This window comes from Mesorhizobium sp. WSM3868 (assembly GCF_002294785.1).
GTDB lineage: Bacteria > Pseudomonadota > Alphaproteobacteria > Rhizobiales > Rhizobiaceae > Mesorhizobium.
In genome coordinates this window covers 226,677-341,370 of record NZ_NSGB01000004.1, presented here as the reverse complement: position 1 = coordinate 341,370, position 114,694 = coordinate 226,677, and the positions used below count along the sequence as shown (strand labels likewise).

The 114,694-nt window shown below is 64.4% G+C and carries 104 protein-coding genes, 1 tRNA gene, 1 other RNA gene and 2 pseudogenes (2 of these 108 only partly in view); 48 read left to right on the top strand and 60 right to left on the bottom strand.

The genetic code is table 11. The annotated features are described in order from the left end of the window. From CK221_RS09875 to CK221_RS09840, 7 genes are all read left to right on the top strand, one after another. Positions 1–94, top strand: partial view of a DeoR/GlpR family DNA-binding transcription regulator gene (locus CK221_RS09875; protein ID WP_095777616.1) — the final stretch only. 671 nt of this gene lie to the left of the window's left edge; only the last 94 of its 765 coding nucleotides appear in the window; its start codon lies off the left edge, out of view; its stop codon occupies positions 92–94. Positions 95–146: 52 nt separating this feature from the next. Further along, on the top strand, positions 147–1,058 hold the full coding sequence (locus CK221_RS09870) for a LysR substrate-binding domain-containing protein (RefSeq protein WP_067003593.1): 912 nt from the start codon (positions 147–149) through the stop codon (positions 1,056–1,058). Positions 1,059–1,339: 281 nt separating this feature from the next. Beyond that, the gene (locus CK221_RS09865; RefSeq protein ID WP_095777615.1) at positions 1,340–2,494 is read left to right on the top strand and encodes an ABC transporter substrate-binding protein; all 1,155 of its coding nucleotides are present in this window, start codon (positions 1,340–1,342) and stop codon (positions 2,492–2,494) included. A gap of 190 nt (positions 2,495–2,684) precedes the next feature. Further along, the gene (locus tag CK221_RS09860; protein ID WP_067003595.1) at positions 2,685–3,683 is read left to right on the top strand and encodes an ABC transporter ATP-binding protein; all 999 of its coding nucleotides are present in this window, start codon (positions 2,685–2,687) and stop codon (positions 3,681–3,683) included. A gap of 283 nt (positions 3,684–3,966) precedes the next feature. After that, positions 3,967–4,872 (top strand): ABC transporter permease, encoded by a 906-nt coding sequence (locus CK221_RS09850; RefSeq protein ID WP_210199659.1) that lies wholly within the window; start codon positions 3,967–3,969, stop codon positions 4,870–4,872. Then, complete coding sequence (locus CK221_RS09845; RefSeq protein WP_067003601.1) at positions 4,862–5,677, top strand: ABC transporter permease; 816 nt, start codon at positions 4,862–4,864, stop codon at positions 5,675–5,677. The genes CK221_RS09850 and CK221_RS09845 overlap by 11 nt, the downstream gene beginning before the upstream one ends. Positions 5,678–5,795: 118 nt before the next feature. Further along, positions 5,796–7,223 (top strand): gamma-aminobutyraldehyde dehydrogenase, encoded by a 1,428-nt coding sequence (locus tag CK221_RS09840; RefSeq protein WP_095777576.1) that lies wholly within the window; start codon positions 5,796–5,798, stop codon positions 7,221–7,223. Between the two features lie 46 nt (positions 7,224–7,269). Here CK221_RS09840 and CK221_RS09835 read toward each other — a convergent pair whose 3' ends face one another. The 9 genes from CK221_RS09835 to CK221_RS09795 all read right to left on the bottom strand — a co-directional run bounded on the left by CK221_RS09835 (position 7,270) and on the right by CK221_RS09795 (position 17,066). Further along, positions 7,270–7,584 carry a hypothetical protein gene (locus CK221_RS09835; RefSeq protein WP_095777575.1) on the bottom strand — a complete coding sequence of 105 codons (315 nt, stop codon included), beginning with the start codon at positions 7,582–7,584 and terminating at the stop codon, positions 7,270–7,272. A gap of 42 nt (positions 7,585–7,626) precedes the next feature. Then, complete coding sequence (locus CK221_RS09830; protein WP_095777614.1) at positions 7,627–7,983, bottom strand: nuclear transport factor 2 family protein; 357 nt, start codon at positions 7,981–7,983, stop codon at positions 7,627–7,629. 219 nt (positions 7,984–8,202) lie between these two features. Beyond that, positions 8,203–9,756, bottom strand: a complete 1,554-nt coding sequence (locus tag CK221_RS09825) for an alpha/beta fold hydrolase (protein WP_095777574.1) — start codon at positions 9,754–9,756, stop codon at positions 8,203–8,205. 123 nt (positions 9,757–9,879) lie between these two features. Further along, positions 9,880–10,194 carry a formate dehydrogenase subunit delta gene (locus CK221_RS09820; protein ID WP_095777573.1) on the bottom strand — a complete coding sequence of 105 codons (315 nt, stop codon included), beginning with the start codon at positions 10,192–10,194 and terminating at the stop codon, positions 9,880–9,882. Continuing rightward, complete coding sequence (fdhD, locus tag CK221_RS09815) at positions 10,184–11,014, bottom strand: formate dehydrogenase accessory sulfurtransferase FdhD (protein ID WP_095777572.1); 831 nt, start codon at positions 11,012–11,014, stop codon at positions 10,184–10,186. The genes CK221_RS09820 and fdhD overlap by 11 nt, the downstream gene beginning before the upstream one ends. Positions 11,015–11,016: 2 nt before the next feature. Further along, positions 11,017–13,929, bottom strand: a complete 2,913-nt coding sequence (fdhF, locus tag CK221_RS09810; RefSeq protein WP_095777571.1) for a formate dehydrogenase subunit alpha — start codon at positions 13,927–13,929, stop codon at positions 11,017–11,019. Positions 13,930–13,939: 10 nt separating this feature from the next. After that, complete coding sequence (locus tag CK221_RS09805; protein WP_095777570.1) at positions 13,940–15,496, bottom strand: NADH-quinone oxidoreductase subunit NuoF; 1,557 nt, start codon at positions 15,494–15,496, stop codon at positions 13,940–13,942. Continuing rightward, positions 15,493–15,972, bottom strand: coding sequence for a formate dehydrogenase subunit gamma (locus CK221_RS09800; protein WP_095777569.1), 480 nt, complete (start codon positions 15,970–15,972; stop codon positions 15,493–15,495). The genes CK221_RS09805 and CK221_RS09800 overlap by 4 nt, the downstream gene beginning before the upstream one ends. 194 nt (positions 15,973–16,166) lie before the next feature. Continuing rightward, the gene (locus CK221_RS09795; RefSeq protein ID WP_095777568.1) at positions 16,167–17,066 is read right to left on the bottom strand and encodes a LysR family transcriptional regulator; all 900 of its coding nucleotides are present in this window, start codon (positions 17,064–17,066) and stop codon (positions 16,167–16,169) included. Between the two features lie 157 nt (positions 17,067–17,223). Between CK221_RS09795 and CK221_RS09790 the strand changes: the two genes are divergently transcribed. Both CK221_RS09790 and CK221_RS09785 read left to right on the top strand, forming a co-directional pair. Further along, positions 17,224–17,865, top strand: a complete 642-nt coding sequence (locus CK221_RS09790; RefSeq protein WP_067003620.1) for a DUF47 domain-containing protein — start codon at positions 17,224–17,226, stop codon at positions 17,863–17,865. Between the two features lie 3 nt (positions 17,866–17,868). Further along, the gene (locus CK221_RS09785; protein ID WP_095777567.1) at positions 17,869–18,873 is read left to right on the top strand and encodes an inorganic phosphate transporter; all 1,005 of its coding nucleotides are present in this window, start codon (positions 17,869–17,871) and stop codon (positions 18,871–18,873) included. A 9-nt stretch (positions 18,874–18,882) separates the two neighbouring features. On the opposite strand, the gene CK221_RS09780 is transcribed toward CK221_RS09785, so the two are convergent. Further along, positions 18,883–19,260 carry a VOC family protein gene (locus tag CK221_RS09780; RefSeq protein ID WP_067003624.1) on the bottom strand — a complete coding sequence of 126 codons (378 nt, stop codon included), beginning with the start codon at positions 19,258–19,260 and terminating at the stop codon, positions 18,883–18,885. 208 nt (positions 19,261–19,468) lie between these two features. Here CK221_RS09780 and CK221_RS09775 point away from each other — a divergent pair, with 208 nt between their 5' ends. After that, complete coding sequence (locus tag CK221_RS09775) at positions 19,469–20,647, top strand: Mrp/NBP35 family ATP-binding protein (protein ID WP_095777566.1); 1,179 nt, start codon at positions 19,469–19,471, stop codon at positions 20,645–20,647. A gap of 15 nt (positions 20,648–20,662) precedes the next feature. Here the strand turns inward: CK221_RS09775 and CK221_RS30740 are convergent. Further along, positions 20,663–20,796 (bottom strand): annotated as a pseudogene (locus CK221_RS30740) (SRPBCC domain-containing protein); the annotation flags it as partial. A gap of 150 nt (positions 20,797–20,946) precedes the next feature. Here CK221_RS30740 and CK221_RS09765 point away from each other — a divergent pair. Together CK221_RS09765 and CK221_RS09760 are read left to right on the top strand one after the other, a co-directional pair. Beyond that, positions 20,947–22,752 (top strand): IlvD/Edd family dehydratase, encoded by a 1,806-nt coding sequence (locus tag CK221_RS09765; protein ID WP_095777565.1) that lies wholly within the window; start codon positions 20,947–20,949, stop codon positions 22,750–22,752. Positions 22,753–22,883: 131 nt separating this feature from the next. Beyond that, complete coding sequence (locus CK221_RS09760; RefSeq protein WP_095777564.1) at positions 22,884–23,282, top strand: hypothetical protein; 399 nt, start codon at positions 22,884–22,886, stop codon at positions 23,280–23,282. An 8-nt stretch (positions 23,283–23,290) separates the two neighbouring features. On the opposite strand, the gene CK221_RS09755 is transcribed toward CK221_RS09760, so the two are convergent. After that, entirely contained in the window at positions 23,291–24,880 is a 1,590-nt protein-coding gene (locus tag CK221_RS09755; RefSeq protein ID WP_095777563.1) for a trimethylamine methyltransferase family protein, read from the bottom strand. Positions 24,881–25,101: 221 nt separating this feature from the next. Continuing rightward, complete coding sequence (locus CK221_RS09750) at positions 25,102–26,595, bottom strand: PLP-dependent aminotransferase family protein (RefSeq protein WP_040974759.1); 1,494 nt, start codon at positions 26,593–26,595, stop codon at positions 25,102–25,104. Positions 26,596–26,898: 303 nt separating this feature from the next. Between CK221_RS09750 and pgi the strand changes: the two genes are divergently transcribed. Together pgi and CK221_RS09740 are read left to right on the top strand one after the other, a co-directional pair. Then, positions 26,899–28,542 (top strand): glucose-6-phosphate isomerase, encoded by a 1,644-nt coding sequence (gene pgi, locus CK221_RS09745; protein WP_095777562.1) that lies wholly within the window; start codon positions 26,899–26,901, stop codon positions 28,540–28,542. Positions 28,543–28,547: 5 nt separating this feature from the next. Next, a complete protein-coding gene (locus CK221_RS09740; RefSeq protein WP_067003634.1) occupies positions 28,548–29,273 on the top strand; it encodes an HAD family hydrolase in 726 nt (241 codons plus the stop codon). Here CK221_RS09740 and CK221_RS09735 read toward each other — a convergent pair whose 3' ends face one another. Together CK221_RS09735 and CK221_RS09730 are read right to left on the bottom strand one after the other, a co-directional pair. Beyond that, positions 29,274–29,909, bottom strand: coding sequence for a 50S ribosomal protein L11 methyltransferase (locus CK221_RS09735; RefSeq protein ID WP_095777613.1), 636 nt, complete (start codon positions 29,907–29,909; stop codon positions 29,274–29,276). 71 nt (positions 29,910–29,980) lie between these two features. Further along, positions 29,981–31,690 (bottom strand): long-chain fatty acid--CoA ligase, encoded by a 1,710-nt coding sequence (locus tag CK221_RS09730; RefSeq protein WP_280952176.1) that lies wholly within the window; start codon positions 31,688–31,690, stop codon positions 29,981–29,983. Between CK221_RS09730 and CK221_RS30735 the strand changes: the two genes are divergently transcribed. The 6 genes from CK221_RS30735 (at position 31,674) to CK221_RS09705 (ending at position 37,688) form a co-directional block, all read left to right on the top strand. Continuing rightward, positions 31,674–32,063: a hypothetical protein gene (locus tag CK221_RS30735; RefSeq protein ID WP_245430598.1), complete on the top strand. Its 390-nt coding sequence runs from the start codon at positions 31,674–31,676 to the stop codon at positions 32,061–32,063. The two genes, CK221_RS09730 and CK221_RS30735, sit on opposite strands and share 17 nt — an antisense overlap. A 368-nt stretch (positions 32,064–32,431) precedes the next feature. After that, on the top strand, positions 32,432–34,030 hold the full coding sequence (locus CK221_RS09725) for an ABC transporter substrate-binding protein (RefSeq protein WP_067003638.1): 1,599 nt from the start codon (positions 32,432–32,434) through the stop codon (positions 34,028–34,030). Positions 34,031–34,080: 50 nt separating this feature from the next. After that, entirely contained in the window at positions 34,081–35,088 is a 1,008-nt protein-coding gene (locus CK221_RS09720; protein ID WP_095777561.1) for an ABC transporter permease subunit, read from the top strand. Between the two features lie 26 nt (positions 35,089–35,114). Then, positions 35,115–35,999: an ABC transporter permease subunit gene (locus CK221_RS09715; RefSeq protein WP_067003755.1), complete on the top strand. Its 885-nt coding sequence runs from the start codon at positions 35,115–35,117 to the stop codon at positions 35,997–35,999. Beyond that, the gene (locus CK221_RS09710) at positions 35,999–36,850 is read left to right on the top strand and encodes an ABC transporter ATP-binding protein (protein ID WP_095777559.1); all 852 of its coding nucleotides are present in this window, start codon (positions 35,999–36,001) and stop codon (positions 36,848–36,850) included. Before CK221_RS09715 ends, CK221_RS09710 begins: the two co-directional genes overlap by 1 nt. Before the next feature lie 13 nt (positions 36,851–36,863). After that, positions 36,864–37,688, top strand: coding sequence for a dipeptide ABC transporter ATP-binding protein (locus CK221_RS09705; protein ID WP_067003757.1), 825 nt, complete (start codon positions 36,864–36,866; stop codon positions 37,686–37,688). Positions 37,689–37,711: 23 nt separating this feature from the next. Here the strand turns inward: CK221_RS09705 and CK221_RS09700 are convergent, their stop codons facing one another. The 18 genes from CK221_RS09700 to CK221_RS09610 form a co-directional block, all read right to left on the bottom strand. After that, entirely contained in the window at positions 37,712–38,992 is a 1,281-nt protein-coding gene (locus CK221_RS09700) for a cysteine desulfurase-like protein (RefSeq protein ID WP_095777558.1), read from the bottom strand. A 38-nt stretch (positions 38,993–39,030) separates the two neighbouring features. Next, positions 39,031–39,705, bottom strand: a complete 675-nt coding sequence (locus CK221_RS09695; RefSeq protein WP_067324409.1) for an amino acid ABC transporter permease — start codon at positions 39,703–39,705, stop codon at positions 39,031–39,033. A 108-nt stretch (positions 39,706–39,813) separates the two neighbouring features. Then, positions 39,814–40,599 (bottom strand): ABC transporter substrate-binding protein, encoded by a 786-nt coding sequence (locus CK221_RS09690; protein ID WP_067003647.1) that lies wholly within the window; start codon positions 40,597–40,599, stop codon positions 39,814–39,816. An 83-nt stretch (positions 40,600–40,682) separates the two neighbouring features. Continuing rightward, the gene (locus CK221_RS09685) at positions 40,683–41,822 is read right to left on the bottom strand and encodes an aminotransferase class V-fold PLP-dependent enzyme (protein WP_095777557.1); all 1,140 of its coding nucleotides are present in this window, start codon (positions 41,820–41,822) and stop codon (positions 40,683–40,685) included. A 159-nt stretch (positions 41,823–41,981) separates the two neighbouring features. Further along, positions 41,982–42,710, bottom strand: coding sequence for a GntR family transcriptional regulator (locus CK221_RS09680; protein WP_095777556.1), 729 nt, complete (start codon positions 42,708–42,710; stop codon positions 41,982–41,984). 228 nt (positions 42,711–42,938) lie between these two features. Then, positions 42,939–43,334: a RidA family protein gene (locus CK221_RS09675; protein ID WP_095777555.1), complete on the bottom strand. Its 396-nt coding sequence runs from the start codon at positions 43,332–43,334 to the stop codon at positions 42,939–42,941. Positions 43,335–43,377: 43 nt separating this feature from the next. After that, complete coding sequence (locus CK221_RS09670) at positions 43,378–44,526, bottom strand: acyl-CoA dehydrogenase family protein (RefSeq protein ID WP_095777554.1); 1,149 nt, start codon at positions 44,524–44,526, stop codon at positions 43,378–43,380. Positions 44,527–44,754: 228 nt separating this feature from the next. After that, positions 44,755–45,567: an enoyl-CoA hydratase family protein gene (locus CK221_RS09660; protein WP_095777553.1), complete on the bottom strand. Its 813-nt coding sequence runs from the start codon at positions 45,565–45,567 to the stop codon at positions 44,755–44,757. Next, a complete protein-coding gene (locus CK221_RS09655) occupies positions 45,564–46,028 on the bottom strand; it encodes a MarR family transcriptional regulator (protein WP_067003657.1) in 465 nt (154 codons plus the stop codon). The genes CK221_RS09660 and CK221_RS09655 overlap by 4 nt, the downstream gene beginning before the upstream one ends. Next, on the bottom strand, positions 46,022–46,780 hold the full coding sequence (locus tag CK221_RS09650) for an SDR family NAD(P)-dependent oxidoreductase (protein ID WP_095777552.1): 759 nt from the start codon (positions 46,778–46,780) through the stop codon (positions 46,022–46,024). The genes CK221_RS09655 and CK221_RS09650 overlap by 7 nt, the downstream gene beginning before the upstream one ends. A gap of 169 nt (positions 46,781–46,949) precedes the next feature. Next, a complete protein-coding gene (locus tag CK221_RS09645; protein WP_095777551.1) occupies positions 46,950–49,244 on the bottom strand; it encodes a bifunctional salicylyl-CoA 5-hydroxylase/oxidoreductase in 2,295 nt (764 codons plus the stop codon). Positions 49,245–49,432: 188 nt separating this feature from the next. Next, positions 49,433–50,032 carry a VOC family protein gene (locus CK221_RS09640; RefSeq protein ID WP_095777550.1) on the bottom strand — a complete coding sequence of 200 codons (600 nt, stop codon included), beginning with the start codon at positions 50,030–50,032 and terminating at the stop codon, positions 49,433–49,435. Between the two features lie 82 nt (positions 50,033–50,114). Further along, positions 50,115–50,945 (bottom strand): ATP-binding cassette domain-containing protein, encoded by an 831-nt coding sequence (locus tag CK221_RS09635; RefSeq protein WP_095777549.1) that lies wholly within the window; start codon positions 50,943–50,945, stop codon positions 50,115–50,117. Continuing rightward, a complete protein-coding gene (locus tag CK221_RS09630) occupies positions 50,938–51,816 on the bottom strand; it encodes an ABC transporter ATP-binding protein (protein ID WP_179295100.1) in 879 nt (292 codons plus the stop codon). Before CK221_RS09630 ends, CK221_RS09635 begins: the two co-directional genes overlap by 8 nt. 8 nt (positions 51,817–51,824) lie before the next feature. After that, positions 51,825–52,673: an ABC transporter permease gene (locus CK221_RS09625; RefSeq protein ID WP_095777547.1), complete on the bottom strand. Its 849-nt coding sequence runs from the start codon at positions 52,671–52,673 to the stop codon at positions 51,825–51,827. Then, on the bottom strand, positions 52,666–53,673 hold the full coding sequence (locus CK221_RS09620; protein ID WP_067003667.1) for an ABC transporter permease: 1,008 nt from the start codon (positions 53,671–53,673) through the stop codon (positions 52,666–52,668). The genes CK221_RS09625 and CK221_RS09620 overlap by 8 nt, the downstream gene beginning before the upstream one ends. 101 nt (positions 53,674–53,774) lie before the next feature. Beyond that, positions 53,775–55,301 carry an ABC transporter substrate-binding protein gene (locus CK221_RS09615; protein WP_095777546.1) on the bottom strand — a complete coding sequence of 509 codons (1,527 nt, stop codon included), beginning with the start codon at positions 55,299–55,301 and terminating at the stop codon, positions 53,775–53,777. 108 nt (positions 55,302–55,409) lie between these two features. Then, positions 55,410–56,984, bottom strand: a complete 1,575-nt coding sequence (locus CK221_RS09610) for an NAD(P)/FAD-dependent oxidoreductase (RefSeq protein ID WP_095777545.1) — start codon at positions 56,982–56,984, stop codon at positions 55,410–55,412. Between the two features lie 118 nt (positions 56,985–57,102). On the opposite strand from CK221_RS09610, the gene CK221_RS09605 reads away from it, so the two are divergent. From CK221_RS09605 to CK221_RS09575, 6 genes are all read left to right on the top strand, one after another. Further along, positions 57,103–57,894, top strand: coding sequence for a cyclase family protein (locus CK221_RS09605; RefSeq protein WP_095777544.1), 792 nt, complete (start codon positions 57,103–57,105; stop codon positions 57,892–57,894). A 306-nt stretch (positions 57,895–58,200) separates the two neighbouring features. Next, positions 58,201–59,772 carry an NAD(P)/FAD-dependent oxidoreductase gene (locus CK221_RS09595; RefSeq protein WP_095777542.1) on the top strand — a complete coding sequence of 524 codons (1,572 nt, stop codon included), beginning with the start codon at positions 58,201–58,203 and terminating at the stop codon, positions 59,770–59,772. Next, complete coding sequence (locus CK221_RS09590) at positions 59,772–60,254, top strand: MarR family transcriptional regulator (protein ID WP_067324441.1); 483 nt, start codon at positions 59,772–59,774, stop codon at positions 60,252–60,254. The genes CK221_RS09595 and CK221_RS09590 overlap by 1 nt, the downstream gene beginning before the upstream one ends. Before the next feature lie 49 nt (positions 60,255–60,303). Continuing rightward, positions 60,304–62,457 (top strand): indolepyruvate ferredoxin oxidoreductase subunit alpha, encoded by a 2,154-nt coding sequence (locus CK221_RS09585; protein WP_095777541.1) that lies wholly within the window; start codon positions 60,304–60,306, stop codon positions 62,455–62,457. After that, positions 62,450–64,033: an indolepyruvate oxidoreductase subunit beta family protein gene (locus CK221_RS09580; protein ID WP_095777540.1), complete on the top strand. Its 1,584-nt coding sequence runs from the start codon at positions 62,450–62,452 to the stop codon at positions 64,031–64,033. The genes CK221_RS09585 and CK221_RS09580 overlap by 8 nt, the downstream gene beginning before the upstream one ends. Before the next feature lie 86 nt (positions 64,034–64,119). Continuing rightward, positions 64,120–64,383 (top strand): hypothetical protein, encoded by a 264-nt coding sequence (locus tag CK221_RS09575; protein ID WP_067003684.1) that lies wholly within the window; start codon positions 64,120–64,122, stop codon positions 64,381–64,383. A 342-nt stretch (positions 64,384–64,725) separates the two neighbouring features. On the opposite strand, the gene CK221_RS09570 is transcribed toward CK221_RS09575, so the two are convergent. The 10 genes from CK221_RS09570 to CK221_RS09525 form a co-directional block, all read right to left on the bottom strand. Then, positions 64,726–65,964 carry a DUF1501 domain-containing protein gene (locus CK221_RS09570; protein WP_095777539.1) on the bottom strand — a complete coding sequence of 413 codons (1,239 nt, stop codon included), beginning with the start codon at positions 65,962–65,964 and terminating at the stop codon, positions 64,726–64,728. 16 nt (positions 65,965–65,980) lie between these two features. Next, the gene (locus tag CK221_RS09565; protein ID WP_095777538.1) at positions 65,981–67,432 is read right to left on the bottom strand and encodes a DUF1800 family protein; all 1,452 of its coding nucleotides are present in this window, start codon (positions 67,430–67,432) and stop codon (positions 65,981–65,983) included. Positions 67,433–67,533: 101 nt separating this feature from the next. Next, on the bottom strand, positions 67,534–67,818 hold the full coding sequence (locus tag CK221_RS09560; protein ID WP_095777537.1) for a hypothetical protein: 285 nt from the start codon (positions 67,816–67,818) through the stop codon (positions 67,534–67,536). A gap of 110 nt (positions 67,819–67,928) precedes the next feature. Then, complete coding sequence (locus CK221_RS09555; RefSeq protein ID WP_067003693.1) at positions 67,929–68,375, bottom strand: periplasmic heavy metal sensor; 447 nt, start codon at positions 68,373–68,375, stop codon at positions 67,929–67,931. Beyond that, entirely contained in the window at positions 68,372–68,821 is a 450-nt protein-coding gene (locus CK221_RS09550) for a hypothetical protein (RefSeq protein WP_095777536.1), read from the bottom strand. The genes CK221_RS09555 and CK221_RS09550 overlap by 4 nt, the downstream gene beginning before the upstream one ends. 59 nt (positions 68,822–68,880) lie before the next feature. Further along, entirely contained in the window at positions 68,881–69,414 is a 534-nt protein-coding gene (locus tag CK221_RS09545) for an RNA polymerase sigma factor (protein WP_067324453.1), read from the bottom strand. A 45-nt stretch (positions 69,415–69,459) separates the two neighbouring features. Next, complete coding sequence (locus tag CK221_RS09540; RefSeq protein ID WP_095777535.1) at positions 69,460–69,885, bottom strand: acid-shock protein; 426 nt, start codon at positions 69,883–69,885, stop codon at positions 69,460–69,462. Positions 69,886–70,040: 155 nt separating this feature from the next. After that, entirely contained in the window at positions 70,041–70,229 is a 189-nt protein-coding gene (locus CK221_RS09535; RefSeq protein ID WP_067003764.1) for a DUF2158 domain-containing protein, read from the bottom strand. Between the two features lie 128 nt (positions 70,230–70,357). After that, positions 70,358–72,190 carry an adenylate/guanylate cyclase domain-containing protein gene (locus tag CK221_RS09530; RefSeq protein WP_245430597.1) on the bottom strand — a complete coding sequence of 611 codons (1,833 nt, stop codon included), beginning with the start codon at positions 72,188–72,190 and terminating at the stop codon, positions 70,358–70,360. 389 nt (positions 72,191–72,579) lie between these two features. Continuing rightward, positions 72,580–72,655: transfer RNA gene (locus CK221_RS09525), tRNA-Thr, on the bottom strand. Positions 72,656–72,764: 109 nt separating this feature from the next. On the opposite strand from CK221_RS09525, the gene CK221_RS30200 reads away from it, so the two are divergent. Further along, positions 72,765–72,941: a hypothetical protein gene (locus CK221_RS30200; RefSeq protein ID WP_179295099.1), complete on the top strand. Its 177-nt coding sequence runs from the start codon at positions 72,765–72,767 to the stop codon at positions 72,939–72,941. 61 nt (positions 72,942–73,002) lie between these two features. Then, on the top strand, positions 73,003–74,205 hold the full coding sequence (locus tag CK221_RS09520; RefSeq protein ID WP_095777610.1) for a hypothetical protein: 1,203 nt from the start codon (positions 73,003–73,005) through the stop codon (positions 74,203–74,205). A gap of 104 nt (positions 74,206–74,309) precedes the next feature. Here the strand turns inward: CK221_RS09520 and CK221_RS09515 are convergent, their stop codons facing one another. Together CK221_RS09515 and CK221_RS09505 are read right to left on the bottom strand one after the other, a co-directional pair. Continuing rightward, entirely contained in the window at positions 74,310–75,911 is a 1,602-nt protein-coding gene (locus CK221_RS09515) for a cisplatin damage response ATP-dependent DNA ligase (RefSeq protein WP_095777534.1), read from the bottom strand. Positions 75,912–76,149: 238 nt separating this feature from the next. Beyond that, positions 76,150–77,160, bottom strand: coding sequence for a ligase-associated DNA damage response exonuclease (locus CK221_RS09505; RefSeq protein ID WP_095777609.1), 1,011 nt, complete (start codon positions 77,158–77,160; stop codon positions 76,150–76,152). Between the two features lie 108 nt (positions 77,161–77,268). On the opposite strand from CK221_RS09505, the pseudogene CK221_RS09500 reads away from it, so the two are divergent. Together CK221_RS09500 and CK221_RS09495 are read left to right on the top strand one after the other, a co-directional pair. After that, a pseudogene (locus CK221_RS09500) lies at positions 77,269–78,185 on the top strand (methyltransferase domain-containing protein). A 75-nt stretch (positions 78,186–78,260) separates the two neighbouring features. After that, complete coding sequence (locus CK221_RS09495; RefSeq protein WP_066996215.1) at positions 78,261–78,644, top strand: hypothetical protein; 384 nt, start codon at positions 78,261–78,263, stop codon at positions 78,642–78,644. On the opposite strand, the gene CK221_RS09490 is transcribed toward CK221_RS09495, so the two are convergent. The 8 genes from CK221_RS09490 to CK221_RS09455 form a co-directional block, all read right to left on the bottom strand. After that, positions 78,638–79,579 (bottom strand): glyoxylate/hydroxypyruvate reductase A, encoded by a 942-nt coding sequence (locus tag CK221_RS09490; RefSeq protein ID WP_095777532.1) that lies wholly within the window; start codon positions 79,577–79,579, stop codon positions 78,638–78,640. The two genes, CK221_RS09495 and CK221_RS09490, sit on opposite strands and share 7 nt — an antisense overlap. Before the next feature lie 29 nt (positions 79,580–79,608). Further along, positions 79,609–81,237 (bottom strand): ABC transporter ATP-binding protein, encoded by a 1,629-nt coding sequence (locus CK221_RS09485; protein ID WP_095777531.1) that lies wholly within the window; start codon positions 81,235–81,237, stop codon positions 79,609–79,611. Continuing rightward, positions 81,234–82,373, bottom strand: coding sequence for an ABC transporter permease (locus CK221_RS09480; protein ID WP_066996224.1), 1,140 nt, complete (start codon positions 82,371–82,373; stop codon positions 81,234–81,236). Before CK221_RS09480 ends, CK221_RS09485 begins: the two co-directional genes overlap by 4 nt. Further along, on the bottom strand, positions 82,373–83,467 hold the full coding sequence (locus CK221_RS09475) for a microcin C ABC transporter permease YejB (protein WP_066996227.1): 1,095 nt from the start codon (positions 83,465–83,467) through the stop codon (positions 82,373–82,375). The genes CK221_RS09480 and CK221_RS09475 overlap by 1 nt, the downstream gene beginning before the upstream one ends. Continuing rightward, complete coding sequence (locus CK221_RS09470) at positions 83,467–83,760, bottom strand: hypothetical protein (protein ID WP_245430596.1); 294 nt, start codon at positions 83,758–83,760, stop codon at positions 83,467–83,469. Before CK221_RS09470 ends, CK221_RS09475 begins: the two co-directional genes overlap by 1 nt. After that, a complete protein-coding gene (locus tag CK221_RS09465) occupies positions 83,747–85,624 on the bottom strand; it encodes an extracellular solute-binding protein (protein WP_095777530.1) in 1,878 nt (625 codons plus the stop codon). The genes CK221_RS09470 and CK221_RS09465 overlap by 14 nt, the downstream gene beginning before the upstream one ends. Further along, positions 85,624–87,501, bottom strand: coding sequence for an extracellular solute-binding protein (locus tag CK221_RS09460; RefSeq protein ID WP_095777529.1), 1,878 nt, complete (start codon positions 87,499–87,501; stop codon positions 85,624–85,626). The genes CK221_RS09465 and CK221_RS09460 overlap by 1 nt, the downstream gene beginning before the upstream one ends. A 156-nt stretch (positions 87,502–87,657) precedes the next feature. Then, complete coding sequence (locus CK221_RS09455; protein WP_095777528.1) at positions 87,658–88,359, bottom strand: cytochrome c family protein; 702 nt, start codon at positions 88,357–88,359, stop codon at positions 87,658–87,660. 192 nt (positions 88,360–88,551) lie between these two features. On the opposite strand from CK221_RS09455, the gene CK221_RS09450 reads away from it, so the two are divergent. Together CK221_RS09450 and CK221_RS09445 are read left to right on the top strand one after the other, a co-directional pair. Next, the gene (locus CK221_RS09450; RefSeq protein WP_095777527.1) at positions 88,552–89,280 is read left to right on the top strand and encodes a 3-deoxy-manno-octulosonate cytidylyltransferase; all 729 of its coding nucleotides are present in this window, start codon (positions 88,552–88,554) and stop codon (positions 89,278–89,280) included. 26 nt (positions 89,281–89,306) lie between these two features. Further along, entirely contained in the window at positions 89,307–90,170 is an 864-nt protein-coding gene (locus CK221_RS09445) for a prephenate dehydratase (RefSeq protein WP_066996244.1), read from the top strand. A gap of 269 nt (positions 90,171–90,439) precedes the next feature. Here CK221_RS09445 and CK221_RS09440 read toward each other — a convergent pair whose 3' ends face one another. Genes CK221_RS09440 through CK221_RS09430 form a run of 3 tightly spaced genes read right to left on the bottom strand, consistent with a single transcriptional unit; the run spans position 90,440 to position 92,153 of the window. Then, entirely contained in the window at positions 90,440–90,742 is a 303-nt protein-coding gene (locus CK221_RS09440) for a Dabb family protein (RefSeq protein ID WP_095777526.1), read from the bottom strand. Positions 90,743–90,752: 10 nt separating this feature from the next. Further along, positions 90,753–91,694: an NAD(+) diphosphatase gene (gene nudC, locus CK221_RS09435; RefSeq protein WP_095777525.1), complete on the bottom strand. Its 942-nt coding sequence runs from the start codon at positions 91,692–91,694 to the stop codon at positions 90,753–90,755. Between the two features lie 39 nt (positions 91,695–91,733). Continuing rightward, on the bottom strand, positions 91,734–92,153 hold the full coding sequence (locus CK221_RS09430; protein ID WP_066996253.1) for an HIT family protein: 420 nt from the start codon (positions 92,151–92,153) through the stop codon (positions 91,734–91,736). A 180-nt stretch (positions 92,154–92,333) separates the two neighbouring features. Here CK221_RS09430 and ffs point away from each other — a divergent pair. The 11 genes from ffs (at position 92,334) to CK221_RS09375 (ending at position 103,682) form a co-directional block, all read left to right on the top strand. After that, an RNA gene (gene ffs / locus CK221_RS09425) (signal recognition particle sRNA small type) lies at positions 92,334–92,430 on the top strand. A 106-nt stretch (positions 92,431–92,536) separates the two neighbouring features. Then, on the top strand, positions 92,537–94,348 hold the full coding sequence (locus CK221_RS09420) for a DNA polymerase III subunit gamma/tau (protein WP_095777524.1): 1,812 nt from the start codon (positions 92,537–92,539) through the stop codon (positions 94,346–94,348). Positions 94,349–94,437: 89 nt separating this feature from the next. Continuing rightward, a complete protein-coding gene (locus CK221_RS09415; protein ID WP_066996259.1) occupies positions 94,438–94,761 on the top strand; it encodes a YbaB/EbfC family nucleoid-associated protein in 324 nt (107 codons plus the stop codon). A gap of 216 nt (positions 94,762–94,977) precedes the next feature. Then, complete coding sequence (locus CK221_RS09410; RefSeq protein ID WP_095777608.1) at positions 94,978–95,967, top strand: cell wall hydrolase; 990 nt, start codon at positions 94,978–94,980, stop codon at positions 95,965–95,967. Positions 95,968–96,088: 121 nt separating this feature from the next. Further along, on the top strand, positions 96,089–96,694 hold the full coding sequence (gene recR, locus CK221_RS09405) for a recombination mediator RecR (RefSeq protein ID WP_066996262.1): 606 nt from the start codon (positions 96,089–96,091) through the stop codon (positions 96,692–96,694). A gap of 184 nt (positions 96,695–96,878) precedes the next feature. Continuing rightward, positions 96,879–98,153, top strand: coding sequence for a lytic murein transglycosylase (locus CK221_RS09400; RefSeq protein ID WP_095777607.1), 1,275 nt, complete (start codon positions 96,879–96,881; stop codon positions 98,151–98,153). Between the two features lie 274 nt (positions 98,154–98,427). Then, positions 98,428–100,065 (top strand): ABC transporter substrate-binding protein, encoded by a 1,638-nt coding sequence (locus tag CK221_RS09395; protein WP_095777523.1) that lies wholly within the window; start codon positions 98,428–98,430, stop codon positions 100,063–100,065. 18 nt (positions 100,066–100,083) lie between these two features. Then, positions 100,084–101,151, top strand: a complete 1,068-nt coding sequence (locus tag CK221_RS09390) for an ABC transporter permease (protein WP_095777522.1) — start codon at positions 100,084–100,086, stop codon at positions 101,149–101,151. Beyond that, positions 101,148–102,068: a nickel transporter permease gene (nikC, locus tag CK221_RS09385; RefSeq protein ID WP_095777521.1), complete on the top strand. Its 921-nt coding sequence runs from the start codon at positions 101,148–101,150 to the stop codon at positions 102,066–102,068. The genes CK221_RS09390 and nikC overlap by 4 nt, the downstream gene beginning before the upstream one ends. Before the next feature lie 10 nt (positions 102,069–102,078). Further along, complete coding sequence (locus tag CK221_RS09380; protein ID WP_095777520.1) at positions 102,079–102,939, top strand: ABC transporter ATP-binding protein; 861 nt, start codon at positions 102,079–102,081, stop codon at positions 102,937–102,939. Further along, entirely contained in the window at positions 102,936–103,682 is a 747-nt protein-coding gene (locus tag CK221_RS09375; protein WP_066996480.1) for an ABC transporter ATP-binding protein, read from the top strand. The genes CK221_RS09380 and CK221_RS09375 overlap by 4 nt, the downstream gene beginning before the upstream one ends. Before the next feature lie 39 nt (positions 103,683–103,721). On the opposite strand, the gene CK221_RS09370 is transcribed toward CK221_RS09375, so the two are convergent. Genes CK221_RS09370 through CK221_RS09360 form a run of 3 tightly spaced genes read right to left on the bottom strand, consistent with a single transcriptional unit; the run spans position 103,722 to position 109,023 of the window. Continuing rightward, positions 103,722–106,817, bottom strand: a complete 3,096-nt coding sequence (locus CK221_RS09370; RefSeq protein WP_095777519.1) for an efflux RND transporter permease subunit — start codon at positions 106,815–106,817, stop codon at positions 103,722–103,724. After that, positions 106,817–107,890 (bottom strand): efflux RND transporter periplasmic adaptor subunit, encoded by a 1,074-nt coding sequence (locus tag CK221_RS09365; protein WP_095777518.1) that lies wholly within the window; start codon positions 107,888–107,890, stop codon positions 106,817–106,819. Before CK221_RS09365 ends, CK221_RS09370 begins: the two co-directional genes overlap by 1 nt. After that, the gene (locus tag CK221_RS09360; protein ID WP_095777517.1) at positions 107,887–109,023 is read right to left on the bottom strand and encodes an efflux RND transporter periplasmic adaptor subunit; all 1,137 of its coding nucleotides are present in this window, start codon (positions 109,021–109,023) and stop codon (positions 107,887–107,889) included. The genes CK221_RS09365 and CK221_RS09360 overlap by 4 nt, the downstream gene beginning before the upstream one ends. Before the next feature lie 247 nt (positions 109,024–109,270). Between CK221_RS09360 and CK221_RS09355 the strand changes: the two genes are divergently transcribed. Next, positions 109,271–110,548 carry a 4-aminobutyrate--2-oxoglutarate transaminase gene (locus CK221_RS09355; RefSeq protein WP_095777516.1) on the top strand — a complete coding sequence of 426 codons (1,278 nt, stop codon included), beginning with the start codon at positions 109,271–109,273 and terminating at the stop codon, positions 110,546–110,548. A gap of 38 nt (positions 110,549–110,586) precedes the next feature. Here the strand turns inward: CK221_RS09355 and CK221_RS09350 are convergent, their stop codons facing one another. Further along, entirely contained in the window at positions 110,587–111,837 is a 1,251-nt protein-coding gene (locus tag CK221_RS09350; RefSeq protein ID WP_095777515.1) for an FAD/NAD(P)-binding oxidoreductase, read from the bottom strand. 427 nt (positions 111,838–112,264) lie between these two features. Here CK221_RS09350 and CK221_RS09345 point away from each other — a divergent pair, with 427 nt between their 5' ends. The 4 genes from CK221_RS09345 to CK221_RS09330 form a co-directional block, all read left to right on the top strand. Further along, on the top strand, positions 112,265–113,581 hold the full coding sequence (locus CK221_RS09345; protein ID WP_170950300.1) for an imelysin family protein: 1,317 nt from the start codon (positions 112,265–112,267) through the stop codon (positions 113,579–113,581). A gap of 109 nt (positions 113,582–113,690) precedes the next feature. Next, a complete protein-coding gene (locus tag CK221_RS09340) occupies positions 113,691–114,002 on the top strand; it encodes a (2Fe-2S)-binding protein (RefSeq protein ID WP_066996295.1) in 312 nt (103 codons plus the stop codon). After that, a complete protein-coding gene (gene bfr / locus CK221_RS09335) occupies positions 113,968–114,453 on the top strand; it encodes a bacterioferritin (RefSeq protein WP_095777514.1) in 486 nt (161 codons plus the stop codon). The genes CK221_RS09340 and bfr overlap by 35 nt, the downstream gene beginning before the upstream one ends. Positions 114,454–114,465: 12 nt before the next feature. Continuing rightward, positions 114,466–114,694 carry the 5' portion of a di-heme oxidoredictase family protein gene (locus tag CK221_RS09330; RefSeq protein WP_095777513.1) on the top strand. The gene runs 1,373 nt beyond the window's last position, so the window shows 229 of its 1,602 coding nt (coding positions 1–229); the start codon lies at positions 114,466–114,468; its stop codon lies beyond the right edge, outside the window.

Genomic DNA, 114,694 nt, shown 5'->3' with positions numbered 1-114,694 from the left:
TTTTTCCGAGCTTGCCACCGACCAGCCGCCGCCGCGCGACATCGCCGCCGCGCTCAGCCGGGCCGGCGCGCGTCTCAGCATTGCGACGGCCTAGCGCCGGAGGGCCAATGGCTTTCCTTCCCGGCCGCGCCGGTGTTTAGTCGGGCATGGCCTTCACCATCCGCCAGCTCCAGTTCTTCGTCGCCGTCGCCGAGCAAGGCACGGTCTCGGGCGCCGCGCAGAACCTCTCCATCTCGCAATCCTCGGTCACCGAGGCGATCAAGGAGCTGGAGAGCGATCTCGGCGTCGAGCTGTTCGACCGCCACCCGCGCGGCCTCAACATCACCCATAAGGGGCACCAGTTCCTGCGCCACGCGACGAAAATCCTGGCCGACGTTTCCGATGCGCGCCGCGCTTTCCTCGGCGATCAGTTGACGGCCGGCGGGCGGCTGCAGCTCGGCGTCACCTCGCTTGTAGCCGGCTACGTGCTCTCCGATTTGCTGGCTCGCTACCGCCGCGCCTATCCGAGCGTCGAAGTCTCGGCGATCGAAGACAATGGCGACTATCTCGAGCATCTGCTGGTCGGCGGCAAGCTCGACATCGCCGTCATGGTCACGTCGAATTTGCGCGATCGCACCGCGCTGCAGTCGGAAATCCTCGAAGTCTCGGCCTATCGGCTCTGGCTGCCGCTCAGCCACAAGCTCGCCAGCGCCGACATTATCTCGATCGGCGACATCGCTTCCGAACCGCTGATCATGCTGACCGTCGACGAGATCGAGGAGAACACCGGCAAGCTGCTGTCGGCGCTCGGTGCGAGACCGCATGTCGCCTTCCGCACCCGCTCCGTCGAGGCCGTGCGCAGCCTCGTCGCCACCGGCGCCGGCGTGGCGCTGCTGCCAGATCTCGTCTATCGTCCCTGGTCGCTGGAAGGCGACCGCATCGAATCCCGCGATATCTCCGGCTCGCTTCCGGTCGTCCAGGTCGGCATGGTTTGGCGCCGCGGTTCCAGCCTGCCGCAGGCTGCCCGCGACTTTATCGGACTTGCCCAGTCGCAGCGCATGGTCCGGCAGCGGCTCTGATCAGAGCGATTCCAGCAAAGTGTGAACGGTTGGGCTCGGCCACTTCGTCGCAACCTTCCGTCCGGAATGGCGTCGGAAAGAGTATCGGAAAATCCGATATCGGGTTTCTGATAAATGGATTTGCGAAACCGGAATTTTCACAGCACTTTTCGCTCAGGGAACAAAGCCGCTCGGGAGCGCGGCTGCCGGGGTGATGGGAACTCTGGCGTTCAGGTTTGCGTGTGATCCTTGTTGAAAACCGGATCGGTTTCGGGGTCATGCGCCAAAATGGGAGATCGATGATGAATGCATTCCTGAAGTCATGCACGGCGTTGACGGTTGCGCTGACCTTCTCGGGTCAGGCGATCGCCCAGGTCAAGGAAGTCGGCAAGGGCGAGGGCGAGCTGAATATCGTCGCCTGGCCGGGCTATATCGAGCGGGGCGAGACCGACAAGAACTACGACTGGGTGACCGCCTTCGAGAAGGAGACCGGCTGCAAGGTCAACGTCAAGACCGCCAATACGTCGGACGAGATGGTCTCGCTGATGAACGAGGGCGGCTTCGACCTGGTGACGGCTTCTGGTGATGCTTCCCTGCGCCTCGTCGCCGGCAAGCGCGTGCAGCCGATCAACACCGACCTCATCAAGAGCTGGAAGACGGTCGACGACCGTCTCAAGGACGCGCCCTGGTTCACCGTCGACAAGGTGCATTACGGCGTGCCCTACCAGTGGGGCCCGAACATCCTGATGTACAACACCACCGTGTTCAAGGAAGCGCCCAAGAGCTGGAACGTCGTTTTCGAGGAGATGAAGCTGCCCGACGGCAAGTCGAACAAGGGTCGTGTCCAGGCCTATGACGGCCCGATCCATATTGCCGATGCCGCCAACTACCTGATGTTCCACAAGCCGGAACTGGGCATCAAGGATCCGTACGAGCTCAGCGAAGACCAGTACAAGGCGGCGCTCGATCTGCTGCGCACCCAGCGCACCCTGGTCGGCCGCTACTGGCATGACGCCGCAATCCAGGTCGACGATTTCCAGAACGAAGGCGTCGTCGCCTCCGGCTCGTGGCCGTATCAGGTGAACACGCTGGTCGCCGCCAAGAAGCCGGTCGCCTCGACCGTGCCGGAGGAGGGCGTCACCGGCTGGGCCGACACCACCATGATGGAAGCCGACGCCGCCCATCCGAACTGCGCCTATATGTGGCTCGAGCACTCGCTCTCGCCCAAGGTCCAGGGCGATGTGTCGTCCTGGTTCGGCTCGCTGCCGGTCGTGCCCGCCGCCTGCAAGGGCAATGAACTGCTCGGCGACGAGGGCTGCAAGACCAACGGTTACGACAATTTCGAGAAGATCAAGTTCTGGAAGACGCCGATATCGAAATGCGCCAGCCAGAATGACAAATGCGTGCCCTATTACCGCTGGGTGTCGGACTATATCGGCGTCATCGGCGGGCGGTGAGTTCGCCTGGCCTTTAGAAGTTGGCGCTGCCCCTCACCCTTACCCTCTCCCCGCGAAGAACGGGGAGAGGGGGTCGCCAGCGCTGGAGTTTGTCCCTTCTCCCCGTCTTTCACGCGGAGAAGGTGCCGGCAGGCGGACGAGGGGCAGCACAGACGCCCGAATTTGAGAGCCTGAACCTTCAGGACAGATCATGACCTCCGCCGTTTCCTTCAAACAAGTCTCGCGCCATTTCGGCAGCGTGCGCGCCGTCGATGCGGTCGATCTCGACATCGCGCCGGGCGAGTTCTTCGCCATGCTCGGGCCGTCCGGCTCCGGCAAGACGACCTGCCTCAGGCTGATCGCCGGCTTCGAGCAGCCGACGGCCGGCTCGATCTCCATCTTCGGCGAGCGGGCCGAAGGCGTTCCGCCCTATCGCCGCAACGTCAACACCGTTTTCCAGGACTACGCGCTGTTCCCGCATCTGAACGTGCTCGACAACGTCGCTTACGGGCTGATGGTCAAGGGCGTCGGCAGGGTCGAACGGCTGAAGGCGGCGGAAGAGGCGCTCTCGCTGGTGCGCCTGCCGGGCTATGGGGCCCGGCGCCCCGGCCAGCTCTCCGGCGGCCAACGCCAGCGCGTCGCGCTTGCCCGGGCGCTCGTCAACCAGCCCAAGGTGCTGCTGCTCGACGAGCCGCTCGGCGCGCTCGACCTCAAGCTGCGCGAGAACATGCAGGAGGAACTGAAGTCGCTGCAGAAGGTGCTCGGCATCACCTTCGTCTTCGTCACTCACGACCAGGGCGAAGCCCTTTCCATGGCCGACCGTGTTGCCGTCTTCAACGACGGCAGAATCATGCAAGTCGGCACGCCGGAGGACATTTACCAGCGGCCGAGGACGCGCTTCGTCGCCGATTTCGTCGGCTCGTCCAACGTGCTGCCGCCGGATTTCGTGCAGCGCTATTCCGGCCAGCATCGCTGGGGTAGCCTCAGGCCTGAATCCATCCGCGTGTCGGGCGCGACGAGCGGCGATGGTGTTGCCGCGCGTCTGGTCGGGACCAACTATCTCGGCGCCACCACAAGGCTGGCGCTCGATGCCGATGGGCTGAGGCTGCATGCCATGGTGCCGGCGGGGACCGCGCTCCCTGCCGAAGGCGAGGCGGTGATGCTCACTTTCAACCGCGAGCACCTGCATCTGATGGACGAGTCGGCATGATTGCGGTTTGTGCAAAGCACCGCCCTCTGTCCTGCCGGATATTTCCCGCGCAAGGGAGGAGATTGGCTGTCGCCGCTCGCTTCGCCAATTTTCGACGTTGCAGAACTGGCGGGGCAGACGAGCTGCTGATCTCCCTCCTCGCGGGGGAGATGGCCGGCAGGCCAGAGGGAGGTGTGAAGGATCTCGGCCTTGCCGCCGTTGATCTGATCGTCGGTGCGGCTCGATGACAATCGCCGCTGTTCAATCCAAGCCCGTGCCCGCCATCCTGCCCGGCAACGGCGGCATGCGCGGGGCGCTCTCCGACCTCTTATGGCGCCGGCCGATACTTCTCTTGCTGCTCATGCTGCTGCCGCCGCTTCTGTGGCTGGGCATCGTCTATATAGGCTCGCTTTTCGCGCTGCTTTTGCAGAGCTTTTTCTCGATCGACGAGTTCTCCGGCCTGATCAACCGCGAGTTCACGCTGAAGACCTATGGCGACCTGTTCCAGGCCGCCAATCTCGACATCATCCTGCGCACGGTGACGATGGCGGCGCTCGTGACGCTCGCCTCCGCGGTCATCGCGTTCCCCATCGCCTATTACGCGGCGCGCTATGCGCGCGGCCGCTGGAAGGCGCTGTTCTATCTCGGCGTCATGCTGCCGCTCTGGTCGAGCTATCTGGTCAAGATCTACGCCTGGAAACTGATCCTCGCCAAGGAAGGCATTCTCACCTGGCTGTTAGGCAAGCTCGGCCTGCTGTGGCTGCTCGAGGCCTGGCTGTCGTTGCCGATCGTCGGCGGCAACTCGCTGTCGGTCTCCTTCACCGGCACCTTCATCGTCTTCGTCTATGTCTGGCTGCCGTTCATGATCCTGCCTGTGCAGGCGGCGCTGGAACGCGTCCCCGGCAACCTCGTCGAGGCCTCGTCCGATCTCGGCGCCTCGCCCGGCCAGACCTTCCGCAACGTGCTCTTCCCGCTGGCGCTGCCGGGCATCGTCGCCGGCTCGATCTTCACCTTCTCGCTGACATTGGGCGACTACATCATCCCGCAGATCATCGGCACCTCGCGCCTGTTCATCGGCCAGGCCGTCTATTCGCAGCAAGGCACCGCCGGCAACATTCCTTTAGCCGCCGCCTTCACCGTGGTGCCCATCGTCATCATGGGCTTCTATCTGTGGGGCGCCAAGCGCCTGGGAGCTTTCGATGCGCTCTGATCGCGGCCAATCCGCTCCGCTCGGGCTGAAGATCGCCGCCGCCTGCGGCCTGCTCTTCCTGCACCTGCCGATCCTCTTGATCTTCGTCTATGCATTCACCACTGAAGAGAAGAGTTTTGTGTGGCCGCCGCCGGGTCTGACCACGCAATGGTTCGCCGTCACCTGGAACAGGCCGGATGTCTGGGAGGCGCTGTCGCTGTCGATCCGCGTCGCTGCCATTTCGACAGCGATCGCGCTGGTTCTTGGCACGCTCTGCGCCGCTGCGGTTTCGCGCACGCGCTTCTTCGGCCGCGAGGCGATTTCATTGCTCGTCATCCTGCCGATCGCGCTGCCCGGCATCATCACCGGCATCGCGCTGCGCTCGGCTTTTGCGCTCGCCGACATCCCGTTCTCGTTCTGGACGATCGTGCTCGGCCACGCCACTTTCTGCGTGGTCGTCGTCTACAACAATGCCGTCGCCCGTTTTCGCCGCACCTCAGGCTCGATGATCGAGGCCTCGATGGATCTCGGCGCCGACGGTTTTCAGACGTTTAGGCATGTCGTGCTGCCCAACATTGCAACCGCGCTGCTTGCCGGCGGCATGTTGGCCTTTGCGCTGTCCTTCGACGAGGTCATCGTCACCACCTTCACCGCCGGCCAGCAGCAGACCGTGCCGATCTGGATGCTGGAGGAGCTGATCAGACCGCGGCAGCGTCCGGTCACCAATGTCGTCGCCATGGTCGTCGTGCTGGTGACGCTGCTGCCGATCCTCTTTGCCTATTACCTGACCCGCGACGGCGACCAGATCGCCGGCTCGGGCAAATGAAAACAGCGAATAGGGATTAGCCAATAGCGAATAGGGAAAATCGATCGCGAACCCTGCCCGCCATTCGCAACTCGCTGCACGCAACTCGCTACTCGCTACTGCGAAGGGAGAAACCCCCATGGACACCCAGATGCTGATCGGCTCGAAATTCGACAAGGGCACCGAAATCGAGGAGCCGATCCTCAATCCGAAGACCGGCGCGACCATCCTCAACCTGCCGGAAGCAAGTCCGGCGCAGATCGAGGCGGCTGTCAGTGCCGCCGAACAAGCGTTCGTCAATTGGTCGCGCACCACGCCGGCGCAGCGCTCGGGCTATCTGCTGAAGATCGCCGATCGCATCGAGGCCGAAGCGAATGAGTTCGCCGCGCTCGAGGCGCTGAATTGCGGCAAGCCGATCAACGCCGTGCTCAATGACGAGATCCCGGCGATCGTCGATTGCTACCGCTTCTTCGCCGGCGCGGTGCGCTCGATGCCAGGCCAGGTCGCGGGCGAGTATCTGCCCGGCCACACCTCGATGGTGCGGCGCGATCCGATCGGCATCGTCGCCTCCATCGCGCCCTGGAACTATCCGCTGATGATGATGGCCTGGAAGCTGGCGCCGGCGATCGGCGGCGGCAACACCGTCGTCTTCAAGCCATCGGAGCAGACGCCGCTGACGGCGCTGAAGCTGGCGAGGATCCTGTCGGAGATCCTGCCCGAGGGCGTGGTCAATGTCGTCCTCGGCCGCGGCGACAGCGTCGGCAACACGCTGATCAATCATCCCAAGGTCAACATGATCTCGATCACCGGCGACGTCGCCACCGGGAAGAAAGTGCTGCAGGCGGCCGCCAAGTCGGTCAAGCGCACGCATCTCGAGCTCGGCGGCAAGGCGCCGGTCGTCGTTTTCGACGACGCCGATCTCGGCGCGGTGGTCAACGGTCTGCGCGCCTTCGGCTACTACAATGCCGGCCAGGACTGCACCGCCGCCTGCCGCATCTATGCCGGCAAGAAGATCTACGACAAGCTGGTTGCCGATCTCTCCTCGGCGGCGTCGACCATCAAATACAATCTGCCTGACGACACCGAGAACGAGATCGGGCCGCTGATCTCGCGCCGCCAGCGCGACCGCGTGTCAAGCTTCGTCGAGCGCGCCTCGGAATTGAAGCACATCGAGATCACCACCGGCGGCAAGCCGGGCGAGGGCTCCGGCTTCTATTACCAGCCGACGGTCGTCGCCGGAGCGTTGCAGGAAGACGAGATCGTGCGCCGCGAGGTGTTCGGCCCGGTCGTCTCGGTCACCCGCTTCTCGGAGGTCGACGAGGCGGTGAACTGGGCGAATGACAGTGACTACGGCCTCGCATCGTCGGTGTGGACCAGGGACGTCTCGCGCGCCATGACGACCGCGGCCCGGCTGCAATATGGCTGCACCTGGATCAACACCCACTTCATGCTCACCAACGAGATGCCGCATGGCGGCCTGAAGCAGTCCGGTTACGGCAAGGACATGTCGCTCTACGCGCTGGAGGACTACACCGCCGTCCGCCATGTGATGGTGGCGCACGGGTAAGTCCTCTACCTCTCCCCCTTGTGGGAGAGGTCGGCCACGCAGGCCGCTACTCGACGATGCGGTAGATGTTCCACAGGCTGGTGCCCGACACGACATAGGGCTCCAGCTCCTTGCCCCATTTGGCGTGCGCGTCGATCTTGGCGATCTTGGCGAAGAACTCCTCCAACTGGGCCAGGCTCTCGACCTGGTGGTGGGTCTCGATCGTCGCTTCGCGTGCGCCGACTGAACCGGTCATGAGCTGGAATTTCAGGTCGGCGAGCCCGACCTGCGAGCCGATCTCGCGCTCCCATTTCCGCATCAGCTCGAGCGCGGTCTGCTTGTGACCGAACTTGGCGTCGATCTGCCATCTGGCGCTGAACATCTTGGTTCTCCTCCCTGTTTTGCAGATGAATCCGTTCTTGAGCTACTCGTCCCAGGCCTGCACGACCGTCTGCCGCGCGATGCGGCCGTTCTTCAATTCGAGCATCGCGGCGCAGAACACCTTGGTGCCGTCGGGATAGGCGCAGGCCTGGGTGAAGGCGAGATTGTCGCCCTCGGCGATCGTGGCGTCGACCTTGTGGGTCATCGCTCGGCTGCAGATGTCGTCCCAGAAGGTGCTGATCGCCGCGCGGCCGCGGATTTCGCGCGGCTTGCTCGGCGGGTTGTTGCGGTCGATCACTCGCACCAGCGCATCGTCATTGTAGAAGCTTGCCAGCATCTTGCCGTCACGGGCCTCGATCGCTTTCTTGATCGCCGCGCCGTCCACTGTCTTGGTCAGCATTTTCATCCTCCATGTGCCCATCGTCTTGGGTGGTAGATGTCCGAAGCGCTGCCCGACGATTGCTGCCGGGCAGGGACTTCTCACTGCGAACTGGCCATGGCGGCTGCGAACAGGTCGTCGGTCTGCTTCTTGACGAGTCCACCTGACGCTTGGCCTGCATGGGACGAATTCATAGTCCTAGAGACACCCCTTTCGCTTCGCCCGAAAGCGCCATGGCACTCATGGCCCGTCCGGGCCAGTGTGCCTTGCCGAGAAGGCCGCCGCAGCAGCGCGCGACGGCAGGTCCAGCTTGAGCAATATGTTGGCGACGTGCCGCTTGACCGTATGCTCGCTGAGCCTCAGCTCGGCGGCGATCGCCGCATTGCTCATGCCGTCGGCAATCAGGTTCACCACCTCGCTTTCCCGCGCCGTCAGTGTAGCTGGCTGCAGGGCCCTGGGCCTGGGGCGGCAGGCCGGTTCCAGATGTTGTTCAGACGTGGCCTGGACCACCGGCAGCGGCTCGCTCAGCTCGTCGAGACTGACACGTCCGGCGTCGATGAAACGCAGGCCGGAGCCTATCGCCAGTTCGGCGACCAGCCGCGAGGCGAGGATGTCGCCGGGTCCGGCATGGGTGGCGAGCTGCATGGTCACCCGCGCCGTGAGGCCGACCGGCTGGCCGCGCATTTCGATCTCGCCGACATGCACGCCTTGCCCACTTGCCACGCCAATCTGCTGCGCCGCATCGCGCAGCGCCGCTGCGCAGCGTATGGCGCGCGCCGGCCCGTCGAAACGAGAGATCATCAATTCGCCATGCGTGCCGGCAATCCGCCCACCATGGCGGCCGACCAGCAGCCGCCATGTTTCCTGGAAGCGCTGGCTGCGCTCGCTCCACATGCGGTCGCCCAGCTTGGCGGTGTCGAAGATGCGCGTCACCAGCAGCGCGGCAAGCACCCGCTCGGTGTCGGCCACCGCCGGCTGGCCGGTCAGGCACTCCTCGATCAGGTCGGCCACCCGGTCGACGTCCCCGGTCCAGATCGGATGGTCGCGGCCGGGTATCTCAATAAGCCGGGCGCCGCGAATCTTCCTGGCAAGGAAGCGGCTGGCCTCCGGATCGACGCGCGCGTCATTGCGGCGATGGATCAGCAGCGTCGGCGCGCTGATCGCGGACAGAATGCCGCGCACGTCGATGCCTGCATTCATCCGGGCAAGGGCTGCCGCGGCCGTCGGGCCGGCCGACAGCCGTTCGAACCGTGCCCACCACCGGGCAAAATGCGTGTCATCCACCCGGCCTGGCGCGAAATTGGGCAAGGTCGCGCCGGTGCCCCAGCAAGTCTCGGCCGTCTCGATGAAGGCTTCCAGGCGCTCCGGCGGCATGACCCATTTGTGGAAATGCGCATAACCGCCATAGAGCACGAGTGCCCGCGTTCGCTCCGGATAGGTCGCGGCAAACAGCATCGCCATCGGTGCGCCTTCCGAAGCGCCGAGAATCGCCGCGCGACCGCTGCCGGCGGCGTCCATCACCGCGCGCACGTCATCCATGCGGGTTTCCAGGCTGGGCAGATGACGGTTGTCCACGCGGTCCGAAAGCCCGGTGCCGCGTTTGTCGAACAGAATCAGCCGTGAGAAAGCCGAAAGCCGCTTCAGCAGGCGGCTGTAACCCTCGTCTTCCCATTGTAGGTCGAGATTGGAGATGAAGCCGGGGACGAAGACGAGATCGAACGAGCCTTGGCCGACCACCTGATAGGCGATCCGCACATCCCCGCTACGGGCATATCTGGTCTCGATCGGCCTCACGCAACTACCCCGCCCGGCCAGACGATCTCCTGTCGTCAACCATAGCAGAGGCAGCCGGCTTGCGGCAGCGAAACTTTAGAGAGCGGAAATATAAGACCTTTGCGCCGATGCGGCCCGAAGGCCCTACTTGTGCGGAATGGCGCCTTCAGCCTCCGCAGGCTTGCTGTAACCGAGGCTCTTGTCGGCCTGCTCCGCCGTCAGCGGACGCTTGATCTTGGCGGAGGCGGCGATCACCAACTCGTCGAAATCTTCCGGGTCGCCATCCAGCAGCTCGAAGAACTGCCGCCGCATCCTGGGCTCCCAGAATTTGTTGATGTGCTCGGCAACGCCGGCGATGCCTTCCTCGTGCGGCTTCGAATGGAAGAAGGTGGCGATCTGATTGGCCATGCGCACCAGCTTTTCCTTGGTGCTGGCGATGTGGTCTTCGTCATGCGACATGCTTGGCAACTCCGCAAGCCACCCGGTCGGGGTGGGTGAAAATATCGAAATCGTCGCCGCGCACCAGCGCCACCAGCGTCATCCCGGCGGACTCGGCGGTGCGGATGGCAAGCGCGGTCGGCGCCGAAACCGCCATGATGATCGGGGCACCGATGGCGGCGGTTTTCTGCACCATCTCCACCGACACGCGCGAGGTGACCACGACGGCGCCGCTCGCGCCGTCGATGCCGGCTTTGGCCAGCGCGCCGGCGAGCTTGTCCAACGCATTGTGGCGGCCGACATCCTCGCGCGCCATCACGATACCTTTGCCGGGAACGTAGAAGCCGGCAGCATGCACCGCCCCGGTCTCGATGTGCAGCGGCTGCTGCTTCGACAGCAGCTTGACCGAACGCGTGACGTCTTCGGCGTCGAGCGTAAGCTTCGACGAACCGACCGCGTCGACCGACCGCATCGCTTCCTCGATGGATTCGATGCCGCACAGGCCGCAGCCGACCGGCCCGGCAAGCCGGCGCCGTCGCGCCTGGAAGCGCGTGTTGGCCCGGTCCTTCAGCTTGATCTGGATGTCGATGCCGGCGCCGAGATCCTCGACTTCGATCGCCTCGATCTCTGCCGGGTCGGCAACTATGCCTTCGGTGAGCGAGAAGCCGAGCGCGAAATCCTCGAAATCGGCCGGGCTCGCCATCATCACCGCATGGGTGGTGCCGGCATAGGAGAACGCGACCGGCGTCTCCTCCGGCACCATGCGGTTCGCAGCCGCCGTGCCGCCGGCACGACGCGCCAGCCGCGGGATTTGCGTCGTGGCTTTGCGGCGCGCGGCCAAGACTACTCCGCCGCTTCCAGCGGGGCGATGCGGCGGCTCTGCTTGGCCTGCTCGTTATAGTCCCTCTGCCACTCGGTCGGGCCGTTGGATGGCGCCACCTGCACGGCGGTGACCTTGTATTCCGGACAATTGGTCGCCCAGTCCGAGAAGTCGGTCGTGATCACATTGGCTTGCGTGTCCGGGTGGTGGAAGGTCGTGTAGACGACGCCGGGCGACACGCGGTCGGTGATCAGCGCGCGCAGCGTGGTCTCGCCCGAACGGCTCGCCAGCCGCACCCAGTCGCCCTCGCGGATGCCGCGGTTCTCGGCGTCGTGCGGATGGATCTCCAGCCGATCTTCGGCATGCCAGGCGACGTTTTCGGTACGCCTGGTCTGCGCGCCGACATTGTACTGCGACAGGATACGCCCGGTGGTGAGCAGCAGCGGGTAGCGCGGGCCGGTCCGTTCGTCCGTCGCGACATATTCGGTGCGGATGAACTTGCCCTTGCCGCGCACGAAGCCGTCGACATGCATGATCGGCGTGCCGAGCGGTGCCTTCTCGTTGCAGGGCCACTGCACCGATCCGACACGGTCGAGCAGCTCGAAGGAGACGCCGGCGAAGCTCGGCGTGGTCTTGGCGATCTCGTCCATGATCTCAGACGGGTGCGTGTAGTTCCAGTCGAGCCCAATGGCGCGGGCGAGCTCCTGCGTCGCTTCCCAGTCGGCGTAGCGGGCCTTCGGCTCCAGCACCTTGCGCACCATGTTGATGCGGCGCTCGGCATTGGTGAAGGTGCCGTCCTTCTCCAGGAAGGTCGAGCCCGGCAGGAAGACATGGGCGTAGTTCGCCGTCTCGTTGAGGAAGAGGTCGTGCACGACGACGCACTCCATCGCGGCCAGCCCTGCGGCGACATGCTTGGTGTCGGGGTCGGACTGCAAGATGTCCTCGCCCTGGATGTAGATGCCCTTGAATGAGCCGTCGACGGCGGCATCCAGCATGTTGGGGATGCGCAGGCCGGGCTCCTCGTCCAGCTTCACGCCCCACAGGCTCTCATAGATGTCGCGCACGGCTTCGCCGGAGATATGGCGATAGCCCGGCAGCTCATGCGGGAAGGAACCCATGTCGCAGGAGCCCTGGACATTGTTCTGGCCGCGCAGCGGGTTCACGCCGACGCCCGGACGGCCGATATTGCCGGTGGCCATGGCGAGGTTGGCGATCGCCATCACCGTAGTCGAGCCTTGGCTGTGCTCGGTGACGCCGAGGCCGTAATAGATCGCGCCGTTGCCGCCCTTGGCGTACAGGCGCGCGGCACCCCGGATCGCTTCAGGATCGACGCCGGACAGCTTGCCGACCGTCTCGGGGCTGTTTTCCGGCAGGGCGACGAAGGACGCCCAGTCCTGGAACTCGGCCCAGTCGCAGCGCTCGCGGATAAAGGCTTCGTCGAACAGGCCCTCGGTGACGATGACGTGGGCCAGCGCCGTCAGCACCGCGACGTTGGTGCCGGGCTTCAGCGGCAGGTGGTAGTCCGCCTCGACATGCGCCGACTTCACCATCTCGGTGCGGCGCGGGTCGAGCACGATCAGCTTGGCGCCCTCACGCAGCCGCTTCTTCAGCCGCGAGGCGAACACCGGATGCGCCGTAGCGGGATTGGCACCGATGATGACGGCAACGTCGGTGTATTCGACCGAGTCGAAGTCCTGCGTGCCGGCCGAGGTGCCGTAGGTCTGGCCGAGGCCGTAGCCGGTCGGCGAATGGCAGACGCGCGCGCAGGTGTCGACATTGTTGTTGCGGAAGCCCTGCCGCACCAGCTTCTGGACGAGATAGGTCTCCTCGTTCGTGCAGCGCGAGGAGGTGATCCCGCCGATCGAGCCGCGTCCGTACTGGTACTGGATGCGGCGGAATTCCTTTGCCGTATGGGCGATCGCCTCTTCCCAGCTCACCTCGCGCCACGGATCGGTGATCTTCTCCCGGATCATCGGCGACAGGATCCGATCCTTGTGGGTGGCATAGCCATAGGCAAAACGGCCTTTGACGCAGGAATGGCCGTGGTTCGCCTTGCCGTCCTTGTAGGGCATCATGCGGATGACTTCGTCACCCTTCACTTCCGCCTTGAACGAGCAGCCGACGCCGCAATAGGCGCAGGTCGTGACGGCCGAGCGCTCCGGCATGCCCTTCTCGAGCACGGTCTTCTCGCGCAATGCGTCGGTCGGGCAGGCCTGCACGCAGGCGCCGCAGGACACGCATTCGGAAGCGATGAAATCCTCATGCATGCCGGCGACCATGCGGGACTCGAAGCCGCGGCCCTCGATGGTCAGCGCGAAGGTGCCCTGCACCTCTTCGCAGGCGCGCACGCAGCGTGAGCAGACGATGCACTGCGCCGGATCATAGGTGAAGTAGGGGTTGGACTCATCGCGGGCGATGTAGTCGACCGCCAGCGAGCCATGGCCGGGCGCCACGCCGCCTTCTTCCTTGACGTGGTTGCGGCCTTCGACGCCGTAGCGGTTCTCGGTCAGACCGACCGACTCCGCAACCGCGTCGAACTCGCTGGCGCCGGTTCCGGCCTTCTCGTTCCAGCCCGTCGGGTGGTCGGAGACGTAGAGTTCCATGACGCCGCGGCGGATGGCATCGAGCCGCTCGGACTGCGTGCGCACCACCATGCCCTCGCCGACCGGCGTCGTGCAGGATGCGGGCGTGCCGCCGCGGCCGTCGATCTCGACCAGGCAGACGCGGCACGAGCCGAAAGAGTCCAGCATGTCGGTGGCGCAGAGCTTCGGGATCTCGACCCCGCCTTCCATCGCCGCGCGCATGATCGAGGTGCCTTCCGGCACGGTGATGCTTTGCCCGTCGACGGTCAGCGTCACCTGCTTCGCCGCTTTCGACTCCGGCGTTCCGTAGTCGATCTCTTCGATGAGTGTCGGGAAGTCGGCTTTGATGTTCATCTGCCAGCTCCTATTCGGCAGCCACGCGCGTCGGCGCCGGCTTAAAATCCTCGGGGAAATGCGTGATCGAGCTCATCACCGGGTAGGGCGTGAAGCCGCCCAGGGCGCAGAGCGATCCGAACTTCATCGTGTTGCAGAGGTCGGTGACCAGAGCGAGGTTCTTCTCCGCCTCGATGCCCGCGGCGACCTTGTCCAGAACCTCCATGCCGCGCGTCGAGCCGATGCGGCAGGGCGTGCACTTGCCGCAGCTTTCGATGGCGCAGAACTCCATGGCAAAGCGCGCCTGCTTCAGCATGTCGGCGCTGTCGTCGAACACGGTTATGCCGGCATGGCCGATCAGCCCGTCCTTGGCAGCAAAAGCCTCGTAGTCGAACGGCGTGTCGAAAAGCGCGCGCGGGAAATAGGCGCCGAGTGGGCCGCCGACCTGCACCGCCTTCACCGGCCGCCCCGAGGCCGTGCCGCCGCCGATCTCGTCGACGATTTCGCCCAGCGTCAGGCCGAAGGCCGTCTCGAACAGGCCGCCATGCTTGACGTTGCCGGCGATCTGGATCGGGATCGTGCCGCGCGAACGGCCCATGCCGAAATCCTTGTAGTAGGCGGCGCCCTTGTCCATGATGATCGGCACGGAGGCCAGGCTGATCACGTTGTTGATCACCGTCGGCTTGCCGAACAATCCTTGGATCGCCGGCAGCGGCGGCTTGGCGCGCACCACGCCGCGCTTGCCTTCCAAGCTGTTGAGCAACGAGGTTTCCTCGCCGCAGACATAGGCGCCGGCGCCGACGCGGATTTCCATGTCGAAGGCGTTGGGCGAGCCCAGCACATTGACGCCGAGCACGCCCGCCTTGCGGGCGATCGCGACCGCCTTGTTCATCGTCGCCACCGCATGCGGATATTCCGAGCGGATATAGACGAAGCCCTTGGTCGCGCCGGTGGCGATGCCGGCGATCGCCATGCCTTCGATCAGCACGAAGGGATCGCCCTCCATGATCATGCGGTCGGCGAAGGTGGCGCTGTCGCCCTCGTCGGCGTTGCAGACGATATATTTGCGTTCGGAATTCGTATCGAGAACCGTCTTCCACTTGATGCCGGTCGGGAAGCCGGCGCCGCCGCGGCCGCGCAGGCCGGACTCGGTCACCTGTTTCACGATCTCGGCCGGCGCCATGGCGACCGCGTTCTGCAGGCCTCTCAGACCGCCATGCGACTTATAGCTGTCGAGCGACAGCGGGTCGATGACGCCACAGCGCGCGAAGGTCAGCCGCGTCTGCTTGGCGAGGAAGGGGATCTTGTCTGGCGCGCCCAGCCAGCGCTTGTGATGGCCACCCTTGAGGAAACCGCTGTCGAACAGGCTTTTCACGTCAGACGGCTTGACCGGCCCGTAGGCGACGCGGCCCTCGGCGGTCGCAACCTCGACCATCGGCTCCAGGAAATAGGCGCCGCGCGAGCCGTTGCGCACGATCTTGGCCTCGACGCCGCGCTCCTTGAGCTCCTTCTCGATCGCCCTGGCGACCTTTTCGGCGCCGAGCGCCAGAGCACCGGAATCGGCAGGGATGTAGATGCGCGGGATCATGAACGCACCTCCGCGACGATCTCTTCGATCTTCTCGTCGTCGAGCCGGCCGATCACTTCGCCGTCGAGCATCGCCGACGGCGAGCAGGCGCAAAGCCCGAGGCAATAGACCGGCTCCAGTGTAACCGATCCGTCGCGTGCGGTCTCGTGAAAATCGATGCCGAGCAGTTGCTTGACCTTGGTGGCGACGGCTTCCGAACCCATCGACTGGCAGGCTTCCGCCTGGCAGAGCTTCAGCACATGCCGGCCGGCCGGCTTGGCGCGGAAATCGTGATAGAAGGTGACGACGCCATGCACCTCCGCTCTTGAGAGGTTCAGCCCGTCGGCGATGGCCGGAAGCGCCACCTGCGGCACATGGCCGAATTCTTCCTGGATGCCGTGGAGAATCGGCAGCAGCGGACCTTCGAGGTCCTTCAATTCCTCGATGATCGCCGCTATGCGCGACGCGATCTCGGTACTTGCAGGCTGCATCGGCATGCAGCGCCCTCCCTGGCCGTGGCGCCAACACATATGTCACCCCAAAATATAGAGCGGTTTTGGGGCAACGACATGCACAGGGCGCAATATCGCTAAGTCCTTATGAAATCAGAGGAAACCTCCGAGATCAATAAAGCAGTCTCGTCGCTTGATAGAAATTATCTATCAAAAACGCTGAGCCCGCATTGTCTAGCCTAGCGGTGGGCGCGGAAATCGTCTGCGAGCGCCATTGCCTCGTCCAGCAGCGCCTGCACCAGCGGCGTGTGCGGCTCGCGCGGCGCCGCCACCAGCCCGACCGTGTGGCTGGCATCCGGATCGACGATCGGAATGGCCCGGATCGGTTCGGAAAAGCCGAATGTTTCCGCAAGGTTGAGCGGCATGATCGATGACCACTTGCCGGTCCGGATATGCGAGAACAGCACGATCATCGAGTTGGATTCCAGCGTCGGCCGCACCTGCACGCCGGCTTCCGCCAGATGCTGGTCGATGATGCGGCGGTTCTGCATGTCCGGCGTCAGCAGGCAGAGCGGCAGCTGGCTGATCTCTGCCCACGTCACTTTGTCGCGGTCGGAATAGGGGTTGCCGACTGCCGTGATCAGCTGGTAGCGCTCGTCATAGAGCGGCACGCTGGTTACCCGCCCCAGCGGCTCGTTGTCGAGATAGGTGATGCCGGCATCGACATCGAGATTGCCGAGCAGCGTCAGCACCTCGATCGAGGTCCGTGACAGCACCGAAAAGGTGACGCCGGGATGCTTGTCGCGGAACGGCGTCGTCAGCCGCGCCACCATGGCGAGCGCCGTCGGAACGGCGGCGATGCGGATGCGGCCGGACAGGCCGTGGCGCGCCGCCCGCATCTCCTCGCGCATGGTCCTTGAATCGCCGACGATGCGGCGCGCCCAAACCAGCACCTGCTTGCCTTCCGGCGTCAGGCCCTGGAAACGCGAGCCGCGCAGCACCAGCATGACGCCGAGCTGCTCCTCGAGCTGCTTGATGCCGGCCGACAGCGTCGGCTGGGTGACGCCGCACACCTCGGCGGCGCGGCCGAAATGCTCTTCCCTGGCTAAAGCGATGAAGAATTCCAGCTTGTCGATCATGTCATCCGATCCACGGTCTGCCCAAGGTCGGGGAAATCGCTTTGCTTCGCAAGGCGGATGAACGATAGGATCTCATCCACATTTTTGAGCCGGCTTATCTGTTTTCCCGCGCCGCGCATGGCGCTATGTGGGGTAGGCGGAAGCAGGGAGGGAGCAGATGCTGGGTTGGTTTCGCAGACTGTTGCCGCGCGAGGATCGCTTCTTCGAACTGTTCGAACGGCATTCGCGCACGGTGGTCGGCGGCGCCGAGGCGCTTGAGCAGCTTCTCCAGGGCCGGGACATCGACCGCTGGTGCCAGACGATCGTCGATCTGGAGGACGAAGCGGACGGGATCACCGCGGAGGTGCTGCTTGCCGTCAGGCGCTCCTTCATCACGCCCTTCGACCGCGGCGACATCAAGGATCTGATCCAGTCGATGGATGATGCCATCGATACGATGCACAAGGCCGTCAAGACGGTGAAATTGTTCGAGATGAGGGAATTCGATCCGCTGATGCGGGAAATGGGCAGCGTCATCGTCGAGGCCGCCCGGCTGGTAGCAGAGGCCATCCCACTGCTCGGCAAGGTTGGCGCCAACGCCGCGCGGCTGAACGCCATCGCCGAAGAAGTCATGCGCGTTGAGGGCCGCGCCGACGACCTGCACGAGCAGGGCCTGAAGGACCTGTTCAAGCGGCACGGCCGCAGCGACCCTATGGCCTACCTGATCGGCTCGGAGATTTACGGCCAGCTGGAAAAGGTGGTCGACCGTTTCGAGGACGTCGCTAACGAGATCAGCGGCATCGCCATCGAGAACGTCTAACAGATGGACGCCGCGATCGCCTTTCCCCTGCTGGTCGGCCTCGTCGCCGTGGCGCTGTTCTTCGATTTCCTCAACGGCCTGCACGATGCCGCCAACTCGATCGCGACTATCGTCTCCACCCGCGTGCTGAGGCCGCACTATGCCGTGTTCTGGGCGGCTTTCTTCAATTTCATCGCCTTCCTGTTCTTCGGTCTGCATGTCGCCGAGACGGTGGGAAAGGGCATCGTCGACGCCGAGATCGTGACCCCCGCAGTGATCTTCGCCGCGCTCATCGGAGCCATCGTCTGGAACATCGTCACTTGGATCGCCGGCATTCCGTCGAGCAGCTCGCATGCGCTGATCGGCGGGTTGGTCGGCGCCGGCGTCGCCAAGGCCGGCCCGGGGGCCATCGTCTGGTCCGGGCTCGGCAAGACGGCTGCGGCGATCGTGCTCTCGCCGGTGACCGGATTCGTGCTGGCGCTTGTCCTTATCCTCATCGTCTCATGGCTGTTCGTTCGGCAGACGCCGTTCGCGGTCGATAACAGCTTTCGCGTCCTGCAGTTCTTCTCGGCTTCGCTCTATTCGCTGGGGCACGGCGGCAATGACGCGCAGAAAACCATGGGCATCATCGCCGTGCTGCTCTATTCGCAAGGCATGCTTGGCCAGAGCTTCCACGTGCCGTTCTGGGTGGTCATCACCTGCCAGTCTGCACTGGCGCTGGGCACGCTCTTCGGCGGCTGGCGCATCGTGCACACGATGGGATCGAAGATTACTCGGCTGAACCCGATGCAGGGTTTTTGCGCCGAGACCGGCGGGGCGATAACGTTGTTCGCCGCCACCTGGCTCGGTGTCCCGGTCTCGACCACGCATACAATCACCGGCGCCATCATCGGCGTGGGTGCTGCCCGCCGCGTCTCGGCGGTGCGCTGGGGCATTGCCGGCAACATTGTCGTGGCGTGGGTGATCACCCTGCCGGCGACGGCGGCGATTTCGGCGTTGACCTATTTTGTCACGCGCCTCGCGGTCTGAGGCTGAAATCTACTCGCCCGCAAGACAAAGTATGTTGCCGTCCGGGTCCTTGAACCAGGCGACCTTCATGCCGTAGCCGACATGGACATCGCCCTCAAGCGTCAGCCCGGGCATCTCATAGCGCTCGAAGGTGACGCCCTTCGACTTCAGCGCCTGGACAATGGCGCCGATCTGGTCGCCGACCGTCCAGGTCAACGCCGTCGCCTTGTTGGTACCGGCGAATTCTGAACGATAGACGTTGATGACCGTGTCGCCGCTTTTGTAGACGATCAGTTCTCCCGCCATGTCGTCGACAGGCTTGAGGCCCAGCGTTCCTTCGTAAAATCCCTGCGCTCTCGAAAGGTCTTTCACCGCCACATTGGCGGCTGCGTTGCTGTTTGCGAGCATGACAGTCTCCTTTTCCGGTTGCCGTCGCTCATGGCAACCGAGATAGGGCCCCTGGATCGATTGGCCATGGCAATCGGCGATCGGGACGCGCTAGGCAAATCCGACACCACCGGTCGTTTTGCGGAGCACGCCGGACGAGCCATTGCGCCACGGCTTGGTTCTGCCGGGAAACTGCACTATCTGGAACGCCAAACTCCGAGGAAAGATCATGGCTGTAACCAAGGAAACCGTCATCGAGCGCCTGAGGACGGTCAATGGACCGGACTTCACCGGCAACATCGTCGACCTCGGCCTGGTATCTGAGATTTTCATCGCCGATTCCAAGGTGTTTTTCTCGATTACCGTTCCCGCCGCCCGCGCCCAGGAGATGGAGCCGCTGCGCGCCGCCGCCGAGCGTGTCGTCAAGGCGATCCCCGGCGTCGCCAACGCCGTCGTCGCGCTGACGGCGGAGAAGAAGGGCGGCGGCATGGAGGCGCCGGTTCGGCCGGCTGCGCAGGCAGCGTCGCCACGACCTGCTCCCCAGGCAGCGCCGCAGCGTCCTGGCCCGCAGGCGCCGGCTTCTCACAGTCACGGCAAACGCGGCGTGCCCGGCATCGATGCGATCATCGCGGTGGCGTCCGGCAAGGGCGGCGTCGGCAAATCGACCACCGCCGTCAACCTGGCGCTCGGCCTTGCCGCCAATGGGCTGAGCGTCGGCGTGCTCGATGCCGATATCTACGGGCCGTCGATGCCGAGGCTGCTCAACATTCACGGCCGGCCGCAGACGGTCGACGGCAAGATCCTGAAGCCGATGCAGAATTACGGCCTCAAGGTGATGTCGATGGGCTTCCTTGTCGACGAGGAGACGCCGATGATCTGGCGCGGCCCGATGGTGATGTCGGCGCTCACCCAGATGCTGCGCGAGGTCGAATGGGGACCGCTCGACGTGCTGGTCGTCGATATGCCGCCCGGCACCGGCGATGCCCAGCTCACCATGGCCCAGCAGGTGCCGCTGGCCGGCGCCGTCATCGTCTCGACGCCGCAGGACCTTGCGCTCATCGATGCCCGCAAGGGCCTCAACATGTTCAAGAAGGTCGACGTGCCGCTGCTCGGCATCGTCGAGAACATGAGCTATTTCCTCGCGCCCGACACCGGCAAGCGCTACGACATCTTCGGCCATGGCGGCGCGCGGCGCGAGGCCGAACGGCTCGGCGTCACCTTCCTTGGCGAGGTGCCGCTGGAGATGGGCATCCGCGAAAGCTCGGACGCCGGCGCCCCGGTGGTCGCATCCAAGCCGGACGGCGCCGAGGCGAAGATCTATCGCGATATCGCCGCGAGGGTATGGGACAGGGTCCAAGAGGAACGCGGCGCCGCCGAGGCGGCAGTGCCCAGCATCGTGTTCGAGTAATTCGCCGGGCCGCCGGGTGTCCGATTTCCTTTCCAGGCTCCGGCAGCCGGGAATTGCCTCCTTCAGGATTTCCCCTGTCGTTGAGGGGCTTCCCACACTTTCTCGACAGGTGCGGCGATCCGCTCCTCGCCCTCGATCACCAAAGCCATCAAGATCTCCCGGATTGAGGACATCGACTGGTCCTAGGCCGCGGCCCTTTCTATGTCTATCGCACCAAAGTGCGGGTCTGCGGCGTGTCTGCCTCTTGCCTGCATGGGCGCGTTGTCATATCGATTTGTCATACAAATACGGAGACCACGATGGCAGGCGCCCCCACCAAGAAGAAGAAATTTCGCTCGCAGGAGTGGTTCGACAATCCCGACAACCCGGGCATGACGGCGCTCTATCTCGAACGCTACCTCAATTACGGACTGACGCGCGCCGAGCTGATGTCGGGCAAGCCGCTGATCGGTATCGCGCAGACGGGTTCCGATCTCTCGCCCTGCAACAGGCACCATCTCGAGCTCGCCAAGCGCGTGCGCGAAGGCATCGTCTCGATGGGCGGCATCCCCTTCGAGTTCCCGTGCCATCCGATCCAGGAGACCGGCAAGCGGCCTACGGCGGCGCTCGACCGCAACCTCGCGTATCTCAGCCTCGTCGAGGTGCTCTACGGCTATCCGCTCGACGGCGTCGTGCTGACCATCGGCTGCGACAAGACTACGCCCGCGCTCTTGATGGCGGCGGCGACCGTCAACATTCCGGCGATCGCGCTTTCGGTCGGCCCGATGCTCAATGGCTGGCATAAGGGCAAGCGCACCGGCTCCGGCACCATCGTCTGGGAATCGCGCCAGCGGCTGTCGGCCGGCGAGATCAACTATGACGAGTTCATGGACATCGTCGCCTCCTCGGCGCCGTCGACCGGCTATTGCAACACCATGGGCACCGCCACCACCATGAATTCGCTTGCCGAGGCGCTCGGCATGCAGCTGCCGGGCTCGGCCGCGATCCCCGCGCCCTATCGCGAGCGCGGCCAGATCGCCTACGAGACCGGCAAGCGCATCGTCGATATGGTGCATGAGGACCTGAAACCGTCGGACATCATGACCCGCCAGGCGTTCGAGAATGCCATCGTCGTCAATTCGGCCATCGGCGGCTCGACCAACGCGCCGATCCACCTCAATGCCATCGCCCGCCATCTCGGCGTGCCGCTCGACAATGACGACTGGCAGAACATCGGCCTTAACGTGCCGCTGATCGTCAACCTGCAGCCGACGGGCGAGTATCTCGGCGAGGACTATCACCATGCCGGCGGCGTGCCGGCCGTCGTGGCCGAACTGCTGAAGGGCGGACTATTGCCGCACCCCGACGCGATCACCGCCAACGGCAAGTCGATCGGCGACAATTGCCGCGGCGCGGTCAACGAAAATCACGATGTCATCCGCGGCGTCGATAAGCCGCTCAAGAGCAATGCCGGCTTCATCAACCTCAAGGGCAATCTGTTTGATTCCGCCATCATGAAGACCAGCGGCATCTCGCCCGAATTCCGCGAGCGCTATCTCTCGAACCCGAACGATCCGGAGGCTTTCGAAGGCAACGCCATGGTCTTCGACGGCCCGGAGGATTACCACGCCCGCATCGACGATCCGGCGCAGGGCATCGACGAGCACACGATCCTGTTCATGCGCGGCGCCGGTCCGGTCGGCTATCCGGGCGGCGCCGAGGTGGTCAACATGCAGCCGCCGGCCCATCTCATCAAGAAGGGCCTCCATTCGCTGGCCTGCATCGGCGACGGTCGCCAGTCCGGCACGTCGGGTTCGCCATCGATCCTCAACGCCTCGCCGGAGGCAGCGGTCGGCGGCGGGCTGGCGCTGCTCAAGACCGGCGACCGCGTCCGCATCGACCTGAGGAAGGGCACCGCCAATATCCTTGTCGGCGACGAGGAGATCGCCAGGCGGCGGGCAGCGCTGCAGGGCAATGGCGGCTATGACTATCCCGAGCACCAGACGCCCTGGCAGGAGATCCAGCGCGGCATGGTCGACCAGTTCTCCGCCGGCATGGTGCTGAAGCCGGCGGTGAAGTATCAGGATGTCGCGCACACCAGGGGCGTCCCGCGCGACAACCACTGAATTCAGAGCACGGCGACAATCGAAGGGCGGTCCGCTTTCCGGCGGACCGCCCTTTCTCATGGCCCTTGTTTCGGCCGCGGGGCATCTACAGATTAGCCCGATCTCGGCGGTTCTACGAAGGGAGGCTATATATGGCGAAACGGCGCTCTTCCCTCGGCTTCCTCGGCATGTTCGGCCGTTCGGGCGACTTGCGCCAGCTCGACGACGCCTTGCGCAAGGCCGACTTGCATCCGGCACTGGTGCCTGAGGGCGTCAAGCTCACCATCGTCAACCTGATGAAGGATCATTGGCCCGAGGAGCCGCCGCCTCAGGCTTATCAATCAGTGGCGCAACTCTGCGGCTATTGCGTCGCCGGACCGGAAACCTTCGAGCGGGCCAATGGCAGGGAGCACACTTTGGAAGCCGAGCGCCGCATCGAGGCCGCGCTCGAAGCCGGCGACAGCCTCGATGCGCAGATCGTGCTGTTGACGCTGCATGCGAAGCTGATCAACGCCGAAGTCGTCGAGCGCTATGGGCTGCGTGCGGAGTGATCTGCAGATCAGCCGCCCATCTTGTTGCGCGGCAGCTTGATCATCTCGCCGAAGCGCGCGCGCAGCTTGTCGTCGACGAGCCGCGACACATGGCGCGGAAAGCGCTCGGCCAGCACGCGCTTCTTCTCGGCGATAGCCCGCTGCAAAATGTCGGGCCGGCCCTTCTCGTTCCATTCCTTGGGCGAGAAGCGATCGCCGACTGCCGGATAAAAATATTCGGTCTGCATCAGCTTCAAAGTCTGCTCGTTGCCGAGATAGTGACCGGGGCCCTTGAGGCAGACGTCGGCGATCGTGTCGATCGACAGCGCCTCGTCCGTCACCTCGATGCCGCGCACGCATCGCAGGCAGTGGCCGAGCATGTCGTTGTCGATGATCAGGCTTTCGAGACAGAAGCCGAGCAGCGAGGCATGCATGCCGGCCGATTCATAGACGAGGTTGAGGCCGGCAAGACCGGCCATCACATCGGTGATGCCTTTTTCATAGCCGCATTGGATGTCGGGCAGCTTCGAATCCGTCATGCCTGCGGCCGAGCCACCCGGCAGGTCGTAATATTGCGCCATCTGCGCGCAGGCCGCGGTCAACACGGCCTGCTCGGCCGAACCGCCGGACATGGCGCCGGTCCGGAGATCGGAGACGAACGGCCAGGTGCCGAAGATCGCCGGATGGCCGGGCTTGATGGCGTTGACATAGACGAGGCCCATCAGCACTTCGGCCACCGCCTGCACGACGGCGCCGGCAATCGCGGCGGGAGCTGTGGCGCCGGCTTGGCCGGCCGACAAGAGCAGGATCGGAATGCCGCCCTCGACGCAGGCTTCGAGCACGCCGCAGGCGTCCTCGGCGAATTTCATCGGCGGCACCACGAAGCAGTTCGAGTTCGACACGAAAGGGCGCGCCCGGAAATTCTCCTCGCCGCCGGCGATCGCATAGAGCATTTCCAGCGCCGGCTTGACGTTCTCTCGCACGGTGAACGAGGTGCCGACATGCTTGGATGTCCCCAGTACGCAGGCATAGAGCGTGTTGAAGTCCATCTCGAGCGGATCGGGAATATCGCGCGGCACCATGGTGCGCTGGAAGAAATGGATGTTGTCGAGCCCGTCGACGAGACGGGCGGCGTCATAGATGTCCTGCAGCTGCGATTCGCGATATTCGCGCTTCTCGACATCGACCAGATGCACCGCCGCGCCGGCCGTGCCGTAGTGGACGCGTTTGCCCTGGATCACCATGTCGTGCTTGGGATCCTGGCCGTGGAGCGTGAAGTGGCGCGCCGCCTTCTTGATCGTGTCGAGCACCAGCGCGCGCGGCAGGCGGATGCGGCCGTCGTCGCCGTAGCTCGCCCCGACCCGGGTCAGCGCCTCGATACAGGAGGGGATGGCGTTGGCGAAGCCCACCGTCTCCAGAAGCGTCAGCACCGCTTCATGGATGCGTTCTTTGTCGTTCTGGCTCAATGGCCCGTAGCTGCCGCCTTCGAGGCCGGCTCGCACCGGACGGATATCGTCTGCGAGCGGTGCTGCCCGCATCGCGCGGCGCGCTTCGCGCCCGCCGGACCGCCGCGAACGCTGGTCCGACGTCGTTTCCTGCTTCTCAAGAGCCATTGACATGGAAAGCACTCCACCTTTGCTTTTTCAGGGGCAGGATGCGCGGCGGTTGGTCCACCATCGGCCTGCCTCGTCCCCTTTGTGCCTCGACTATGCCGTCGGCATTGGCACAGCCTATGAGCCAGTCAATCCCGTCGAATATGCCAGGATGCTAAAGCCTCGAGGCGCGCCAAAATAAAAGAGCCGGCAAAAACGCCGGCTCTTGATGTGGCAGTCCGTGGTGATCAGGCGGCAGCGGGCCTGCGGCCAGCGGCTGTGGCGAGCTCCCGAATCCCGGGCTCGATGTGCTGCAGCGAGATCGAGGAGATGCCCAAACGCATGAAACGCGAGGGCTTTTCGCTGCGGTCGAAGAACCGGTCGCCGGGTTCGATGATGACGCTGCGGGAAGCGGCCGCTTCGGCGAGCCCTCGTGAATCGGTACCGCGCGGGCCCTCCAGCCACAACGATGTGCCTCCCGCCGAGTCGGTCGAGCGCCATTCTGGCAGGAAAGCGGAAATCGCATGGACCAGACGCTTGCGCCGCTCGTCGAAGGCGGCGGAGAGCCTGCGCACCAGCGCCTCGTGATGGCCGAGCGACAAAAACAGCGCAACGGCGCGCTGGTTGTTTGCCGGCGGATGCCTGAGCATGAAGCGACGCAACGCGCGAAGCTCGGCAATCAGTCCTGCCGAAGCGACGATGTAGCCGAGCCTCAGACCCGGAGCCAGCGTCTTCGACATCGAGCCGACATAGATGACGCGGCCCGAGCGATCGAGGCTCTTCAGCGCCTGCTGCGGCGCCTCGTCGAGAAGCTGGCTGTCATAGCCGTCCTCGATGATGATCTGGTTGTTGCGGTTGGCTCGCGCCAGCAAATCCTGCCGCCGCTCGGCGGACAACGGCACCATCGTCGGGCAATGGTGGCTTGGGGTGACGAATACAAAGCCGGAATCGCTTGGGATCGCCGAGGTCACGATGCCCGACTGGTCGACAGGGACCGGCTGGATATCGGCGCCGGCGAGCCGGAAGATCGAGCGGGCATCCGGATAGCCGGGGTCTTCCATTGCCACCTTCGAGCCCTTGGTCATCAACAGCGAGGCGAGCATATAGAGCGCGTTCTGCGCGCCCAACGTCACGATGATCTCGTCCGGATTGGCGAAGATGCCGCGGCGCGGCAAAAGCCGGGCCTGGATCTGCTCGATGAGCAGCGGATCGTCCCGGTCGACCATGTCCGATGCCCAGTTGCGGATCTCCAGCACCGCGAGCGCCATGCGGTTGCACTCGCGCCATTCCGCGGTCGGAAACAGCGCCGGATCGAACTGGCCGTAGACGAACGGATAGGAGGACTTGATCCAGTTGTCGTGCTTGGCCGGCGGCGGCATATCGCTGGCGGCGATCTGCCGACGCGCCTTCCAGTCGATCTCATTCTGCTGGTCGGGCGCCTTCTGGTGCGGCTTGGCGGGGGTGGCCAGCACTTCAGGGTTGACGAAGTGGCCGCGCCTCTCGCGCGCCACAAGAAAACCTTGGTCGACCAGCTGCTGGAAGGCAAGCACCACCGTGCCGCGGGCAACGCCCAGTTTTTCCGCCAGAATCCGGCAGGATGGCAGCGGCATCGAAGCGGCGATCTGCCGGTCGAGGATGGCTGCGACGATCGCCTGGCGGATCTGTGCCTGGAGAGTTTGTCCGGATTCGGCCGAAATCCGGAACAGGCCGGACCATATGGCCGTGTCATTGCGCTGTGGCATGGGAGATCATCCTCGGATGGCCAGCTGTTTTCACTTGGCTGGACCAGTCGAGTGTAGGGGTGGCACAAGGGGTTGCGCCAATCAATTTTTCTGATCGCTGGGATTTATGCCAGTGATCCATTGGTCACGAAAGGGGCGCGTCCGCCAGGGAAGCGATGTTGCGGGGCATCATAAAAGCGTGATGCAGTGCGTCACTGCCGCGCTTGAACGAAACGGAAATCCGGCTCAATACAATGTCGCGACGACACGCGCCGGAAACATCGGGCCTGTTAAAATGGTCTAAAAACCCGCCAGGAGCCACCATTGGATCAGTCAGCCTTCGACAAGCAGGTCACCGCCCTGCGTGAGCAGCGCGCGGCAGCCAAGGGCACGATGCGCGAAGCCTTCGCCGCCGATCCCAGGCGCTTCGAGAAATTCTCCGCCACCGATGGCGATCTTCTGCTCGACTGGTCGAAATGCGCGGTCGACGCCGACACGATGGCAATGCTGGAGACGCTCTCCGGCGCCGCCGACCTCGAAGGCCGACGCGCCGCGATGTTCGAAGGCAAGAAGATCAACATCACCGAAAACCGCGCCGTGCTGCACACGGCGCTGCGCAATCTGACCGGCAAGAGTGTCGTGGTCGATGGCCAGGACACCAAGGCCGATGTGATCGCCGTGCTCGACGCGATGGGCGCCTTCGCTGATGCGATTCGCTCCGGCGAGGCGGCCGGCGCCACCGGCAAGAAGATCACCGACATCGTCAATATCGGCATTGGCGGCTCTGATCTTGGCCCGGCGATGGTGACGCTGGCGCTCGCGCCCTACCATGACGGCCCGCGTGCGCATTATGTCTCCAACGTCGACGGCGCCCACATCCACGACACGCTGAAAGGCCTGTCTCCCGAGACGACTTTGTTCATCATCGCCTCCAAGACTTTCACCACTGTCGAGACGATGACCAATGCCGAGACGGCGCGCAGATGGGTGGAAAAGGCGCTGGGCAAGCAAGCGATCGGCAAGCATTTCGCCGCCGTCTCGACCGCGCTCGACCTAGTGGCCAAGTTCGGCATCGCCTCCGACCGCGTCTTCGGTTTCTGGGACTGGGTCGGCGGCCGCTACTCGGTCTGGAGCGCCATTGGCCTGCCGGTGATGATCGCCATCGGCCCGCGCAATTTCCGCGCCTTCCTCGACGGCGCGCATGAGATGGACGAGCATTTCCGCTCGGCCCCCCTGCAAAAGAACCTGCCTGTTTTGCTGGGGCTGATCGGCTGGTGGCACCGCGTCGTCTGCAAATACCCGGCCCGTGCCGTCATTCCATACGATCAGCGCCTGTCGCGCCTGCCGGCCTATCTGCAGCAGCTCGATATGGAATCGAACGGCAAGAGCGTGACACTGGACGGCGGCCCGGTGACCACGCCGACCGGCCCGCTGGTCTGGGGCGAGCCCGGTACCAACGGCCAGCACGCCTTTTTCCAGCTTTTGCACCAGGGGAGCGATTTCATCCCGGTCGAGTTTCTTGCCGCAGCCGTCAGCCACGAGCCCGAGCTGAGGACCCACCACGATCTCTTGCTTGCCAATTGCCTGGCGCAGTCGGAAGCCTTCATGAAGGGCCGCACGCTGGAAGAGGCGCGCGCGCAGATGCTGGCCAAGGGCATGAAGCCCGCCGATGTCGATCGCATCGCGCCGCATCGCGTCTTTTTGGGCAACCGTCCGTCGCTCACCATCCTCTACCGCAAGCTTGATCCGCGCACGCTCGGTCGCCTGATCGCGCTCTATGAGCATCGCGTCTTCGTCGAGGGCACGCTGTTCAACATCAATTCGTTCGACCAGTGGGGTGTCGAACTCGGCAAGGAACTGGCGACAGGCCTGCTGCCTGTCGTGGAAGGCAAGGAGACTGCCGCAAAACGCGACGCCTCGACTGCCGGATTGGTGGCTCATGTCCACCAATTGCGTGGCGCGGAGTAAACGGATTGGCGGATATCAAGGGAATTCTGTTCGACAAGGACGGGACGCTTGTCGACTTCAACGCTACCTGGCTCGGCATTGCCGATTTCATGGCCATGGACGCCGCCGAAGGCGATCGCTGGAAAGCCGACAGGTTGCTCGCCGCCGCCGGCTTCGATTTCGTCAGCAAGCGCTTCAAGCCGGATTCGATCTTTGCCTCGGGCTCGAACATGGACGTCGTCGAGCTCTGGTTCCCGCGCCTGTCGGAGGAGGACCAGATGCTGGCCGTCGCCCGCTTCAACGAGATCACCTCGGTTCAGGGCTCGTCGATGGCTGTCGCTCTGCCCGGTATCGTCGAATCGCTGCGGGCGCTGCACAAGCGATCCTTCCGGCTGGGCGTCGCCACCAACGATTCCACCAGCGGCGCCGAGAAGACGCTCGCCACGCTCGGTGTCGCGCAGCTCTTCGACGCCGCCTTCGGCTATGATGCGGTCGCGAACCCGAAGCCCGCGCCCGACACGGTCATCGCGTTCTGCGATCTGACGGGACTGAAGCCCGGCGAGATCGCCATGGTCGGCGACAATCGCCACGATCTCGAAATGGCGCGCGCCGGCGGCTGCGGCCTGGCGATCGGCGTGCTCTCCGGCACGGGTACGCGTGACTCCCTGTCGCCGATGGCCGACGTCATCCTGGATTCGGTCGCCGACTTGCCGGATTTTCTCGCAGCGCGGATGAGTGTGCCGGCGGGCTGATCAGGGCTCGCTGGGAAGGAACGCAAATATCCCGCTCGGTTTCGGCGCGCTACCGCCGTTTCCGCCGACATCAGGCACCTGATACTCGCCAAGCAGGCGAAGCCGCCGCCTGGGCAGCCAGGCGCGGCCCGGGTCGCCGACCAGCACCTCGATGCCCGCGGCAAGGCAGCGGTCGAGGAAGGGGACGATCCGCCGCGCGACCGCTTGCCCGTAGAAGACGTCGCCGGCGAGCACGAGATCGACCGACGGCGGCGAACCGGCGGTGATGTCCGCGCCGATTATGGTGACGGCTACGCCGTTGGCCTCCGCGTTGAGGCGGAGCGCGACGATGCCGTTGCGGTCGATCTCCACCGCGGTCACTTCCCTGGCCCCGGCTTTCGCCGCGGCGATGCCGACAAGGCCGGAACCGGCGCCGAGGTCGAGCACGCGCCGGCCGGCAACGGTTGACGGCCGATCGAGAACATAGCGCGCCAGCACTGCGCCGCCCGCCCAGGCATAGGCCCAGTAGGGCGGCTGCGGCTCGGCCGCGTGCTCGTGCGAGCCGTCCTCCGGTTCCAGCAGCCGCCTCAGCCCGCTGCCGGGATGGGGCGTATAGAGCCGGATTTCAGGCAGCGACGGCACCGGCTGAAGCCGCATGTTCGCCTTGATGAATTCGGCGGGATCGAGGCCGGCGCGATGTATTGGCGTCAGGCCGGCAACATTTTCGTTCAAATCTGCTCCCGCAAGGCGCGCCGCAGGATCTTGCCGACCGGCGTCTTCGGCAGTTCGGCGCGGAATTCGATGTATCTCGGCCGCTTGTAGCCGGTCAGGTTCTCGCGGCAATAGACAGTCAGCGTTTCGATGGTGAGCGCTGGATCCTTCCTGACCACGAACAGCTTCGGCACCTCGCCGGAGTGCTCGTCCGGCACGCCGATCGCCGCCACTTCGAGCACGCCCGGGTGCTGCGCCACGACTTCTTCCAGCTCGTTCGGATAGACGTTGAAACCGGAGACCAGGATCATGTCCTTCTTGCGGTCGACGATCTTGGTGTAGCCGCGCTCATCCATGAAGCCCATGTCGCCCGACTTGAAGAATCCGTCCTTGGTCATCACTTTGGCGGTCTCGTCCGGTCGGTTCCAGTAGCCGGCCATAACCTGCGGCCCCCGGATGCAGATCTCTCCGACTTCGCCGAGCGGCACGTTGTTGCCGTCGTCGTCGCGGATGGCGATCTCGGTCGAAGGCAGCGGCAGGCCGATCGTGCCGGTAAAGTCGCTGGAGCTGAACTTGTTGGCGGTTGCCACCGGCGAGGTTTCGGAAAGCCCGTAGCCTTCGCTCACCGGACAGCCCGTCAGCGCCTTCCAGCGCTCGGCCACGCCTTTCTGCACCGCCATGCCGCCGCCGAGAGTGAGGATCAGCGGCTTGAAGTCGAGCTTGCGGAAATCCTCATTGTTGAGCAGCGCGTTGAACAGCGTATTGAGGCCGGGAAAGATGTGGACCGGGTATTTCTGCAGTTCTTTCACGAAGCCGGGAATGTCGCGCGGGTTCGGAATGAGCACGTTCTGCGCGCCTTGCTGCATGCCCATCAGCGCGTTCACCGTCAGCGCGAAGATGTGGTAGAGCGGCAGCGCGCAGACGAAGTTGAGATGCGCCGGCTTCGGCTTGACCGTATAGGCGTCCTCCACCCAGAGCGAATTCTGCGCCACGTTGGACAAGACGTTGCGGTGCAGCAGCGTCGCGCCTTTCGACACGCCGGTCGTGCCGCCGGTATATTGCAGGAAGGCGATATCGTCGCCCGACACCGCCGCCGGCTTGAAGGCGCTTGCCGAGCCCGCCTTGAGCGCGGCGTTGAATTTGACGTGGCCGGGCAGCGACCAGGCGGGAACCATCTTCTTCACCCGCCGCACGACGAGATTGACGATCGCGCCTTTCAGCCCGCCCAACATGTCGCCCATCGCCGCGACCACGACATGCTTGACCGGCGTCCTGGCGATCACCGCCTGCAGCGTGTTGGCGAAGTTCTCCAGAATGACGATGGCCTGCGCGCCGGAATCCTTGAGCTGATGCTCCAGCTCGCGCGGCGTGTAGAGCGGGTTGACGTTCACCACCGTGAAGCCGGCGCGAAGCACGGCCATCATCGCTACCGGGTATTGCAAAACGTTCGGCATCATCAGCGCCACGCGCGCGCCCTTCTCCAGTCCGTTCGACTGCAGATAGGCGCCGAAGGCCGCCGAAAGCCGCTCGAGCTCGGCATAGGAGATCGACTTGCCCATGCACACGAACGCCGGCCGGCTGGCGAACTGCTTGCAGGCGCCGACGAGGAAGTCGCCAATGGAATCGTAAGGCAGCGGACCGATCTCCGCCGGCATGTTCTTCGGGTAGTTTTTCAGCCAAGGCTTTTCCGGCAAGCCTGCCGCGAGTTCCGTGATCGCCTTGGGCAGCCGCCTGGCCGATCCCGAGGCTGCCTTTGCCGCAGGCCTGGCGGTCTTTGCGGTTGCAGCCTTGGCGGCGGATGCGGGGTTCGTCTTCTTTGCAGCGGCAGCCGGTTTCGCAGTGGTCTTCGGCTTGGAGCCGGCCTTTGCAGGTGACGGCGTTTTGGCTGGCGAAGCGGTCTTGGAAGATGAAGCCTTGGGCGCGCCCGCATCGACGGGCGCGGCCTTGGCTCTTGCCTTCGCCGGGGGCGTTGTCTTTGCTGCTTTTGCCACCAAATCCCTCCCTGGTGTCCTGGTCTTGCTGCTGCGCCGCATCTCTTTCCGATTTCGGAAGCGTTCCTCCCGCTGCGGCCGATTGCGGATTCCAAGAAATCCGGCCTGACGTCTATGTATTGCCTCTATCGGCGGCCGTGCAAGTCTTGCCCCAGCGGCAGCGGCGGAAAGATTTGCCGCCGAAATCCCATCCCTCGACGCCTCCTTCAGGCGCGACTCGACGAGTATCTGGGATGGCAGGCAGTAGCTCCTCGTTCCATTTCGGCAGAGGCTCAATCAATAAAAAAATGCGGTTGTTAACATTAGCGTGAGCGAAAAATTCTGCTCATTTTTTCTGCTATTTGAGGAAAATGCGGATTCTTTTCCTGCTTACCGTGGGGTACGCAAACGGGGTGTTCCAAAGCCCCAAAAACGGTGCTTATATGCGCGCTTCGCGAGCCTGATAGAGGGGCTTGGAAGAACATCAGGGAGTGCTCAATGAAAAAGACAATGACTTTTGCAGCCGCGTTGCTGGCTGCAAGCGTCCTCGGCGGGATGGCCAATGCAAAGACGCTTGTTTATTGCTCGGAAGCGTCGCCGGCCAATTTCGATCCGGGTACGACGACGGGCGGCAACGACTTCGACGCTTCGTCGCGCACGGTCTATTCGCGCCTGGTCGAGTTCAAGCATGGCGGCACCGAGATCGAGCCCGGCCTCGCCGACAAATGGGAAATCTCCGACGACGGCCTGGTCTATACTTTCCACCTGCACCCTGGCGTGAAGTTCCAGACCACCGACTATTTCAAGCCGACCCGCGACCTCAATGCCGATGACGTCGTCTTCTCGTTCGACCGTCAGTTCAACAAGCAGAATCCGTGGAACGGCGAGAAGTATCTGCCGAACCTGACCTGGGACTACTACACCGGCATGGACATGCCGAAATACGTCGCCAAGTGGGAAAAGGTCGACGACCTCACCGTCAAGCTGACGCTGACCGAGCCGAACGCGCCGATGCTGGCCAATCTCGGCATGGACTTCGCCTCGATCGTGTCGAAGGAATATGCCGACCAGCTCGAGAAGGAAGGCAAGATGGCCGACTTCTCGACCAAGCCGATCGGCACCGGGCCGTTCCAGTTCGTCGACTATCAGCTCGACTCGGTCATCCGCTATGCGGCGAACCCCGACTACTTCAAGGGCAAGGAGAAGATCGACGATCTGGTCTTCGCCATCACGCCTGACGCGACCGCCCGCATCCAGAAGGTGCTGGCCGGCGAATGCGATGTCGCTCCCTATCCGAACCCGGCGGACATCGCCACCATCAAGGCCAACAAGGACGTGACCCTGATGGATCAGGCCGGCCTTAACATCGGCTACATGAGCTACAACACGACGATCCCGCCGCTCGACAAGCCGGAGGTTCGTCACGCGCTCAACCAGGCGATCGACCGGGAAGCGCTGATCAAGTCGCTGTTCCAGGACGCTGGCGCGACGCCGGCGCAGAACCTGATCCCGCCGACCATGTGGTCGTGGAACAAGGATGTGAAGTTCGATTCCTATGATCCGGAAGCGGCCAAGAAGGTGCTGGCCGACGCCGGCCTGAAGGAAATCCAGCTCTGGGCTTCCGACCGCGTTCGTCCTTACAACCCGAACTTCCAGCGCGCGGCTGAGCTGATCCAGGCCGACTGGGCCAAGGTCGGCGTCAAGGCCGAGATCGTCAACTACGAGTGGACCAAGTATCGCGAGGAAGGCAAGAAGAAGGAGCGTCCCGGCGCCTTCCAGATCGGCTGGACCGGCGACAATGGCGATCCGGACAATTTCTTCGCCACCCTCTTCGCGTGCTCGGCCATCGGCGTCTCGAACTATTCCAGCTGGTGCGACAAGGACTTCGAGGACCTGATCCAGAAGGCCAAGAAGACCAGCGACCAGGGCGAGCGCACCAAGCTCTATGAGCAGGCCCAGGAAATCTTCGCCAAGCAGGCGCCGGCCTTCCTGCTGGCTCACAGCCAGGTCTATGCCGTTGTCCGCAACAACGTCAGCGGCTTCAAGATGGACCCGCTCGGCATTCATCGCTTCGACGGCGTTGACAAGGCCGAGTAATATTTGCGAACGGGGCGGCGCGAATTGTCGCCGCCCCATTCCATTTCACGATGCTCAGATATCTCCTCAACAAAATCGCACTTCTGATCCCGACGCTCGTCGGCATCACCATCTGCGCCTTCGCCTTTGTCCGGCTGCTGCCCGGCGATCCGATCCTGGCCATGGCCGGCGAGCACGGCGTCACCCCCGCCCGCTACCAAGAGCTCAAGGAACAGTTCGGCTACAATCTGCCGGTCTGGGAGCAGTATGCGCGCTATGTCGGCGAGGTCGCGACCGGCGATTTCGGCGTCTCGATTTCCTCCAAGCGCCCGGTTCTCCAAGAGTTCAAGACGCTCTTCCCGGCGACGCTGGAATTGTCCTTCTTCGCCATGATCTTCGCCATGGCGATCGGCATCCCGGCCGGCATATTCGCGGCCGTCAAACGCGGCTCATGGTTCGATCAGTCGTTGATGGGCACCGCGCTGGTCGGCTATTCCATGCCGATCTTCTGGTGGGGCCTGCTGCTCATCATCTTCTTTTCCGGCTATCTCGGCTGGACGCCGGTGTCGGGCCGCATGGGCCTGCAGTTCTTCCTGAAGCCGATCACCGGTTTCATGACCATCGACAGCATTCTCTACGGCAAATGGGACGCGCTGCGCTCGGCGCTCAGCCATCTCATCCTGCCGGCGATCGTGCTCGGCACGATTCCGCTGGCGGTGATCGCGCGCCAGACCCGTTCGGCCATGCTCGAGGTGCTCGGTGAAGACTATGTCCGCACCGCCCGCGCCAAGGGCCTTTCCGCCGCCCGCGTCATCGGTGCGCACGCACTTCGCAACGCCCTGATCCCGGTCGTCACCACGATCGGCCTGCAGGTCGGCACGCTGCTTGCCGGCGCCATCCTCACCGAAACCATCTTCGCCTGGCCGGGCATCGGCAAGTGGATGGTCGATTCCATCTTCAAGCGCGACTATGTCGTCGTGCAGTCAGGTCTGCTTTTGATCGCACTCATCGTCATGGCCGTTAACCTCATCGTCGACGTGCTTTATGCCGTCATCAACCCGCGCATCAGGGCGGCGTGATGAGCCAGTCGACCGAAATCGCCCCGATGGCCGCCGGCAGCCCGGACCGGCTGACCGGCTTCAAGACCTTCTGGCACTATTTCTCGGTGAACCGCGGCGCCGTCATCGGCTTGGTCGTCTTCATCCTGCTGGTGCTGGCGGCGCTCTTTGCGCCGTTGCTCGCGCCCTATGCGCCCGACGTGCAGGACAAGACCGCCTTCCTCAGGCCGCCGGCCTGGCAGGCGGGCGGCAGCTCGCAATATATCCTCGGCACCGATCCGGTCGGCCGCGACATCCTCTCGCGCCTGCTCTATGGCGCGCGTTTCTCGCTGCTCATCGGCGCCGTCGTCGTCACGCTGGCCCTCGTCGGCGGCATCACGCTCGGCTTGCTGGCAGGCTATTTCCGCGGCTGGGTCGACGTCGCAATCATGCGCGTCATGGACCTGATCCTGGCCTTCCCGTCGCTGCTTCTGGCGCTGGTGCTGGTCACCATTCTCGGACCCGGGCTGTTCAATGCGATGCTGGCGATCTCGCTTGTCCTGCAGCCGCATTTCGCCCGCCTGGTGCGCGCTGCGGTGATGGCTGAAAAGAGCCGCGAATATGTCGTGGCTGCCAAGGTCGCCGGCGCCGGGCACCTCAGGCTGATGCTCAGGACCATCCTGCCGAACTGCCTGGCGCCGCTGATCGTCCAGGGCACGCTGTCCTTCTCGAACGCCATCCTCGAAGCCGCAGCGCTTGGCTTCCTTGGACTCGGCGCGCAGCCGCCGACGCCTGAATGGGGCACCATGCTGGCCTCGGCGCGCGAATTCATCCTGCGCGCCTGGTGGGTGGTGACTTTCCCCGGCCTTGCCATACTTATCACGGTGCTCGCCATCAACCTGATCGGCGACGGCCTGCGCGACGCGCTCGATCCGAAGCTCAGGAGGTCGTGATGGCATTGCTCGACATCCAGAACCTCATCGTCGAGTTCCAGACCGCCTCCGGGCCATTCCGCGCCGTCGACGGCGTCTCGCTCCGTGTCGACGAGCGCGAGGTGCTCGCCATCGTCGGCGAATCCGGCTCCGGCAAGTCGGTGTCGATGCTGGCGGTTATGGGCCTGTTGCCCTGGACGGCCGCTGTCACGGCCGACCGAATGACGTTTGGCGGCCGCGATCTCCTCAAGATGGGTCCGGCCGAGCGCCGCAAGATCATCGGCAAGGACATTGCCATGATCTTCCAGGAGCCGATCGCCAGTCTCAATCCTTGCTTCACCGTCGGCTTTCAGATCGAGGAAGTGCTGCGCTTCCATCTCGGCATGGATCGCGCACAGCGCCGGGCGCGCGCCATCGAGTTGTTGAAGCAGGTCGGCATTCCGGAGCCGGCCGAGCGGCTCAACTCCTTCCCGCATCAGATGTCGGGCGGCCAATGCCAGCGCGTCATGATCGCGATGGCCATTGCCTGCAATCCGAAGCTGCTGATTGCGGACGAGCCGACCACCGCGCTCGACGTCACCATCCAGAAGCAAATTCTCGACCTGCTTGTGTCGCTGCAGGCCAAATACGGCATGGGCCTGATCATGATCACCCACAATATGGGCGTGGTCGCCGAGACCGCAGACCGCGTCATCGTTCAGTACAAGGGCCGCAAGATGGAAGAGGCCGACGTACTGTCGCTGTTCGAGAACCCGAAGAGCAACTACACGCGCGCGCTGCTGTCTGCGCTGCCGGAGAACGCCGTCGGCGACCGGTTGCCGACCGTCTCCGACATGCTGTTCGAGCCGGCGCCCCCAGAAGCCAGTGCATGACCGGAGCCGGCGCATGACCAAGGTTGTCGAAGGCAAGAACATCAAACGCGACTACCATGTCGGCGGCGGCCTGTTCCGCCCCGCGCGCACGGTGCATGCGGTGAAGGGCGTCTCCTTCAGCGTCGATAAGGGCAAGACGCTCGCCATCGTCGGCGAAAGCGGCTGCGGCAAGTCCACGCTCGCCCGCATCATCACGCTGATCGATCCCGCGACCGCCGGCGATTTGTTCATCGACGGCAACAAGGTCGACATCGCCAAGGACGGGTTGACCAAGGAAATGCGTCGCAAGGTGCAGATCGTCTTCCAGAATCCGTACGGGTCGCTCAACCCGCGTCAAAAGATCGGCGACGTGCTCGGCGAGCCGCTGCTGATCAATACCGACAAGCCGGCCGAGGAACGTCGCGACCTGGCGATGAAGATGCTGAAGAAGGTCGGCCTCGGCCCCGAGCACTACAACCGCTATCCGCATATGTTCTCCGGCGGTCAGCGCCAGCGCATCGCCATTGCCCGCGCACTGATGCTGAACCCGAGCCTGCTGGTGCTGGACGAGCCGGTCTCGGCGCTTGATCTTTCGGTGCAGGCGCAGGTGCTCAACCTGCTCGCCGACCTGCAGGACGAGTTCAAGCTGACCTATGTCTTCATCAGCCACGATCTGTCGGTGGTGCGCTACATCGCCGACGACGTCATGGTGATGTATTTCGGCGAGGCGGTCGAATACGGCTCGCGCGACGAGGTCTTCTCGGACCCCAAGCACAGCTATACCAAGACGCTCTTCGCCGCGACGCCGCGCGCCGACGTGGCAAGCATCAAGGCAAGGCTGGCGAAGAAGGCGGCGTAAGGCTCGAACCAGACGTCCGGGTGTCACGCCAGCTTCGCAATGATCGCCCGCAGCGCTTCACCGAAGCGGTGCACTTCCTCGACCGTGTTGTAGTGCACCAGCGAGGCGCGGATCGCGCCGCTGTCCATCGACAGGTTCAGCCGCTTCATCAGCCGTGGCGCGTACATATGGCCGTCGCGGATGCCGATCTGCAAGGCCGCCATCTCCTCGACGATCCTTTGCGGCGACAGTGTGCCGATGTTGAAGCAGAAGGTCGGCACGCGCTCATGGACACACGCCTCGTCGGCGACGCCGTAAATTGTCGCGCCGCAGGCCTTCAGCACCTTCATCATCTCGCGCGCCAGCGTCAGCTCGTAGTCGCGAATGGCGTTCATGCCGGCGGCGATGTTGTCGCGGCGCGAGCGGTTGTTCTCGGCCAAGAAATTGCGGCCGATCGACTCCAGGTAGCGCACCGCTGCGTCCATGCCGGAGACATTCTCGTAGATGAAGGTGCCGGCCTCGACCTTGTAGGGCGGCTCATCCGGGATGAAGTCCTCGCGGAAGGTCGGCAGCCGCTTCAACGTTTCGAAGCGGCCCCAGAGAAAACCCATATGCGGCGAGAAATTCTTGTAGCCTGAGCAGACGAGATAGTCGCAGTCCCAGGCCTGCACGTCGATCAGCCCGTGCGGCCCGTAGTGCACGCAGTCGAGGAACACTTCCGCGCCTGCCGCATGCGCGATCTTGGCGACCGAAGCGACATCGACAATCGAGCCGATCGAGTGCGCGGTCACCGTGCAGGCGACGAGCCGGGTGCGGTCCGACATCAGCGGCTTGAGGTCGTCGACATGCAGATTGCCGTCCTCGCGCATGCGCCACCATTTGAACCTGGCGCCGGCCTGCTCCAGCGCCAACCACGTGGCGATGTTGGCGTCATGGTCCATGTCGGTGACGACGATCTCGTCGCGTTCCGAAAGCATCTGGCCGATGCCGAGGCTGACCAGGCGGATGAACGAGGTGGCGTTCATGCCGAAGCAGATTTCGGACGGGCTGTAGGCGTTGATCAGGAGCGCCACACTCTCACGCGCTTCGGCGACGGACTGGTCGACGGTGACGCTGCGGCCGTAGCGGCCGCCGCGCTGCACGTTGTGCGCCACCAGATGGCTGGTCACCGCGTCGAGCACGCTTTGCGGGATCTGCGCACCGGCGGCGTTGTCCATGAAGATGAAGTCGCCGGCCTGCCGGAGCGCCGGGAACATGGCGCGGATCTTCTCGACCGGGAACGAAGCGGCGCTCTCCTGCGCTTTCGAAACATGGTGCTGGTTCACGGGAGTCTCCTTCAGCTAATCGAGGTCATTCCAAGGGATCAGTGCGCGGACCGAGCTTTGCCGCGCTCTTCGAGGTAGCCGACCAGCCGCACCAGCGGCCACAGGAAGGCGAGATAGATGATCGCCGCGCCGATCAGCGGCGTCGGATTGGCCATCAGCGCCTGCGCGTCGGTCGCCTGCTTCAAGAGGTCCGGCATCGCCACCACCGAGGCGAGCGCGGTGTCCTTGAACACCGACACGCAGTTGCTGGTGAGCGGCGGAATGACGACACGGATCGCTTGCGGCAGGATCACCTTGCGCATGGCGACCCAAAAGGGCAGGCCGAGCGCCGAGGCCGCCTCGAACTGGCCCTTCGGAATGTTCTCGATGCCGGCGCGGCAGACTTCCGCCGTGAAGGCCGCCAACACCAGTGACAGCGCAAGTGCTGCCGAGACGAAGGACGACAGGCGGATGCCGATGAAGGGCAGGGCGTAGTAGATCAGGATCAGCACCACCAGGATCGGAAGCGCGCGGAACATGTCGATATAGAGCGTCGCCAGCCGCCTGAGCGGCTTCGGCGCGTAGAGCCGCACCAGGCAGATCGCCAGCCCGCCGATCGTGCCGAAGATGATCGCCGCGCAGCCGAGCAGAATGGTGTTGCCAAGACCGCGGATCAGGATCGGAAACGATCGGACCAGGATGCCCCAGTTGAAGAAGGTGTCGATCAGTTCCATCGGCGCTCACCGTGAGACAAGGTTCGCCGTGTTTGGCGAGACCCAAATGGTCGAAGCGAGAGCGCCAACTCTTGCTGCCGCTCTCGTCGGAATTTCTGATTAGCCGGCTTATTGCGGGATCGGGCCAGGCGTCACCGTGCTGGTGCCGGCTTCCGGATCGACGCCGAACCACTTCTTGTGGATCGCGGCCATGGTGCCATCCTTCTTCATTTCGCTGATGGCGTCGTTGACTTTTTCAAGCAGCGGATGGCCCTTCTTGGTCATCATGGCGAAGCGCTCGCCCGTCGGGATGCGCACCAGGATCTTAAGCGCTGGCATCTGCTTGATGGCGAACAGGAAGCCGGCGAGCTCGCCCGCGCCGCCGTCGATGCGGCCGTTCTGCACGTCGAGCAGAAGGTCCTGCTGGGCGTTGTAGCTCTTGGTTTCTGCAACGCCGAGCTTGGCGGCGTTCTCCTTCATGTAGGCTTCGCCCGTCGAGCCGGCGATGACCCCGATGGTCTTGCCCTTCAGATCGTCAAGCGATTTGATGGCGGAATCCGCCTTGCCGACGATGGTACCGTCGCTGTCGTAATAGGCTTGCGTGAAGCCCTGGTTCTGCAGCCGCTCCTTGGTGACCGAGATCGAGGACACGGCAAAGTCGATGCGGCCCGAAGCGGTCGCCGCGAACAGCGCCTGGAAGCCGAGATCCTGGAACTCGACCTCTGCGCCGATGCGCTTGGCGACATCATTGGCGACGTCGATCTCAAACCCCTCGAAGGCACCCGAATCGGTCTTGTATTCCCATGGCGGGTTGGCCGGATAGGCGCCCACCATGATCTTGTCGGCAAAGGCGGGCGCCGCAAAGGCGAGGCCGGCAGCGACGGCCATCCCAATCAGTCCTAGACGTTTCAACATCTTGCTTCCCTCTGGTTCGGTTCCTGATCCGCCCCTTTCCGGCGCCAAACTCCCGGGCGCCGCAGGCGAGGCGGTACCTGAATTCACGACGCACGGCGTCGCCGCGAACCGATATGCTCCGTGAGCTGCGCGATCAGCGCATCGACCGCCGTCTCTGTGGTGACCATGCCGGGAGACAGCCGCAGTGTGGTGCCGCGCGCATCGCAGTAAAACCGCTCGTCGCGAAGCGCAGCTATGATCTTCGCCGGCTCGGTGCCTTGCGGCAGGCCGAGCATCACGCTGCCGCCGCGTTCACTGGCATCGAGCGGCGAGCGGATCTCCCAGCCATTCTCCAGCGCGGCGCCGATGATACGCTCGACGAGCCCGGCATTCTGCGCGCGGATGATGTCGATGCCGGTCTGTTCCACCCACTCCAGCCCGGGCAGCGAGGCGACGCTTGCCAGGATCGCCGGCGTGCCATGATCGAAGCGGCGCGCATCGTCGGCGTAAGTGAAAGCGTCGAGGTCCCAGGAGAACGGGTTCGGCTGACTGAACCAGCCCCGCAACTCCGGCCGGCAGGACGCCAGAAGGTCCGGCGCGACCTGCAAAATGCCGGCGCCGGAGGATCCACACAGCCATTTGAGCGAAGTCGAGACCACGAAATCGACCGGCGTCGCGGCAACCGAAAACGGCGCCACGCCGATGCCCTGTGTGACATCGACGCCGACTATGCTGCCCACGGCGCGGCCATGCGCGGCGAGGCGGCCGACATCGCAGCGGTACGAGGCCGTCGAGGTGACGAAGGTAATGAGCGCGAGCCCGACATCCGCCTGCCAGCGGTCGATGAAATCCTGGTCGCGAACCCAGGTCTCGCCAGGCCGCAATGGGACGGTGTCGAGGGTGAAGCCGAAACGCTCTCCCAAGCCCGCCAGCAGGAAATGCAGGCTAGGAAAACAGTCGGCGGCGACCAGCAGCCGCTTTCCCGCCAGCCGCTCCGTCGGCAAGCCACCGATCAGGCTATAGAGCGCGGCGGTGACATTCTCGGCCGTGGTCAGCGTGCCTTGCGGCGCCTCGATCAGCCGCCTCCAGGCATCGATGAAGCGTTGCCGCGCCGCAAGCGCGGCAGGCCACTGACCGTCGTCTTCCGCCGACCAGATGTTCGAGAAATCCGTCAGCGAGGCGGCCATTCGCTCGGCCTTGCCGGGGAAGGTGCCGATCGAATGATAGAGAAAATAGCCGGACATTCGCTGTCTCGCTCCCTGTGATCATGTGATCACAAATACGGACAGGGATCAATGCGCCGCGGCTGAAGAAATGCGGGTCGGCGCCTCAAAATCCGGCTGTTCTCTTGGTCCAGGAGCTTGGCCCAGGCGGCTTCAAAGCCACTCTGCGGCGGCCGCCTATCAAGGCGCCCTTCCGAAAGCGGCAAAATCGACCGGTCTGGGCTCCGGCACGTCAGGACAGATCGCCCGCAAAGTCGCTTGTGTCGCCGTGATATCGGCCACCACCTCGTCGCGCGCGCGGGTGAAATCCTTGTCCTTGATGGCCGCTATGATTGCGGCGTGCCGGCCCGAAGGCTCCATGGTGCCGGCGCGCATCAGCGGCGCGACATGGTTGGACAACAGCCGCATGTACGGACCGAAGCGCAGCCACAGCGTCTCGATCAGCTGAAACAGCACATCGGAGCCGGAGGCGCGGTATATGGTGAAGTGGAACTGCTGGTTTTTGGCGATCAGCTCGTAGATGCTGCCGTCGCGGCCGATCGCCCGCTGGTCGTCAGTAACCCTTTGCAGCAAGCCGATCTCGGCTGCGGTCAGGCGCGGCGCGCCAAGCTCGGCGGCCAGCCCCTCGACGGCGAGCCGGGCCCGGCAGAGGTCGTCGAGCCGCGCTCGAGTCACCGCGGGCACGCAGGCTGAGCCGTTCTGCGAGATTTCCAGCGCGTTCTCCGCCGCCAGCCGCCGCAACGCCTCGCGCACCGGCATATTTGAGGTGCCGAAAGCCTCCGCCAGCGAGGCGATGGTGAGCACCTGCCCGGGATCGAAGCTGCCGACCATGAGGGCATGGCGAAGCTGCTGGTACACGCCATCCTGGACCGTGATGCGTCCCGATATTGGTTCGAAGCCCAGAGCCACGCTTTTGCTTCCTTGGGAGCCGGCAAAGTTTATGTGCGAATATCCGCCGACGCGGTATGATCATCTGATCACAAATTCTGCCGGCAGCCAAGCGGCCGTTGCCGTACTGTCACGGCAATGCTGACGGACGGAAGGCAGATACGATCCCTCGAGCGTCAGCGCCGAGTTGGCGTAGCCGCCTTCGCCGCTTCAGGCCATTGCGAAATAGAAGCCAGTAGCGCCTCCGGCTCACTCCGGAATAATTGCGATTGCCTGTATCTCCACCTTCGCCCGGTCCTCGACCAGCGCCACCACCTGCATGGCGGCCATCGCCGGAAAATGCCGGCCGATGACGGCGCGGTAGGCTTCGCCGATCCCTTTGAGGTTGGCGAGGTACTCGGCCTTGTCGGTAAAATACCAGGTCATCGAGGTGATGTGCTGCGGCTCCCCGCCGGCTTCGGCGAGAACGGCGACGATATTGGAGAGCGTCTGGCGCACCTGATCGACGAAATCGTCGGTCTCGAACCGGCACTCGGCATTCCAGCCGACCTGGCCGCCGATGAAGACCAGCCGGCCACGCGCGGCAACGCCGTTGGCATAGCCGATCGGTTTGGCCCAGCCTTCCGGCTGCAGGATCGTGTGCATGTCTAGCCTCCCTTAACTGAAATGGGACCCGCAAGGCATGGTCTCACGCCGCTCCCATCACCTGCCTGGCGATCACCACTTTCTGCACGTCGGAGGCGCCCTCATAGATGCGCAGCGCGCGTATCTCGCGATAGAGGCTCTCGACGATGTGGCCCTTGCGCACGCCGTCGCCGCCATGCAGCTGCACCGCCTTGTCGATCACTTCCTGCGCCTTGTCCGTGGAGAACAGCTTGGCCATTGCCGCCTCGCGAGTGACGCGGGCGGCGCCCATATCCTTGGTCCAGGCGGCGCGATAGACGAGCAGGGCGGCGGCGTCGACATCCAGCGCCATGTCGGCGATGTGGCCCTGCACCATCTGCAGTTCGGCCATCGGCGCGCCGAACAGTTTTCGCTCGGACACCCTTTTGATGCTTTCGTCCAACGCTCTTCGAGCAAAGCCGAGCGCCGCGGCACCCACCGTCGAGCGGAAGACGTCGAGCACCGACATGGCGATCCGAAAACCGTCGCCGGGTTTGCCGATCAGGGCGGAAGCCGGAACGCGCACATTGTCGAAGGAGAGCCGCGCGAGTGGATGCGGGGCGATAACTTCCAATCGTTCGGCGATGCCAAGGCTTTTGGTGTCCGCAGGCACGATCAAAGCGGAAATTCCCTTGGCGCCGGGCGCCTCGCCGGTGCGGGCGAAGACGATATAGACGTCGGCAATGCCGCCATTGGAGATCCAGGTCTTCTCGCCCGAAAGCACATAGAAGTCGCCGTCGCGGACAGCCGCCATCTCCATGTTGGCGACATCCGATCCCGACCGCGGCTCCGACAGCGCAAAGGCTGCGATCGCCTGGCCCGCCCGCGTCTTTTCCAGCCAGCGCTGCTGTTCCGGTGTGCCGAACAGCGAGATCGCGCCGGTGCCAAGGCCCTGCATGGCGAAGGCGAAGTCGGCGAGCCCGTCATGGCGGGCGAGTGTCTCGCGGGTGATGCAGAGCGTGCGCACGTCGAGCGGCTCCGGCTTGTCGGGATCGAGCGCCGTCGGCTTCAGCCAGCCGTCGCGGCCGAGCATGGAGACGAGGTTGCGGCAGGCCGCGTCGACATCGTGGTGATCGACGGGCAGTTTCTTGGCGCACCAGGCGTCGAGTTGCTCGGCGAGCTGGCGGTGGCGGTCTTCGAAGAAGGGCCAATGGAGGAAGGAGCGGTCAAGCATTTGTGCCTCCGCACTTCTGCGAGGTTTGCACTTTACGGCGCGCCCCTCTGTCCTGCCGGACATCTCCCCCACAAGGGGGGAGATTGGCAGTTTTGGCGCTCCGCTCATTCTTGCGACCTTGGCGATCGGCGAAGGCAGAGACGACAGCTGATCTCCCCCCTAGTGGGGGAGATGTCCGGCACAGAGGGGGGCGCTGTCCCGCCAACGTCTCCGTTAAAAGAGCCATCCTCAATTCCCCTCGAACACCGGCTTTTGCTTGGCCACGAACGCCTTGTAGGCACGCTCGAAATCGCCGGTCTGCATGCAGATCGCCTGTGCCTGCGCTTCAGCCTCGATCGCCTGGTCGAGACCCATCGACCATTCCTGGTTCAACTGCGTCTTGGTGATGCCGTGCGCGAAGGTCGGGCCGGAGACGATGCGCGCTGCCATCTCGAGCGCGTCGGCCTCGAGCCCCGCCGCATCGACCAGCCGATTGTAGAACCCCCAACGCTCGCCTTCGGCCGCGCTCATCGTGCGGCCGGTGTAAAGCAGTTCGGCGGCGCGGCCCTGGCCGATGATGCGGGGCAAGATCGCGCAGGCGCCCATGTCGCACCCGGCAAGGCCGACGCGGGTGAACAGGAACGCGGTCTTTGCTTCCGGCGTCGCGATGCGGATGTCGGAGGCCATGGCGATGATCGCGCCGGCGCCGACGGCGACGCCATCGACCGCCGCGATGATCGGCTTGCCGCAATTCAGCATCGCCTTGACGAAGTCGCCGGTCATTCGCGTGAAGGAGAGCAGCGCCTTCATGTCCATCTTGACCAAGGGTCCGATGATGTCGTGGACATCGCCGCCCGAGCAGAAATTGCCGCCATTGGGAAGGAACGCCACGGCATCGACATCATCGGCGTAGGCGAGATCGCGAAAAGTGTCGCGCAGCTCCGCATAACTGTCGAAGGTCAGCGGGTTCTTGCGCTCCGGCCGGTCGAGCCGGAGCTTCGCGACCCTGCCTTCCACCTCCCAGAGGAAGTGCTTCGGCTTGAGCTTGGCCATGGCGCTCATTCGCGTCCCTCCCAATTGCTGCGGAACGATTTCAGCATGCCGGTCAGCCGGCGCGCTTCGTCCTCGCTGACAGTGCCGAGGAGCTCGCCGACCCAGTTCTCATGCGCCGCGGCGATTGCCGCGAAAGACTTCGAACCTTCTTCGGTCAGCCGCACCATCGAGGTGCGGCGGTCGCCGTTGCGGCGCGCGCGCGTCACCAGCCCTTCGGAGACCAGCCTGTCGACGATGCCGGTGATATTGCCGTTCGACACCAGCAGGAATCGCGACAGGTCGCTCATCAGCATGCCCTCCGGCGAGCGGTAGAGCGCCGCCATCACGTCGAAGCGCGGCAGCGTGGTGTCGAACTCCTTCTTCAGCCGCTCGCGCAGCTCGGCCTCGATCGTGCGCGAAGCACGCAGCAGGCGGATCCACAGCCGCAACCTGTCCTTGCCCGGCCCGGTAGACGTCGGTCCCGCTACCATGTCTCGCCTCCCGAGACCGAGATCGCCTGTCCGGTGATCGACCGCGCCGCATCGCTGCAGAGCCAGAGCACCGTCGCGGCGACCTCTTCCGGCTGGATGAAACGTGCCTGCGGGTTCGCAGCCGAAAGGCTCGCGCGTGCCTCATCGGCGGAACGGCCGGTCTTCTCGATGATGCGCTGGATGGAGTCCTCCAGCATGTCGGTTTCGACGAAGCCCGGGCAGATGGCGTTGACGGTGATGCCGGACTTGGCGGTCTCGGCTGCGAGCGCCCGCATCAGCCCGACGACGCCATGCTTGGCCGCTACGTAGGGCGCGACATACGCGTAGCCCTTCAGTCCGGCGGTCGAGGCAATGAAAACGATACGGCCTGTGTTTCGCGCCAGCATGCCGCCAAGCGCCGGCTGCACCGCCAGGAAGGCGCCGGTGAGGTTGACGTCGAGCGAGCGCTGCCAGTCGGCGAGCGAGGTCTTGTGCGCCGGCGCACTGACAGCCATCCCGGCATTGGCGACGACGATCTCGAAGGGACCGCGCGCCGCCTCGGCCTTCTCGTACAGCGCCGTCATGTCGGCTTCGTCGGTGACATCGGCGCCGATGCCGAAGATGCGGTCGTTTGCCTTCGCGACTTCATTCAGCGCTGCCTTGCGGCGGCCGCAGATGGTGACGGCGACGCCGGCTTCCACCAGCGACAGTGCGATCGCACGGCCGACGCCGGAGCCGCCGCCGGTGACCAGCGCATGCTTGCCGGCAATCATGCGCCAGTCCTCCAGGCAAGGCGCTGCGCCTCATCCTTACCCTCTCCCCGTGAAGGACGGGGAGAGCGGGCCGCCAGCGTTTGAGCTTGTGCCTTCTCCCCGTCCTTCACGGGGAGAAGGTGCCGGCAGGCGGATGAGGGGCGGCGCCGACGTGAAAACATAAATGCGCTCATACCTTCAGCCCTGCCGCCGCTTCGCGTTCGGCCAGCCGGTAGATCTGGTCGCGTCCGCGCAGATAAGGATCCGGCCATTTGACGCCGCGATCGCCGAGGGTGACCGCCGCATGCAGCGTCCAATAGGGATCGCTGAGATGCGGCCTGGCCAGCGCCACCAGATCGGCGCGTCCGGCCATCAGGATCGAGTTGGCGTGGTCCGGCTCGTAGATGTTGCCGACCGCCATCGTCGCCATGCCGACCTCGTTGCGGATGCGGTCGGAGAACGGCGTCTGGAACATGCGGCCATAGACCGGCTTGGCGGCGATCGTGGTCTGGCCGGCCGAGACGTCGCAGAGATCGACGCCGGTTTGATGCAGAAGCTTGGCGATCTCGACCGCATCGGCCGGCGTGACGCCTTCGATGCCCACCCAGTCATTGGCCGAGATGCGCACCGAGATAGGCTTTTCGGCCGGCCACACGGCGCGCACCGCGTGGAAGATCTCCAGCGGATAGCGCATGCGGTTCTCCAGCGAGCCGCCATAGTCGTCGGTGCGCCTGTTGGTCAGCGGCGTGATGAAGGCGGAGAGCAGATAGCCATGCGCGGCATGGATCTCCAGCATGTCGAAGCCGCAGCGCTCGGCCATCTCCGCCGAGGCGACGAACTGGTCGCGCACAAGGTCCATGTCGGCGCGGTTCATCGCCTTCGGCATCTGATTCTGTGGCGACCACGGCACGGCTGAAGGCGCTATCACCGGCCAGTTGCCGGAGGGCAGCGGCTCGTCCGTTCCTTCCCAGCCGAGGCGGGTCGAGCCCTTCGGGCCTGAATGGCCGATCTGGGCGCAGATCTTGGCTTCGGTCTCGGCGTGGACGAAATCGACCAGCCGCTTCCAGGCGACCTCATGCTCGGGCTTGTAGAAGCCGGTGCAGCCAGGGGTGATGCGTCCCTCCGGGCTGACGCAGGTCATCTCGATATAGACGAGCCCGGCCCCGCCCTTGGCGCGCTCGGCATAGTGGGCGAAATGCCAGTCGGTCGGGCAGCCGTCGACCGCCTTGTACTGGGCCATCGGCGAGACGACGATGCGGTTCGTGAGCGCCATCTCGCGCAGTCTGAATGGCGCGAACATCGGCGCGCGGCGCAGCATGTTGCCGCCGGCGCCGGCCTTGCGCTGGAACCATTCCTCCGCGCCCGCCAGCCATTCGGCATCGCGCAGACGAAGGTTCTCGTGGCTGATGCGCTGCGAGCGGGTGAGCAGCGAATAGTTGAATTGAACTGGATCCAACCCGAGATAACGTTCGACTTCCTCGAACCATTCGAGCGAGTTGCGCGCCGCCGATTGCAGTTTCAGCACCTCGGTGCGGCGAGCATCTTCGTATTTGCGGAAGGCCGCTTCGAGGTCGGACTCGGACTCGACATAGTCGGCGAGCGCGACGGCGCTCTCCAGGGCCAGCTTCGTGCCGGATCCGATCGAGAAATGCGCCGATGCCGCCGCGTCGCCCATCAGCGCCAGATTCTTGTAAGACCAGCGCTCGCAAAGCACGCGCGGGAAGTTGATCCAGGCCGAACCTCTGATGTGATTGGCATTGGTCATCAGCGAATGGCCGCCGAGATGCTTTTCGAAAATGCGCTCGCAGACAGCGATCGATTCCTGTTGCGTCATCGCGCCGAAACCGAAGGCAGCCCAGGTCTGTTCGCTGCATTCGACGATGAAGGTCGCGGTCTCGCTGTCGAACTGGTAGGCATGCGCCCACACCCAGCCATGCTGCGTCCTTTCGAAGATGAAGGTGAACGCGTCGTCGAATTTCTGCGTGGTGCCGAGCCACACGAACTTGCATTTGCGCGTGTCGATGTCGGGCTTGAAAACGTTGGCGAAGGTGGCGCGCGACTTCGAGTTCAATCCGTCGGCCGCAACGACAAGGTCGTGCGTTTCCATGAACGGCCTGGGATCGGAAATCTCGGTCTCGAACATCATCTTGATGCCGAGCTCGCGCGCACGGCGCTGGAGCAGAATTAAAAGCCGCTTGCGGCCGATGCCGCAGAAGCCGTGGCCGGTCGACACCGTGCGCACGCCGTCATGAATGACGGCGATGTCGTCCCAGTAGGCAAAATGCTTCCTGATCCAGACCGCGCTGACAGGGTCGTTCCTGGTCAGGTTCTCCAGCGTTTCGGCCGACAGCACCACACCCCAGCCGAACGTATCGTCGGGGCGGTTGCGCTCGTAGACCGTCACGTCATGCGCGGCGTCGCGCAGCTTCAGCGAGATGGCAAAATAGAGGCCGGCCGGTCCGCCGCCGAGAACCGCAACCTTCATGTCTTGCGATCTCCTCTAGAGCAATTCCCAGGGAAAGTGCGTAGCGGTTTCCCGTCCGGAATTGCGTCAAACGCTCAATGGGCATCAGGGACCGCCGAGGGGCCGGCGGTTGCAACATCAGTATCGCGCCTGCCGGCAATTATTTCAACCTTAAAGTTTCATAATTGAACAATTGCGGCGCGATCAGCTCACTTGGCTGGATCTTTGGGACTCCACAGCACAGTCTCGGCGCCTTTCTCGTAAGCCATCCCGTCGGGATAGCTGATCGCTTCCAGCTGCAGTCCCCAGGGCGCCTGGAAGTAGAGGATGGTTTGACCGGCGGCCGGTCCTTCTTTGACCGGCAGAGGACCCATCCTGGTCTTCACGCCCTTGGCGTCGAGATAGGCCTTCGCGGCGGCGACATCGTCGACATAGAAGGCGATATGGAAGCCGCCGATGTCGCTGTTCTTCGGCGTCAGGTCCTTCTGGTCGGGCGCGGTGTATTTGAACAATTCGATGTTCGATCCATAGCCGCAGCGCACCAGGGTGATTTCCTCGATTACCGCTTTTGGATCGACGCCGAGCAGGTCCTGCATGAAGGTGCCCTTGTCGTCGGCGAACGGCCCGAAGGACATCGCCTTCTTGCAACCGACCACATTGGTGAAGAAGTCGACGGCCTGCTTCATGTCGGGCACGGTGATGCCGGTATGGTCATGGCCGCGCATGCCGGGGATCGAGTCGGCCGAAGCCATTCCCATTGAACCGAACAGGATTGCGCCGACCATTGCGCCGCTTGTGGCGTATTTCATGTCACCCTCCTTTGGCGGGCTGACTTTGCTCCCATGCACATCCGAGGCCCGCTGTTCGGTGTGCGGACAAGGTTTGCCTTTCTCATGCCGGTGCCTTTGCAGGCGGCTGCAGCCAGTCCGCATCGATCTCAGGCAGCGGGATGGCAGCGAGCAGGTCGCGCGTGTAAGTCTCCTTCGGATTGTCGAAGAGCGCGTCGGTTGCGCTGGCTTCGACGATCCTTCCCTCGCGCATGACGATGACTTGCCGGCAGAGCCGCCGGATCACCGACAGATCATGGCTGATGAAGGCGACCGTCAGCCCCATCTCGGCCGCGAGCTTTTCCAGCAGCGTCAGGATCTGTGCCTGCGTCGAGACGTCGAGGCCGGAGACGATCTCGTCGGCCAAAACGAATTTCGGCGACAGCGCCAGCGCCCGTGCGATGCCGACGCGCTGGCGTTGCCCGCCGGACAGCTCGTGGCGGTAGCGGCCGGCAAAACTCTGCGGCAGGCCCACACGCTGCAGGGCTTCCGCCACGCGCTCCTTCAGCCGGTCGCCAAGCCCGTTCTGCCTCAAGGGTGCCGCGATGATGCTGAAGATGGTGTGCCGCGGGTTGAGCGACGACATCGGGTCCTGGAAGATCATCTGTAGGTCGCGACGCAGCGGTCTGAGCTCCGCTTCCGAAAGATGGCCGATGTCTCGCCCTTCGAAGCTGATCGAGCCGGCGCTCGGCTCGATCAGCCGCACCAGCGCGCGGCCGAGCGTCGACTTGCCGGAACCGGATTCGCCGACGATGCCGGTCACCGATCCCTTGGGCAGGTCGAAGTCCAGTCCTTTGAGGATCTCGGCCAGTGGCGCCCGGCCGATCAGCGGCTTGCGCGTCATGTCGGGCAGCGCCACCTTCAGTCCGCGGACGGAAAACAGCGGCTCAGCCATGGCTTGGCCTCCACGCCCTGTCGGCGCCCGCGATCTCGTCCGCGAGCCCAGCCAGCACGGTTTCGTTCACCGGCATCAGCGATGCGTAGGGATCGGTATAGCGCGGCGTCGCCGCGATCAGCGCCCGCGTGTAGGGGTGCTGCGGCGATGCGAAGAGGTCGGCGGTCGCGGCTTCTTCGACCACCTTGCCGGCATAGAGCACCGACACTTTCTGGCTGATCTTGGCGACGACACCGAGATCGTGCGTGACGAACAGAAGCGCCGTGCCGTGGTTGCGCTGCAATTGCGCGATGAGGCGCAGGATCTGCTTCTGCACGGTCACGTCCAGCGCCGTCGTCGGCTCGTCGGCGACGATCAGTCTGGGCTCGGCGGCGAAGGCGGCCGCGATCAGCACGCGCTGGCGCATGCCGCCCGAAAGCTCGTGCGGATAGCATTTCAGAACACGTTCGGGCTCGCGGATCTGCACCTCTTGGAGCAACTGCCGGATACGCTCGTCTGCCTTTTCACCGCTCCAGCCGAGGATGCGCACCAGCCGGTCGGTCGTCTGCGGGCCGATGCGGCGCGACGGGTTGAGCGCGGTGAGCGGGTCCTGTGGGATCAGCGCGGTACGCGCGCCGATCAGCGTCCGCCGCGCCTTCGCATCGAGGCGGCCGAGACTCTCGCCCTCGATCAGCATCTCGCCTTCGACGATGCGCACGCTTTTCGGCAGCACGCCGAGCACCGCCTTGCCGATCATCGTCTTGCCGGCGCCGCTCTCGCCGACCAGCGCGCGGACTTCGCCCGGCTGCACGGTGAGCGATACCGAGCGCAGCACGCGCTGGCCGTTGGGCAGCACTGCGCTCAAGGAGCGGATTTCGAGGCATGGTTCCATATTGGCGCTCATCGCAGCACCGGATCGAAACGCGCCTTCAATCCTTCGCCGAACTGGCTGAAGGACAGCACGGTGAAGATCAATGTGATCAGCGGGAACACCAGCACCCACCAGGCCTGGTGGATCGACAGCCGGCCCTCGGCAATGATGCCGCCCCAGGTCGGATCGTCGGTCGAGATCGACAGATTGACGAAGGAGAGGATCGCCTCGACGATGACGGCGATGCCCATCTCAAGCGACAAGAGCGCCACCACCGACGGCAGCACATTGGGCAGGACTTCGCGCAGCATGATGCCGATGCGGCCATAGCCGGCGATGCGCGCGCTCTCGACATAGTCCATGCGCGCCTGACTCATCGCCTCGGCCCGGATCACGCGGCAGAAGCGCGTCCAGTCGATGACGGCGATGGCGATGATGACGGAGCTCAAGCCTGTGCCCAACACCGCGACTAAAAGGATCGCGAACAGCACCGGCGGGAAGGCCATCCAGACATCGACGATGCGCGAGATGACGCGGTCGGCCCAACCGCCGAAATAGCCGGCAATGAGCCCGAGCGCCGAGCCGATGAGGCAGGCGGACGCCGCCGCGGCGAAGGCGACGATGAAGGCGATGCGGCCGCCGAAGATCAGCCGTGACAGGAGATCCCGGCCCAGGCTGTCGGTGCCCAGCCAATAGCCGGGCTCGGCGCCGTCGAGCCAGAAGGGCGGCAGACGCTCGAGCATCAGGTCCTGCGCCAGCGGATCTTGCGGTGCGATCAGCGGCGCGAAGATGGCCGCAAGCAGCGCCAGCAGAAGCCAGCCGCCGGCCAGCCATAGCCGCGGGCTGAGGCCCCGACGCAAAATGCGCGCCTCATCCATGACGCAGCCTCGGATTAAGCAGCGCATACATCATGTCGACGCCAAGGTTGATCAGCACGAAGAGCAGCGCGAAGACCAGCACGATGCCCTGGATCAGCGGCAGGTCGCGGTTGATGACGGCATCGATCGCCATATTGCCGAGACCCTCATAGGAGAACAGCCGCTCGACGATAACCGTGCCGCCGATCAGGAAGGTGAACTGCACGCCCACCAGCGTCAGCGTCGGCAGCGCCGCGTTCTTCAACGCCTCGCGCAGGATAACCTGCGTTTCGGAAAAGCCTTTGACCCGCGCGAGCACGACATAGTCGAGGTCGAGCACTTCCTTCAGCGACTGTTTCAGGAGTTGCGCGATGATCGCCGCCAGCGGCAACGCCAGCGCGATCGCCGGCATCAGCATGTGCTTGAGCAGATCCCAGGTGAGATCGAAGCGGAGCCTGAGAATGCTCTCGGCGAGATAGAACTGGGTGACGAAGGGCAGGTCGAGTTGCGGTGACACTCGACCGGAAATGTCGAACACCGGGATGAGCACGCCGAACAGCAGGATCAGCACCAGGCCCCACAGGAAATCGGGGATGGAGAGCGTCGCGCCGCCGGCGATGTCGATGCCGGCTTCGACGGCCGTGCCACGCGAACGCGCACCGAGGATCGCAGCGGAGACGCCGATCGCCACCGCCATCAACAGCGCGACGATGGCCAATTCCAACGTCGCCGGCAGCCGGTTGAAGACGAGGCCGAGCACATCCTGGCGCAGCGAGATCGAAGTGCCGAAATCGCCATGCAGCACGCCGGCGAGCCAGATGAAGAACTGCTGCGCAATACTCTTGTCCAGCCCATAGAGCGCGCGCAGACGCGCTATGTCGTCATTGCTGGCGCCGGGTGGCAGCATCATCGCGATCGGGTCGCCGGGCGCCACGCGGATGACGACGAAGACGACGACGGCGACGCCGAACAGTGTGACCAGCATCGTCATCAGACGAACAAGAAATCTCTGCAGCAGCATGCTCGCTGAGCCTAATGCATTCGGCCCCTCACCGGCCGAATGAGGGGGCCTGCGCGTCGTTGGAGAAGGTGCGCTGCGCCAGCGCAGCTTCCCAGATGTCATCAGGCCGGGGTCATCAGCGCCGGCAGCAGCGCGCCCGATACATGCTGCACGACATTGACCTTCTTCGAGTGCACGATCGGCTGAGCATACTGCATCAGCGGCAGCACATAGGCCTGCTCGGCGATGTATTTGTCGACGGCCTTCCAGCCGGCGATGCGCTTGGCCTCGTCCTTCTCGCCCCACAGCGGATTGATCATGTCGATCAGGTCCTGGCTGTCCCACACCGAATGCGGGCTAGGTCCATACATGGCAAAGCCGGTCGAGGTGGTCGGATCGCCGATCGCATTGCCCCAGTTGTAGAAGGCGGCCGGCGCCAGCTTGTCGGCGGCCCGCAGCTCGTAATGCTTGGCGATCTCGTAGACCTCGATATTGGCCTCGATGCCGACCTTGCGCCACATGCCGACGATCGCCTGGATCATCTCATAATCCTTGGGCTTGAAGCCCTTGGTCGTTTGGATGGTGAACTTGACCGGCTTCTTGGGCGAATAGCCTGAAGCGGCGAGCAGTTCCTTGGCCTTTTCCGGATTGTGCTCGACTTTGATCGACGCGTCGAAGGCCGTGTATTCCGGCGTCTCCAGCGTGGCGATCGGCTGGCCGTAGCCGCGCAGCAGCCGCTTGACCAAGAGCTCCTTGTCCACTGCCATCACAGCCGCCTGGCGGACGTTCTTGTCGAGCATCGCCTCGATGTCGTTGAAGAAGATCATGCCGATGTCGGAGACATTCTTGATCGAGCCGGCGAGTCCGTCCTTGGCGATCAGCCGGTCATATTCTTCATAGGGGATTTCGAGCGTCACCTGCGAGGAGCCGGACTCGACCTCGGCGACGCGGCTTGCCGCGTCGGTGACGAACTTGATCGTCACATTCTCGAAGGCTGGCTTGGCACCCCAGTAATTCAGATTGGCCTTCAGCCGCAGGAAGGCGTTGCGCTCGAATTTGTCGACCATATAGGGCCCGGTGCCGATCGGCGCCTTCTCGAAGCCTTCCGCGCCCACCTTCTCGTAATAGGCCTTCGGCATGATGTAGCCGGTCAGGAACGACATCCATTTGAAATAGACCGGATCGAACTGCACGACGTCGCCGGTGATCTTGTTTCCGTCGATCTTGAAGTTGTTGACGTTCTTCCAGACGAACTGGATCGGGTTGCCGGTCTTCTCGTCGCCCGCCCGCTGCAGCGACCAGACAACGTCCTCGGCGGTGAAGGGCGAGCCGTCATGCCATTTCACGCCGTCGCGGACCGTCATCGTCACCTTGCTGCGATCGTCGTTCCAACCCCATTCGGTGAGCAGGCCGGGTGTGAAGGAGAGGTCCGGCTTCTGCGGGATGAACTGGTCGAACACGGACTGGTAGAGGCCTTGGATGGTCGGGTTCACCGCCGAAGGCCCGGTCGTCGGGTCCCAGGATGGCAGGTTGACGTTGTAGGCAATGGTGAGCTCGTCCGCCGCCTTGGCTGCCTTCGGCAGTCCGAGTGTCGCCGCGCCAAGCGCTGCCGCGCCAAATCCAAGCAAATCGCGTCTGTTGATGGTCATGGTCGTTCCCCTTGTTGGTTGTCGGTTTTTGACTCATTGTCCGCGCGGCGTTGTTCATTCGGAAGGTCTGGTGGGCAACCGCGCCTTGTCCATCCTGGAATTCTGCTGCTAGTGTCCTCCCAGTTGTTGCGCCAACATGAAGCCGGATCCGGCACCGGTGCCGGCGCCGGGCCATGTCGCGGCGCCGGTGAGGTAGAGGTTTGACACCGGCGTGTTCCAGCGCGCGAAGCCGCGCGCCGGACGGAAGAGAAAATTCTGCGCCAAATGGTGGCTGCCGCAAATCTGGTCGCCGCCGACGAGGTTCGGATTCTCGCGCTCGAGGTCGAGCGGCGAGAAGATCGCGCGCCCGAGGATCTTCTGGCGCAAACCAGGCGCGTAGCTCTCGATGATGTCGAGCACGCGCTCGGCATAGGCGTCCTTGACCGCGTCCCAGGAACCGGGCGCGATCTTGCCGGCGGCATCGCCAAGGATTTCCGCCGGCAGCATGCGCACCTGGACCCAGAGCACGTGCTTGCCTTCTGGCGCCCGCGAGGGATCGACGGCGGTCGGCTGTCCGACGACGAGCACCGGCTGATCGGGCAGCACGCCGGCAATCGCCTGCTGATAGGTGCGCGACATGGCATCGAGCGACGGCGCCAGATGCACATAGGCGAAGTGGCGAAGCTCGGCGCCGGCGCTCCAGTCCGGCAGATCGTCCAGTGCCAGATGGATCATCATCGTGCCCGGCGCATGGCGGAACTTTTTCATCGCCGCGTCAAAGCCGGCATCGCCGGATCCGTTCGGCAACAGCTTGCCAGTCAGCGCCTTGGGCGCGACGCCGGCAATGACGGCCTTGCTGGCGACATGGAAATCGCCGGAGGCGAGCCGCACGCCGGTCGCGCGGCCGCCGGCGACGGTGATCTCCGCCACCTCCGCGCCGGCCATGATCTTGCCGCCGGCCGCTTTGACCATGCCGACAAGCGCGCGGATGATGGTGTCGGCGCCGCCCTTGCCGAGCACCATGCCAAAACTCTGGTTGGCCATTGATTCCAGATAAGGGAACACGGCGCCGCCGGCGATGTCGGGCGCGAAGTCGAGATGCATGCCCCAGGCGGCGAGCGTGGTTTGCACGTGCGGCGTCTCGAAATTGTCCTCGAGCCACGCGCGGGGGGAAGACAGCAACAAGCGGCCGGTATCGAGCGCGCCGCCAATGCCTTTCTTGCGCCAAAGATACCAGGCCGTGCCGGCGAGCGCGCGCGGGTTCATCGGCGATCCGAGCAGCGGGAACAGATGCTCCGCCTCGCCTGGAAAGGCCTCGACCAGCCGGCGCCATGTAGCGGCATCGGCCGCGGAGAAGGTGGCGAGCCGCGATGTCGTCTTCTCGAGATCGTTGCTGACGCCAAACCATCTTCCATCCGGGAAAGCGCTGGCGAAACAATCGGCGACGGGCGCGAATTCCAGCCCATGGCTTTTCAATTCATTTGCATATTTCCGATGGAAGGGAGAGCCAGCGAACAGGCTCAGGTTCATCGCGCCGAAGTCGTGCCTGAAACCGGGAAGCGTGTATTCCGCGGTCCGGACCGCGCCGCCGATAGTTGCGTTGCGCTCGAAAACCGCGGTTTTCCAGCCTTTGAGCGACAGATGCGCGGCGCAGGCCAGACTGTTGTGGCCCGCACCGACAAAGATGGCGTCGAACTCGCTCACGCCCTGCCCCAAAATGCTTTATGCTTAAAGATAATTGCAGATGCATATGTTTTCGTCTAGTAGGATATTAAGGGCCGCAACGAGCCTCGATGAGCACGAACAAGAGGGAACGAAGACAATGGACACGCAGAAACTCCTCGGCGAGGTCGCCGGCCAGCTGCTTTCGGGCGCCATCAGGGTGGTCGACCTGTCGGCGCCGCTCGGACCCAACACGCCGCTGATCAAGCTGCCGCCGGAACTCGCCGTCGACACGCCGAAGGTCGAGATCCACCCCATTTCAAAGTATGACAAGAATGGTCCGTGGTGGGCCTGGAACTGGCTGAAGCTCGGCGAGCATTCGGGCACGCATTTCGACGCGCCGCAGCACTGGATCACCGGCAAGGACTATCCGGACGGCGCCACCGACACCATCCCGGCGCAGAATTTCGTCGGGCCGGTCAATGTCATCGACTGCTCGGTGGAAGCCGCCGCCGATCACGATTTCCTTCTCACCGTCGACCACATCAAGGCGTGGGAGGCCGAGCACGGCACCATCAATGCCGGCGAATGGGTGGTGATGCGCACCGACTGGTACAAGCGCAACGGTTCGGAAGCCGACTTCCTCAATGCCAACGAGACCGGCCCGCATACACCCGGCCCGACGGCGGAAGCCATCCAGTTCCTGATCAGCAAGGACATCAAGGGCTGGGGCTCGGAGACGATCGGCACCGATGCCGGCAAGGCCGGCGGCATGGAGCCGCCTTTCCCGGCGCACACGCTGATGCACAAAGCCAATCGCTATGGCCTCGCCAGCCTCTGCAACCTCGACCAGCTGCCGCCGAAAGGCGCGATCCTGATCGCCGCCCCGCTCAAGATCGAGCACGGCACCGGCAGCCCGATCCGCGCCCTGGCGCTGGTGCCGGGCCAATAGGCGAGGTGGCGGTCTTCGGGAGAAGATCATGCTCGCGGACAATGGAGTAGTGGAGAGGTGGGATCGGAGCGACGCTGGCGCTCTATGGCGCCCCCCTCTGTCCTGCGGGACATCTCCCCCACAAGGGGGGAGATTGGCGGTTTCGGCGCTCCACACTGTTCTGCGACGTCGGAGATTGGCGAAAGCAAGGGTGACGTCCGATCTCCCCCCTCGTGGGGGAGATGTCCGGCAGGGCAGAGGGGGGCGTGAAGGAACCCTGACCCGCGCAATTGAAACCGATCTCCCGAAAGCAGGGAGCTCCCCTCAATGACCGCTGCCGATCACATCATCGTCGGCAGCGGCATCAACGCCCTGGTCTGCGCGGCGATGCTTGGCGCCAAGGGCGCCAAAGTGCTCGTGCTCGAACGCAACGACCGCATCGGCGGCTGCATGCGCACCGACGAGATCACGGCGCCCGGCTTCGTCCATGACGTGATGGCGACGACCTTCGTCCTCTTCATCACCTCGCCGGCCTATGCCGCGCTCGGCAAGGATCTTGCGCGGCACGGGCTGGAATTCTGTCACACGACCACACCCACCGGCGTGCTTCGGCCCGACGGCAGCCATGCCGTGCTCACCACCGACCGGGCCGCCAACATCGCGGCGCTGAACGCATTTGCCTCCGGCGATGGCGACCGTCATGGCGGCGATGTCGGCGACATCGAACGCAATGCCGGACTGCTGTTCGGCCTGCTCGGTGGCGCGCTCTGGTCCTATCCGACGACGAAGCTCATGGCCGGCGAGGCGTGGCGGCGCGGTCCGCGCGAGCTTGCCGCCGTCCTGGGCGAGGCGCTGGTGCCGGCGCGGGGCTGGCTGGAGACCGCGTACAAGTCCGATACCGTCCGCGCGCTCTGGGCGCCCTGGGTGCTGCATGCCGGGCTTGGGCCGGAAGACGCCTTCTCCGGCCAGATCGCCAAGGTCATCGCCTTCGCGCTGGAGGCGGCCGGCGCACCGATCGTCAAGGGAGGGGCGAAGAACCTGCTCGCCGCCTTCGAAGCGTTGATCAAGGAGCGCGGCGGCGAAATCCGCGTCAACGCCGAAGTCGCCTCGATCGTCCAGACCGGCGGCCGTGCCACCGGGGTCCGCCTCGCCTCCGGCGAGACGCTGAGGGCAGGGAAGAGCGTCATCTGCTCGGTCACGCCGACGCAGCTCTATGGCCGCCTGCTCGGCAACGATGCGCCGGAAACCGCCGCGAAAGCCATGCGTGACTACCGCTACGGCAAGGGCAACTTCCAGCTCCACTACGCGCTGAACAAGCCGCCGGCCTGGCGCGGCGAGGGCCTCGACAAGGTGGCGCTGCTGCATCTGACGCCGGGACTCGATGGTGTGTCGAAAGCCTGCAACGAAGCGGTGCGCGGCCTGTTGCCGGAAGTGCCGACGATCTGCGTCGGCCAGCCCCACGCGCTCGATCCGTCGCGCTGTCCGCAGGGCAAGGCAATCCTGTGGCTGCAGCTTCCGGAAACGCCGCGCCACATCAAGGGCGATGCCGCCGGCAAGCTCGAGACTCCAGCCGATGGCCGCTGGACCGAGGCGCTGCGCGAGGCCTACGCCGACCGCGTCGAGGCGATCCTCGCTCATCACATCGATGGTTTTCGCGACACCATCATCGCGCGCCGCGCCTATTCGCCTGCCGATCTGGAAGCGATGAACATCAATCTGGTCGGCGGCGATCCCTATGGCGGCTCGTCCACCATCGACCAGTCCTTCTTGTGGCGGCCGTTCAAGGCCAGCCGCAATCACGAGACCGGCATTAAGGGCCTGTACCATATCGGCGCCTCGACGCACCCGGGCGCAGGGCTCGGCGGCGGCTCCGGCTTCCTGCTGGCGGGGAGGCTCTGATGGAGCAGAAGCTTCCGGAAAAGCGCCAGCGCATCTCGACCCTCGGCCAGATCGGCCTGCAGCAATTCGCGCCCTATTTGATGAACCGCATCATGGGCCGCTACAACGCCACCCTGCGAGAAGACTTTCGCAAGCAGGGCCTGACCATTCCGCAGGTGCGCACGTTGGCCGTGCTCTCGGTCACCGACGGCATCACCGTCAACGACCTCTCGGTCTATACGGTGATCGAGCAATCGACCTTGAGTCGCACGCTCGACGCGCTGGAAGGCCAGGGCCTCGTGCGGCGCGAGCAGGGCGTCGCCGACAGCCGCTTCCGCCATGTGTTCCTGACCGATGACGGCCGGGCGCTTTTCACCCGCGCCTGGCCGGCCATGCATGATGCCTTCGAAGCGATGTTCGACGGCGTTGACGATGCCGAATATGCCGCGCTGATCGCGATTCTGCAGAAGATGCTGAAGAACATCCGCAAGCACGACATTTGAGTTTGACGTACGCGCCGCCGTCCAACGGCGGTAACGGAAGGAGGCAGAGATGGCCGAACGGTCTTTTGCCAAGGAAGTCGAAAAGCTGAGGCTCGGCGCCGGCCAGGAATTCGCGGGCGAGGGCATCCTCGCCATCACCAAGGCGCTGCTGCAATGCGGCGTCGGCTATGTCGGCGGCTACCAGGGCGCGCCGATCAGCCATCTGATGGATGTGCTCGCCGACGCGCAGGACATTCTGGGCGAGCTCGGCGTGCACTTCGAGGCGAGCGCCTCAGAAGCAACCGCCACCGCTATGCTTGCCGCATCCGTGCACTACCCGATCCGCGGTGCCGCCACCTTCAAGTCGACGGTGGGTACCAATGTCGCCTCGGACGCTTTGGCGAACCTCGCCTCGGGCGGCGTCACCGGCGGCGCGCTGATCATCGTCGGCGAGGACTATGGCGAGGGCTCCTCCATCATGCAGGAGCGCAGCCACGCCTTCGCCATGAAGAGCCAGGTCTGGCTGCTCGATCCGCGCCCGAACCTGCCCTCGATCGTCAAGGCGGTCGAGGATGGCTTCGAGCTGTCGGAGGCCTCCAACACGCCGGTCATGCTGCAGGTGCGCATCCGCTGCTGCCACGTCCACGGCCACTTCATCGCCAAGGACAACAAGCGGCCGCCTATGTCGGTTGCCGATGCGCTGTCGGCTCCGCGCCGCGACACCGGCCGCATCGTGCTGCCGCCGGCCTCCTTCCTGCACGAGAAGGAGAAGGTGACGAAGCGCTGGCCGGCGGCGGTCGATTTCATCAAGAGCCGCAAGATCAACGAGGTCTTTGGGCCGGACAATGGCTCGATCGGCATCGTCATGCAGGGCGGCATGTACAATTCGGTCGTCCGCGCGCTGCAGCGGCTCGGCCTTGCCGACACCTATGGCGACACCGACGTTGCGCTTTATGTGCTGAACGCCGTCTATCCGCTCGTCGATGACGAGTTCCTTTCCTTCTGCGAGGGCAAACAGGCGGTGCTGGTCGTCGAAGAAGGCCAGCCCAACTACATCGAGCAGGCCTTTGCCGCGATGCTGCACAAGGCCGAGCGCGGCACCAAGCTGGTCGGCAGGGAGCATCTGCCGATGGCCGGCGAATATACCGGGCAGGTGATGCTGGACGGCATTGGCTCCTTCCTGCGCGCCTATGCTCCGCATCTGCTGCCCGGCGAGGTTCGTGCGCCGAACAAGCTGGGCGAGGGCGTCGACACCGCCGATCTCATCAATGTCGTTCCCGGCCGCCCGCCGGGCTTCTGCATCGGCTGTCCGGAGCGGCCGATCTTCGCTGCGACCAAGCTGGTCGAGCAGGAGCTTGGCAAGCACCACATCGCTTCCGACATCGGCTGCCACCTGTTCTCGATCATGCCGCCCTTCGAGCTCGGTGCCACCACCATGGGCTACGGCCTCGGGCCGGCCTCGGCTTCCGCCTTCAATTCGCCGGAAGCGAAACGCCGGTCGATCTCCTTCGTCGGCGACGGCGGCTTCTGGCACAACGGTCTTACCTCCTCGATCGGCAACGCCGTCTTCAACAAGAATGACGGTGTCATCGTCATCGTCGACAATTTTTACTCGGCCGCCACCGGCGGCCAGGACATCCTGTCCTCGCGCGCCTCGAACCGCACCAAGTCCACAAAACATCCGATCACCGAAGCGGTGAAAGGCATGGGCGTCAAATGGCTGCGCCACATCGACCGCACCTATGACGTCGGCCAGATGCGCGACACGCTGCGCGAGGCGCTAACCACCGAGGAGAAGGGGCCGAAGGTCATCGTCGCCTCGTCCGAATGCATGCTGAACCGCCAGCGCCGCGAGAGGCCGCTGGTCGACAAGGCGGTCAAGGGCGGCGAGCGGGTCGTCAAGCCGAAATTCGGCGTCGACGAGGACGTCTGCACCGGCGACCACGCCTGCATGCGGCTCTCCGGCTGCCCGTCGCTCTCGGTGAAGTCGCTCGACGATCCGCTGCGCGACGATCCGGTCGCCTCGATCGACCAGAACTGTGTCGGCTGCGGCAATTGCGGCGAGGTGGCGGATGCGGCCGTGCTCTGCCCCTCCTTCTACCGCGCCGATGTCGTGCACAATCCGAGCCGCTGGGACCGTTTCCTGGAAAGCGCGCGCCGCGCCGTGATCGGCCGTTTGCAGCGCCGCCGCGAGAGTCGCCGTTTGATGTTCGCCGATGCTTGAGCAGGCTTCACCGCTGCGCCCGAAGCTGGGCGCCTCTGATGACGAGCGGGTGATAAAACTCGCCGTGCTTGCCGTCGGCGGCCAGGGCGGCGGCGTGCTCGCCGATTGGATCACCGACGTAGCCGAGCGCAGCGGCTACATTGCGCAATCGACGTCGGTGGCGGGCGTCGCCCAGCGCACGGGGGCGACGATCTATTACATCGAGATGGCGCGCGACACCGGCCGGCTGCCGGTCTTTGCGCTCTCGCCCTCGCAGGGCGACGTCGACATCTTGATAGCCGCCGAGCTGATGGAGGCCGGCCGCGCCATCATCCGCGGTTTCGTCACGCCCGAGCGCACGACGCTGATCGCCTCCTCGCACCGCATCGCCGCCGTCTCGGAAAAGATCGAGCCGGGCGACGGCCGCGCCTCGTCGGAAAAGGTGCATGCGACGGCCGAGGCGGCCGCCAAGCGCTTCATCGCCTTCGACATGGAAAAGATCGCCGCCGAGCATGGCACGATGATTTCGGCCAGCCTGCTCGGCGCGCTGGCCGGTTCCGACGCGCTGCCCTTCCCGCGCGAAAACTACGAGCAGGCGATCGGCGCCGGTGGCCGTGGCGTCAAGGCCAGCCTTGCCGCCTTCGGCGCCGCCTATGACCGGGCGCGCGGCATCGCGGTCGCGACAGCCGGGAATAAGGCAAGCGGGAAGCCTGCCGCTCCCGACACCACATCAACGGCCAAGGTCAGTGGTCCCGAAACCCTGCTGAAGGGCTGGCAGGAACTCGCCGCCCGTGTCGCCGCGCTACCGGAACCGCTGCGCGACATGGCTGAACGCGGCCTGAAGAAGGTCGTCGATTACCAGGACATCGCCTATGGCGGCGAATATCTCGGCCGGCTGGACAAGGCCATCGCGCTGGACAATGCGGCGCGTGGCCATGCGCTGTCGGTCGCGGCGGCGAAACATCTGGCCAACGCCATGTGCTATGACGACATGATCCGCGTCGCCGACCTCAAGACGCGTTCGACCCGCGACAGGCGCGTGCGCAAGGAAGTCGGTGTCAGGGAAGGCTTGGTCCTGCAGGTCACCGAATATTTCCATCCGCGCATCGAGGAATTTTGCGGCACGTTGCCGGTAGCAATCGGCAGTTACATCGAGAACCGCCCGAAGCTCGCCGCCTTCCTTGACCGCCGCATCAATCGCGGCCGCCATATCCGCACCGACAGTTTCACCGGCTTCGCCATGCTGTGGTTCATCGGCGGCCTGCGCCGCTGGCGCCGCCGCCTGCTGCGCCACAAGGTCGAAGTCGAGCATCTGGAGCGCTGGTACGGCTTGGCGCTTGCCCGTGCGCGCGAAAACTATGCGCTTGGGCTGGAGATCCTGAATTGCCGCCGCTTGATCAAGGGCTACAGCGACACCCACGCCCGTGCCCAGTCGAAATTCGACCGCGTGCTCTCAGCGCTTGCCATGCTCGAGGGCCGCGAAGACGCCGCCGACTGGATCCGCCGCCTGCGCGAAGCGGCGCTGAAGGACGAAAAGGGCGACATGCTCGATGGCGCGCTGAAGACCGTGGCGACGCTCAACGACGCCGCCCGATAACGAGGATGTTATCAATCCTCCTCCGACGGATTTCGACCCTGTCGTCCGTTTCACGGCGGTAGGGATGAATCACGGAGACGAACTTTATGCTCACCAAATATTTGCTGCCGTTCGCATTGGCCGCCGGCACTTTGATGCTCTCCGCCGGCGCGCAGGCCATGCCGATGGCAAAGCCCAGCGCTGCGCCGCTGCCGGTCGAGACGGTCGGCTGGCGCTGCGGTCCGGGCTGGCACGTGAACCACTGGGGCAGATGCGTGCCGAACGGTCGCCGGTTCATCCGGCCCGTGCGCCACTGGCATCCGGGCTTCCGGTATCACCACCGCTGGCATCCCGGCTATTGGAGCTGGTGATCGGTTTGAGGGGCGCCCGTGCCGGAAACGGCGCGGGCGGCTTGCTAAGTTCCTCGAGCGAGGATTCAGACAGCCCTCAGAGACGGCGTCTGGACAGCGCCCCCTCTGTCTTGCCGGACATCTTCGCCGCAAGGGGGAGATCAGACATCGCGCCGGCCTTCGCCAATCGTCAGTGTCGTACTCTGTTCGACAGCGCAGAGTGGTCGCGGCGCCGAAGCTGCCAATCTCCCCCCAAGTGGGGGAGATGTCCGGCAGGACAGAGGGGGGCGCGAAGGATCTCGACCGATCTCACCTTGTGCCGCCGCGTTCCTGCCTCGCGGTTGATGGACAAAGTCGAAGCTCTCACACAATCAAATCCCGCATCGGCTTCACCCCTCCCGACTCCGGAAACACCTTGTCGCCGAGCACCGCGGCGGAGAGCCCGAACTGCTCGGCAAGCAACCCCTTCAGCACCGCGCGCACATCGCTGGTCGGCGCGAGATCGCGGCCTTGGTAGAGCTGAGCCGGCTTCAGCCCCGGCCAGTCGGCGATGACGCGGCCACCTTTGATCGCGCCGCCGGCGAGCAGCACCACCGTGCCGGTGCCGTGGTCCGTGCCGACGGTGCCGTTGACGCGGGCGGTGCGACCGAATTCGGTGATGGCGACGATCGCCGTGTCCTTCCAGCGCTCGCCGAGCCCTTTCTCGAATTCCTCGAAGGCGCCATCGAGGCCGCCGAGCAGGTTGGCGAGCCGCCCCGTGGCACCGCCCTCGTTGACATGCGTGTCCCAGCCGTCGAAGGCCAGCGCCGCAATGCGCGGCCCGTCGTCGGCGGCCATCAGTTTCGCCGCGCCTTGCGCGGACTGGCGCATGCCGGCGGCGTTGGCGAGGCCGCCACGGGCTTTCATCGTGCTGTCATCGAGCTGGTCGCTCATCGCCATGTGGTCGGCGTCGAGGCCCTTCTGCAGCACCGCTGCCAGCACCGGGTCGCGATGGTTGTAGAGGTCGAGCACACGCTCCGCCAGCGCATCGCTGGGCGTCGGCAGCGCCTGCGGCGCCCAGCCGAGCACGGGTGCTGCGCCACGGATCACCAGCGGGGTCGATGGCCCGACCGCCAGCCCGCCGAGCTTGGCCACTCTTTCACCTGCCGGCAGGCTGGCTATCGCGCGGTTCAGCCAACCGGTTGTGGCGTTGCCAGGGCCCGGCAGGCCGCTCTCCAGCACATCCTGGCCGTCGAAATGCGAGCGCTCGCGGTAGCCGGTCGCGGCCGCGTGCACCGCAGCCGCCTGACCTGCCTTGAACAGCCGCGCGAACACCGGCATCGCGGGATTGATCGCGAAGAAGCTGTCGAGCGGCAGCGCCGCATTGGCGCCGGAGAGCGACAGCGCGATGTCGCCATGCAGGCCGGCATAGTCGGGGTCACCGAGCGGGCCGATCGTCGACAGCCCATCCAGCGCGCCGCGCAATATGATGACGATCAGGCGCGGATCGAGATGGTCGGCGGCGCGGGCGAAGCGTGGCAGATAGGCCCAGGCAAACAGCGCGCCGCCTGTCATCAGCAAGGCGCGCCGAGATGGATTCGGCGTTTCACTAAGAAGACTCATGCCGCTTCTCCATTGTTCACCGGCGTTGAAATTCCGGCGCCATCAGCAGCAGCGCCAGGCCTTGCTGCTTGGATTCGGCGCGCGCGATCGCTTGGCGCGTCTCGGCCGAGGCGGAGGCGCCGATCACGGTGGAAAGCATGTCATCGGGATTGCCGATGTCGCTCGCCTGACGAGCCGCTTGCCAGGCGATGTCGAGGCGCGTCTTGAGGCCTTCGGCGGACGCCCAGCTATCCGTCCGGTCGGAAAAGCCGTTCGGCCCGGGCGGTTGCCAGAGCGGCTCGCCCAGCGCCCTTAGCCAGCGCAGCGTTCGTTGCGGCTCTTTCCCGGTGGTGGAGCCGATCGCCCGCCGGACCGCTACGGCATAGTCGAACGGCGAGCGCAATTTTGTCAGCGGCAGCGACCAGGCTTCAGGCAGATCGATCAGGGCCAGCGCCAGCGCGCGCAGGTCGCCGTCCGTCTTGGTGAAGATCTCGGCAAGGCGGTCGACTACAGCCGCCGGCGGATCGTCGGCAATGAAATGGCGGGCGAGCTTGGTAGCGATGTGGCGCGCGGTCGCCGGCTGGCGGGCGATGTCGTTGAGCGCGGCCTCGGCCTGGCCCATGCCGCCGGCCGGGTAGGTCTTGCCGAGCAGCACCGTCTCGCCAGGCTGATGCGCATTGGCGTCGAACACAAATGTGCCGGGCTCGCCCAGGCGGCCCTTCCGTCCGGCCATCGTCCAGCCGGTGAGCGCTCCCGCGAAACTCGTGACATCCGCCTGGCTATAGCCGCCGTCGACGCCCAGTGTGTGCAATTCCAGGATCTCGCGGGCGAGGTTCTCGTTGAGGCCGCGGCCGCGTCTTTTTCCGGCGCGCGAATCCGGTCCGGTCGATTGTCGGTTGTCGAGGTAGAACAGCATCGCCGGGTGATGCTCGACGGCCAGCAGCATGTCGGCGAAGCGGCCGAGCACGAAGGGGCGGACGGCCTCGCGCTCGAAAGCGCCGGCGCAGGCCCGCACGAGCTGGCCCTTGGCGGTCGAGACGCAGAAATGGTTCGACCAGAAACCGACCAGTCTTTCGACAAAGCCGGGTGCGGCACCGAGCGCCTTGTCGAAACGGGCTTGCGCTTCATCCCGATAGATGTCGGCCTCGACCGGCGGCACGCCTGACTTGCGTTTTGCCTCGGCTGAGCCGTCCGAAGTGTCTGCCGGAGGCTGCATGGCGGGCGCTGGCTTCTCCCGCGCTGCCTTGCGCTCCGCGGCGGCGGCCATGCTGGCCTGGATCGCGGCGGTGCTGTCCAACAAGCCGGCATTTTTTGAATCGTCGGCCGAGACAAGCGCGACATCCAACAGCTCGAGCTCGGCCTTCAGATAACCGCGCGCATCGGCCGCAATCTTGCCGAGATCGTCACCAGGTTTCGCGCCAAGCCCGAAGCGGTTGAGCGCGACCAAGGCTGGATCGGGCGGAACGGCATTTGGAACGGATAGAGCCAACAGAGCCTCCGTCGCGGACCGACGCAGGTCGCGTCGGCGGCAATATCCACGGTCGAAAGGCCTTATGACGCCGGAGTCGGCATGATGAGGCCGGCAGGGGCTTACCAGCGGCGCCAGTAACGATCGCCGTGCCACGGACGCCAGGCCGGGCCGATATAGACACTTGGGCCACCCCAGTAATAATAGCCCGGATAGATCACGCGGCGGTTGAGCACGCAGCGACCCCACCGGTTGGGGTGCCAGCCGGGGCCGCAGCCCCAGGCCACATGCTCGATAATCGCAGGCGCCGCAACCGGCGCGATCGGCATTGCCGAGGCTGCACTTGCCGCGGCAGTCCCGCCGATGGCAAGCGCAGCCGCAACAGAATATTTCGTCAGACCATTCATGGGATACTCCGAAGTTTCTCGAGGTTGAAACCGGCCACGTCGCGTTCGCGTGGCGGCAGGCGTGTCCCTCTTTTCCTTTGAACGGAGATGGTCGGCGCTTTCCGTCGCTCTTATGGCGTATTTTTTGCCGGTATCGGCCGCTGCCTGCCGACATGGCGCAGCAGGGCGTCGGCCAGCAGCTTACGGTCATCTAGCGGGCTCGACGCGGCGAATTCGACGATGCGCTGTTCCAGCCGGCTGCGGATGGTGGCGTCGGCATTGCGCGCCCGCTCCAGGGCCGCGGCCAGAGCGTTGGCGTCGAGCGTCGGCTGCTGCAAGAGGTTGGCCGCCTCACGCCGCGCCTGCTGTCCGTCGAGGATGACCGCGCGCGACTCGCGCCGAACCTCGCGCAGGGCCTGGCGGAATACCTTGCGATCGCTGGCGGGAAGCTGACCGCCGGCCGATTCCAGCGAATAGCCGCCTCCGGAACGGCCGATCAGCCAGCCTGCACCGCCGGCGACGGCACCGATCAGGAAGACGTTCAGCACCAGCGATGCCGCGAAAAGACGAGCGCTCATAGGTCCTCCGTGTCGGCGTCGGGACCGGCATCGCCGAACGACGTTGCGTTGGCATCCATCACATAATGGTCGGACGTAGCATCTGGCGTGACGACGGTGACCAGCGCCAGCCCGACCACGGCGCCGGCAAGGCCGACGCCGGCAAGCCCAAAGCCCAGCCACCAAAACCGGCGGCGGCGCCCCTGGCTGAGCTGCGTGGTGGCCCTTGCGACAATCTCGCCATGCAGCGTCCGGCTTGGGGCTTCGACGTGATGGCGGTCGAGGATGACATCGAGCCTGCCGGCGGTCGCCAAGATGGCGCGACCCTCTTCACTCTCCGCAAACAGCGTGGCGGCAGCCTGCTCGGCCCGAGGCCAGCGATGCAGGGCGCTGCCATAGGCCTCCGCAAGTGCGGCGAAGCGTTGGGCACTCATCGCCCCGTCAGCGGCCTTTCTTTCGTCAGCCATCTGGTTTCCCCTTCCACGGGTTTGACGTGGCCACCCAAGTCCCAACCGCCGCCAGCTGCTCAGTCATCGCCATCTCCGATGAGCATGGCCTGCAACGAGCGCCGGCCCCGCGCGAGCAGGCTTTCCAGCGCATCGACGCTGACCTGCATGGCGCCGGCGGCCTCGATGTTGGACATCTCCTGATAATAGACGAGCACGATCGCCTCGCGCTGGCGCGGCGCGATGCGCAGCAGCGCCTGCTGGACGCGCCGGCCTTCGTCTCCGGCGTCGGGAAGCGGTGCCTCATCCGCCGCCTCCGGCAGTTCGTCCGTCACCCATTCGCGGCGCCGCCGCAGCCGGTCGTAGCAGAGATTGAGCGCCACCCGGTGGACCCAGGTGTCGAAACGCGCATGACCCTGGCGCCAGCCCGAGGCATGACGCCAGATGCGCACGAAGGTCTCCTGGGCGACGTCCTCGGCCTCGGCGGCATCGCCGAGCATGCGGGTGGCGAGCGAAAGCAGGCGCGGCAGCTTGCGCGCCACCATCGCCTGCACGGCGGCTTGATCGCCGGCACCGATGCGCCGTACCAGTTCCTCGTCCGGATCGGCGCCCATCAATCGGGGCGCTCCCAATGATCATCGTGCTGCATAACCTCTCGGTCATTGCTCCTGATTGGGAGCGGTTTTGTGGCCCGGCCGTTCCTCGGCGCTCATCACGCCGTCGCCGTTCTTGTCGAGCCTGGCGAAGCGCTTGGCCAAGAAGGCGTCGAGCTCGGATTTGTCGACGAAGCCGTCCTTGTTGGCGTCCATCCGCGCGAAGGATTTGGCAGGATCGCCCTTGGCCTTGCGCTGAGTCTGGAACGCCGTCCACTCGGCGAGGCTGACCTTGCCGTCGCCGTCGGTGTCCGCCCGCATGAAAGCCTTTTCCCGGCGCGCCTCGAACTTTTCCAGGGTGATGCCGGGCCTAGCGGAGGCGGACATGCTTGGCGCTGGTTGCGCCGCCGCGGTGGCAGGCGTCGCTGTCTGGGCGGCCGCGGCGGCGGCCTGCAGGCCAAGGGCAACGACAAATATCGAACGGCGGATCATGCTCTTGTCTCCGGTTGCGCATGGCCATTGGCGGCCACGCTTCAGCCGTTAAACGCGGCAACGGGGAAAATCCGTCGGTCGTTTCTGACGAGACAATCAGCAAGAGTCCGGCAAGAAGCCGGGCCGGAGCCGATCGGGAACGAGGCTAAGCGAAACTATTTCCGTTCGTCGACCACCATCAGCTGATCCGGCTTGAAGCCGGCATGTTGCGGGGTCCACACGTCGCCGTCACGATTGAACCAGTGGCACAGATACGTGCCTGAGGCAGCGCCATCACTCACCGTCATCTCCGGGCCTCCGGATTTTAGCCTGACGACGTCACCGGTCTTGAAAGTGTTGGGCATTTTGGCCTCCTTGCTAGAGACCGGGAGTTTCCCACCAACAGCGATTCTCGACAATGCCCGAGATGCGCGGCAAAAGCCGCCTGGCCGCACGCGGCGCGCAGGAGAGAGCATCGTTGCAGCCGCGACGATCACTCCGGCACGCCGGCGATGCCCAGCGCCTCGACGTAGCGCTCGGCGAACACCTTGTCCAGCCACGGGTTGATCTGTCTCTGCAGGGTGAGCGTGAAGGTCGGGAACGCCTCCATCAGGCGGCGCGCCGCGGCCTGCGCCTCGTCCAGCCGGTTGAGCTTGACCAGCGCCATGATCACCACGCGGTGCGAGGAGCCGTAGTTCGGCATCTCGTGCAGCGCGCGTTCTCCCCATGCCAGCGCTTCCTCGTAGCGCTCGAGCATCAGATAGCTCATCCCGATGCCGGAGAGCGCGATACCTTTCTCGGGGTCGACCGGACTCAGCCGCATCGCCCTGTGAAAGTGCTCGATCGCCACGAGCGGGCGGCTGCAATGCGCGTTCACCCAGCCGCTGCCGGTATGGCCCTGCGCCGAATTGGGGTTGAGCAGCAGGGACCGTTCGATCGTGCCCAGCGCCATCTCGTATTCCTTCGCGCTGTAGGCGATCACCTGCGCGGCGAAGCGCAGGCTCGTGGGGTCGTCGCGCGCTTCCGCCAGCACCTCGCGCGCCATGCGCGCGGCGACTCGCACATCGTCGGGCTCGTGCCAGCACTGGCTCACGGATAAGCTGCGGATATAGGCGCCGAGTGCCTTCGCCAGGGTGAAGCCCGGGTCGATGCTGAGCGCCTCGTTGGTGAGTCGGCGTACATCGGCAAAGCCTTCGCGCGTCATGCTGTAGAAGCGCGGCAGTGCGCGAAGATAGAGGTCGTAGGCGCTGATGTAGTCGGTCGGCTTCATGCGCGCCTGCTTGATCTCCTCCAGCCGGATGCTCGGCTCGACAGCACCGACGACGCTCTCGGTCACCTTGTCCTGCAGGTCGAAGATGTCGCTCACGTCGCCTTCGAAGCGGCCGGTCCAGACATGGTGACCGCTGATCGCGTCTACCAACTGCCCGCTGATGCGCACGCGAGATCCGGCTCTGCGGATGCTGCCTTCGAGCACGTAGCGGACGCCCAGCTCGCGCCCGACCTGGCGCAGGTCGACCGCCCGGCCCTTGTAGGTGAAGGACGAGTTGCGGGCGATCACGAAGAAGGAGTTCACCCGGCTCAATCCCGTGATGATGTCCTCGACCAGCCCGTCGGCGAAGTATTCCTGGTCAGGGTCGCCGCTCATGTTGGTGAAAGGCAAAACCGCGATCGAGGGCTTCTCGGGCAGGGGAGGCGGTGCAGCCACCGAGGCGCCGGCGTCGGTCTCGACGCGGTAGGCGCGCACGGGCCGCTCGATATTCTTGAGGCGCAGGTTGCCGAGCGGCGTGAAGCCGCAGTCGAGCTTGCCCTGGAGGTGGTCGTAGGCGGTGCCCGAGACGACCACGGTCCCGGGATCGGCGGCGCTTTCGAGGCGGGCGGCGATGTTGACCCCGTCGCCGTAGAGGTCGCCGTCCTCCTCGCAGACCACGTCGCCGAGATTGACGCCGATGCGCAAGCGAATCCGCTCTTCCTCCGGCGTCTCCGCCTCGTGTTCCGCCACAGCCTGCTGGATCGCCACCGCCGATGTCACCGCATTGACGACGCTCGCGAATTCGCAGAGCATGCCGTCGCCGGTGAGCTTGACGATGCGCCCCTGGTTCTCGGAAACCAGCGGTTCGAGGAGGTCCTTGCGGTACGCCTTCAGCCGCTCGAGCGTGCCGCGTTCGTCGCGCTCCGTCAGGCGCGAATAGCCAACCACGTCGCAAGCCAGGATCGCTGCGAGGTGGCGCTGCGTGGTCATGGCACGGCTCAGCCAGGCGCCTGCACGCGCGCCGTCCCCCGTCCATGTCCTGCCGGCTTCCATGCGCCTCACCTGCACGCTATCCATCTTTCCCAATCTCCGCCCGTCGCTGGAACGGAGAGCAACCTGACCTTGCCCTCACGAGATTCCGCTATCCAGCTTGCGAAACGTGGAGCGTTCAGTCGCGCTACAGTCAACCAACGACCCGCCCACGCAGCCTCTGGGGACGCTGACGCCACTTCCAGAAGGCCGGGGATGTTGCCTGGCTTGTGTAACCGGTTGACGCCACCGTGGCGGCGCTTTTGTATCGGCATCACACCGAACACTCACGCTTGGAGGTGCTGAGGTCGGCAAGCGGCGAAATGCTGCCGTACGACGCCGCAGCGTTTCGGCTTAGGGCGATCTTGGGTGGGTTTATGGGCGAACCCAAATCCACCCGACAGGTATTGTATCGGAATTACACGCTTTTAGGGAACTGGTGCCGCTTGCGTGACTCGAACACGCGACCCCATCATTACGAATGATGTGCTCTACCAACTGAGCTAAAGCGGCCCGGAAAGCTGCTGGGCTTCCAAGATGCGCCGGTTGATAGACTCAACCGCCAGCTAATTCAAGATGGCTGGCGGCGAAATCCTGCGCTCATGCGCGGCAATTCCGTCGCTTGCCGCTGCGCAACAGCCTCCAGCGCCGCGCCAGCACGGCTTGCGGGCTCGCCGGCGGCAGGCGTCCCATTCCGTTGCGGGCCGATCCGTCGGCGGCGACAAAAATGTTGATTCTTCAACAAAAAACGCCGAAATGGGCATTGGATGCGTTGGCAAAGCAGCCGCCCGCCCGTTGATTGACTGGTCGCCTGCGGCTAACGACCGATAACTGTGAGCGAACGCGCAGAGGGAGCTCGCTTGGACGCCATCGAGAAAGCGATCCGCAACGCCTTCGAGAAAGGCAATCCCGAGGACCGGGCGTTTCGCGAGAAGGTCTATCGCTCGGCCTTTGCCGCGCTCGATCGCGTGCTGCAGGCCAACCCGAACGTGACGGTGGAAGCCGCCATCAACCGCCGCAAGGCGGTGCAGGCCAAGATCACCGAGATCGAATCCGAATTCCTGCCGGCTGTCCAGGCCGTTCCTGACGTGACGCTTCCGCTGGACAGCGGTCCATTCGTCGGCAACGCCGCGCCGGGGCCGGCGGTCGACACGCCGAGCCAGTCTCCCGCGCCGCCGGTGGATGCCCCGCGGGGCCCCGACCAGGCGGCACCGTCGCCGTCGATCACCGTCGACGGTCCGGTGCAGCCCGACACATCGGATGCGCCGCGCTCGCGCGTGCTGCCCCGCGTGCCCGACATCATGCCGGACGAGGCGCTTCCGAACGCGCCGACGCTTGATGACTCCCCCGGAGCGTCCATCGGCAACGGCGCCGAAGTGGCGCCGGATCGCGATGAACGGCGTATCCGTGGCCGGCGCCTGCCGCTCACCGCCATCTTTGTCGCGGCGACTCTGCTGGCGGCTGCCGGCATCGGCCTCTATTTCGCCAAGCAGACCGGCGTCTTCAAGACGGCGGCTGAACTCAACACCGGTCCGCCAGAGCCGACCCCGACGCTGGAAGACGAAGACTCCTCGCAGCCAGCCGACACCGGTTCGCCGCAAAAGCCCGGCGAGGCGGATCAGTCGAAGAACTGGATCAACGTCTTCTCGCCCAGCGATCCGACCCATGTCAGCACACCGTCCGACGCCGCCGCAGATGTGATGAAGGACGACACCGGGCAGTTCCTGCGCGTCCGCTCGGGCGCATCCGGCTCGGCCATTGCCTTCGATGTCGGCCAGGGCGTGCTGGAAAAGCTCGCCGGCAAGCATGCCATGTTTGACATCATCGCCCGCTCGGAAGAAGGCAAGGAGACGCAGATCTCGGTCGACTGCAATTTCGGCGAGCTCGGCGATTGCGGCCGCAAGCGCTATGCCGTCGGCCATGAGCGCAACGAATACCTGTTCGACGTGCAGTTCCCGAACAAGCACCCGGGTGCGGCCGGCACCATCGCCGTCAACTCCGACTTCGACAAGCAGGGCAAGTCCGTCGACATCTACGAGATCCGCGTATCGATCGCGGAGTGACCTCGGCATCGGCAGCGAGGGGCTATCTCCAGGGATGCGACGGACCTCCCCTCGATGGGAAGGTCGGCGCGAAGCGCCGGGTGGGGTGAAGCGTCGGCAGATTTCTAGCTGTCGAGCAGCGCCTGCAGCGTCTCGATCCGGTCGGCCTCGGCGGCCGGCTTGTCCCAGCGCAGCCGTGAGATGCGCGGGAAGCGCATCGCGACGCCCGATTTATGGCGCGTCGAGCGATTGAGGCCTTCGAAGGCCACTTCCAGCACCAGCCCATTCTTGCGATCGGCGCGCACCGAGCGCACCGGCCCGAACCGCTCGATCGTATGGTCGCGCACATATTTGTCGATTTGCCGCAGCTCCTCGTCGGTGAAGCCGAAATAAGCCTTGCCGACCGGCACCAGCTCTTCCGATCCCTCCGGGCCGGACCAGACCCCGAAGGTGTAGTCGGAATAGAAGCTCGAGCGCTTGCCGTGGCCGCGCTGCGCATACATCAGCACCGCATCGATCGTGTGCGGATCGCGCTTCCACTTGAACCAGGGGCCTTTCGGCCGGCCGGCAAGATAGGGCGAATCCCAGCGCTTCAGCATCACCCCTTCGATGATCGGATGCGGCGGCCCCTGGCGCAGCCGCTCCAGCGTCTCCCAATCCGAAAATTCGACCAGCGGCGAAAGGTCGAAGCGGCTGGGATCGAGCGTCTGGACGAAGGCTCCGAGCCGGGTGCGGCGCTCGGCGAAGGGGAGGCTGCGCAAATCCTTGCCGTTGATTTGCAGCGCGTCGTAGCAGCGCATGAAGGCCGGATATTGCTGCTGGATTTTTGGCGAGACGCTCTTGCGGTTCAGCCGCTGCTGCAGGTCGGAGAAGGTTCCGGTCGCCTCGCGCGGGTCGCCGACCAACAATTCGCCGTCGAGCGCCGCCTCGAAATCCATCGTCGCGGCGAGGTCCGGGAAGGCGCCGGAAACATCGTCGCCGGTGCGCGAATACAGCCGGCGGATGCCGCCCTCGCACACCGCCTGGACGCGGATGCCGTCCCACTTCCACTCCGCCGCATAATCGGCCGGTTCGAGCTTTTCCAAATCGCCGTCGTCGACCGCGTTGGACAGCATCACCGGCCGGAACAATGCGAGCGCGGCGCTTCTCGGTTTTTCCGCCCGGCCTTCCAGCCACGCAAAGAGCGCCGTGTAGGGTGGCGTCAGCCCGTGCCAGAGCTCCTCGATCTCGACGACATCGACTTGGCCGAGATCGGCCAACGCCTGCTTGGCAAGCCGCGCCGACACGCCGATGCGCAACCCGCCGGTAACCAGCTTGATGATGGCGAAGCGCGCAGAGATGCTGGCGCTGTCGAGAAGCCTGGCGAGCACCTGCGGCCCGTCGGAGCGGCTCGCCGCCTGCAGCTTGCCGACCACTTCGGCGAGCGTCGGCGCGTGGTTCGGTATGTGGCCGGCCGGCTGCGGCCAGACCAGCGACACCGTCTCGGCGAGATCGCCGACATAATCGTAGGAATAGCCGAACAGCACGGGGTCCATCCGCTCGACCACCAGCGCGCGCAGCATCGCCGGCTTCACCGCCGCGATCGACAGATCGCCGGTGATCGCCGCCAGCGCCAGCCCGCGGTCGGGATCCTCGACGCTGCGGAAATAGTCGGTGAGCAGCGTCAGCTTGCCGTTGCGCGAAGGCGTCAGCACCAGCCGGTCGAGGAGCTCGGCGAAGCGGTTCATCGTTGGTAGCGCCATGCCAATCGCGAGAGCAGGCGCGAGGCGCCCCCCTCTGTCCTGCCGGCCATCTCCCCCTCAAGGGGGGAGATCAGATGCCGCGCCGGCTTTCGCCAATCTCTCGCGTCGCGGGAGATGCGTCGGCGCTGAAACTGCCAATCTCCCCCTTTGAGGGGGAGATGTCCGGCAGGACAGAGGGGGGCGCCGTAGAACTCGGCGGCGGCGATTGGCGAACACTGTTCCATCAGTCGCCCTCGTCCTCGTAGCCCACCAGATGCAGCGGCCTTGCGGCGATGCCCTCCAACTCGCACCAGCGCACCAGCGCTTCTTCGCGGCCATGTGTCACCCAGATCTCCTCGGCGCCCGTTTCCTTGATCGTGGTGATGAGCTCGTCCCAGTCGGCATGGTCGGAAATGATCAGCGGCAGCTCGACGCCGCCCTGCTTGGCGCGCTGACGGATGCGCATCCAACCTGAAGCGAAGCAGGCGATCGGGTCGGGGAAGCGCCGCGCCCAGCGGTCGGCGAAGGCGGCCGGCGGCCCGACGACGATGGCGCCTTCGAAATCGGCCTTGCCGCCGCTTTCCACCGTCGCTGGTTCGAGTTGCCCCAGATCGATGCCTTGGCTCTGGTAATATTCGCTGAGCTTGGCGAGCGCGCCGTGGATGTAGATCGGCCTGTCGTAACCGGCCTCGCGCAGCAGCCGCATGACGCGCTGCGCCTTGCCCAGCGCATAGGCGCCGATCAGGTGCGAACGCTCGGGAAATTGCATCGCCGATTTGAGCAGGCGCGCGATCTCCTCATGGTCCGGCGGGTGCCGGAACACCGGCAGCCCGAAGGTCGCCTCGGTGATGAAGACATCGCAAGGCACCGGCTCGAACGGCAAGCAGGTAGCGTCCTTCTGGCGCTTGTAGTCGCCGGAGGCGACGATGCGCAGGCCCTGATGCTCGACGACGATCTGCGCCGAACCCAGCACATGCCCGGCCGGATGGAAAGTGACGGAGACGCCGTTGATATCGATCGTCTCGCCGATGACGGCTGCCTGCGTGGTTTCGGCGAAATCCTCGCCATAGCGCAGGCCCATGATGTCGAGTGTTTGCTGGGTGGCAAGCACCGAGCGGTGGCCCGAGCGCGCATGATCGGAATGGCCGTGCGTGATCAGCGCGCGGCTGACCGGCCGCACCGGATCGATGAAGAAATCGCCTGGCGGACAGTAGAGCCCTTCGGGTCGTGGCTTGAGCAGGTCGCTGGCGCGCATGGCCTTGAACATAGTGGCTAAATTCGACGCGGGAAGCCTGTTGCAACAGACTGCTGACTCGTCCTACAGCCGGCCGCCGGTTCGCACACCGGCGGGATCGATGGAACCATGAAACCACTTCAGGCCTCGTCCGGCGATTTGAACGCCGACCGTCGCGCCGACTTTGCCGAGATGCTGCTGACCTCCGGCGAGCCTGCGCAGGCGGCGGAGCTTTTGCTTGGCGCGCTGGAGCTGGCGCCGCAATGGACGGCGGGCTGGTTCCGGCTCGGCGAGATGCAGGAAGCCGCACGTTTTCCCCACCAGGCCGCCCACGCATGGGCGATGGCCATGAAGCTCGATCCCGCGGACCGGCTGGGTTCCGCGCTCAAGCTGCAACTGATCGGTCATGCGCCGGTGGCAGCGGCTCCGCCCAGCGCTTTCGTCGAGACCCTGTTCGATCACTATGCCGACAGTTTCGAGCAATCCCTGGTCGGGAAACTCCGCTATCGGATGCCCGAGTTTCTCGAGCGCGCCATTCGCGCGGCGAGCCCGAGCCGGTTCCGGCTGGCGCTCGACCTCGGCTGCGGCACCGGCTGATGGGCGAAAGGCTGCGCCCGATCGTCGACCGGCTGGAAGGCTATGACATTTCGAGCAGCATGTTGCGGAAGGCGCGCGCCAAAGGCATCTACGACCGGCTTTCCAAGTCCGATCTCCAGCATTTTTCTCGACCCGACGCGAAAGCCGACCTCGTGGTCGCCGCCGACGTGTTCATCTATGTCGGGGCGCTCGAACGCATTGTTGGAGCAGTTGCCGACAGTCTGGTCGATGAAGGGCTCTGTGCGTTCTCGGTCGAGACATTTGCCGGTGGCGATGACTTTGCATTGCTGCCCTCGCGGCGCTACGCGCATTCCGAGGCTTATGTGCGGCACGTTCTCGCCGACAGCGGGTTTGCGATCCTGTCGCTGGAAAGCACGACCATCCGGCATGACCGCGGCGAGGCCGTAGGAGGCCTTGCTGTAATAGCCCGTCGCAGGCCGGCGGAATGAGGGCGACGGCTGCTCGCGAAAAAGCCCGAATCGCGTGTCGGCTTAGGCTTGGGCGATATGGCACGGAGAATTACCATGCGCTGGACCATGGCTGTGTTGGCATCTTGCCTGATGACGGCCGGCTGCGTTGGCGGCACTTCGATGGCGGAGCGCCAGGACGAAAACGTCCAATCCTCGCTGCAATATGACAGCGTGCCCTGCGACCAGCTGCTAGCCAATCGCAACGCGCTGGCGCAGCAATACAATCTGCCGGTCACCGCAAAACCGGCTTTCTCCAATCCGGCGATGGGTTTTGGCCCGTTCACGCCGGACATGCGCTCCAGGGCGCAGCGCGACAGCGACAAGGCGAGCGGCGAGATCGACGCAATGAACCGCTCGATCGAACGGCGCGATTGCGGCAAGCCGAAGAAGAAGGACAAGTTCGCGCTGCCGGGCTCGAAGCCGGCGTCTGCTCAGTAACCCGCTTCGCGATCGACGACGTTTTCGAGCTTTTCGCCGCGCTCGAAGGCGGCCATCTGCCGAAGCATGATCGGCACCAGATGGGCCGGGTCCGAGGTCGCCGCCGCATGCGGCGTCACGAACACTTTCGGATGGCTCCACAACGGGCTCGTCTTGGGCAGCGGCTCGACCTCGAACACGTCCAGGCTCGCTTCCTTCAGCGTGCCGTCTTCCAGCGCGCGCAGGATGTCGGCATCCTTCTGCAGCCGCCCGCGCCCGGCGTTGATCAGCACCGAGCCGCCGAGGCCGTTGCGTTTGCGCAATTCCTTCAGAACGGCGTAATTGACGATGCCTTGCGTGCGCGGCGTCAGCGGCAACAGCACCACCAGGATGTCGGTGGCGTTGAGGAAGGGGATCAGCCCGCCTTCGCCGGAATAGGTCGAGACCCCCTGCATCGGGTGCTCGGTTCGCGACCAGCCGTTCACGGCGAAGCCTAGCGCCAAAAGCACCGATGCCGCGGCGCGGCCAAGGTTGCCGAGACCCATGATGCCGACGGAGATGTCGCCGGCCGGGCGTTGCGGCGGCTCGTGCCAGGTCTTCTTCTGCTGCTGCGCTCGGTAGAGCATGCCCTGGCGATGGTGGTCGAGCACGCGCCAGACGACATACTCGGTCATGTATTGCGTGAGATTGTCGGCAACGACCCGGACGATCGGCACCTCGGGCAGGCCGGGGTCGGCGAAGATATGGTCGACGCCTGCGCCGATCGAGAAGATGGCGCGCAAATTGGGCAGCGACGACAACAGATTCGGTTTCTGCTTCCACACCACTGCATAAGCGATCGAGGGATCGCTCGGACCATCGGGCTCCAGCACCACCTCGCGCTCGGCCGCGAGCAGTTCGCGCCAGCGCTGCGGGTGAAAGCCGGTGAGGGCAAGCAGAACTTTGCCTTTTTCCATTCGCGCAGTGTCTTTCCTGTGTTTCCAGCCTACTCGCTGACGACCCCGGTCGGTGCCGTTTCGATCCGGAACGCGGCCGAGATCAGCGCCCTCGTATAGTCGGTTTGCGGGCGGTCGAAAATCTGTTCGGACGGCCCGGCTTCGACGATCTGACCATTGCGCATGACGATCACGTCGTTGGCAAGGGCGCGGATGACCTTCAGGTCGTGGCTGATGAAGAGATAGGCGAGGTTGTGCCTGGCCTGCAGGTTGCGCAACAGATCGACCACCTGCGCCTGCACGCTCATGTCGAGCGCCGAAGTCGGCTCGTCGAGCATGACGAAGCGCGGGTTGAGCACCATGGCGCGTGCGATGGCGACGCGCTGGCGCTGGCCGCCCGAGAATTCATGCGGATAGCGGTGACGCGTCTCCGGGTCGAGACCGACTTCCTTCAGCACCTCGACGACCTTGTCGTCGCGCTCATCGGGCGAGAGTTTCGGCGCGTGGATCTTCAGCCCTTCCTCGATGATCTCCGCGACCGACATGCGCGGGCTCAAGGATCCGAACGGGTCCTGGAAGACGATCTGCAGCTCGCGCCGCAGCGGCCGCATGGCGCTGAAGGAAAGCTGGTTGATGTCGCGCCCGTTGAAGTTGATCGCGCCCGTGGACGAGATCATCCGCGCGAGCGCAAGGCCTAGCGTCGTCTTGCCGGAGCCGGATTCACCGACGACGCCGAGCGTCTGGCCGGCGCGCACGGTAACGTCGATGCCGTCCACCGCCTTCACATGGTCGACGGTGCGGCGGAAGAAGCCCCGCTTGATCGGGAACCAGACCTTGATGTCCTTGCCGGTCATCACCGCCGTGGCATCGGCATTCGCCGCCGGCGGTTTGCCCTTCGGCTCGGCGGCCAAGAGGTGCTTGGTATAGGCGTGTTGCGGGTTGGCGAAGATCTCCTTGGTCGGCCCGGTCTCGACTATTTTGCCCTTCGTCATGACGCAGACGCGGTCGGCGATCTTTCTGACGATGCCGAGGTCATGGGTGATGAATAGCATCGACATGCGCTTGCGGCTTTTCAGGCCGGCGAGCAGTTCGAGGATCTGCGCCTGCACGGTCACGTCGAGCGCCGTCGTCGGCTCGTCGGCGATCAAGAGTTCCGGCTCGTTGGCCAAGGCCATGGCGATCATGACGCGCTGGCGCTGGCCGCCGGAGAGCTGGTGCGGATAGGCATCGAGCCGCTTCTGCGGGTCGCGTATGCCGACCTCGGTGAGCAGCTCCAACGTGCGAGCGTGGGCCTGGCGATCGCCCAGCCCCTGATGCAGCTTCAGCACCTCGACGATCTGCTGCTCGATCGTGTGCAGCGGATTGAGCGAGGTCATCGGCTCCTGGAAGATCATGGTGATCTTGTTGCCGCGCACGCCGCGCAGCGTCCTTTCGTTGGCGTGGAGCAGATCGGCGCCGTGGAACAGGATCTTTCCGGAGGGGTGGCTGGCCGACGGGTAGGGCAACAGCTTCAGCACCGAGAGCGCCGAGACCGATTTGCCGGACCCGGATTCGCCGACCAGCGCCACTGTCTCGCCCTTGCCAATATCGAAGGAGACGTGGTCGACGGCGAACGACTGATTGCCGCCTTGCGCGAAGGCGACACTCAAATCGCGGACGGAAAGCAGGGGCTCGCTCATTTGAACGTCTTGCGCGGATCGAAGGCGTCGCGCGTCGCTTCGCCGATGAAGACCAGCAGCGACAGCATCAGCGAAATCACGATGAAGCCGGAGATGCCGAGCCAGGGCGCGTTGAGATTGCGCTGCGCCTGCTTCAGCAATTCGCCGAGCGAGGCCGAACCCGGCGGCAGGCCGAAGCCGAGATAGTCGAGCGAGGTCAGCGTCGAGATCGAGCCCGAGAGCAGGAACGGCAGGAAGGTCAGCGTCGCCACCATGGCGTTGGGCAGGAGGTGGCGGAACATGATGGTGAGGTTGGGCACGCCAAGCGCGCGCGCGGCATTGACATATTCGAAGTTGCGCGCGCGCAGGAACTCGGCCCGCACCACGCCGACCAGCGCCACCCAGGAGAACAGCAGCATCAGGCCGAGCAGGATGAAGAAGCCGGGCGGCAAGATGGCGGAGACGATGAGCAGCAGATAAAGCACCGGGATCGCCGACCAGATTTCGATAAAGCGCTGGAACAGAAGGTCCGTCCAGCCACCGAAATAGCCTTGCACCGCGCCCGCCGCGACGCCGATCAGCGAGGAGCCGAGCGTCAGGATCAGCCCGAACAGCACCGAGATGCGGAAGCCGTAAAGCACGCGTGCCAGCACGTCCCGCGCCTGGTCGTCGGTGCCCAGCCAATTCCAGTTGCCGACGACGCAGTTGGGATCGGCTTCGCCCTGCGGATACTGGCTGCAGCGCGTCTTCTTGTCGTAAAGCCATGACGGCTTGGCGGGTGCGGCTTCAGGGATGGCGTTGTTGACCGTTTGGTAGGAGTAGCGGACCGGCGGCCAGATCATCCAGCCATTGGCATTGATCTCGTCCTGGATCACCGGATCGCGATAGTCCGTGACGGCATAGAAGCCGCCGAATTTCTCCTCCGGATAGGCGACCAGCACCGGAAACAGGATCTCGCCCTTGTAGGAGGCGATGATGGGCTTGTCGTTGGCGATCAATTCGGAAAACAGCGACAGCACGAACAGCAACAGGAAGATCCACAGCGACCAGTAGCCGCGCCGGTTCGCCTTGAAGTTTTGCAGCCGCCGCTGATTGAGCGGCGACAACCACGGCCGGGCGGCGCGGGCCGGCTTGGTTTCTGCCGAAGCTGCCGTCATCAGACGTCTCTCCGCTCGAAATCGATGCGCGGATCGACCCAGGTGTAGATCAGGTCCGACAGCAGGGCGACGAACAGGCCGAGCAGCGAGAAGATGTAGAGATTGGCGAAGACCACCGGATAGTCGCGGTCGATCACCGACTTGAAGCCGAGCAGGCCGAGCCCGTCGAGCGAGAAGATGTTCTCGATCAGCAGCGAGCCGGTGAAGAAGGCCGAGATGAAGGCTCCCGGGAACCCTGCGATAACGATCAGCATAGCGTTGCGGAAGACATGGCCATAAAGCACTTTGCGCTCCGAGAGACCCTTGGCGCGCGCCGTCACCACATATTGCTTGCGGATCTCCTCGAGGAACGAGTTCTTGGTCAAAAGCGTCGTCGTGGCGAAGGCCGACAGCACAAGCGCGGTCAGCGGCAGCGTCATGTGCCAGAAATAGTCGATGATCTTGTCCGGCCAGGACAACTGGTCCCAATTGTCGGAAACGATGCCGCGCAGCGGGAACCAATCCCAGAACGAGCCGCCGGCAAACAGCACCATCAAAAGGATGCCGAACAGGAAGCCCGGGATGGCGTAGCCGACGATCACCACGCCGCTCGTCCAAACATCGAAGGTCGAGCCGTCCTGCACCGCCTTGCGGATGCCGAGCGGGATCGAGATCAGGTAGGAGAGCAGCGTGATCCAGAGCCCGATCGAGATCGACACCGGCATCTTTTCCAGGATCAGGTCGAGCACCGAGATGTCGCGGAAATAACTGTCGCCGAAGTCGAAGCGGGCATAGTTCCACAGCATCATGCCGAAGCGCTCGAGCGGCGGCTTGTCGAAGCCGAACTGCTTTTCGAGCTTCTTGATGAATTCGGGGTCCAACCCTTGGGCGCCGCGATATTTCGAGCCGACATCGCCGGCGACGTCGAAATTGGTGGCGCCCGCGTCGCCACCGCCGCCGCCCAGGCGATCGGTGCCGCCCTGATTGGTGAGCTTGGCGATGACCTGCTCGACCGGGCCGCCCGGCGCGAACTGGATGACGGCGAACGAGATCGCCATGATGCCAAACAGCGTCGGGATCATCAGAAGGATGCGGCGCAGGATATAGGCGCCCATCAGATGTTGCCCTCCTTGGGGAAGACCACTGTATCTGGAGGTGGCCCCGAGGCAATCGCTTCAGACCAATTGTCGGCGTCGGCGCCGCCCCTCATCGTCCTGCCGGACATTTCTCCTCCTATAGTGACGGGGAGAAAGGGGCTGGCCGCAATCTCGGCACTTTCGCCACGCCGCTTGTGATTGGCGAAACCAAAGATGAAGGCTTCCCTCTCCCCGTCACTATACGGGGAGAGGATGCCGGCAGGCAGGTGAGGGGCGGCACCTTCGCCCGCATGAAATTCACCCTTTGCCAATTTTCGCCGCCTTGCCCTTGTCGACCCACCACAGCGCTTCGACCGGAAAGCCGAAATCGGGCTTCTGCTCGGGAAAGCCGAACATGTCCCAATAGGCGCTTCGGTGATTCGCCAGATACCAACTTGGAATCCAATCGCGCCGAGCGCGCAAGGCCCGATCGAGCGCCCGCATGGCGACGGTGAGGCTCTCACGGTCCTTGGCCGCGCCGACGGCGTCGATCAGCGCGTCAATAGCCGCACTCGCTATGCCCGGCAGGTTCCGAGAGCCTGAGACCGACGCGCTTCGCGAATGGAAGAAGATCTCGAGGTCGTCGCGTGTCGGCGTGGCGCTGAAGGAGAAGGCGGCCGAGATCAGATCGAAATCGAAGGTCGATTGCCTGAGCTGGTATTGGGCGGAATCGACCAGCCGGATCGAAGCGTTGATGCCGATCGCCTTCATGTTGGCGACCCAGGGCGAATAGACCTGCACGAAGGTCTCGTCTTCCACGAGGAACTCGGCGGGCAACCGCGCGCCCTTGTCGTTGACGACGAAATCGTTGGAGCGTTTCCAGCCGGCTTCGGCAAGCAGCTTCGCCGCCTTACCAAGCAGTTTGCGGTCGCGTCCCGAGCCGTCCGAGGCTGGCTGCGTCACCGCTTCGCCGAAGGCCTCCGGCGGCAGCTTCTCGCGCAGGGGCTCCATCAGCGCGAGTTCTGGCGGCGGCGGCATGCCTTCGGCGCGAAAGTCGGATTTCTCGAAGCAGGATTGCGAGCGCTCATAGGAGCCATAGAAGAAATTGCGCCGCGTCCATTCGAAGTCGAAGCAGAGCGCGATAGCTTGCCGCACGCGCGGGTCCTGGAACTGCGCGCGCCGTTGGTTGACGGCTGTCGCCTGCATCGACGGCACCGTCTCGGCCGGGAATTCGTGCTTCACCACCTTGCCGTCGGTAAAGGCCGGAAAGTTGTAAGCCGTCGCCCAGACGCGCGAGGTGAATTCCTCGCGATAGAGGATCTCGCCCTTCTTGAAGGCTTCGAAGCCGGCCGTGCGGTCCTGGTAGAACTCGATGCGGATACGCTCGAAATTGTTCTGGCCGCGGTTGACCGGGAGGTCGTTGCCCCAATAATCGGCCACCCGCTCGTACTCGATCCAGGCGCCCGCCGACCAGCGCCCGACCTTGTACGCGCTCGAGCCGAGCGGCGGGTTGAGCTGCGACGAATCGAAGGGGTTGGCCGTGAAGAAGGCCTTCGACAGGATCGGAAACGCGACGACGTTCAGGATGGTACGGGCCGATTGCTTGCCGGAGAACTTGAGCTCGACCGTATGGGCGTCCTTCACCACCGCGTTGTCGAGATGCGTCAACGACAGCGAATAATCCGGATGCCCCTTGTCCTTCAGCAGTTTGAAGGTGAAGGCGACATCGTCGGCGGTGAGCGGCGTGCCGTCATGGAAGCGCGCCTGCGGGCGCAGCGAGAAGGTGAAGCCGTTGCGGTCGTCGGAAATTGTGACCCCGTCGGCGATCAGCCCATAGACGGCGTCAGGCTCGTCGAGCGCCCGCACCATCAGCGAATCGAAGCACATTTCCATGCGCTGCGGCGCATCGCCCTTGGGCACGAAGGAGTTCAGCGTGTTGAACGTCAAAGGGCTCTGGTTTTGGCCCCAGTTGGGCGGCGAGAAATTGAAGGTGCCGCCTTGCGGCGCATCGACGTTGACATAGTCGAAATGCGCGAAGTCAGGCTTGTATTTCAAATCGCCGAACGCCGACAGCCCATGCAATTTGACACCGGTCGGGGTCTGGGCGAAAGCCCGACCCGGCAGCAGCGCTGCGGCAGTCGCCGCCGCGCCGAGCGCCAGGAAGTCGCGACGAGGAAGCAATGTCTGCCGCCTCATCAGTTGCCCCTGTATTTGGCGGTCAATGCCTTTTCCTTCGCCGTATCGATCCACCAGGAGTCGATATCGGCGCCACGGTAGCTGGGCTGCTTTTCGGGCATGCCGAACTTGTTCCAGTAGGCAAGCCAGACCACCGCCCGGTAGTATTGCGGCACGGTATAGTAGTTCCACAACAGCACGCGATCGAGCGCATGAGTGGCGGCGACGAGATCGTCGCGGTCGGTGGCGAAGATGACGCGGTCCACCAGCGCGTCGACGACCGGGTCCTTGATGCCGGAGTAATTGCGCGAGCCGGGTGAATCGGCGGACTTCGAACTCCAGAAATCGCGCTGTTCGTTGCCGGGCGAATCCGACTGCTGCAGCACGTTGGTGATGACGTCGTAGTCGAAATTGTTGACGCGGTTGACGTACTGGCTTGGGTCGATGATGCGCAGCGTCGCATCGACGCCGATCTTGCGCAGATTGGCGATATAGTTGCCGGAGAGGATCTGATCCGTGTCGGACGTGCCGAGGATCTCGAATTTGAACGGCGCGCCGGTCTTGGCGTTCATCATCTTGCCGCCCTTGATCACCCAGCCGGCCTGGGCGAAGAGGTCGACAGCCTGCTTCAGATATTTCCGCTCCGCTTGCGGTGAGTCGTAGACCGGCAGCTTGAATTCCTGGGTGAACAGTTCAGGCGGCAGCTTGTCGCGATACTTCTCGAGGATTTCGAGTTCCTTGCCTTGCGGCAATCCGCTCGACGCGAGTTCCGTACCTTGGAAATAGCTTTGGGTGCGCGTGTTGGAATTGAAGAACAGCGTTCGGTTCATCCTCTCGAAGTCATAGGGATAGGTAAGCGCCTCGCGGACCCGGCGATCCTGGAACAGCGCCCGGCGCTGGTTCAGCATGAAGGCCTGCATCGGCTCCGGGGAAGTGGTCTTGAATTCCTTTTTGATCACGTCGCCGGCGTTCACCGCCGGAAAGTTGTAAGCCGTCGCCCAACGCCGCGAGCTGTTTTCGGCCTTGATGTCGTCTAGCCCGCCCTTGGTAAATGCCTGCCACGCAGCATTCTCGTCCAGGATGTAGGTGAAGCGCTGGGTGTCGAAGTTCTCCCGGCCGATCTTCACCGGCAGCTTGGCGCCCCAGTAATCAGCCACGCGCTGCCACACGATCTCGGAACCCGGCTTGAAGCTGGCGATCTTGTAGGCGGCTGATCCCAGCGGCGGCTCGAGCGTCGGCCTGGTGATGTCGCGCTTCTTGCCGCTGGCATCGGTGCCCTCCCACCAGTGCTTCGGCAGGACGACCAGATCGCCGATAATCTTGGGCAGCTCGCGGTTGCCCTTCTGGTTGAAATGAAACTCGACCTCGCGGTCGGAAATCGCCACCGCGTCGGTAACGTTCTCGAAATAGCGGTTGTATTGGGGGGCGTTGGCCTTCAGCACCTGGAACGACCAGACCACATCGTCGACGGTGATCGGCTGGCCGTCATGCCATTTCGCTCGCCGGTCGAGCCGGTAGGTCGCAGAGGAATAGTCGGGCGGGTATTTATAGGCCTCGGCAACCAGCGGGTGGCTGACGCTGCCCTCGTCGGTCGCCTGGTCCATCAGCGTGTCGTAGAGCAGGCCGCCGCCGAACCCGGCGAGCCCCGCGGCCGGCGACCCCGGCACGATATAGGGATTGAAGCTGTCGAAAGTGCCGACAACGACGGAGTCGTGGGCGCCACCCTTGGGAGCGTCCGGATTGACATAGTCGTAGCGTTGGAAATTTTCGCCGTATTTGGACGGGCCGGTCAGCGAGGACGTGGTGTGCCACTCATCAGCGAGGCTGGCCTGCAGGCTGGCGGCGAAGGCGATTGCCAGCATCGATGCGAAAAACGTCCGGGAGCGGCCGACCGTCATGCGTTCTCCTCGTCGCAACAGTACCCACCGGCAATCTAGATCATTTGACGCCGGTGAAAACCGCAAGCGCCGGCTTTTGTCTCAGCATATGCGGCTTTCCTAACAAAAAAGCCGGGACGAACCCGGCTTTTCCAAGGTGTCTTTATGACGAAATGTTTATTGCGCGGGCGCGACCGGCTTGGCCGGGGCGGCACCTTCGGCCGGCTTTGCCGGAGCCGCACCTTCGGCCGGCTTGGCGGGTGCCGCACCTGCGGCCGGCTTCGCCGCGGCGGCGCCTTCGGCGGGCTTGGCTTCCGCCGAAGCGCCCGGCTGCGGCAGCGGCTTCGGATTGTCCGACAGCGTGCGCAGATAGGCGATCACGTTGGCGCGGTCCTCATCCTTCGGCAGGCCGGCAAAGCCCATCGCCGTGCCCTTCACGAACTTCTTCGGCGCGTTGATGAAGTGGTTGAGGTTGTCGTAGGTCCACTTCTCGGCGCCGCCCTTGGAGAAATCCTTCATGCCGGCCGAATAGGCGAAGCCCTCATGCTCGGCGACGGGGCGATCGATGATGTCCCAGAGGTCCGGACCGACCTTGTTGGGGCCGCCCTTTTCGCCGGAATGGCAGGCCTGGCACTTCTTGAAAATAGCGGCGCCCGTCTCGGCATTGGCGGTTGCGAGCAGGTCGGCGATCGGCTTAGCTTCAGCCGCGGGCGCGGCAGCGCCGCCGCCTTCGGTCGGCTCGGCCGCCTCGATGGCGAAGCCCGGCTTCTCGGGCGCGGGGGAGGCAAACAGCCCGTCGGAAACGATACCCACGGAAAAGACGACGAAACAGGTTCCGAGGAATCCGGCGAGCAGCTTGTTGACTTCGTTGGAATCCATACGCCCCTTGCTCCCTTTTCCGGCGGACCGTCCCGTCCACTCCGTCCGTCGGTATAGCGAAGGCCCCAACGGGCCCGTTAAATCGCGCGGAAACTAGGTCTTTTGCTTCGTCGTTGCAACACCTATAAGGGCGCTTCCAGTGAGACGTTTTGCCACTTTTCCATCCGCTTCCCCGGCTGTCCCAGAAGTCCCATGTCGACATTGATCCTGATCCCCGCCCGCATGGCCTCGACGCGCCTGCCGGGCAAGCCGCTGGCCGACATCGCCGGCGCGCCGATGATCGTCCATGTCGCCCGCCGCGGCGCCGAGGCTGGGCTCGGCCGTGTGGTGGTGGCGACCGACACCGAAGCGGTCGCCTCGGCGGCAAGGGATCACGGTTTCGAGGCGGTGATGACGCGCGCGGACCACGAATCGGGATCCGACCGCATCTTCGAGGCCCTCACCGTGCTGGACCCGGAGAAAAAGGTCGAAACCATCGTCAACGTCCAGGGCGATCTGCCGACGATCGATCCTGAGATCATCGGCGCATCGCTGCGGCCCTTCGCCGACCCGTCGGTCGACATAGCCACGCTCGGCGTCGAGATTGTGCGCGACGAGGAAAGGACCAATCCGAACGTGGTCAAGATCGTCGGCTCGCCGCTCTCGGCGACAAGGCTGAAGGCGCTCTATTTCACGCGCGCCACGGCGCCGTGGGGGGAGGGCCCGCTCTATCACCACATCGGCCTCTATGCCTACCGCCGGACAGCGCTGGAACGCTTCGTGGCGCTGAAGCCGTCGCCGCTCGAACGCCGTGAGCGGCTGGAGCAGCTGCGGGCGCTGGAAGCCGGCATGCGCATCGATGCCGAGATCGTCCGGTCGCTGCCGCTCGGCGTCGACACGCCCGACGATCTCGAGCGCGCCAGGCAAATTCTTTCAAACTGAGACATCCGTAAGCGAGACCTTGGCGCATGCCTGAAAAGACCAACAGAATATCCTTCCAGGGCGAGCCGGGCGCCAATTCCGATACCGCTTGCCGCAACATGTTCCCCTCGATGGAGCCGTTGCCCTGTCCCACCTTCGAAGACGCCTTCAACGCGGTCGAGACCGGCAAAGCCGAGCTCGCCATGATCCCGATCGAGAACACGATTGCCGGGCGCGTCGCCGACATCCATCATCTTTTGCCGGAATCGCGCCTGCACATCGTCGGCGAGTATTTCCTGCCCATCCATTTCCAGCTGATGGTGCTGCCGGGCGTGAAACGCGAAGAGATCAGAAGCGTGCACAGCCATATCCATGCCCTTGGCCAATGCCGCAAATACATCCGCAAGAATGGCTGGAAGCCGGTTGTCGCCGGCGACACGGCGGGTTCGGCCAAGATGGTCTCCGAGGTCAAGGACCGCACGATGGCGGCACTTGCGCCTGCGCTTGCCGCCGAGCTCTACGGCCTCGACATCATCGAGAAGAATGTCGAGGACACCGACTCGAACGTCACCCGCTTCGTCGTGCTGACCAAGAACAAGCAATGGGCCGAGCGCCCCTCGCTGGAAGCCAAGATGATGACCACCTTCATCTTCCGCGTCCGCAACGTGCCGGCCGCGCTCTACAAGGCCATGGGCGGCTTCGCCACCAACGGCATCAACATGACCAAGCTCGAGAGCTACCAGCTCGGCGCTTTCACAGCGACGCTGTTTTATGCCGACATCGAGGGCCACCCCGATGATCCGCTGGTCAAGCTGGCGCTCGACGAATTGCGCTTCTTCTCGCGCGAGATGCGCATTCTCGGCGTCTATCCGGCAAGCGCGTCGCGCGAGCAGTGGAAGGTCGCCGATTAGGTGGTTCCTAGGACCTTCGAGATTGGCAAAGGCCTTGATGCTTCGTCATCCACGGGCGAAGCAAGGAGCGAAGCGAGGCGGCGCAGACCCGAGGATCCATGCCCGGACTTCAACGCGTTAGGACGGTCCAGATTCTGCTCCGCTGCGCCCCTCGACTGAGGTAACGGCATGGATCCCAGGGTCTGCGCTCCGCTTCGCGTCGCTCCGCCCTGGGATGACGACCTCATGGAGGTCCGCGTCAATCTTAGACGCCGGCGCTCGATCCAATCTCAGCCAAAGCCGAGCGGGACATAGTCGATCTCGAGAAATTTCTCGACCTCAGGCAGCCAGCGGTCGCGCACGAACGCGACGTGGTCGGGATGCTCGTTGTATCTGGTGTAGGCAGCCTGGTCGGCGAACTCCATCGAGAAGCCGAACTGATAGTCGTTCTTGGGGCTCACTTGGCGCAGCTGCTCGAAATGCGTCACACCCTTGATCGCCGTCAGGATCTTCTTGGCATCGTGGAGGAACCGTTTCGCCTCCAGCGAATGCGGCGGATGCTTTAGCGTGAACACGACGGTATGACGGATCATTTCTCGGCTCCTATTCGCTGTCGACCCAGGCGCGGATGAGGTGGTGGGCGATCGCCCCTTTCGGCGGCGTGATCAGGCCGCCCGGGTGCGTCCTCTCCAGCATCGAGCGCACCTCATCGCGGAAGAACCAGCGGCAGTCTTCGAGCTCGTTCAGGTCGGCCTGGATGTCCTCGTTCAGCGGCTCGCCGAAGCAGCCGATCATCAGCGAATAGGGGAACGGCCAGGGCTGGCTGGCGTGGTAGACGACGCGGCCGAGCCGGATTCCGGCCTCCTCCAGCGTCTCGCGGCGCACCGCCGCCTCGATCGTCTCGCCGGGCTCGATGAAGCCGGCAAGGGCCGAATACATGCCGGGCCCGAAATGCCGGCCGCGCCCGAGCAGGCATTTCTCGCGCGTCGCCGTCAGCATGATCGCCACCGGATCGGTGCGCGGGAAGTGGTCGGTGCCGCAGGCCGGGCAATGCCGCCTGTAGCCGCCGGCGCGCATCTCCGAGCGATTGCCGCATTTGCTGCAGAAAGCGTGGCTGGCATGCCAGGCCAGCAGCGCAGCGCCTTGCGCCAGCGCACCGGCCGCCGCTTCGTCGATCAGCCCTTGCATATAGACGGAGCGGTAGTCGATCGCCTTCACCGTTTCCGGCAGATTTTCCGGTTCGATCCCGGCGGGCACCGCCAGCACCGGGCCGCTCTCCGAGAGGCCGAGCAGCACGCCGCCGTCGAGCGAAACCTCGAAGGCCTCGCTTTCCGCCGCCTCGAACCATGGGTCGAATTTGCCGTCGTCGAGCTTCAGATAAAGCCTGCCGCCATGCATCAGCATCAGCCGCGCCGATCGCTCGCCAAGCGCCTTCTCGACCGCGTCGTCGGCGCGGTTTTCCGATTGCCGATCGATCCGGTTGCCGGCGAAACCGACGAATTGGCTCGGCTCGCGCAAAGGCGCGTCAAACAGACGAAAGTTCATAGGAGACTCGAGGAAAGCGCGGGGTGGACACTGATGGGCTTATAGCGCTGCCTTGATCTTTTCGGCAAACCGGCGGATGTCGGAGCGCTCATACGGCTCGCGCATGCCATGCCCCCAGACCGGCCCTGGCCAGCCGGGGTCGCTCTCGCTGCGGGCGATGACATGGACGTGCAACTGGCGCACGATGTTGCCGAGCGCCCCGGTGTTGATCTTGGTGCAGCCGGTCACCCGCTTCAGCGCGTGCGCCACCATATTGGTCTCGAAGGTCAGCATCGTCTGGTCGAGCGGCGTCAGGTCGTGGATTTCCTCCACGCCCGGCCGCTGCGGCACCAGGACCAGCCACGGCCAGCGGCGATCGTTCATCAGCCGGAGCTCGCACAGGCCGAGCCACATGAGCTGCTCACTGTCCGCCTCCAATCGGGCGTCCAGTGTGAAACCGGCCTTTAGGCCAGGCAGCATGGGCGTTTCCCTCACTTTTCGAGAATGCTTCAAACCCTGAACGCTAGAGCGACGGCAAGGTGGCTGCAAGCGAATCATTGACCGCTCCTGCGGATTTGAAGGTCGTCTGCACCGCATGGCCTGGCCGGTGATCCACTACGACCCTTGCATTTCGCCGCTGAATTGCCGATATGGAGCTTGGGAGGTTGGTGGTGGACGATCCACTCGCCAACCGGGTCAGGTCCGGAAGGAAGCAGCCCTAACGAGCCCGGAACGGGTCATTGTTCCAGCCTCCCGCCTCTTCGCCTTTCTCCCGCGACATTGACGGCGCCGAGCCGTGCGGGCGAGACTATGCGCAGGAATCGGCCGCCTTCCGTCGCGGTCCTTGGAGCTTTTGACGGCGAATGAGCGAAGCCGGAAATTCGGGGCCAGAAAGCCTGGAGACAGGTAAGGCCGGCGCCTATCGCGTGCTGGCGCGCAAATACCGCCCCTCCAATTTCTCCGAACTGATCGGCCAGGAGCCGATGGTCCGCACGCTCACCAATGCCTTCGCCACTGGCCGCATCGCCCAGGCCTGGATGCTGACCGGCGTGCGCGGTGTCGGCAAGACGACGACGGCGCGCATTCTCGCACGCGCCCTGAACTATAAAACCGCCACTGTCGACCAACCCTCCGTCGACCTTTCGACCCCCGGCGAGCATTGCCAGGCGATCATGGAAGGCCGCCATGTCGACGTCATCGAGATGGACGCGGCTTCCCATACCGGCATCGACGACATCAGGGACATCATCGACCGCGTCCGCTACGCGCCGGTCTCGGCCCGCTACAAGGTCTACATCATCGACGAAGTGCACATGCTCTCCACCCAGGCCTTCAACGGCCTGTTGAAGACGCTGGAGGAGCCGCCGCCGCATGTCAAATTCATCTTCGCCACCACCGAGATCCGCAAGGTGCCGATCACGGTTCTGTCGCGCTGTCAGCGCTTCGACCTGAGGCGCATCGATGCCGGCGCGCTCGTCGCGCATCTTTCCTCGATTGCCGCCAAGGAAGGCATTTCCGTGGATGATGAGGCTTTGGCGATGATTGCGCGGGCCGCCGAGGGCTCGGCGCGCGATTCGCTCTCCATCCTCGATCAGGCGATCGCCCATGGCAGCGGCACCGTCAGCGCCGACGCCGTTCGCGCCATGCTGGGCTTGGCCGACCGCGCCCGTATCATCGACCTGTTCGAGCACGTCATGAAGGGCGATGTTGCGGCGGCCTTGTCCGAATTCCGCGCGCAATACGATACCGGCGCCGATCCGGCCGCGGTGCTCACCGACCTGGCGGAATTCAACCACCTCGTTACGCGTCTGCGGTTCGTGCCGGCCGCGGCCAATGATGCCTCGCTCTCCGAGGACGAGCGGCGGCGCGGCGCCGAATTTGCGAGCACGCTGTCGGTGCGCGTGCTCTCGCGAACCTGGCAGATGCTCCTGAAAGGTATTCCCGAGGTGCAGTCCTCCAACCGTCCGGTCAGCGCCGGCGAGATGGTGCTGATCCGGCTGGCGCACGCCGCCGACCTGCCGACGCTGGACGAAACGCTGAAATCGCTCGAGGGGGCGGCCCCTGTGCCGAATGGCGCTCCGCGCGCCAATGGAGCGCCGGCAAGCAGTGGCAGCGGCACAAATGCCGTGGCGCCGGCGCGGATGCCGGCCTCTAACGGCGGAGGGCAGACCATGCGGCTGGTCGAGATGCAGCCCGCGCCCGCCGCCTTCGTCCCGGCGCCCGAACCGGTCATCGAAACACCGGCCGTTCCGGTGAAGTCGCTGGCCGACATCGTGGCCCTTGCCGATGCCAACCGCGACATCGCCTTCAAGGTGTTGGTCAAGCGCTGCGTGCGGCTGGTGCGCATCGAGCCTGGCCGCATCGACGTCAGCCTGACCGACGATGCGCCCAAAATGCTGCTCAACGACCTGACCTCCAAGCTGCGTGCCTGGACCGCCCGCAACTGGCTGGTCTCGCTGTCGAAGGAAGAGGGTAGCCAGACGCTGGCCGAGATGGAGACGACAAAGCGCGAGAACGCCTTCTCCGATGCCAGGAGCGATCCGACCGTCGCCGCCATCCTCGCTCGCTTTCCCGGCGCCAAGATCATCGACGTGCGCATTCCCGATGTGCCGGAAGTGGAAGGCGCTGACACCGACCTGCCGGTTGAGCCGGCTGCCGACGACGAAGAGATTTAGAGCTGACGAACGCGTCAGGGAAAGTACGGACCGGTTTCGGTCAGGATCATGCTCGCGTTAACGAGATTCCAACAAGAGGAAGTTTCACGATGAAGGATCTTCTCGGCCTGATGGGCAAGGCGAAGGAAATGCAGGCCAAGTTCCAGGCCATGCAGGACGAGATCGCCACCCTCGAAGCCACTGGGCAGGCGGGTGGCGGGCTGGTTAGCGTGACCCTGACCGGCAAGTTCGAAATGAAGGCGCTGAAGATCGATCCGTCCTTGCTGAAGGACGACGAGGTGGAGATCCTCGAAGACTTGCTGTTGGCCGCTCACAATGATGCCAAAAATAAGGTCGAGCTGGTCATGCAGGAAAAGACCAAGGCATTGACTGCGGGCTTGCCTATACCGCCCGGAATGAAATTGCCGTTCTAAGGCATCTGCCACCAGTTAATTGATTGTGAACGAGAATTGACCCTGGGCCGCAATATTAACCATTTTGCCGGCATGCTCACGGGCTCATTTCGCGACATTCATAAAGTTTTACCCAAGTCCAGAGGTTGCTAACCATCTAGCCATCTTTTTGCCTGAAAGAGTCTCATTCTTGCCACATCTCGGGGCGGGCTGGCATCTGGAAATGAGGCTTTTTTGTTGATCGCGACGCGATGGAAGACGCCGCTGCTGCTTATCGGCATCGCCGCTTCCCCCTTGTTCCTGGCCGGCTGCAGCCAGACCGCTTCACATGGCATGTCGGTGGCGAGCCTGACCGACGCCGTCACCCCGAGCTTTCTCAGCTCGCGTTCCTACAAATACTCGATGAAGGACAAGGAGTGCCTGCAAAGGGCGATGTTCTTCGAGTCCAACCGGTCGAGCCGTGACGGCATGATCGCCGTCGGCACGGTCGTGATGAACCGGCTACGCTCGGGCCAGCATGGCAGCACGATCTGCGAGGTCGTCGGCGAAAGGGGCCAGTTCGCCCCGGGCGTGCTGACGCGCCCGATGAATTCGCGGGCATTGCCAGATGTCGAGGAAGCCGCCGAGGCAGTGCTGAAAGGCGAGCGCAAGGCCAAGCTCAAGAACACGATGTTCTTCCACACCGCCGGCCTGCGTTTCCCCTACAAGAACATGCACTACACGATGGTGGCCGGCGGCAATGCCTTCTATGAGAAGCGCGGCCGCAACTGGCAGCCGTTGCCGGATGAGCCCATGGTCGCCATGGCCTCCGGCAAGTCGCAGAAGACCGACCCCACCGCTCCGGTTCTCGTCGCTTCCGCCGAGCCGGTGGTCAAGACGATCGTGCATGCTGATCCGGCCAAGCAGGCCGCCACGACCGCGGCTGCCGCGCCAGCGCTTCCGGCCAAGACCACAACCGTTGCCGCCCAGCAGACCTATGTGACGGCCTCCGCCGCGCCAGGGCAGAAGGCCGGCCGCGTCACGGCGAAGCCGATCATGGTGGCGATGCAGGAGCCGATGGAGGAGCCCGACGCCTCCCGCTTCGGCGGCACGTTGAAAGGCCGCTACATCACCTCCGTTCCGAGCGCTCCGCAGGAAGCGGCGATGGGATTCCAGTCGACGCCCGAGAACACCGACGCCATCGGCGCGCTGATTGTCAGCCAGTCCCGGCCGCTCGAAGCCTACTGAGCCAACCCGCCATCAAATGATCCGCCTTGACGGCATGGCGGATCATTTCCTGTTGCGGATGTCACCAAAGCGCTCTGAAAACCGTTTCGCACTTTTCCCGGAATTGCTCTAGATCAGAGCGATGTCGAAAAGAATCGCCGGTCCAGAGATAGAACGCCTGATCCAGCTCCTGGCCAAGGTGCCGGGGCTCGGGCCGCGTTCGGCAAGGCGCGCGGCTCTCCATCTCATCAAGAAGAAGGAGCAACTGCTCGAGCCTTTAGCCGCAGCCATGGGCGAGGCGGCCGATAAAGTGCGCATCTGCTCGACCTGCGGCAATGTCGACACCTCCGACCCGTGCATGATCTGCACCGATCCACGCCGCGATGCCGGCACGCTTATCGTCGTCGAGGACGTCTCCGATCTCTGGGCGCTGGAACGCGCCGCCGCCATGAATGTGCGCTATCACGTGCTCGGCGGCACGCTGTCGCCGCTCGATGGCATCGGCCCGGACCAGCTCAACATCCGCTCGCTGGTAGACCGTGTCGCCGGCGGCGAGGTGAAGGAGGTGATCCTTGCCGTAAACGCCACCGTCGAGGGCCAGACCACGGCGCACTACCTGACCGATCAGCTCTCGGGTTTCGAGGTCAAGGTGACTAGGCTCGCGCATGGCGTCCCGGTCGGCGGCGAGCTCGATTATCTCGACGAAGGCACGCTTGCCGCGGCGCTGCGCTCGAGGACGGCGTTTTGAGGGGAGGGGATTGGTGACTGGCGTTTTTCCCGGAAAGGCCGCACTCCGTCCCACCCCCCTCTGTCCTGCCGGACATCTCCCCCGCAAGGGGGGAGATCAGACGTCACGCCGGCTTTCGCCAATATCCAACGTCGCAGGAAGAGGCGGGGCACCGAAACAGCCAATCTCCCCCCAAGTGGGGGAGATGTCCGCCAGGACAGAGGGGGGCGCGACAGAACGCGGCTTTTCCAAATTCGGCTTCGCATTTTTCCTTGCGGCGCTTGCCGTCCTCCTCACCCTGCCCGCTCGCGCCACGCCCATCGACAACCAATTCCAGGCCTGGCTGCAAAACGACCTCTGGCCCGAGGCCAAGGCCAAAGGCATTTCCAAAAAGACCTTCGACGCCGCCTTCATCGGCGTGAAGCCGAACCTGAAACTGCCGGATCTCGTCATGCCCGGCGAGAAGCCGGCGACGCCGCAAAAACAGCACCAGGCGGAGTTCGGTCCGCCCGCGAATTATTTCGCCGAGAAGATCATTCGGGCCGTCACCGGCGGAGGACGGTCGCGCGAAAGCGCCAACGCCCGCGTGCTTGGGCTCATCGAGAAGCGATACGGCGTGCCCGGCGAGATCGTGCTGGCGATCTGGGGTCGCGAGACCGGCTTCGGCGCCGCCAAGATGCCTTACGACGCCTTCGAGGTGCTGGGCACCAAGGCCTTCATGTCGACGAAGAAGGATTTCTTCCGCACGGAGGTGCTGGCCGCACTCGAGATCGTCGAGCGCGGGCTCGCTCCGGTCAATGCGATGAAGTCCTCCTGGGCCGGCGCGCTCGGCCAGCCGCAATTCATGCCGACGTCCTTCCTCAAGCATGCCGTCGACTTTGACGGCGACGGCCGGCCCGACATCTGGAATTCGACGCCGGACGTGCTCGCCTCCATCGCCAACTATCTTGTCCACTATGGCTGGGTGAGGGGGCGCGGCTGGGGGACCGAGGTGATTGCGCCGGCAAACGTCTCCTGCGCGCTCGAAGGACCCGACCAGGGCAAGAAGATTTCTGACTGGGTGGCGATGGGCATCAGGCGCGTCGACGGAAAGGCGTTTCCGGCCAGTGAACTCAAGGCCGAGGGTTTCCTGCTGATGCCGGCCGGACGCAGCGGCCCCGCTTTCATCGTCACGCCGAATTTCTATGTGCTGAAGCAATACAACACCAGCGATCTATATGCGCTGTTCATCGGCCACGCCGCCGATCGCATCGCCAAAGGCGACACCACCTTTGCCGGCACCTGGGGGCGGGTGGGCGATCTCCACCGGTCCGATATCGCTGCCCTCCAGCAAGCGCTGGAGGCCAAGGGCTACGATGTCGGCAGTGCCGACGGCCTGCCCGGCTTCAAGACACGCCGCTCGATCGGCGTCTGGCAAGCGAAGAACGGCAAGGCCGCCACCTGCTTTCCGGACGCGAACCTGGTTGCGCAGCTAAAATGACGGGCGACTTCCAAGCGGCCAGGAGTTGGCAGATTTTTCCCAATCGGCGGCTTCGACTAGCTGGCAGCTGGGTCGACTCGCAACGGCCCATTCTGGCCCAATAAGCGTCTCGCAAAATGCGCGTTGCGGGCTCGAACGCAGCTGAATAGGGTGTTGACCAACTGGACAAAAACCACGACGGTAAGGTCGGTGGGCCGTCGATCGGTCCCAAGGAATTCTGCAACCCTGAGCCGGGAACTCAGGTCAACAATCAACAAAACAGGGAACGACTACCATGATGCTGGAAAGGTTTGCTCTTCGCTCTCGTGGCTTGCTCGCGGGTGTGGCGATGTCGGCGCTGCTCGCGGTGCCGGCCTTTGCGGTCACGCCTGCCGACACGTTGGTCGAAGGCTTCGCCTTCGACGATATCATCTCGATGGATCCGGGCGAAGCGTTCGAGCTGTCAACCGCTGAGGTTACCGGCAACACCTACGATCTCCTGGTTCGCCTCGACCTCAGCGACACCTCCAAAGTCAAGGGCGATCTCGCCGAGAGCTGGACTATTTCCGACGACGGCCTGACCTACACCTTCAAGCTTAAGCCCGGAATGAAGTTCGCCTCCGGCAATCCGATCACCGCCGCCGACGTCGCCTATTCCTTCGAGCGCGCGATCAAGCTGGACAAGAGCCCCGCCTTCATCATCAACCAGTTCGGCATCAGCGGCGACAACGTCACCGAAAAGGCTAAGGCGGTCGACGACACCACCTTCCAGTTCGTTGTCGACAAGGCTTATGCGCCGAGCTTCGTGCTCAACTGCTTGTCGGCTACCGTCGCCTCGGTCGTCGACAGCAAGCTCGTCAAGGAACATGTCGCCGCCGTCACGCCGAGCGCCGACTACAAATGGGACAACGACTTCGGCAATGCCTGGCTGAAGACCGGCTATGCCGGCTCCGGCCCTTACAAGCTGCGCGAATGGCGCGCCAATGAAGTCGTCGTTCTGGAACGCAACGACAACTACAACGGCGAGAAGGCCAAGCTCGCCCGCGTTATCTACCGCTTCATGAAGGAAAGCTCGGCGCAGCGTCTGGCGCTCGAGGCCGGCGATATCGACGTCGCCCGCAACCTCGAGCCGAACGATCTCGACGCCATCGCCAAGAATGGCGATCTCACCACCACCAGCGCGCCGAAGGGCACGGTCTATTACATCAGCCTCAACCAGAAGAACGCCAACCTCGCCAAGCCGGAGGTTCGGCAGGCCTTCAAGTACCTGGTCGACTATGATGCGCTGGGCTCGACCATCCTCAAGGGCATCGGCGAGATCCACCAGTCCTTCCTGCCCAAGGGCGACCTCGGCGCCATCGACGACAACCCGTTCAAGCTCGATGTCGCCAAGGCGAAGGAACTGCTGGCCAAGGCCGGCCTGCCTAACGGCTTCAGCGTGACCATGGACGTACGCAGTAAACAGCCGGAGACAGGCATGGCGGAATCGATCCAGCAGACGCTGGGTCAGGCCGGCATCAAGCTGGAGATCATTCCCGGTGACGGCAAGCAGACGCTGACCAAATACCGCGCCCGCAACCACGACATCTATATTGGCCAGTGGGGCCAGGACTATTTCGACCCGAATTCCAATGCCCAGACCTTCGCCTCGAACCCGGACAATTCCGACGCCGCCAAGATCAAGACCCTGGCCTGGCGCAATGCCTGGGACATTCCGGACCTGACCAAGCAGACCGAGGCGGCGCTGCTGGAGAAGGATTCGGCTAAGCGCGCCGACATGTACAAGGATCTGCAGAAGAAGATCCTCGACACCAGCCCCTTCGTCGTCATCCACCAGCAGCTCGAAGTGGCGGGCCTGCGCAAGAACCTCAAGGGCTTCGCGCTCGGACCGAGCTTCGACACCAACTTCGTCGGTGCGGTCTCGAAGGAATAGCGTTCTCGGACGCGCCGCGTGAGCATAGTTGAAAACCAGGCGGTGGCCGGGCGCGGCAGCGCCCGTGCCGTCGCCATTCTATCCGCGCTCGGCAGTTTCCTGGTCATCGCGGTGACGACCTATCTCGGTCTTCTCGCTGTGACCTTCTTCATCGGCCGCGTGATTCCCATCGATCCGGTGCTGGCCGTGCTCGGCGACCGGGCCCCTACTGCCGTCGTCGAGCGCACGCGCCGCGAGATGGGCCTCGATCTGCCGCTGATCGAACAGTTCTATATCTATGTGAAAAGTGCGCTCCGCGGCGATTTCGGCACTTCGGTGCTGACCACCAATCCGGTGATGTCCGACATCCGCCGCGTCTTCCCGGCGACCATCGAACTGGCGACGCTCGGCACGATCATCGGCGCCGTCATCGGCGTGCCACTCGGCGTGCTCGCTGCTGTCAGGCGCGGCAGTCTCGTCGACCAGATCGTGCGCATCATCGGCCTTATCGGCTATTCCGTGCCGATCTTCTGGCTGGGGCTGCTTGGCCTCGTCCTGTTCTACGCCAAGCTGCAATGGGTCGCCTTTCCGGCGCGGCTCGACGTCGTCTACGAATACACTTTCACGCCGATCACCGGCTTCTACCTGCTCGATGCGGCCATGCAGGGACAGTGGGATGTCTTCTACGACGCCTACCGCCACATCATCCTGCCGGCCTCCCTGCTCGGCTATTTCGCGCTCGCCTATATCAGCCGCATGACGCGCTCCTTCATGCTGAACGAGATGGCGCAGGAATATATCGTCGCCGCCCGCGCCAAGGGGCTGTCGGAGACGCGCATCATCTGGGGCCATGCGCTGCGCAACGCCGCTGTGCCGATGGTGACGGTGATCGCGCTTTCCTATGCCAGCCTGCTCGAAGGCTCGGTGCTGACCGAGACCGTCTTCTCCTGGCCGGGCATCGGCCTCTACATCACCAATTCATTGCAGAACGCCGACATGAACGCGGTGCTCGGCGGCACCATCATCATCGGCTCGGTCTTCATCGCCATCAACCTTCTGTCGGACCTGCTCTATCGGCTCCTCGATCCACGGACGAAAGTCGAATGAGCGCCGAGACGATACAAACCCGTCGCGAATGGCTGCTCAGCGAGAGGCCGGCCTCGCGCATGCAGGCAAGGCTCGGCCGCGCCTATGTGGCCTGGCGGCGCTTCACAGCCAACCGGCTCGCGCTCGTCGGTTTGCTCATCATTCTCGCATTGGTGGTGGTAGCCGCGCTTGCCGGCGTGCTGGCACCCTATTCGCCAACCGTGGGTGACCTGAAGAATGCCCGTCTGCTGGCGCCGAGCGCCGCGCATTGGTTCGGCACCGACGACCTCGGCCGCGATATCTACTCGCGCATCCTCTACGGCTCGCGCTGGACGCTCTATGTCGTCATCCTCGTCGCCATCATCGCCGCGCCCATCGGCCTGCTGGTCGGCACCGTCGCAGGCTATGCCGGCGGCTGGACCGATGCCATTCTGATGCGCATCACCGACATCTTCCTGGCCTTCCCGAAGCTGGTGCTGGCGCTGGCCTTCGTTGCGGCGCTCGGCCCCGGCATCGAGAACGCGGTGCTGGCGATCGCCATCACCTCCTGGCCGCCTTACGCGCGCATCGCGCGCGCCGAGACGCTGACGGTGCGCAATTCCGACTACATCAAGGCGGTGCAATTGATGGGTGCCTCACCCTTCCGCATCGTGCTGCGCCACATCATGCCGCTCTGCATCTCCTCGCTGATCATCCGGGTGACGCTCGACATGGCAGGCATCATCCTCACCGCCGCCGGCCTCGGCTTCCTCGGCCTCGGCGCGCAGCCGCCGCTGCCCGAATGGGGCGCGATGATTGCGTCCGGCCGCCGCTTCATCCTCGACCAGTGGTGGGTGGCTGCCGCGCCAGGCGCTGCCATCCTTATCGTCAGCCTCGGCTTCAACCTGCTCGGTGACGGCCTGCGCGACGCGCTCGATCCCCGGAGTGGCGACCAATGAGTGGCGACCAATGAGCGGCAATTCCGATAAGCAAACGAAAGGCACGCTGCTCGAAGTCGACGATCTGCGCGTCACTTTCCCGACACGCACCGGGATCGTGCAGGCGGTGCGCGGCGTTTCCTTCTCGCTCGGCCGCGAGCGGCTGGGCATCGTCGGCGAGAGCGGCTCCGGCAAGTCGCAGACCGGCCGCGCCATCATGGGCCTGACCCCGCCGCAGGCCGAGGTGTCGGCGAAAAAGCTGCGCTTCGACGGCATCGACCTGCTCTCGGTGTCATCCAGCCGGCGCCGTGCGCTGCGGGGAAACCGCATCGCCATGATCCTGCAGGACCCGAAATACTCGCTCGATCCGGTGATGACCATCGGCCGCCAGATCGTCGAGACGCTGCGCACGCATGAGAAAGTCGGAAAGGCCGAAGCGCGCGAGCGCGCGCTGGAGATGCTGCGGGCGGTGCAAATTCGCGATCCGGCCCGTGTCTTCGACCTTCATCCGCATGAGGTCTCGGGCGGCATGGGCCAGCGCGCGATGATCGCCATGATGCTGATCGCCGGGCCGGAACTGATGATCGCCGACGAGCCGACCTCGGCGCTCGACGTCACCGTGCAGCTCGATGTGCTGAACATTCTCGACAGGCTGGTCGCCGAGCGCGGCATGGGGCTGATCTTCATCTCGCATGATCTGCGCCTGGTGTCCTCCTTCTGCGACCGCGTGGTCGTCATGTATGCCGGCAAGGTGGTCGAGCAGCTCAAGGCGTCCGAGCTGCGCGAGGCCCAGCATCCCTATACCCGCGGCCTGCTCAACTGCATGCCGAGGATCGGCTTCGAGCGACACCCGCTGCCGGTGCTCGACCGCAAGCCGGAATGGGCGGCATGACGGCCGCCATCACCATCGAAGGGCTGGAGGTGGTTTTCGACCGCTTCCGCGCGCTGAAGGGCGTTAACCTCGAAGTCAGGGAAGGCGAGTCCTACGGGCTGGTTGGCGAAAGCGGCTCCGGTAAGTCGACCCTGCTCAAGGCAATCACCGGCCTTGCGCCTGTCGCTGCCGGCACCATCGCTGTCAACGGCAAGACGCTTGGCAAGACCCGCGACAAGGCCTTTTACCGCGACGTGCAGATGGTCTTCCAAGATCCGTATGGGTCGCTGCATCCGCGCCAGACCGTCGACCGGCTGCTGCAGGAACCGCTCGCCATTCACGCAATCCAGGATGGCGAGAAGCGCATCGAGCGCGCGCTGGACGAAGTCGGCCTCGGCAAGGGTTTCCGCTTCCGCTATGCGCACCAGCTCTCCGGCGGCCAGCGCCAGCGCGTGGCGATCGCCCGCGCGCTGATCCTCGAACCCTCGATCCTTTTGCTCGACGAGCCGACCTCGGCGCTCGATGCCTCTGTCCAGGCCGAGGTGCTGAACCTGCTCGAAGAGGTGCGGCGGCGGCGCAAGCTCACCTTCCTGATGGTCAGTCACGACCTCGCCATCATCACCCATATGTGCGAACGGCTGATGGTGATGCAGAACGGTGAAGCGGTGGAGACGCTGACCGCAAGCCAGCTGATCGGCCACCGCGTGAGCGAGGATTATACGCGCAACCTGCTTCGAGCGAGCGAGGGGTTTGTGAGGGTGTAGTTTTCTCTCGCAGGTTCGCGACGGGGTGCGACCTGGCTTTTAACTCTCCGCAGCAACGATCACGTCTGCTTTGGCGCCATCCCGCACCCGCTTCGGCGGCTCCTTGATTCGGAACCACGTCACATAAAGCGCCGGCAGGAAGAGCAGCGTGATCGCCGTGCCGGCGATGATGCCGCCCATCATCGCGTAGGCCATCGGTCCCCAGAACACCTCGCGCGCGATCGGGATGAGGGCCAGGCTGGCCGCCGCCGCCGTCAGCGCGATCGGCCGCATCCGGTGCTCGGTCGCCTCGATCACGGCTGCCCAGTGGTCCTTGCCCTCGGCGACGAGATCCTCGATCTGGACGATCAGGATGACCGAGTTGCGGATCAGGATGCCGATCAGTGCCAGCACGCCGAGAATGGCGACGAAGCCGAGCGGCGCGCCGCTGGGCACCAGGGCGGCCACCACGCCGATCAGCCCGAGCGGCGCCACCGCCACCACCAGGAACAGGCGCTGGAAGCTTTGCAACTGCACCATCAGGATGGTCGCCATGATGAACAGCATCAAGGGCACCACGGCCGCGATCGGTCCTTGGCTCTTGGCGCTTTCCTCGACAGAGCCCGCCGTCTCGACCGAATAGCCGGGCGGCAGCTTGGCGATGAAGGCATCGACCGAAGGCTTAAGCTCGTTGACCACGGTCGCAGGCAGCACGTCGCCCACCAGGCCGGCGCGCACGGTGATCGTCGGCGTGCGGTTGCGCCGCCACACCGTCGGCTGCTCGAGGTCGTAGCGGAAATTGGCGATGGCAGCCAAGGGGATCGACTCGCCCGTGCCGGTCGGCAATTGCATGTTCTGCAGTGTCGAGATCGAGCTGCGGTCCGCCTCGCGCGAGCGCGCCACGACATTGATCAGGTAGGTGGCGTCGCGCACTTGGGTGATCGTCGAGCCGCCCACCGTGCTGTTCAGCGCGCTGGCGATATCGGACGAGGTGATGCCGAGCTGACGCGCCTTGTCCTGCAGCACGTCGACCCTCAGCACGCGCTGTGGTTCGTTCCAGTCGAAGGTCGGCGCGGCGAGCCTCGGATTGGCGGAGATCACGCCGGCAAACTGTTGCGCCAGCTCGCGCACCGTTTGGATGTCGGGACCGCCGACGCGGTACTGCACCGGCCTGCCGACCGGCGGCCCGAGCTCGAGCGGCTTGACGAACGCGTCGGTGCCGACGAACTCCTGGCGCAGCAGCTTTTCCAGCGCCGGCTTCACCCGGTTGCGCGCTTCGATGCTCCTGGTGACGATGACGGTCTGGCCGAAATAGGGATTGGCCGGCTGTACGTCATAGGCAAGCACGAAGCGCACCGCGCCCTGGCCAATGTACGAACTGAAATGGTCGATGTCGGGGTTGCCGACCAGCGCCCGCTGCTCGAAGCGCTCCATCTGGTCGCGCGTCTCGGTGATCGAGGAGTTCTGCGGCAGGTTCCAGTCGACGATCAGCTCCGGCCGGTCCGATGGCGGGAAGAACTGCTGCTGGACGAGACCGAAGCCGGCGACCGAGGCCGCGAACACAAGCATCGTCACGATGATCGTCAGCCAATGGCGGCGAACCGAGAAGACAAGCACGCGCCGGAACAGTGACGTGAACCGGCCGGGCTGGTCGTGATGTTTTTCCTTCATCGTCGCCGGCAGGATGGTGACCCCGAGCAGCGGCGCGAACAGCACCGCCACGATCCATGACACCAGCAGCGACACCCCGATGACGACGAACAGCGTGAAGGTGTACTCGCCTGCGGCGCTCGAGTTGAGCCCGATCGGGATGAAGCCGGCGACTGTCACCAGCGTGCCGGTCAGCATCGGGAAGGCGGTCGAGGTATAGACATAGGTCGCCGCCTTGCGCAGGTTGTCGCCGACCTCCAGCCGCGCCACCATCATCTCGACGGCGATCATGGCGTCGTCGACCAAAAGGCCGAGCGCAATGATCAGCGCACCGAGCGAGATGCGCTGCAGCGATATCCCGAGATACGCCATGACCGTGAAGGTGATGGCCAGCACCAGCGGAATTGACAGTGCGACGACGAAGCCGGCGCGCAGGCCGAGGCTGATGAAGGAGACGGCCAGCACGATGGCGACGGCCTCGAACAGCGCCCGCGTGAAGCCCGAGACCGCCTCCTCGACGATGACCGGCTGGTCGGCGACCAGATGCACCCCGACGCCGACCGGCAGATCGGCCAGCACCTTCTGCATCTCGTCGTGCAGCGCTTCGCCGAATTTGAGCAGATTGGCGTTCGGCTTCATGCCGATGGCAAGCCCGATCGCATCCTGGCCGTTGAAGCGGAACAAGGCCGTCGGCGGGTCGACATAGCCGCGCCTGATCGTCGCCACGTCGCTCAGCCGGAAGAAGCGGTCGTTGACGCGCAGGTTGATGGCCCGCAGGCTCTCTTCGGAAGTGAACTGGCCTCCGACGCGCACGCTGACGCGCTCCGGACCGGACTGCACGACGCCGGACGGCGTGATGGCGTTCTGCGCCTGCAGGCTGGCGACGATCTGCTGCTGGTTGAGGCCAAGCGCGGCGATCTGCCGGCTGGAGAATTCCAGGTAGATCGCCTCGTCCTGCGCCCCGACCAGGTCAACCTTGCCGGCATTCGGCACGGTCAGGATCTTTGTCCTCACATCCTCGACATAGTCGCGCAATTGGCGCGGCGTCAGCCCGTCGGCGGTGAAGGCGTAGATGTTGCCGTAGACATCGCCGAAGCGGTCGTTGAAGAACGGTCCCTGCACGCCTTGCGGCAACTGCGCCTTGATGTCGTTGACCATATTGCGCACCTGAAGCCAGTTCGGCACGACATCGCGCGCCTTGGTGGTGTCCTTCAGGTTGACGAAGATGACGGTCTGGCCGGCCGTGGTGACGGATCTGGTGAAGTCGAGGCTGTCGAGCTCCTCGAGCTTTTTCTCGATGCGGTCGGTCACCTGCTGCACCGTCTCCTTGACCGAGGCGCCCGGCCAGTTGGCCTGGATGATCATGGTCTTGATGGTGAAGGCGGGATCTTCCTCGCGGCCGAGATTGAGATAGGAGAAAATGCCGGCCACGACGAAGACCAGCATGAAATACCACACCATGGAGCGGTGGCTGAGCGCCCAATCGGAAAGATTGAAGCCCTGCATCAGACCCCGCCCTCCGGCACCTTGACTTTCTCGCCTTCGCTCAAGCTGTGGACGCCCGCGGTGACGACGCGCATGCCTGCCGCGAGGCCTTCGGCCACGGTGAAGCTGCCGCCCTTTTTCGACGCGATCTTGATCTCGCGCGCGCTCACGCTTGAGGACTGCGGATCGACGACCCACACCATTTCCGAGCCATTCTTTTCCAGCAGCGCCGATATCGGCAGTTCGATGGTCGGCGCCAGCTTGGTCATGCGCGTCGCCGTGATCGTCGAGCCCAGCCGGAACGCTGACGGCGGATTGACCAGGGTCAGCCGCACGCGGCGGGTGCGGGTCGAGCCCTCCGATTGCGGCGCGACCTCGCGCAGCTTGGCGTCGGTTTTGATGGTCGGCAGCGATTGCAGAATGATCTCGAACGGCGCGCCGACGGTGAGATCGCCGGTCAATTGGTCGGGAATGTCGACCACTGCCTCGCGCGGATCGGTGCGGGCTACGGTGACGACGGTCTGTCCCGGCGAAACCGTCTGGCCGACTTCGGCGCCGATCGCTGTGACGACGCCGTCGAAATCGGAGAACAGCCGGGCATAACCGAGCTGCTCCTGCGACTTGGCCAGAGCGGCATTGGCGCGCTCGACGCCGGCTTCCGCCGCCTGGCGCGCTTGTTTGGCGGCATCGAACGTAGCCTGCGAAGTATTGGCGGAGGCAAGCAGTTGGCGCTGCCGCTCCTCGCTGGCCGCGGCATTGGCGAATTGCGCCTGCGCGTTCGACAGATCGGCTTTCGATGCCTGGACGGCGAACTCCAGCGCCGTCGGATCGAGCGCCGCGATCGTCGTGCCCTTGCTGACGATGTCGCCGACCTTGACGTCGCGCGAGACGACGCGGCCGAGCAGGCGGAAGGCGAGGTCGGCGCTGTATTGCGGCTCGATCGAGCCGGCAAAGCCGAAGGTCTCGACGGTCTTCGGTTCGACCACCATCGACAGGACCGGCCGGATGACCTCAGGCGCCTTCTCTTCCGAACGCGAGCAGGCGGCAAGCGCAGCAAGAAGAACCAGCGAAGCTATGTGCGGCAACCGGTTCATTGGCTGGACCCCGCCACCTCGATCGTCTGCCCGGGACTGAGCAACTGTCCGGCGGCCGTCACGACGCTCTGGCCTTCCTGCAGACCCTTGTCGACGACGACCACGCCGGAATCGAAGGCGAGCACCTCGACCGGCGCCGCGGTCACCGCCTTGCTCGACGGGTCGACGATCCAAACCGCGGGCTTGCCGGCGGTGGAGGTCAGCGCCTGCCAGGGCAGCAAGACGGCTTTGACGGACTTGGCGCTGACCGTGCCGATCACGGCCGCGCCCAGCGGCATGCCGGCAGGCGTATCGGGAATGCCGACCTTGACCCGGATCGATCCCGACTGGGTATCGACCGCCGGTGAGATCTCGCGCACTTTGCCGACAGCCCTGACCTGAGGGTCGGAAAGCAGCGTGATCGTCACCGCCGGGGAGGGCGGCGTCTGGGCAACCAGCGTTTCATGCACGTTGAAGACCGCGTCGCGGTCGCCGTCCTCGGCGATGGTGAACACGGTCTGCGCCGCCTGCACCACCTGCCCGGCTTCGACCTGGCGCGCCGTGATCACGCCGCCGGCTCCTGCCTTGAGCTCGGTGAAGGAAAGATTTTCCTTGGCGTTGGCCAAGGCGCTTTGCGCCGCATCGACGCTGCCTTGCGCCACTTTCAGCGTCTGGTTGGCGGTGTCGAAATCGCGTCTGGTGGTAAAACCCTCGGAGAGCAGCGTCTTTTGCCGCTGGTAAGTGGCCGCGGCCTGGGTGAGCTGCGCCTGCGCGGCGTCGAGGTCGGCCTCAGCCGAGCGCAGGTCCGATTCCTGTTCCTGCGGGTCGATGCGGGCAAGCACCGCCCCTTGGTCGACATGCTGGCCGACATCGACCAGCCGCTCGGCGACGCGCCCGCCGACGCGGAACGACAGATTGTTGAGGGTGCGGGCCGCGATCACCCCGGTCAGCGAGGTCCGCGGCGCGTAGTCGGCAAGCGCGACCGTCTGTGTGGTCACCATCACCGGCAGCTTTTTGTCGGCTGCCTGCTGCTTCTGGCAACCTGAAACCAGCAGCGCCGCGAAGACACAGGTCAGCAGCAGCAATGTGTTTGGACAACATGCGGGGCGGAGCGGCAAGGACGGCAAAGCGGACGATGTCGCGTTCCTGCTCATGGTTCCCTCGGCCCGCGGGAGCCGTTCCCGGCAGCGGCGCGTCGCGGCTGCAGCGAGGATAATCGATCGGCCGGAAAAGGAAACTGTTTCTGCCTGACGATCGACCGGCTGGTCGAGACCGATTTCGGCCTTGCGGCAGGCCCAATCGACTGGGCCAATGTGCCGACTTGAGGAAAACCTGAAATAAGGTCAGAAGAGGCTTTGACGGCATCAAAACGGAGCGGGCGCCGGCCCGATGAGGTGTGAGATGAAGAATTCAGCCATTTCCGAACGCAAGAACCAGTCGATCTCGCGCGGCGTCGGCATGACCACGCAGATCTACGCCGATCGTGCCGAGAATTCGGAAATCTGGGACGTCGAGGGCCGCCGCTACATCGACTTCTCGTCAGGCATTGCGGTGGTCAACACGGGTCACCGCCATCCGAAAGTGATCGAAGCGGTCAAGGCGCAGCTCGACCGCTTCACCCACACCTGCCATCAGGTCGTTCCTTACGAGAGCTATGTGCGCCTCGCCGAGCGGCTGAACGGCATGCTGCCCGGCAAGTTCGACAAGAAGACCGTCTTCGTCACCACCGGCGCCGAGGCCGTCGAGAACGCCATCAAGATCGCGCGCAACGCCACCGGTCGCCAGGCGGTCATCGCCTTTTCCGGCGGCTTCCACGGCCGCACCTTCATGGGCATGGCGCTGACCGGCAAGGTCGTGCCTTACAAGGTTGGCTTCGGCGCCATGCCGGCCGATGTCTTCCATGCGCCGTTCCCGGTCGCGCTGCACGGCGTGTCGGTCGCGGATTCGCTTGCAGCGCTCGACAAGCTGTTCAAGGCCGATGTCGATCCGGCCAGGGTCGCGGCCATCATCGTCGAGCCGGTGCAGGGCGAGGGCGGCTTCTACGAGGCGCCGCGCGATTTCATGACGGCACTGCGCAAGACCTGCGACCAGCACGGCATCCTTCTTGTCGCCGACGAGGTGCAGACCGGCTTTGCCCGCACCGGCAAGATGTTCGCGATGGAGCACCATGACGTGGCGCCGGATCTCACCACCATGGCCAAGAGCCTCGCCGGCGGGTTCCCGCTGTCGGCCGTCACCGGCCGCGCCGAGATCATGGACGCGCCTGGACCGGGCGGGCTCGGCGGCACCTATGGCGGCAGCCCGATCGGCGTCGCCGCGGCGCATGCCGTGCTCGACGTCATCGAGGAAGAAAAGCTGTGCGAGCGCGCCAACGCGCTCGGTGCCAGGCTGAAGCAGCGGCTGGCGTCGATCCGCGAGGACGTGCCGGAGATCGTCGACATCCGCGGCCCGGGCTTCATGAACGCCGTCGAGTTCAATGATGTGAAGAAGGGCCTGCCCTCGGCGGAATTAGCCAATGCGGTGCGGCTGAAGGCGCTCGACAAGGGCCTCATCCTGCTCACCTGCGGCGTCTACGGCAACGTCATCCGCTTCCTGTCGCCAATCACCATCCAGGACGGCGTCATGACGGAGGCGCTGGATATATTGGAGACCTCGATCCGCGAGGCGCGGGCGGCTTGAGCCAACCCTACCTCCCCACAAGGGGGAGGGTAAGCGCGTCAGCCTGCGGCCCTTGCCGGCTCGTCCTGGCTGAAGGCCGCAAGCGCCGCCTTCAGCGCATCCGGCCCGGCTGCCACGGTGTGAGGCGCGGGCGAGAAGCCGGCGCCGAGCATCTTGCGGCCGAGCATGTGGTCGGCCGGGCGGTTGACGGATTCGATGCCGAGCAGTCTGTTGCCGGCATAATGGTAGATCGAGAACTTGTTCTCGGCCGGCTCGCCCAGCACGACATGGCTGTCGCCGCCTTGCGTCAGGCCGACCATCTGCAGCTTCATGTCGCCGATATCCGACCAGAACCAAGGCACGGCCGCGAAGGATTCGGCATGGCCGACGATGGTGCGCGCGGCAAGCCGCGCCTGGTCGGTGGCGTTCTGCACCGATTCCAGCCGCACGTCGCCGCCGGTGAACCAGTGCCGGTAGGAGGCGGCATCGCCGACGGCGAGGATTTCCGGGATCGAGCTCTGCATATGCTGGTCGACGCGGATGCCGTTGGCGATCGCGATGCCGGCGGCTTCGGCCAGCTCGACATTGGGCACCACGCCGATGCCGATAATCACCAGTTGCGCCGGCAGGCGCTCGCCGCTTGACGTGATCGCGGCCGAAACGCGGCCGCCTTCGCCTTCCAGACGGGCAACCGTGGTGCCGGTGAGCAGGCGCACGCCCATCGCCTCCAGGCGCTGGCGCACATGCGCCGCGATTGCCGGCGCCACGGCGCGGCCGAGAAGCCTGTCGAGCGCCTCGACGACGGTGACCCTGCGGCCGGCGGCCCTCAGCGTCGCTGCGATTTCGAGGCCGATGAAGCCGCCGCCGAGGATGACGACCTCCTCGCTCTGCGCGCTCAACTCGCGGATCAGCCGCGCATCGGCCAGCGAGCGCAGCGACATCACGCCGGCGAGCTCCGCGCCATCGAGCTTGAGGAGCCGCGGCCGCGAGCCGGTGGCCAGCACCAGCCGGTCGAAGGCAATTGTGCCGCCGCCGGAAACGTCCAGCCTGCGCTCGCCATCGATCCTGTCGATCCAAACGCCCGGCCGGTAGTCGATGGCATTGCCGGAATAGAAGGCCTCGCCGCGCAAAGGCTGCGGCTTGGCTTCGGCATCCTTGATGAAGGTCTTGGACAGCGGCGGCTTGTGATAGGGCAGCTCGTTCTCGTCGCCGATCAGGATGACCGGCCCGTCATAGCCTTCCTCACGCAGGCTAGCGGCCGCCTGCACGCCGGCATGACCCGCACCGACAATGACCACCCCGTTCTTCATCGCAGCCCTTTTTGCCTCAAATCTAGGATCTTCCGCCAAGTGGCGATTGTCTGCCGCCGCCGCAAGAGCCGTGGTCCGGGTCGCACCCAGGATGGCCGCCTGTCAATCCGGATGTCCGCCGCATTCGCCGGCTTAAAGTTGATAATTCCAGTTTAGAATAATTCTAAACTGTTGTTTCAATTGAATTTTCTCTGTACCGCCAGTTGACTTCCAGCCGCTCCGCCGCTTTATGGAGGGCCGCGCTCTCGGCGCATTCCTTTGATGTCTGGGCCTTGAACCCTTTCGATTGGAGGCATTTCGGTGTCTTTTGCTGATTGGCCGCGCCATTGCGCGGCAACTTTGCCTTTCCGGTCATTCGTGCTTGCGCTGGCGCCGCGCGCCGGCGGCCGCATTCCTATGTCATTGAATTTCTGAGGAGATGGGATTGATGAAAGCGATAATCACGCCGCGAACTATTGCGCTGCGTTGGGGCAGCAGGCTTGCCGCGATCGGCGCCACCGCGGCGCTGACGGCGGCCGTGTTCGTGCTGCCGGCGAAGGCCGAAACCGATGCGAAGGCGGTGATCAAGACCTATGCCGACATCGCGCTCGCCAAATACGAGGATTCGCTGATCACGGCTGAGGCGCTCGACAAGGCCGTCGACGCGCTTCTCGCCAAGCCCTCGGCAGAGACGCTCAACGCTGCACGCGACGCCTGGAAGGCGGCGCGCGTGCCTTACCAGCAGACCGAGGTCTACCGCTTCGGCAACAAGATCGTGGACGACTGGGAAGGCAAGGTGAATTCCTGGCCGCTGGACGAAGGCCTGATCGACTATGTCGCCAAGAGCTACGGCACCGAGTCGGACGAGAACTCGCTCTATACGGCGAACGTCATTGCGAACAAGGAGATCGAGATCAACGGCAAGAAGGTCGACGCCTCGAAGCTGACGCCGGAATTCCTCTCGGGCACGCTGCAGGAAGCCGGCGGCGTCGAGGCCAATGTCGCGACCGGCTATCACGCCATCGAATTCCTGCTTTGGGGCCAGGACCTGCACGGGACCGGTCCAGGCGCCGGCGAGCGCCCGTACACCGACTACGATCTCAAGAACTGCACTGGCGGCAATTGCGACCGCCGCGCGGAATATCTGAAGTCGGCAAGCGACCTTCTGGTCTCCGACCTGCAGGAGATGGTCAACAACTGGAAAGAAGACGGCGCCGCGCGCAAGACCCTCGTCGATGGCGAGCCGAATGCCGGCATCTCCACCATCCTCACCGGCATGGGATCGCTCTCCTATGGCGAACTGGCCGGCGAGCGCATGAAGCTCGGCCTTTTGCTGCACGACCCGGAGGAGGAGCAGGACTGCTTCTCCGACAACACCTACAACTCGCATCTCTATGATGCGATCGGCATTCGCGCCGCCTATCACGCCAACTATACGCGTCTCGACGGCACCGTGGTTTCCGGCCCGTCGGTGTCGGACATGGTGAAGGTGGCCGATCCGGCGATCGACAAGGAACTGTCGGACAAGCTCGATACTTCGGTCGCCAAGATGGAAGCGATCAAGGCGCGGGCGCTGGCCGGCGAGGCCTATGACCAGCAGATCGCCGAAGGCAATGCGGAAGGCAACGCCACTGTGCAGGCGGCGATCGACGCGCTGATCGACCAGACCAAGTCGATCGAACGCGCGGTCGGCTCGCTCAAGCTCAATGCCATCGCCTTCGAGGGCTCCGACAGCCTTGATGCTCCGGACAAGGTGTTCAAGTAGCACCCGAGCATGATCCCAAAAAGTGGAAGCCGGTTTTTGGACAAGATCATGCTCAATTGAGAAACAAGCCAAACGGCGCCGGAACAGCGCCGCTAGCCAGAGCAAGTGAATGCTGATCTGCCATTGCAACATCATCACGGAGAAGGAGATCGAGCAGACGATCATCGGTCTGCTGGATGAAGATCCCTGGCAGCTTATCGTGCCGGCCAAGGTCTATCATGCCATGCGCAAGCGCGGCCGCTGTTGCGGCTGCTTTCCAAATGTGGTGGAAACGATCATTCGGGTCACCGAGAACTACCACGCCCGTTCAGAGGGGAGCGGCGCGGATATCGTTTCACACCTGGACCGCGTCAGAGGACTGCGCGGCCAATTCGGGAGCAGAACCCATGAAAGGCGAACCGCAGGTCATCGAGCGGCTTAACGAAGCCCTGTTTCTGGAGCTTGGTGCCGTCAATCAGTACTGGGTCCATTATCGTCTGCTCGAAGACTGGGGCTACACCAAGCTGGCGAAGAAGGAGCGGGCGGAATCGATCGAAGAAATGCATCACGCCGACCGGCTGGTTGCCCGCATCATCTTCCTCGAAGGCCATTCGAACCTGCAGTCGGTCGCGCCGTTGCGTATCGGCCAGAATGTGAAGGAAGTGCTCGAATCCGATCTCGCCGGCGAATATGACGCGCGCACCTCCTACAAGCGCTCGCGCGAGATTTGCCAGGATGCGGGCGACTACGTGTCGATGAAATTGTTCGAGGATCTGCTGACGGACGAGGAAGGCCACATCGACTTCCTGGAGAGTCAGCTCGACCTGCTCGCCTCGATCGGCGAGGAGAAATACGGCCAGCTCAACGCCGACTCGGCCAACGAGGCGGAGTAAGGACATGCGGGAATGCGGCGCCCGATAGATTTTTCGCGCCGCTCGCGGCGGGCCGAGATAGCCGGCCTGCTGCTCCCGAGGAACCCGCGATACCGGATCTGGCGCGGTGCCACGCTCCTGCTGGCAATCACGCTTTCTGCTCCCGCCATGGTGGGCGAGCCGGCGGGTCTGCCGACGAGCCGCACAGATCTGACGCCGGGGGATCAGGCGCGGGTGCTGGCGGTCACCAAGCCTACGACCG

Coding starts and splice junctions, on each gene's coding strand:
- CK221_RS09870 (WP_067003593.1), top strand. CDS start 147: ATGGCCTTCACCATCCGCCAGCTCCAGTTCTTCGTCGCCGTCGCCGAG.
- CK221_RS09865 (WP_095777615.1), top strand. CDS start 1,340: ATGAATGCATTCCTGAAGTCATGCACGGCGTTGACGGTTGCGCTGACC.
- CK221_RS09860 (WP_067003595.1), top strand. CDS start 2,685: ATGACCTCCGCCGTTTCCTTCAAACAAGTCTCGCGCCATTTCGGCAGC.
- CK221_RS09850 (WP_210199659.1), top strand. CDS start 3,967: ATGCGCGGGGCGCTCTCCGACCTCTTATGGCGCCGGCCGATACTTCTC.
- CK221_RS09845 (WP_067003601.1), top strand. CDS start 4,862: ATGCGCTCTGATCGCGGCCAATCCGCTCCGCTCGGGCTGAAGATCGCC.
- CK221_RS09840 (WP_095777576.1), top strand. CDS start 5,796: ATGGACACCCAGATGCTGATCGGCTCGAAATTCGACAAGGGCACCGAA.
- CK221_RS09835 (WP_095777575.1), bottom strand. CDS start 7,584: ATGTTCAGCGCCAGATGGCAGATCGACGCCAAGTTCGGTCACAAGCAG.
- CK221_RS09830 (WP_095777614.1), bottom strand. CDS start 7,983: ATGCTGACCAAGACAGTGGACGGCGCGGCGATCAAGAAAGCGATCGAG.
- CK221_RS09820 (WP_095777573.1), bottom strand. CDS start 10,194: ATGTCGCATGACGAAGACCACATCGCCAGCACCAAGGAAAAGCTGGTG.
- fdhF (WP_095777571.1), bottom strand. CDS start 13,929: ATGAACATCAAAGCCGACTTCCCGACACTCATCGAAGAGATCGACTAC.
- CK221_RS09805 (WP_095777570.1), bottom strand. CDS start 15,496: ATGATCCCGCGCATCTACATCCCTGCCGATTCCGGTGCTCTGGCGCTC.
- CK221_RS09800 (WP_095777569.1), bottom strand. CDS start 15,972: ATGCCGATGCAGCCTGCAAGTACCGAGATCGCGTCGCGCATAGCGGCG.
- CK221_RS09795 (WP_095777568.1), bottom strand. CDS start 17,066: ATGATCGACAAGCTGGAATTCTTCATCGCTTTAGCCAGGGAAGAGCAT.
- CK221_RS09790 (WP_067003620.1), top strand. CDS start 17,224: ATGCTGGGTTGGTTTCGCAGACTGTTGCCGCGCGAGGATCGCTTCTTC.
- CK221_RS09785 (WP_095777567.1), top strand. CDS start 17,869: ATGGACGCCGCGATCGCCTTTCCCCTGCTGGTCGGCCTCGTCGCCGTG.
- CK221_RS09780 (WP_067003624.1), bottom strand. CDS start 19,260: ATGCTCGCAAACAGCAACGCAGCCGCCAATGTGGCGGTGAAAGACCTT.
- CK221_RS09775 (WP_095777566.1), top strand. CDS start 19,469: ATGGCTGTAACCAAGGAAACCGTCATCGAGCGCCTGAGGACGGTCAAT.
- CK221_RS09765 (WP_095777565.1), top strand. CDS start 20,947: ATGGCAGGCGCCCCCACCAAGAAGAAGAAATTTCGCTCGCAGGAGTGG.
- CK221_RS09760 (WP_095777564.1), top strand. CDS start 22,884: ATGGCGAAACGGCGCTCTTCCCTCGGCTTCCTCGGCATGTTCGGCCGT.
- CK221_RS09755 (WP_095777563.1), bottom strand. CDS start 24,880: ATGTCAATGGCTCTTGAGAAGCAGGAAACGACGTCGGACCAGCGTTCG.
- CK221_RS09750 (WP_040974759.1), bottom strand. CDS start 26,595: ATGCCACAGCGCAATGACACGGCCATATGGTCCGGCCTGTTCCGGATT.
- CK221_RS09735 (WP_095777613.1), bottom strand. CDS start 29,909: ATGCGGCTTCAGCCGGTGCCGTCGCTGCCTGAAATCCGGCTCTATACG.
- CK221_RS09725 (WP_067003638.1), top strand. CDS start 32,432: ATGAAAAAGACAATGACTTTTGCAGCCGCGTTGCTGGCTGCAAGCGTC.
- CK221_RS09720 (WP_095777561.1), top strand. CDS start 34,081: ATGCTCAGATATCTCCTCAACAAAATCGCACTTCTGATCCCGACGCTC.
- CK221_RS09715 (WP_067003755.1), top strand. CDS start 35,115: ATGGCCGCCGGCAGCCCGGACCGGCTGACCGGCTTCAAGACCTTCTGG.
- CK221_RS09710 (WP_095777559.1), top strand. CDS start 35,999: ATGGCATTGCTCGACATCCAGAACCTCATCGTCGAGTTCCAGACCGCC.
- CK221_RS09705 (WP_067003757.1), top strand. CDS start 36,864: ATGACCAAGGTTGTCGAAGGCAAGAACATCAAACGCGACTACCATGTC.
- CK221_RS09695 (WP_067324409.1), bottom strand. CDS start 39,705: ATGGAACTGATCGACACCTTCTTCAACTGGGGCATCCTGGTCCGATCG.
- CK221_RS09690 (WP_067003647.1), bottom strand. CDS start 40,599: ATGTTGAAACGTCTAGGACTGATTGGGATGGCCGTCGCTGCCGGCCTC.
- CK221_RS09685 (WP_095777557.1), bottom strand. CDS start 41,822: ATGTCCGGCTATTTTCTCTATCATTCGATCGGCACCTTCCCCGGCAAG.
- CK221_RS09675 (WP_095777555.1), bottom strand. CDS start 43,334: ATGCACACGATCCTGCAGCCGGAAGGCTGGGCCAAACCGATCGGCTAT.
- CK221_RS09670 (WP_095777554.1), bottom strand. CDS start 44,526: ATGCTTGACCGCTCCTTCCTCCATTGGCCCTTCTTCGAAGACCGCCAC.
- CK221_RS09660 (WP_095777553.1), bottom strand. CDS start 45,567: ATGAGCGCCATGGCCAAGCTCAAGCCGAAGCACTTCCTCTGGGAGGTG.
- CK221_RS09655 (WP_067003657.1), bottom strand. CDS start 46,028: ATGGTAGCGGGACCGACGTCTACCGGGCCGGGCAAGGACAGGTTGCGG.
- CK221_RS09650 (WP_095777552.1), bottom strand. CDS start 46,780: ATGATTGCCGGCAAGCATGCGCTGGTCACCGGCGGCGGCTCCGGCGTC.
- CK221_RS09645 (WP_095777551.1), bottom strand. CDS start 49,244: ATGAAGGTTGCGGTTCTCGGCGGCGGACCGGCCGGCCTCTATTTTGCC.
- CK221_RS09640 (WP_095777550.1), bottom strand. CDS start 50,032: ATGAAATACGCCACAAGCGGCGCAATGGTCGGCGCAATCCTGTTCGGT.
- CK221_RS09635 (WP_095777549.1), bottom strand. CDS start 50,945: ATGGCTGAGCCGCTGTTTTCCGTCCGCGGACTGAAGGTGGCGCTGCCC.
- CK221_RS09630 (WP_179295100.1), bottom strand. CDS start 51,816: ATGGAACCATGCCTCGAAATCCGCTCCTTGAGCGCAGTGCTGCCCAAC.
- CK221_RS09625 (WP_095777547.1), bottom strand. CDS start 52,673: ATGGATGAGGCGCGCATTTTGCGTCGGGGCCTCAGCCCGCGGCTATGG.
- CK221_RS09620 (WP_067003667.1), bottom strand. CDS start 53,673: ATGCTGCTGCAGAGATTTCTTGTTCGTCTGATGACGATGCTGGTCACA.
- CK221_RS09615 (WP_095777546.1), bottom strand. CDS start 55,301: ATGACCATCAACAGACGCGATTTGCTTGGATTTGGCGCGGCAGCGCTT.
- CK221_RS09605 (WP_095777544.1), top strand. CDS start 57,103: ATGGACACGCAGAAACTCCTCGGCGAGGTCGCCGGCCAGCTGCTTTCG.
- CK221_RS09595 (WP_095777542.1), top strand. CDS start 58,201: ATGACCGCTGCCGATCACATCATCGTCGGCAGCGGCATCAACGCCCTG.
- CK221_RS09590 (WP_067324441.1), top strand. CDS start 59,772: ATGGAGCAGAAGCTTCCGGAAAAGCGCCAGCGCATCTCGACCCTCGGC.
- CK221_RS09585 (WP_095777541.1), top strand. CDS start 60,304: ATGGCCGAACGGTCTTTTGCCAAGGAAGTCGAAAAGCTGAGGCTCGGC.
- CK221_RS09580 (WP_095777540.1), top strand. CDS start 62,450: ATGCTTGAGCAGGCTTCACCGCTGCGCCCGAAGCTGGGCGCCTCTGAT.
- CK221_RS09575 (WP_067003684.1), top strand. CDS start 64,120: ATGCTCACCAAATATTTGCTGCCGTTCGCATTGGCCGCCGGCACTTTG.
- CK221_RS09570 (WP_095777539.1), bottom strand. CDS start 65,964: ATGAGTCTTCTTAGTGAAACGCCGAATCCATCTCGGCGCGCCTTGCTG.
- CK221_RS09560 (WP_095777537.1), bottom strand. CDS start 67,818: ATGAATGGTCTGACGAAATATTCTGTTGCGGCTGCGCTTGCCATCGGC.
- CK221_RS09555 (WP_067003693.1), bottom strand. CDS start 68,375: ATGAGCGCTCGTCTTTTCGCGGCATCGCTGGTGCTGAACGTCTTCCTG.
- CK221_RS09550 (WP_095777536.1), bottom strand. CDS start 68,821: ATGGCTGACGAAAGAAAGGCCGCTGACGGGGCGATGAGTGCCCAACGC.
- CK221_RS09545 (WP_067324453.1), bottom strand. CDS start 69,414: ATGGGCGCCGATCCGGACGAGGAACTGGTACGGCGCATCGGTGCCGGC.
- CK221_RS09540 (WP_095777535.1), bottom strand. CDS start 69,885: ATGATCCGCCGTTCGATATTTGTCGTTGCCCTTGGCCTGCAGGCCGCC.
- CK221_RS09535 (WP_067003764.1), bottom strand. CDS start 70,229: ATGCCCAACACTTTCAAGACCGGTGACGTCGTCAGGCTAAAATCCGGA.
- CK221_RS09530 (WP_245430597.1), bottom strand. CDS start 72,190: ATGGATAGCGTGCAGGTGAGGCGCATGGAAGCCGGCAGGACATGGACG.
- CK221_RS09515 (WP_095777534.1), bottom strand. CDS start 75,911: ATGAACCGCTTCGCCGAGCTCCTCGACCGGCTGGTGCTGACGCCTTCG.
- CK221_RS09505 (WP_095777609.1), bottom strand. CDS start 77,160: ATGCGCGCCAGCGACCTGCTCAAGCCACGACCCGAAGGGCTCTACTGT.
- CK221_RS09495 (WP_066996215.1), top strand. CDS start 78,261: ATGCGCTGGACCATGGCTGTGTTGGCATCTTGCCTGATGACGGCCGGC.
- CK221_RS09490 (WP_095777532.1), bottom strand. CDS start 79,579: ATGGAAAAAGGCAAAGTTCTGCTTGCCCTCACCGGCTTTCACCCGCAG.
- CK221_RS09485 (WP_095777531.1), bottom strand. CDS start 81,237: ATGAGCGAGCCCCTGCTTTCCGTCCGCGATTTGAGTGTCGCCTTCGCG.
- CK221_RS09480 (WP_066996224.1), bottom strand. CDS start 82,373: ATGACGGCAGCTTCGGCAGAAACCAAGCCGGCCCGCGCCGCCCGGCCG.
- CK221_RS09475 (WP_066996227.1), bottom strand. CDS start 83,467: ATGGGCGCCTATATCCTGCGCCGCATCCTTCTGATGATCCCGACGCTG.
- CK221_RS09465 (WP_095777530.1), bottom strand. CDS start 85,624: ATGAGGCGGCAGACATTGCTTCCTCGTCGCGACTTCCTGGCGCTCGGC.
- CK221_RS09460 (WP_095777529.1), bottom strand. CDS start 87,501: ATGACGGTCGGCCGCTCCCGGACGTTTTTCGCATCGATGCTGGCAATC.
- CK221_RS09455 (WP_095777528.1), bottom strand. CDS start 88,359: ATGGATTCCAACGAAGTCAACAAGCTGCTCGCCGGATTCCTCGGAACC.
- CK221_RS09450 (WP_095777527.1), top strand. CDS start 88,552: ATGTCGACATTGATCCTGATCCCCGCCCGCATGGCCTCGACGCGCCTG.
- CK221_RS09445 (WP_066996244.1), top strand. CDS start 89,307: ATGCCTGAAAAGACCAACAGAATATCCTTCCAGGGCGAGCCGGGCGCC.
- CK221_RS09440 (WP_095777526.1), bottom strand. CDS start 90,742: ATGATCCGTCATACCGTCGTGTTCACGCTAAAGCATCCGCCGCATTCG.
- nudC (WP_095777525.1), bottom strand. CDS start 91,694: ATGAACTTTCGTCTGTTTGACGCGCCTTTGCGCGAGCCGAGCCAATTC.
- CK221_RS09430 (WP_066996253.1), bottom strand. CDS start 92,153: ATGCTGCCTGGCCTAAAGGCCGGTTTCACACTGGACGCCCGATTGGAG.
- CK221_RS09420 (WP_095777524.1), top strand. CDS start 92,537: ATGAGCGAAGCCGGAAATTCGGGGCCAGAAAGCCTGGAGACAGGTAAG.
- CK221_RS09415 (WP_066996259.1), top strand. CDS start 94,438: ATGAAGGATCTTCTCGGCCTGATGGGCAAGGCGAAGGAAATGCAGGCC.
- recR (WP_066996262.1), top strand. CDS start 96,089: ATGTCGAAAAGAATCGCCGGTCCAGAGATAGAACGCCTGATCCAGCTC.
- CK221_RS09400 (WP_095777607.1), top strand. CDS start 96,879: ATGTCCGCCAGGACAGAGGGGGGCGCGACAGAACGCGGCTTTTCCAAA.
- CK221_RS09395 (WP_095777523.1), top strand. CDS start 98,428: ATGATGCTGGAAAGGTTTGCTCTTCGCTCTCGTGGCTTGCTCGCGGGT.
- nikC (WP_095777521.1), top strand. CDS start 101,148: ATGAGCGCCGAGACGATACAAACCCGTCGCGAATGGCTGCTCAGCGAG.
- CK221_RS09380 (WP_095777520.1), top strand. CDS start 102,079: ATGAGCGGCAATTCCGATAAGCAAACGAAAGGCACGCTGCTCGAAGTC.
- CK221_RS09375 (WP_066996480.1), top strand. CDS start 102,936: ATGACGGCCGCCATCACCATCGAAGGGCTGGAGGTGGTTTTCGACCGC.
- CK221_RS09370 (WP_095777519.1), bottom strand. CDS start 106,817: ATGCAGGGCTTCAATCTTTCCGATTGGGCGCTCAGCCACCGCTCCATG.
- CK221_RS09365 (WP_095777518.1), bottom strand. CDS start 107,890: ATGAACCGGTTGCCGCACATAGCTTCGCTGGTTCTTCTTGCTGCGCTT.
- CK221_RS09360 (WP_095777517.1), bottom strand. CDS start 109,023: ATGAGCAGGAACGCGACATCGTCCGCTTTGCCGTCCTTGCCGCTCCGC.
- CK221_RS09355 (WP_095777516.1), top strand. CDS start 109,271: ATGAAGAATTCAGCCATTTCCGAACGCAAGAACCAGTCGATCTCGCGC.
- CK221_RS09350 (WP_095777515.1), bottom strand. CDS start 111,837: ATGAAGAACGGGGTGGTCATTGTCGGTGCGGGTCATGCCGGCGTGCAG.
- CK221_RS09345 (WP_170950300.1), top strand. CDS start 112,265: ATGAAAGCGATAATCACGCCGCGAACTATTGCGCTGCGTTGGGGCAGC.
- CK221_RS09340 (WP_066996295.1), top strand. CDS start 113,691: ATGCTGATCTGCCATTGCAACATCATCACGGAGAAGGAGATCGAGCAG.
- bfr (WP_095777514.1), top strand. CDS start 113,968: ATGAAAGGCGAACCGCAGGTCATCGAGCGGCTTAACGAAGCCCTGTTT.